105 protein-coding genes and 6 pseudogenes (1 of these 111 cut by a window edge) are annotated in these 111,620 nt (G+C 71.2%); 40 read left to right on the top strand and 71 right to left on the bottom strand.

What is annotated here, in order from left to right:
• Positions 1-37 precede the first annotated feature (37 nt).
• Together AB0I52_RS04000 and AB0I52_RS03995 are read right to left on the bottom strand one after the other, a co-directional pair.
• Positions 38-1,102 carry an SCO1860 family LAETG-anchored protein gene (locus AB0I52_RS04000; protein ID WP_363068646.1) on the bottom strand — a complete coding sequence of 355 codons (1,065 nt, stop codon included), beginning with the start codon at positions 1,100-1,102 and terminating at the stop codon, positions 38-40.
• 334 nt (positions 1,103-1,436) lie between these two features.
• Positions 1,437-2,537, bottom strand: coding sequence for an amidohydrolase family protein (locus AB0I52_RS03995; protein ID WP_363068644.1), 1,101 nt, complete (start codon positions 2,535-2,537; stop codon positions 1,437-1,439).
• A 115-nt stretch (positions 2,538-2,652) separates the two neighbouring features.
• Here AB0I52_RS03995 and AB0I52_RS03990 point away from each other — a divergent pair, with 115 nt between their 5' ends.
• The 8 genes and pseudogenes from AB0I52_RS03990 to AB0I52_RS03955 all read left to right on the top strand — a co-directional run bounded on the left by AB0I52_RS03990 (position 2,653) and on the right by AB0I52_RS03955 (position 9,649).
• Complete coding sequence (locus AB0I52_RS03990; protein WP_363068642.1) at positions 2,653-3,759, top strand: aminotransferase class V-fold PLP-dependent enzyme; 1,107 nt, start codon at positions 2,653-2,655, stop codon at positions 3,757-3,759.
• A gap of 318 nt (positions 3,760-4,077) precedes the next feature.
• Entirely contained in the window at positions 4,078-4,608 is a 531-nt protein-coding gene (gene ectA / locus AB0I52_RS03985) for a diaminobutyrate acetyltransferase (RefSeq protein ID WP_363068640.1), read from the top strand.
• An 85-nt stretch (positions 4,609-4,693) separates the two neighbouring features.
• Entirely contained in the window at positions 4,694-5,956 is a 1,263-nt protein-coding gene (ectB, locus tag AB0I52_RS03980; RefSeq protein WP_363068638.1) for a diaminobutyrate--2-oxoglutarate transaminase, read from the top strand.
• Positions 5,957-6,022: 66 nt separating this feature from the next.
• Positions 6,023-6,421, top strand: a complete 399-nt coding sequence (locus AB0I52_RS03975) for an ectoine synthase (RefSeq protein ID WP_362961705.1) — start codon at positions 6,023-6,025, stop codon at positions 6,419-6,421.
• A gap of 6 nt (positions 6,422-6,427) precedes the next feature.
• Positions 6,428-7,321, top strand: a complete 894-nt coding sequence (gene thpD, locus AB0I52_RS03970; RefSeq protein ID WP_362961707.1) for an ectoine hydroxylase — start codon at positions 6,428-6,430, stop codon at positions 7,319-7,321.
• 260 nt (positions 7,322-7,581) lie between these two features.
• Positions 7,582-8,322 (top strand): annotated as a pseudogene (locus tag AB0I52_RS03965) (DUF5753 domain-containing protein); the annotation flags it as partial.
• Positions 8,319-8,528, top strand: a complete 210-nt coding sequence (locus AB0I52_RS03960) for a DUF397 domain-containing protein (protein WP_363068636.1) — start codon at positions 8,319-8,321, stop codon at positions 8,526-8,528. The pseudogene AB0I52_RS03965 and the gene AB0I52_RS03960, both read left to right, overlap by 4 nt.
• A gap of 95 nt (positions 8,529-8,623) precedes the next feature.
• Positions 8,624-9,649 (top strand): VOC family protein, encoded by a 1,026-nt coding sequence (locus tag AB0I52_RS03955; RefSeq protein ID WP_363068634.1) that lies wholly within the window; start codon positions 8,624-8,626, stop codon positions 9,647-9,649.
• 261 nt (positions 9,650-9,910) lie between these two features.
• Here the strand turns inward: AB0I52_RS03955 and AB0I52_RS03950 are convergent.
• Positions 9,911-10,342: pseudogene (locus tag AB0I52_RS03950) on the bottom strand (beta-galactosidase trimerization domain-containing protein); the annotation flags it as partial.
• 74 nt (positions 10,343-10,416) lie between these two features.
• Between AB0I52_RS03950 and AB0I52_RS03945 the strand changes: the two are divergent.
• Positions 10,417-11,451, top strand: a complete 1,035-nt coding sequence (locus tag AB0I52_RS03945) for a LacI family DNA-binding transcriptional regulator (protein ID WP_363068632.1) — start codon at positions 10,417-10,419, stop codon at positions 11,449-11,451.
• 39 nt (positions 11,452-11,490) lie between these two features.
• Here AB0I52_RS03945 and AB0I52_RS03940 read toward each other — a convergent pair whose 3' ends face one another.
• Positions 11,491-12,561, bottom strand: coding sequence for an alkene reductase (locus AB0I52_RS03940; protein ID WP_363068630.1), 1,071 nt, complete (start codon positions 12,559-12,561; stop codon positions 11,491-11,493).
• A 157-nt stretch (positions 12,562-12,718) separates the two neighbouring features.
• Here AB0I52_RS03940 and AB0I52_RS03935 point away from each other — a divergent pair, with 157 nt between their 5' ends.
• Positions 12,719-13,204: a MarR family winged helix-turn-helix transcriptional regulator gene (locus tag AB0I52_RS03935; protein ID WP_363068628.1), complete on the top strand. Its 486-nt coding sequence runs from the start codon at positions 12,719-12,721 to the stop codon at positions 13,202-13,204.
• 22 nt (positions 13,205-13,226) lie between these two features.
• Here AB0I52_RS03935 and AB0I52_RS03930 read toward each other — a convergent pair whose 3' ends face one another.
• Entirely contained in the window at positions 13,227-14,288 is a 1,062-nt protein-coding gene (locus tag AB0I52_RS03930; RefSeq protein ID WP_363068626.1) for an aminotransferase class V-fold PLP-dependent enzyme, read from the bottom strand.
• 92 nt (positions 14,289-14,380) lie between these two features.
• The gene (locus AB0I52_RS03925; protein WP_363068624.1) at positions 14,381-15,100 is read right to left on the bottom strand and encodes a DsbA family oxidoreductase; all 720 of its coding nucleotides are present in this window, start codon (positions 15,098-15,100) and stop codon (positions 14,381-14,383) included.
• Positions 15,101-15,310: 210 nt separating this feature from the next.
• Here AB0I52_RS03925 and AB0I52_RS03920 point away from each other — a divergent pair, with 210 nt between their 5' ends.
• The 3 genes from AB0I52_RS03920 to AB0I52_RS03910 are packed head-to-tail and all read left to right on the top strand — an operon-like array spanning position 15,311 to position 18,597.
• On the top strand, positions 15,311-15,724 hold the full coding sequence (locus AB0I52_RS03920; protein ID WP_363068622.1) for a hypothetical protein: 414 nt from the start codon (positions 15,311-15,313) through the stop codon (positions 15,722-15,724).
• A 58-nt stretch (positions 15,725-15,782) separates the two neighbouring features.
• Entirely contained in the window at positions 15,783-17,393 is a 1,611-nt protein-coding gene (locus AB0I52_RS03915; RefSeq protein WP_363068620.1) for a DUF262 domain-containing protein, read from the top strand.
• A gap of 10 nt (positions 17,394-17,403) precedes the next feature.
• Entirely contained in the window at positions 17,404-18,597 is a 1,194-nt protein-coding gene (locus tag AB0I52_RS03910; RefSeq protein ID WP_363068618.1) for a type II toxin-antitoxin system HipA family toxin, read from the top strand.
• A gap of 71 nt (positions 18,598-18,668) precedes the next feature.
• Here the strand turns inward: AB0I52_RS03910 and AB0I52_RS03905 are convergent, their stop codons facing one another.
• From AB0I52_RS03905 to AB0I52_RS03885, 5 genes and pseudogenes are all read right to left on the bottom strand, one after another.
• Complete coding sequence (locus tag AB0I52_RS03905) at positions 18,669-19,148, bottom strand: GNAT family N-acetyltransferase (RefSeq protein ID WP_363068789.1); 480 nt, start codon at positions 19,146-19,148, stop codon at positions 18,669-18,671.
• Positions 19,149-19,304: 156 nt separating this feature from the next.
• Positions 19,305-20,036: pseudogene (locus tag AB0I52_RS03900) on the bottom strand (polysaccharide lyase family 1 protein); the annotation flags it as partial.
• 151 nt (positions 20,037-20,187) lie between these two features.
• The gene (locus AB0I52_RS03895; protein WP_363068616.1) at positions 20,188-21,021 is read right to left on the bottom strand and encodes an NAD(P)H-binding protein; all 834 of its coding nucleotides are present in this window, start codon (positions 21,019-21,021) and stop codon (positions 20,188-20,190) included.
• 155 nt (positions 21,022-21,176) lie between these two features.
• The gene (locus AB0I52_RS03890) at positions 21,177-21,788 is read right to left on the bottom strand and encodes a DUF1349 domain-containing protein (RefSeq protein ID WP_363068614.1); all 612 of its coding nucleotides are present in this window, start codon (positions 21,786-21,788) and stop codon (positions 21,177-21,179) included.
• Positions 21,785-23,305, bottom strand: a complete 1,521-nt coding sequence (locus AB0I52_RS03885; RefSeq protein WP_363068612.1) for an aldehyde dehydrogenase (NADP(+)) — start codon at positions 23,303-23,305, stop codon at positions 21,785-21,787. Before AB0I52_RS03885 ends, AB0I52_RS03890 begins: the two co-directional genes overlap by 4 nt.
• Positions 23,306-23,459: 154 nt before the next feature.
• On the opposite strand from AB0I52_RS03885, the gene AB0I52_RS03880 reads away from it, so the two are divergent.
• From AB0I52_RS03880 to AB0I52_RS03860, 5 genes are all read left to right on the top strand, one after another.
• The gene (locus AB0I52_RS03880; protein ID WP_207315946.1) at positions 23,460-24,230 is read left to right on the top strand and encodes an IclR family transcriptional regulator; all 771 of its coding nucleotides are present in this window, start codon (positions 23,460-23,462) and stop codon (positions 24,228-24,230) included.
• A 2-nt stretch (positions 24,231-24,232) separates the two neighbouring features.
• Entirely contained in the window at positions 24,233-24,706 is a 474-nt protein-coding gene (locus tag AB0I52_RS03875) for a GNAT family N-acetyltransferase (protein WP_363068610.1), read from the top strand.
• 125 nt (positions 24,707-24,831) lie between these two features.
• Entirely contained in the window at positions 24,832-26,283 is a 1,452-nt protein-coding gene (locus AB0I52_RS03870) for a penicillin-binding transpeptidase domain-containing protein (protein ID WP_363068608.1), read from the top strand.
• 253 nt (positions 26,284-26,536) lie between these two features.
• Positions 26,537-27,118, top strand: coding sequence for a SigE family RNA polymerase sigma factor (locus AB0I52_RS03865; protein WP_363068606.1), 582 nt, complete (start codon positions 26,537-26,539; stop codon positions 27,116-27,118).
• Complete coding sequence (locus AB0I52_RS03860) at positions 27,115-27,840, top strand: hypothetical protein (RefSeq protein WP_363068604.1); 726 nt, start codon at positions 27,115-27,117, stop codon at positions 27,838-27,840. The genes AB0I52_RS03865 and AB0I52_RS03860 overlap by 4 nt, the downstream gene beginning before the upstream one ends.
• 51 nt (positions 27,841-27,891) lie before the next feature.
• Here AB0I52_RS03860 and AB0I52_RS03855 read toward each other — a convergent pair whose 3' ends face one another.
• The 12 genes from AB0I52_RS03855 to AB0I52_RS03800 form a co-directional block, all read right to left on the bottom strand.
• Positions 27,892-29,004, bottom strand: a complete 1,113-nt coding sequence (locus tag AB0I52_RS03855; RefSeq protein WP_363068787.1) for a pectinesterase family protein — start codon at positions 29,002-29,004, stop codon at positions 27,892-27,894.
• A 110-nt stretch (positions 29,005-29,114) separates the two neighbouring features.
• Entirely contained in the window at positions 29,115-30,446 is a 1,332-nt protein-coding gene (locus AB0I52_RS03850) for a polysaccharide lyase family 1 protein (protein WP_363068602.1), read from the bottom strand.
• 87 nt (positions 30,447-30,533) lie between these two features.
• The gene (locus AB0I52_RS03845) at positions 30,534-31,355 is read right to left on the bottom strand and encodes a rhamnogalacturonan acetylesterase (protein WP_363068600.1); all 822 of its coding nucleotides are present in this window, start codon (positions 31,353-31,355) and stop codon (positions 30,534-30,536) included.
• Positions 31,356-31,482: 127 nt separating this feature from the next.
• Positions 31,483-32,817, bottom strand: a complete 1,335-nt coding sequence (locus AB0I52_RS03840; RefSeq protein WP_363068598.1) for a sugar ABC transporter substrate-binding protein — start codon at positions 32,815-32,817, stop codon at positions 31,483-31,485.
• A 63-nt stretch (positions 32,818-32,880) separates the two neighbouring features.
• Positions 32,881-34,434 carry a family 43 glycosylhydrolase gene (locus AB0I52_RS03835; protein ID WP_363068596.1) on the bottom strand — a complete coding sequence of 518 codons (1,554 nt, stop codon included), beginning with the start codon at positions 34,432-34,434 and terminating at the stop codon, positions 32,881-32,883.
• A complete protein-coding gene (locus AB0I52_RS03830; protein WP_363068594.1) occupies positions 34,431-35,258 on the bottom strand; it encodes a PmoA family protein in 828 nt (275 codons plus the stop codon). The genes AB0I52_RS03835 and AB0I52_RS03830 overlap by 4 nt, the downstream gene beginning before the upstream one ends.
• Entirely contained in the window at positions 35,255-36,433 is a 1,179-nt protein-coding gene (locus tag AB0I52_RS03825; protein WP_363068592.1) for a Gfo/Idh/MocA family oxidoreductase, read from the bottom strand. The genes AB0I52_RS03830 and AB0I52_RS03825 overlap by 4 nt, the downstream gene beginning before the upstream one ends.
• 5 nt (positions 36,434-36,438) lie before the next feature.
• The gene (locus tag AB0I52_RS03820; protein ID WP_363068590.1) at positions 36,439-37,359 is read right to left on the bottom strand and encodes a carbohydrate ABC transporter permease; all 921 of its coding nucleotides are present in this window, start codon (positions 37,357-37,359) and stop codon (positions 36,439-36,441) included.
• Positions 37,356-38,285 (bottom strand): sugar ABC transporter permease, encoded by a 930-nt coding sequence (locus tag AB0I52_RS03815; RefSeq protein WP_250970433.1) that lies wholly within the window; start codon positions 38,283-38,285, stop codon positions 37,356-37,358. Before AB0I52_RS03815 ends, AB0I52_RS03820 begins: the two co-directional genes overlap by 4 nt.
• A 233-nt stretch (positions 38,286-38,518) precedes the next feature.
• The gene (gene araD, locus AB0I52_RS03810) at positions 38,519-40,255 is read right to left on the bottom strand and encodes an L-arabinonate dehydratase (protein ID WP_363068588.1); all 1,737 of its coding nucleotides are present in this window, start codon (positions 40,253-40,255) and stop codon (positions 38,519-38,521) included.
• Positions 40,252-41,154 (bottom strand): dihydrodipicolinate synthase family protein, encoded by a 903-nt coding sequence (locus tag AB0I52_RS03805; RefSeq protein ID WP_363068586.1) that lies wholly within the window; start codon positions 41,152-41,154, stop codon positions 40,252-40,254. The genes araD and AB0I52_RS03805 overlap by 4 nt, the downstream gene beginning before the upstream one ends.
• Positions 41,155-41,186: 32 nt before the next feature.
• The gene (locus AB0I52_RS03800; protein WP_363068584.1) at positions 41,187-41,843 is read right to left on the bottom strand and encodes a GntR family transcriptional regulator; all 657 of its coding nucleotides are present in this window, start codon (positions 41,841-41,843) and stop codon (positions 41,187-41,189) included.
• Positions 41,844-42,108: 265 nt separating this feature from the next.
• Here AB0I52_RS03800 and AB0I52_RS03795 point away from each other — a divergent pair.
• Positions 42,109-43,400: pseudogene (locus AB0I52_RS03795) on the top strand (MFS transporter).
• Here the strand turns inward: AB0I52_RS03795 and AB0I52_RS03790 are convergent.
• Both AB0I52_RS03790 and AB0I52_RS03785 read right to left on the bottom strand, forming a co-directional pair.
• The gene (locus AB0I52_RS03790; protein ID WP_363068582.1) at positions 43,383-44,561 is read right to left on the bottom strand and encodes a hypothetical protein; all 1,179 of its coding nucleotides are present in this window, start codon (positions 44,559-44,561) and stop codon (positions 43,383-43,385) included. The pseudogene AB0I52_RS03795 and the gene AB0I52_RS03790 overlap by 18 nt on opposite strands.
• Complete coding sequence (locus AB0I52_RS03785) at positions 44,558-45,526, bottom strand: 5-dehydro-4-deoxyglucarate dehydratase (protein WP_363068580.1); 969 nt, start codon at positions 45,524-45,526, stop codon at positions 44,558-44,560. Before AB0I52_RS03785 ends, AB0I52_RS03790 begins: the two co-directional genes overlap by 4 nt.
• Before the next feature lie 592 nt (positions 45,527-46,118).
• On the opposite strand from AB0I52_RS03785, the gene AB0I52_RS03780 reads away from it, so the two are divergent.
• Both AB0I52_RS03780 and AB0I52_RS03775 read left to right on the top strand, forming a co-directional pair.
• Entirely contained in the window at positions 46,119-46,928 is an 810-nt protein-coding gene (locus AB0I52_RS03780; RefSeq protein WP_363068578.1) for an NAD(P)-dependent oxidoreductase, read from the top strand.
• A gap of 125 nt (positions 46,929-47,053) precedes the next feature.
• Complete coding sequence (locus AB0I52_RS03775) at positions 47,054-48,268, top strand: TerD family protein (RefSeq protein ID WP_363068576.1); 1,215 nt, start codon at positions 47,054-47,056, stop codon at positions 48,266-48,268.
• Positions 48,269-48,402: 134 nt separating this feature from the next.
• Here the strand turns inward: AB0I52_RS03775 and AB0I52_RS03770 are convergent, their stop codons facing one another.
• The 4 genes from AB0I52_RS03770 to AB0I52_RS03755 all read right to left on the bottom strand — a co-directional run bounded on the left by AB0I52_RS03770 (position 48,403) and on the right by AB0I52_RS03755 (position 52,993).
• Positions 48,403-48,633 carry a hypothetical protein gene (locus AB0I52_RS03770; protein WP_037711258.1) on the bottom strand — a complete coding sequence of 77 codons (231 nt, stop codon included), beginning with the start codon at positions 48,631-48,633 and terminating at the stop codon, positions 48,403-48,405.
• A gap of 331 nt (positions 48,634-48,964) precedes the next feature.
• A complete protein-coding gene (locus AB0I52_RS03765) occupies positions 48,965-50,440 on the bottom strand; it encodes an alkaline phosphatase PhoX (RefSeq protein ID WP_363068574.1) in 1,476 nt (491 codons plus the stop codon).
• 157 nt (positions 50,441-50,597) lie between these two features.
• Positions 50,598-52,097 (bottom strand): hypothetical protein, encoded by a 1,500-nt coding sequence (locus tag AB0I52_RS03760; RefSeq protein WP_363068572.1) that lies wholly within the window; start codon positions 52,095-52,097, stop codon positions 50,598-50,600.
• A 179-nt stretch (positions 52,098-52,276) separates the two neighbouring features.
• Complete coding sequence (locus AB0I52_RS03755; protein ID WP_363068570.1) at positions 52,277-52,993, bottom strand: antibiotic biosynthesis monooxygenase; 717 nt, start codon at positions 52,991-52,993, stop codon at positions 52,277-52,279.
• Positions 52,994-53,128: 135 nt separating this feature from the next.
• Here AB0I52_RS03755 and AB0I52_RS03750 point away from each other — a divergent pair, with 135 nt between their 5' ends.
• Positions 53,129-54,247 carry a peptidoglycan bridge formation glycyltransferase FemA/FemB family protein gene (locus AB0I52_RS03750; protein ID WP_363068568.1) on the top strand — a complete coding sequence of 373 codons (1,119 nt, stop codon included), beginning with the start codon at positions 53,129-53,131 and terminating at the stop codon, positions 54,245-54,247.
• A 51-nt stretch (positions 54,248-54,298) separates the two neighbouring features.
• Here AB0I52_RS03750 and AB0I52_RS03745 read toward each other — a convergent pair whose 3' ends face one another.
• On the bottom strand, positions 54,299-54,973 hold the full coding sequence (locus AB0I52_RS03745; protein WP_363068566.1) for a DUF4232 domain-containing protein: 675 nt from the start codon (positions 54,971-54,973) through the stop codon (positions 54,299-54,301).
• 136 nt (positions 54,974-55,109) lie between these two features.
• Between AB0I52_RS03745 and dapA the strand changes: the two genes are divergently transcribed.
• Positions 55,110-56,003: a 4-hydroxy-tetrahydrodipicolinate synthase gene (gene dapA / locus AB0I52_RS03740; RefSeq protein ID WP_363068564.1), complete on the top strand. Its 894-nt coding sequence runs from the start codon at positions 55,110-55,112 to the stop codon at positions 56,001-56,003.
• Here dapA and dapD read toward each other — a convergent pair.
• A complete protein-coding gene (dapD, locus tag AB0I52_RS03735) occupies positions 56,000-56,989 on the bottom strand; it encodes a 2,3,4,5-tetrahydropyridine-2,6-dicarboxylate N-succinyltransferase (protein ID WP_363068562.1) in 990 nt (329 codons plus the stop codon). The two genes, dapA and dapD, sit on opposite strands and share 4 nt — an antisense overlap.
• 297 nt (positions 56,990-57,286) lie before the next feature.
• On the opposite strand from dapD, the gene AB0I52_RS03730 reads away from it, so the two are divergent.
• A complete protein-coding gene (locus AB0I52_RS03730) occupies positions 57,287-58,192 on the top strand; it encodes a winged helix-turn-helix transcriptional regulator (protein ID WP_363068560.1) in 906 nt (301 codons plus the stop codon).
• A 66-nt stretch (positions 58,193-58,258) separates the two neighbouring features.
• On the opposite strand, the gene AB0I52_RS03725 is transcribed toward AB0I52_RS03730, so the two are convergent.
• Positions 58,259-58,789 carry a TetR family transcriptional regulator gene (locus AB0I52_RS03725; protein ID WP_363068558.1) on the bottom strand — a complete coding sequence of 177 codons (531 nt, stop codon included), beginning with the start codon at positions 58,787-58,789 and terminating at the stop codon, positions 58,259-58,261.
• Positions 58,789-59,109, bottom strand: a complete 321-nt coding sequence (locus AB0I52_RS03720) for a multidrug efflux SMR transporter (protein WP_363068556.1) — start codon at positions 59,107-59,109, stop codon at positions 58,789-58,791. The genes AB0I52_RS03725 and AB0I52_RS03720 overlap by 1 nt, the downstream gene beginning before the upstream one ends.
• 211 nt (positions 59,110-59,320) lie before the next feature.
• Here AB0I52_RS03720 and AB0I52_RS03715 point away from each other — a divergent pair, with 211 nt between their 5' ends.
• The 4 genes from AB0I52_RS03715 (at position 59,321) to AB0I52_RS03700 (ending at position 64,010) form a co-directional block, all read left to right on the top strand.
• Positions 59,321-60,343, top strand: coding sequence for a hypothetical protein (locus tag AB0I52_RS03715; protein WP_363068785.1), 1,023 nt, complete (start codon positions 59,321-59,323; stop codon positions 60,341-60,343).
• 374 nt (positions 60,344-60,717) lie between these two features.
• Positions 60,718-61,065 (top strand): hypothetical protein, encoded by a 348-nt coding sequence (locus AB0I52_RS03710; protein WP_363068554.1) that lies wholly within the window; start codon positions 60,718-60,720, stop codon positions 61,063-61,065.
• 102 nt (positions 61,066-61,167) lie between these two features.
• On the top strand, positions 61,168-61,851 hold the full coding sequence (locus AB0I52_RS03705) for an ABC transporter ATP-binding protein (RefSeq protein WP_363068552.1): 684 nt from the start codon (positions 61,168-61,170) through the stop codon (positions 61,849-61,851).
• Positions 61,851-64,010, top strand: a complete 2,160-nt coding sequence (locus tag AB0I52_RS03700) for a permease (protein ID WP_363068550.1) — start codon at positions 61,851-61,853, stop codon at positions 64,008-64,010. The genes AB0I52_RS03705 and AB0I52_RS03700 overlap by 1 nt, the downstream gene beginning before the upstream one ends.
• A gap of 118 nt (positions 64,011-64,128) precedes the next feature.
• Here AB0I52_RS03700 and AB0I52_RS03695 read toward each other — a convergent pair whose 3' ends face one another.
• The 4 genes from AB0I52_RS03695 to AB0I52_RS03680 form a co-directional block, all read right to left on the bottom strand.
• On the bottom strand, positions 64,129-65,232 hold the full coding sequence (locus AB0I52_RS03695) for a LacI family DNA-binding transcriptional regulator (RefSeq protein ID WP_363068548.1): 1,104 nt from the start codon (positions 65,230-65,232) through the stop codon (positions 64,129-64,131).
• 139 nt (positions 65,233-65,371) lie between these two features.
• On the bottom strand, positions 65,372-66,001 hold the full coding sequence (locus AB0I52_RS03690; RefSeq protein ID WP_363068546.1) for an alpha-ketoglutarate-dependent dioxygenase AlkB: 630 nt from the start codon (positions 65,999-66,001) through the stop codon (positions 65,372-65,374).
• Between the two features lie 282 nt (positions 66,002-66,283).
• Positions 66,284-68,539, bottom strand: a complete 2,256-nt coding sequence (locus tag AB0I52_RS03685; protein WP_363068544.1) for a PQQ-binding-like beta-propeller repeat protein — start codon at positions 68,537-68,539, stop codon at positions 66,284-66,286.
• A gap of 290 nt (positions 68,540-68,829) precedes the next feature.
• On the bottom strand, positions 68,830-69,732 hold the full coding sequence (locus AB0I52_RS03680; protein ID WP_363068542.1) for an aminoglycoside phosphotransferase family protein: 903 nt from the start codon (positions 69,730-69,732) through the stop codon (positions 68,830-68,832).
• A 250-nt stretch (positions 69,733-69,982) separates the two neighbouring features.
• On the opposite strand from AB0I52_RS03680, the gene AB0I52_RS03675 reads away from it, so the two are divergent.
• Entirely contained in the window at positions 69,983-70,459 is a 477-nt protein-coding gene (locus AB0I52_RS03675; protein ID WP_363068540.1) for a hypothetical protein, read from the top strand.
• A gap of 70 nt (positions 70,460-70,529) precedes the next feature.
• Here the strand turns inward: AB0I52_RS03675 and AB0I52_RS03670 are convergent, their stop codons facing one another.
• Genes AB0I52_RS03670 through AB0I52_RS03660 form a run of 3 tightly spaced genes read right to left on the bottom strand, consistent with a single transcriptional unit; the run spans position 70,530 to position 71,826 of the window.
• Positions 70,530-70,739, bottom strand: coding sequence for a DUF397 domain-containing protein (locus AB0I52_RS03670; protein ID WP_363068538.1), 210 nt, complete (start codon positions 70,737-70,739; stop codon positions 70,530-70,532).
• 50 nt (positions 70,740-70,789) lie between these two features.
• Positions 70,790-70,999 (bottom strand): DUF397 domain-containing protein, encoded by a 210-nt coding sequence (locus AB0I52_RS03665; protein WP_363068536.1) that lies wholly within the window; start codon positions 70,997-70,999, stop codon positions 70,790-70,792.
• Positions 70,996-71,826, bottom strand: coding sequence for a helix-turn-helix transcriptional regulator (locus tag AB0I52_RS03660; protein ID WP_363068534.1), 831 nt, complete (start codon positions 71,824-71,826; stop codon positions 70,996-70,998). The genes AB0I52_RS03665 and AB0I52_RS03660 overlap by 4 nt, the downstream gene beginning before the upstream one ends.
• Positions 71,827-71,975: 149 nt before the next feature.
• Here AB0I52_RS03660 and AB0I52_RS03655 point away from each other — a divergent pair, with 149 nt between their 5' ends.
• The 3 genes from AB0I52_RS03655 to AB0I52_RS03645 are packed head-to-tail and all read left to right on the top strand — an operon-like array spanning position 71,976 to position 72,908.
• Positions 71,976-72,170 carry a hypothetical protein gene (locus AB0I52_RS03655; RefSeq protein ID WP_362962094.1) on the top strand — a complete coding sequence of 65 codons (195 nt, stop codon included), beginning with the start codon at positions 71,976-71,978 and terminating at the stop codon, positions 72,168-72,170.
• Positions 72,167-72,328, top strand: a complete 162-nt coding sequence (locus AB0I52_RS03650) for a hypothetical protein (protein WP_363068532.1) — start codon at positions 72,167-72,169, stop codon at positions 72,326-72,328. The genes AB0I52_RS03655 and AB0I52_RS03650 overlap by 4 nt, the downstream gene beginning before the upstream one ends.
• A gap of 28 nt (positions 72,329-72,356) precedes the next feature.
• Positions 72,357-72,908: a hypothetical protein gene (locus tag AB0I52_RS03645; protein ID WP_363068530.1), complete on the top strand. Its 552-nt coding sequence runs from the start codon at positions 72,357-72,359 to the stop codon at positions 72,906-72,908.
• On the opposite strand, the gene AB0I52_RS03640 is transcribed toward AB0I52_RS03645, so the two are convergent.
• The 8 genes from AB0I52_RS03640 to AB0I52_RS03605 form a co-directional block, all read right to left on the bottom strand.
• Entirely contained in the window at positions 72,898-73,236 is a 339-nt protein-coding gene (locus tag AB0I52_RS03640) for a metal-sulfur cluster assembly factor (RefSeq protein ID WP_250970406.1), read from the bottom strand. The genes AB0I52_RS03645 and AB0I52_RS03640 overlap by 11 nt on opposite strands.
• Complete coding sequence (gene sufU / locus AB0I52_RS03635; protein ID WP_306052627.1) at positions 73,233-73,688, bottom strand: Fe-S cluster assembly sulfur transfer protein SufU; 456 nt, start codon at positions 73,686-73,688, stop codon at positions 73,233-73,235. Before sufU ends, AB0I52_RS03640 begins: the two co-directional genes overlap by 4 nt.
• Before the next feature lie 20 nt (positions 73,689-73,708).
• Positions 73,709-74,977 carry a cysteine desulfurase gene (locus tag AB0I52_RS03630; RefSeq protein ID WP_362962047.1) on the bottom strand — a complete coding sequence of 423 codons (1,269 nt, stop codon included), beginning with the start codon at positions 74,975-74,977 and terminating at the stop codon, positions 73,709-73,711.
• The gene (gene sufC / locus AB0I52_RS03625; protein ID WP_362962045.1) at positions 74,974-75,738 is read right to left on the bottom strand and encodes a Fe-S cluster assembly ATPase SufC; all 765 of its coding nucleotides are present in this window, start codon (positions 75,736-75,738) and stop codon (positions 74,974-74,976) included. The genes AB0I52_RS03630 and sufC overlap by 4 nt, the downstream gene beginning before the upstream one ends.
• 7 nt (positions 75,739-75,745) lie before the next feature.
• On the bottom strand, positions 75,746-76,063 hold the full coding sequence (locus AB0I52_RS03620) for a bifunctional 3-phenylpropionate/cinnamic acid dioxygenase ferredoxin subunit (RefSeq protein ID WP_024492618.1): 318 nt from the start codon (positions 76,061-76,063) through the stop codon (positions 75,746-75,748).
• A complete protein-coding gene (gene sufD / locus AB0I52_RS03615; RefSeq protein ID WP_363068527.1) occupies positions 76,063-77,244 on the bottom strand; it encodes a Fe-S cluster assembly protein SufD in 1,182 nt (393 codons plus the stop codon). Before sufD ends, AB0I52_RS03620 begins: the two co-directional genes overlap by 1 nt.
• A gap of 62 nt (positions 77,245-77,306) precedes the next feature.
• On the bottom strand, positions 77,307-78,728 hold the full coding sequence (gene sufB, locus AB0I52_RS03610) for a Fe-S cluster assembly protein SufB (protein WP_363068525.1): 1,422 nt from the start codon (positions 78,726-78,728) through the stop codon (positions 77,307-77,309).
• Positions 78,725-79,465, bottom strand: a complete 741-nt coding sequence (locus tag AB0I52_RS03605; RefSeq protein ID WP_363068523.1) for a metalloregulator ArsR/SmtB family transcription factor — start codon at positions 79,463-79,465, stop codon at positions 78,725-78,727. The genes sufB and AB0I52_RS03605 overlap by 4 nt, the downstream gene beginning before the upstream one ends.
• A gap of 136 nt (positions 79,466-79,601) precedes the next feature.
• Here AB0I52_RS03605 and AB0I52_RS03600 point away from each other — a divergent pair, with 136 nt between their 5' ends.
• The 3 genes from AB0I52_RS03600 (at position 79,602) to AB0I52_RS03590 (ending at position 82,389) form a co-directional block, all read left to right on the top strand.
• On the top strand, positions 79,602-80,549 hold the full coding sequence (locus tag AB0I52_RS03600; protein WP_363068521.1) for an ABC transporter ATP-binding protein: 948 nt from the start codon (positions 79,602-79,604) through the stop codon (positions 80,547-80,549).
• Positions 80,546-81,313: an ABC transporter permease gene (locus AB0I52_RS03595; protein WP_363021535.1), complete on the top strand. Its 768-nt coding sequence runs from the start codon at positions 80,546-80,548 to the stop codon at positions 81,311-81,313. Before AB0I52_RS03600 ends, AB0I52_RS03595 begins: the two co-directional genes overlap by 4 nt.
• Before the next feature lie 65 nt (positions 81,314-81,378).
• The gene (locus tag AB0I52_RS03590; RefSeq protein ID WP_363068519.1) at positions 81,379-82,389 is read left to right on the top strand and encodes a COX15/CtaA family protein; all 1,011 of its coding nucleotides are present in this window, start codon (positions 81,379-81,381) and stop codon (positions 82,387-82,389) included.
• A 33-nt stretch (positions 82,390-82,422) separates the two neighbouring features.
• Here the strand turns inward: AB0I52_RS03590 and AB0I52_RS03585 are convergent, their stop codons facing one another.
• The 9 genes and pseudogenes from AB0I52_RS03585 to AB0I52_RS03545 form a co-directional block, all read right to left on the bottom strand.
• Positions 82,423-83,418 carry a sugar kinase gene (locus tag AB0I52_RS03585; RefSeq protein ID WP_363068517.1) on the bottom strand — a complete coding sequence of 332 codons (996 nt, stop codon included), beginning with the start codon at positions 83,416-83,418 and terminating at the stop codon, positions 82,423-82,425.
• 62 nt (positions 83,419-83,480) lie between these two features.
• Positions 83,481-83,858: pseudogene (locus tag AB0I52_RS03580) on the bottom strand (SMP-30/gluconolactonase/LRE family protein); the annotation flags it as partial.
• Positions 83,855-84,496, bottom strand: a complete 642-nt coding sequence (locus AB0I52_RS03575) for a bifunctional 4-hydroxy-2-oxoglutarate aldolase/2-dehydro-3-deoxy-phosphogluconate aldolase (protein ID WP_363068515.1) — start codon at positions 84,494-84,496, stop codon at positions 83,855-83,857. The pseudogene AB0I52_RS03580 and the gene AB0I52_RS03575, both read right to left, overlap by 4 nt.
• The gene (locus tag AB0I52_RS03570; protein ID WP_363068513.1) at positions 84,484-85,356 is read right to left on the bottom strand and encodes a hypothetical protein; all 873 of its coding nucleotides are present in this window, start codon (positions 85,354-85,356) and stop codon (positions 84,484-84,486) included. The genes AB0I52_RS03575 and AB0I52_RS03570 overlap by 13 nt, the downstream gene beginning before the upstream one ends.
• Positions 85,350-86,495, bottom strand: a complete 1,146-nt coding sequence (dgoD, locus tag AB0I52_RS03565) for a galactonate dehydratase (RefSeq protein WP_363068511.1) — start codon at positions 86,493-86,495, stop codon at positions 85,350-85,352. The genes AB0I52_RS03570 and dgoD overlap by 7 nt, the downstream gene beginning before the upstream one ends.
• The gene (locus AB0I52_RS03560; protein WP_363068509.1) at positions 86,492-87,250 is read right to left on the bottom strand and encodes a FadR/GntR family transcriptional regulator; all 759 of its coding nucleotides are present in this window, start codon (positions 87,248-87,250) and stop codon (positions 86,492-86,494) included. Before AB0I52_RS03560 ends, dgoD begins: the two co-directional genes overlap by 4 nt.
• A gap of 41 nt (positions 87,251-87,291) precedes the next feature.
• Positions 87,292-88,050, bottom strand: a complete 759-nt coding sequence (locus AB0I52_RS03555; protein ID WP_363068507.1) for an SDR family NAD(P)-dependent oxidoreductase — start codon at positions 88,048-88,050, stop codon at positions 87,292-87,294.
• A 228-nt stretch (positions 88,051-88,278) separates the two neighbouring features.
• A complete protein-coding gene (locus tag AB0I52_RS03550; RefSeq protein ID WP_363068505.1) occupies positions 88,279-88,653 on the bottom strand; it encodes a hypothetical protein in 375 nt (124 codons plus the stop codon).
• A 97-nt stretch (positions 88,654-88,750) separates the two neighbouring features.
• Positions 88,751-89,704 (bottom strand): heme o synthase, encoded by a 954-nt coding sequence (locus tag AB0I52_RS03545; protein ID WP_363068504.1) that lies wholly within the window; start codon positions 89,702-89,704, stop codon positions 88,751-88,753.
• A gap of 423 nt (positions 89,705-90,127) precedes the next feature.
• Between AB0I52_RS03545 and tkt the strand changes: the two genes are divergently transcribed.
• Genes tkt through pgl form a run of 5 tightly spaced genes read left to right on the top strand, consistent with a single transcriptional unit; the run spans position 90,128 to position 96,740 of the window.
• On the top strand, positions 90,128-92,230 hold the full coding sequence (tkt, locus tag AB0I52_RS03540) for a transketolase (RefSeq protein ID WP_363068502.1): 2,103 nt from the start codon (positions 90,128-90,130) through the stop codon (positions 92,228-92,230).
• 34 nt (positions 92,231-92,264) lie between these two features.
• The gene (gene tal / locus AB0I52_RS03535; protein WP_363068500.1) at positions 92,265-93,383 is read left to right on the top strand and encodes a transaldolase; all 1,119 of its coding nucleotides are present in this window, start codon (positions 92,265-92,267) and stop codon (positions 93,381-93,383) included.
• Positions 93,384-93,388: 5 nt separating this feature from the next.
• Positions 93,389-94,921: a glucose-6-phosphate dehydrogenase gene (gene zwf / locus AB0I52_RS03530; protein WP_362962016.1), complete on the top strand. Its 1,533-nt coding sequence runs from the start codon at positions 93,389-93,391 to the stop codon at positions 94,919-94,921.
• Positions 94,918-95,958 carry a glucose-6-phosphate dehydrogenase assembly protein OpcA gene (opcA, locus tag AB0I52_RS03525; RefSeq protein ID WP_363068498.1) on the top strand — a complete coding sequence of 347 codons (1,041 nt, stop codon included), beginning with the start codon at positions 94,918-94,920 and terminating at the stop codon, positions 95,956-95,958. Before zwf ends, opcA begins: the two co-directional genes overlap by 4 nt.
• Positions 95,955-96,740, top strand: coding sequence for a 6-phosphogluconolactonase (gene pgl, locus AB0I52_RS03520; RefSeq protein WP_363068496.1), 786 nt, complete (start codon positions 95,955-95,957; stop codon positions 96,738-96,740). The genes opcA and pgl overlap by 4 nt, the downstream gene beginning before the upstream one ends.
• Before the next feature lie 93 nt (positions 96,741-96,833).
• Here the strand turns inward: pgl and AB0I52_RS03515 are convergent.
• The 14 genes and pseudogenes from AB0I52_RS03515 to AB0I52_RS03450 all read right to left on the bottom strand — a co-directional run.
• Positions 96,834-98,352 (bottom strand): annotated as a pseudogene (locus AB0I52_RS03515) (PH domain-containing protein).
• The gene (locus AB0I52_RS03510) at positions 98,349-98,852 is read right to left on the bottom strand and encodes a PH domain-containing protein (protein WP_363068494.1); all 504 of its coding nucleotides are present in this window, start codon (positions 98,850-98,852) and stop codon (positions 98,349-98,351) included. Before AB0I52_RS03510 ends, AB0I52_RS03515 begins: the two are co-directional and overlap by 4 nt.
• A 4-nt stretch (positions 98,853-98,856) precedes the next feature.
• Positions 98,857-100,509 (bottom strand): glucose-6-phosphate isomerase, encoded by a 1,653-nt coding sequence (gene pgi, locus AB0I52_RS03505; protein ID WP_363068783.1) that lies wholly within the window; start codon positions 100,507-100,509, stop codon positions 98,857-98,859.
• 329 nt (positions 100,510-100,838) lie between these two features.
• A complete protein-coding gene (locus AB0I52_RS03500; protein ID WP_078617917.1) occupies positions 100,839-101,174 on the bottom strand; it encodes an RNA polymerase-binding protein RbpA in 336 nt (111 codons plus the stop codon).
• Between the two features lie 108 nt (positions 101,175-101,282).
• A complete protein-coding gene (gene secG, locus AB0I52_RS03495) occupies positions 101,283-101,519 on the bottom strand; it encodes a preprotein translocase subunit SecG (RefSeq protein WP_363068492.1) in 237 nt (78 codons plus the stop codon).
• Positions 101,520-101,632: 113 nt separating this feature from the next.
• Positions 101,633-102,409: a triose-phosphate isomerase gene (gene tpiA / locus AB0I52_RS03490; protein ID WP_363068490.1), complete on the bottom strand. Its 777-nt coding sequence runs from the start codon at positions 102,407-102,409 to the stop codon at positions 101,633-101,635.
• 6 nt (positions 102,410-102,415) lie between these two features.
• A complete protein-coding gene (locus AB0I52_RS03485) occupies positions 102,416-103,627 on the bottom strand; it encodes a phosphoglycerate kinase (RefSeq protein ID WP_363068488.1) in 1,212 nt (403 codons plus the stop codon).
• 107 nt (positions 103,628-103,734) lie between these two features.
• Positions 103,735-104,745, bottom strand: coding sequence for a type I glyceraldehyde-3-phosphate dehydrogenase (gene gap / locus AB0I52_RS03480; protein ID WP_362962000.1), 1,011 nt, complete (start codon positions 104,743-104,745; stop codon positions 103,735-103,737).
• A gap of 257 nt (positions 104,746-105,002) precedes the next feature.
• Positions 105,003-105,992: a DNA-binding protein WhiA gene (whiA, locus tag AB0I52_RS03475; protein ID WP_024494235.1), complete on the bottom strand. Its 990-nt coding sequence runs from the start codon at positions 105,990-105,992 to the stop codon at positions 105,003-105,005.
• A complete protein-coding gene (gene yvcK, locus AB0I52_RS03470; protein ID WP_363068486.1) occupies positions 105,983-107,017 on the bottom strand; it encodes a uridine diphosphate-N-acetylglucosamine-binding protein YvcK in 1,035 nt (344 codons plus the stop codon). Before yvcK ends, whiA begins: the two co-directional genes overlap by 10 nt.
• Complete coding sequence (gene rapZ / locus AB0I52_RS03465; protein WP_363068484.1) at positions 107,014-107,979, bottom strand: RNase adapter RapZ; 966 nt, start codon at positions 107,977-107,979, stop codon at positions 107,014-107,016. The genes yvcK and rapZ overlap by 4 nt, the downstream gene beginning before the upstream one ends.
• Positions 107,976-110,072: an excinuclease ABC subunit UvrC gene (uvrC, locus tag AB0I52_RS03460; protein ID WP_363068482.1), complete on the bottom strand. Its 2,097-nt coding sequence runs from the start codon at positions 110,070-110,072 to the stop codon at positions 107,976-107,978. Before uvrC ends, rapZ begins: the two co-directional genes overlap by 4 nt.
• Before the next feature lie 131 nt (positions 110,073-110,203).
• A complete protein-coding gene (locus tag AB0I52_RS03455) occupies positions 110,204-111,106 on the bottom strand; it encodes a hypothetical protein (RefSeq protein ID WP_363068480.1) in 903 nt (300 codons plus the stop codon).
• A gap of 4 nt (positions 111,107-111,110) precedes the next feature.
• On the bottom strand, positions 111,111-111,620 hold the 3' portion of the coding sequence (locus AB0I52_RS03450; protein WP_363068478.1) for a papain-like cysteine protease family protein. It continues 102 nt past the right edge of the window; only the last 510 of its 612 coding nucleotides appear in the window; its start codon lies beyond the right edge, outside the window; the stop codon is at positions 111,111-111,113.

Genomic DNA, 111,620 nt, shown 5'->3' with positions numbered 1-111,620 from the left:
GGCCGCCCCCTCGGGCCCTGACGCGCTCCCCCGCGCGTCAGCCCCGCGCACGCCGCCGGGTCACGACCATCGCGCCGGCGCCGACGGCCAGCAGCAACGCCGCACCGCCCGCGATGTACGGCGTGGTGGAGCTGGAGCCCGTCTCGGCGAGATCGGCGCCGGAGGCCGCGGGTGCGTTGCCGGTGCCGGTCTGCGTCTTCACATCGCCGCCGGAGTCACCGGCCGTGGAACCCCCGTTACCGGAGCTGCCGGAGCTGCCGGAACCGCTGGTGCCACTGGTGCCGCCTCCATCGGTCGAACCGCCGTTACCGGAACCGCCGTCGGTCGAACCGCCGTCGCTGGAGCCGCCGTCCGACGAACCGCCGGTGGAGCCGCCCGGCTCGGGCGTCTTCGGCGTCTCGCAGGTGGCCTCGGCGAGCGTGACCTCGCCCTGCACATCGGCGACGTTCAGTTTGAGCGGGTTCACCGAGACCTTCAGCTGAAGTGCCGAGGCCGCCGCGGTGCGTGAGGTGGTGTGCGTCTTCGACAGGTCGAGCGTCACCTCACCGACGCCCGGCACCTTGACCTCGGTGGTGCCCCCGGCGGTGAGGGTGACGCGCTGGCCGAGGACCTTCACGTACCCCAGCACGTTCGACTCGGCGACCGGCTTGTGGCCCACCTCGCAGACCGCCTCGGACGTGATCTGCTCGACCTCGATCAGTGAGAGCAGCGGCAGACCGGGCAGGTGGAGCCGGGCCTTCGCGATGTTGGTGTAGCCCTCGGCACGGTGCTTGTCGACGGTCGCGTTCGCCGTGGCGACATCGGCACGCAGCACGTGGACCGGCTGTCCGTCGTCCACACCGTCGAGCCGCACGCTGAGCGCGGTCTCCTTCGCGGTGGCCGGGGCGTGCACCTCGTTGAGCGTGGTCTTGAGCGGCACATTGATCGACTTGTTCAGGAGCGAGACGTCGAGTGCGGTACGGAGCACTACCGCGCTCGCCTTCCCGCCGCCGGTGGTCGTGGCGGTGGTCGCGGCGGCGGCCTGCGCGGGGACGGCGACCAGCAGTGCGACGGGAGCGGCGGCGACCGCCAGGGCGGCGAGGCGGAAGGTGTTGCTGTTCAAGATGGTGGAACCCCCACAAGAGACTTTGGAGCCACCGGCGCCGTCCAATGGGGGACATCGCGGGCACCGGTGGCCTCGACTCCGTGAATCTTTACGCACAGAGGGTGAACTGGCGGATACCTGACGTGAGTTCACCCCAAAGGGGGGTTTCCGTGCTTGTATTCGAATATCTCGGCACGTGCGTTCCTCGGGTTCACCCGTTTCACTGAGTGTGGACGGCCCGAAGGCGACCGCACCGGAGATCACGCGGAAGTGGTCAACGAGCGGACCGACCTCCGGTAACTGCCGGTCAACACGGTGCACCCCGGGCCGGTCCGGACCCTGGGCCCGTCCGTCAGCCGATCACGCGCCCGTTCAGCACGACCCTGCGCGGCGCGGCCAGCACCCGCACGTCCGCCCGCGGGTCCTCGTCGTACACCACCAGGTCGGCCGGAGCACCCTCCTCCAGTCCCGGCCTGCCGAGCCACGCGCGGGCGCCCCAGGTCGCGGCGGACAGCGCGGTCAGGGCCGGGATGCCCGCCTTCACCAGTTCGGCGACCTCGTCGGCCACCAGCCCGTGGGCGAGCACACCGCCCGCGTCGGTGCCGACGAAGACGGGGACACCTGCGTCATGGGCGGCGCCCACCGTGTCGTACCGCCGCTCGTGCAGCCGGCGCATATGGGCCGACCACTGGGGGTACTTGGCGTCGCCGCCCCGCGCCAGCGAGGGGAAGGTGGCGATGTTGACCAGCGTCGGGACGATCGCGACCCCGCGCTCCGCGAAGAGCGGGATCGTCTCCTCGGTCAGCCCCGTCGCGTGCTCGACGCAGTCGATCCCGGCCTCGACGAGATCGCGCAGGGAGTCCTCCGCGAAGCAGTGCGCGGTGACCCGGGCGCCCAGCCGGTGCGCCTGCGCGATGGCCGCCTCGACCTCCTCGCGCGGCCAGCACGCCGTCAGGTCGCCCACCTCCCGGTCGATCCAGTCGCCGACCAGCTTCACCCAGCCGTCGCCGCGGCGCGCTTCCTGCGCCACGTACGCCACCAATTCGTCCGGCTCGATCTCGTACGCGTAGTTCCTGGTGTACCGCCGGGTCCTGGCGATGTGGCGGCCGGCCCTGATGATCTTCGGCAGGTCCTCGCGGTCGTCGATCCACCGGGTGTCGGCGGGCGAACCCGCGTCCCGCAGGAGCAGCGCACCGGCCTCCCGGTCGTCGACGGCCTGCTTCTCCGTGGTCGCCGTGTCGACGGCCCCGTGATGGTCGAGCCCGACGTGGCAGTGGGCGTCGACCAGCCCCGGCAGCGCCCATCCGCTGAGGACCGTCGCCCCGTCCGCGCCGGCCGGCCGCTCGTACGAGACGCGTCCGCCGACCGCCCAGAGCTCGTCCCGGACCTCGTCGGGGCCGACGAGCACCCGCCCCTTCACATGCAGCACCCGCGGCGCCTCGTGATCACTCATGCACAGCACTGTACGAGGGACCCGCAAGGCCGTTCGCGAGGTGCTGGGTACTCTCGGTGCGGGCCCGGCCCGCAGGCCGGCCGCACACCGATCCGATCCCGAAGAGAGCACCACCGTGACGCACCCCTTCCTCGACCTCACCCCGCTCACCCCCGCACATTTCGCGGCCGTCGAGCGGCGGGTGGCCGGTCTCCTCGCCACCGAGCAGGATGTCGTCATCATGCAGGGCGAGGCCCTGCTCCCCCTCGAAGGCTGCATCCGGGGCGGCGCCCGGCCCGGTTCGACCGCGCTGAACGTGGTGACGGGTCCGTACGGGCAGACCTTCGGCAACTGGCTGCGGGACTGCGGCGCCGAGGTCGTGGACCTGGCGGTGCCCTTCGACACGGCCGTCACCGCCGGCCAGGTCGCCGAGGCGCTGGCCGCGCACCCGGAGATCGACTTCGTCTCGCTGGTCCACGCGGAGGCGGCGACCGGCAACACCAACCCGGTCGCGGAGATCGGCGAGGCCGTGCGCGCGCACGGGGCGCTGTTCATGCTGGACGCCGTCGCCTCGGTGGGCGCCGAGCCGCTGCTGCCCGACGCGTGGGGCGTCGACCTGTGCGTGATCGGCGCACAGAAGGCGATGGGCGGTCCGGCCGGGGTGTCCGCGGTGTCGGTGAGCGCCCGCGCCTGGGAGCGGCTCGCCGCCAACCCGCAGGCGCCGCGCCGCTCCTACCTCTCCCTGCTGGACTGGAAGGAGCGCTGGATCGACGGCGGCCGCAAGGCGCTGCCGCACGCGCCGGCCCAGCTGGAGATGCTGGCGCTGGAGGCCTGTGTGGAGCGGATCGAGGCGGAGGGCCCGGACGCCCTCATGGCCCGTCACTCCGCGGCGGCCGCGGCCACCCGGGCCGGCGCGCTCGCACTCGGCGGCGGCCTGGCCCCGTATGTGCGCGAGGCGAAGGACGCGGCGCCGGTGGCGACCACGCTGCGCACCCCGGAGGGGGTGGACGCCGCGGGTCTGGTCGCACGCGCGCTCGCCGCGGACCCGTCGCTGCCGCTGATCGCGGGCGGCGGGGCGCTGTCCGGGGAGATGATCCGGGTCAATCACTACGGGGTGGATGCGACGCGGGGCGCGGTGCTCTCCTCGCTCGCGGCTCTGGGGGCGGCGCTGGCCGATGCGGGCCGGCCGGTCAATTTCGAAGCTGCCCGCAAGACGGTTTCGGAAACCTGGCCCAGCGAATAGATCCCGACGCAATCCAACAATGCGGGGAGCTGCCTCATTGAGAGCAGCTCCCCGCATTCTTCTTCCCGCTTCCTCGAAGGCTAAACACCCCAGTTTTCACGAGTCCTCCTCACCCAATTCAGTGACGTCTCACGAGAGTTACCACCTTGTGACCGACTCCACATCGTGAGCGTTTTGCCGGATAAATCCGGGTCAAACCGGAAGAAAGCGCAAGCGATTCGCGCCAGGGCGCGCGCCCGCCTGATAGCACAAGAGGCCGCTTCACCCAACCCCTTTCCTCGATGCAATTTCGAAACTTGCTGGGTAAATTCAATTCCCATGACCGCCGCACCAGCAGATTTTGCACGTGCCCGAAGCGAATTCATCACCATCGACACCCCACGAGTGGAGGACGGAGCCGCGATCTGGCGCATTGCCCGCGACTCCAAGGTCCTGGACCTCAACTCCTCGTACAGTTACCTGCTGTGGTGCCGTGACTTCGCGGCGACCTCCGTGGTCGCCCGCGACGAGACCGGCAGCCCGGTCGCCTTCGTGACGGGGTACATCAGGCCAGACCGCCCCGAGACGCTCGTCGTCTGGCAGGTGGCCGTCGACCACGGCCACCGCGGCACCGGCCTGGCGGCGAAGCTGCTGGACGAGCTGACCGCACGGGTCGCCGCGGACCAGGGCCTCGCCCTGGTCGAGACGACCATCACGCCGGACAACACCGCATCGGACCGCCTGTTCACCTCCTACGCCCAGCGCCACGACGTGGCGCTGGAACAGGAGGTGCTCTTCGACGGCGGCCTCTTCCCGGAGGGCACTCACCTGCCGGAAGTGCTCTACCGCATAGGCCCGTTCCACGCCTGAGCGCGCACTTCCGCCGACGGGCGCCGTACCCGTCGCGATCCCTTCACCGCCGCCCGTCACACCCCCCTCACGCAGGAGAACCGCTGTGACCATCACCCCGCCCGCCCTCAGCGTCTTCGAGACCCTGGAGTCCGAGGTACGTAGCTACTGCCGCGGCTGGCCCGCCGTGTTCGACCGCGCGCAGGGCGCCCGGCTGACGGACGAGGACGGCCACTCGTACCTCGACTTCTTCGCCGGAGCCGGCTCGCTCAACTACGGCCACAACAACCCGGTGCTGAAACGCGCGCTGATCGACTACATCGAGCGCGACGGCATCACGCACGGCCTCGACATGGCGACGACCGCCAAGCGGGCCTTCCTGGAGACCTTCCAGAACGTCATCCTGCGGCCGCGCGACCTGCCGTACAAGGTGATGTTCCCCGGCCCGACGGGCACCAACGCCGTCGAGTCGGCGCTGAAGCTGGCCCGCAAGGTCAAGGGCCGCGAGTCCGTGGTCTCGTTCACCAACGCCTTCCACGGCATGTCGCTCGGCTCGCTCGCCGTCACCGGCAACGCCTTCAAGCGGGCCGGCGCCGGTATCCCGCTGGTGCACGGCACGCCGATGCCGTTCGACAACTACTTCGACGGCACCGTCCCGGACTTCCTCTGGTTCGAGCGGCTGCTGGAGGACCAGGGCTCCGGGCTCAACAAGCCCGCCGCCGTGATCGTGGAGACGGTCCAGGGCGAGGGCGGCATCAACGTCGCCCGCGCCGAGTGGCTCCGTGCGCTCCAGGACCTGTGCCACCGCCAGGACATGCTGCTGATCGTCGACGACATCCAGATGGGCTGCGGCCGGACCGGCGGCTTCTTCTCCTTCGAGGAGGCCGGCATCACGCCGGACATCGTGACGCTGTCGAAGTCCATCAGCGGCTACGGGATGCCCATGGCGCTCTGCCTGTTCAAGCCCGAGCTGGACATCTGGGAGCCGGGCGAGCACAACGGCACCTTCCGCGGCAACAACCCCGCGTTCGTCACCGCCGCCGCCGCCCTCGACGCCTACTGGGCGGACGGCCAGATGGAGAAGCAGACGCTGGCCCGCGGCGAGCAGGTCGAGCAGGCACTCCTGGCGATCTGCGGTGAGCACGACAGCGCGCAGTTCCGAGGCCGCGGACTGGTGTGGGGCATGGAGTTCGAGGACCCGAAGCGCGCGTCGGCCGTCTGCGCCCGCGCGTTCGAGCTGGGGCTGCTGCTGGAGACCTCCGGTCCGCAGAGCGAGGTCGTCAAGCTGCTGCCGCCGCTGACCATCACCCCCGAGGAGCTGGACGAGGGCCTGCGCACGCTGGCCCGCTGCGTCCGCGAGACCGCCTGACCCGGGGCCGCCCCGGGGCGGGCCCGATGAGATACACCGCCGCAGAGAGAAAGGCACCGACCCACCGTGATTGTCCGATCGTTCAGTGACGTCGAGAACACCGACCGGCATGTGAAGTCCGCCTCCGGCACCTGGGAGAGCAAGCGCATCGTGCTCGCCAAGGAGAAGGTGGGCTTCTCGCTCCACGAGACCGTGCTGTACGCGGGCACGGAGACGTCGATGTGGTACGCGAACCACATCGAGGCCGTGCTCTGCACGGAGGGCGAAGCAGAGCTCACCAACGACGACACCGGTGAGAAGCACTGGATCGCCCCCGGCACGATGTACCTGTTGAACGGGCACGAGCACCACACGCTGCGCCCCAAGACGGACTTCCGTTGCGTGTGCGTCTTCAACCCTCCCGTCACCGGACGGGAGGACCACGACGAGAACGGTGTCTACCCGCTGCTGACCGAGGAGGGCTGAACCATCATGACCACTGATGTACGTGCCGACCTGTACCCATCGCGCGGCGCCGCCGAGATGACCACTCCCCGCCAGGACCCGGTCATCTGGTCCGCGCCCGGCGCACCGGGTCCGGTCGCCGCGAAGGACCTCCAGGGGTTCGAGCGCGACGGTTTCCTCACCGTCGACCAGCTGATCGCGCCGGACGAAGTGGCCGGCTACCACGCCGAGCTGGAGCGGCTGATCGCCGACCCGGCGGTCCGCGCCGACGAGCGCTCGATCATCGAGCCGAAGTCGCAGAACGTGCGGTCGGTCTTCGAGGTCCACCGGCTCAGCGAGGTGTTCGCCCGGCTGGTCAGCGACGAGCGCGTGGTGGGCCGGGCCCGTCAGATCCTCGGTTCGGACGTGTACGTCCACCAGTCCCGGATCAACGTCAAGCCGGGCTTCGGTGCCTCGGGGTTCTACTGGCACTCGGACTTCGAGACCTGGCACGCCGAGGACGGTCTGCCGAACATGCGGGCGGTGTCCGTCTCGATCGCGCTGACCGAGAACTACGACACCAACGGCGGGCTGATGATCATGCCCGGCTCGCACAAGTCGTTCCTCGGGTGTGCGGGCGAGACACCGAAGGACAACTACAAGAAGTCGCTCCAGATGCAGGACGCGGGCACCCCGTCCGACGAGGCGCTGACGAAGATGGCCGACCGGCACGGCATCAAGCTCTTCACGGGCCGGGCCGGTTCGGCGACCTGGTTCGACTGCAACTGCATGCACGGCTCGGGGGACAACATCACCCCTTACCCGCGCAGCAATGTCTTCATCGTGTTCAACAGCGTGGAGAACAAGGCCGAGGAGCCCTTCGCGGCTCCGATCCGCCGCCCGGAGTTCATCGGGGCGCGGGACTTCACGCCGGTGAAGTAGGGCCGGACCGCGGTGCGGAGGGGGTGGGACGGTGATGCCGTCCCACCCTCTTTGCCGTATCCCGGGCACCGGGTCAGGCGGATACGGTCTCGTCGTGCGGGAGATCCTCGAACTCCCAGGAGTGTCCGGGCTCGTGGCCGGTGAACAACCAGCACGCCTGTTGCGGCCGGGGGGCGATGGTGGGGTCCGCCTGTTCGCAGGGTGCGGCGCAGGCGTAGGTGAATTCGTCGCCGTTCCAGCGCAGCCATACGTCAAAGGTGCTCGGTGGACGGATCGGGTACACCGGACGGCACGTCTCCGGCGTCGAGAATGGTCGTAAACCGCCAACCCGCAGGTTTTCGATCGGTGTTGATGCCGCACTGGGGCTCGAAGGAACAGCTGATTCCTTCGAGCGCGAGTGGCGGGACATCCGGCACGGCAGTCTGCTGGAAGGCTTCCCGGAGTACGTGGGATACGAGGGCAGGGCAGCCGAGATCCGGCTCTACGAGGTAGGCGTCCTGCCCGGTCTGCTCCAGACCCCGGAGTACGCGACAGTCCTTACCGAGAGCGCCGTCAAGCGGAGAGCGATCGCCTCCGAGCAGGCGCACGAGCGGGTCAGCCTCGTCGCGGAGCGGCAAGCAGCGCTCGTACGGAAGTCCGCTCCGCCGCTTGTCCTGGTGGTGCTGGACGAGAGCTGCATCTGCCGGCCCGTAGGTGGATCAGCGGTCACGGGCGCATAGTTGGCGCGGCTGGTGGAATTCGCCGAGCTGCCGAACACTGTGCTCCAGATCGCCCCGTTCAGCATGGCGGAACACCGCCCGTTCGATCTGCCCCTGTACATCCTGACGCTCTCGGACCGCCAGCTCATGTCGTACGCGGAGTCCGCCCAGCAGGGGCACCTCGACCGTGAAAGCACTTCCGTGGTGCCCCTGTTGACCGCCTACCAACAGTTGCAGGCTGAAGCGCTCTCGCAAGCGGCTTCCGCGGCCAGGATCGAGCAGTTACGAAAGGGCACACCGTGACAACCGAATCCCCCCGCTGGTTCAAGTCCTCCTACAGCGACAATGGCGGCGCCTGCGTCGAGGTTGCCGCCAACGTCGCCGCCTCGCGTGGCATGGTCCCCGTCCGTGACTCCAAGGATCTGAGCGGCCCGGTTCTGACCGTCCCCGCCAACGCGTTCGCCTCCTTCGTGGCGGGCGTGAAGGCCGGAGAGTTCGGCACCGTCTGACCGACCGAGCGCGCGGAGGTCCGTCACGGACCGCGTGGTGGGCCTCCGCCATATCTCGTTGGACCCGATGGCGCTCACCGGCGACAGTGTGGCGCATGACTTCTCACGTACATCACGTCACCGTCGACTGCGGCGACGCCTACACGCTCGCCACGTTCTGGGCCGAGGTGCTGGGCGCCTCCCTCGCCGACGACGATTTCCCCGGTGACCCCGAGGCCCTCGTCGAGACCCCCGGTGCCGCGCTGCTGTTCATCACCGTGCCCGAGCCGAAGAGCACCAAGAACCGCATCCACTTCGACATCCAGCCGGACGACCGCACCCGGGACGAGGAGGTCGAGCGGCTACTCGCCCTCGGCGCCACGCTCGTCGCGGATCACCGCAGGCCCAACGGGCGAGGCTGGGCGACCCTGGCCGATCCGGAGGGCAACGAGTTCTGTGTGGAGTGCAGTGCGCGTGAGCGGGCGCTGCTCACCGGGACGCGGCTGCCGGTCACGGCTGACGACGTGACGTCGGCGGTGCGGCTCGCGGTCGCCGCGCTCAAGGAGGCCCCGGCGGCCGACTGGCACGCCCCGGCGGGGACACTCACCTGGACCTGCTGGGAGACCGTGGAGCACCTGAGCGACGACCTCTTCGCGTACGCGGCCCAACTGGGACCGCAGTCGCCGCCGTTGGACCGAGACGTGCCGTTCCACTGGGCCGCGCGCCGCGAGGACGGACCGGCCAACGCGATCTTCGCCGACTCAGCGGCCGGTACGGCGGGCCTCTTGCAGGCGCTGGAGGCCACCGGGTCCATGCTGGCGGCGATGGTCCGCACGACGGCCTCAGAGGTCCGCGCCCACCACAGCTACGGGATCTCCGACGCGGAGGGATTCGCCGCGATGGGCATCGTGGAGACCCTGGTGCACACCCATGACCTCGCGGCGGGCCTCGGCGTGGACTGGACGCCGCCCGACGACCTCTGCGACCGGGTGCTGGCCCGGCTCTTCCCGGACGCCCCGGACGACAGCGGCCGGTGGACCGTACTGCTGTGGTCCACCGGCCGTGCCGACCTGCCGGGCCGGGAGCGGGTCACCTCGTGGAAGTGGCACGGGGCGCCGCTGGAGGAGAACCCGCAGCCGTAGGGCCGGACCGCTACCGGTGGGAGAACCAGCTCGCCGCCGACGGCAGCTTCGCGTCGTACCCGAACAGCGCCTGGTTCTCCCAGGCGTTGCCGGGACGGCCGGGTTCCAGCCGCTGCCGCTGACGGCGCGTCCGGCAGAAGTCAACGGCACCCGGCAGAACCGAGCCCGCCCGCCAAGGACCGGCGGCACCCGGCAAATCAAGCCCGTCCGGCAATTGAGGACAGAACGGCAACCCGGCCACGACCGGCCACCCGCCCCACCTCAACCCGCCACCCGCACCACCCGCACCACCCGCACCGCCCCCGCCGGCACCGCGAGGTGCCCCGCGGCGGCCTCCCCCGTGAGGAGCTCCGTACCGGCGGCGTCCAGCGGCACCTTCGCGTCCGCCTCCGTGTGGTTGATCGCGAAGAGGTACGTGCCGCCCTCACCTTCGCGGCGCACGACCTCGACGTCGTGCGGGAGCCCGGTGCGGGGCGCGATGCGGGCGTCGTCGCAGGCCCGGTCGAGGACCGCGTCCAGATCGCTCCCGGTCAGCCGGGGGGAGACGTACCAGGCCGTGCCCGCGCCCAGCCGGTGACGGGTGACGGCGGGCCGGCCCGCCGCGATGCCGTCGGCGTAGGACCAGACCGTCTCCGCGCCGCGCGGGATCACCACGTCCGACCAGAGGTCGCCGGTCAGCTCCGGCCCCTCGGGCGGGACCTGCTCTCCGGCGCCGTAAAGTCCTGACGGGCCCCGCCAGGACGTCACTTGATGAAAGATCACGCACCATGAGCCGCACAGAACAGACCGGTACGGGACGCCGCCGGCCGCCGACGATCCACGACGTGGCGCGGGAGGCCGGAGTCTCGCGCGGCACGGTCTCGCGCGTGCTCAACGGCGGTCACAACGTCAGCCCGGCCGCGCTCGATGCGGTCAACTCCGCGATCCGCAAGACCGGTTACACCGTGAACAGGCACGCCAGATCACTGATCACCGGCCGCTCCGACTCGGTGGCGTTCCTGCTCACCGAGCCCCAGGAGCGGTTCTTCGAGGACCCGAACTTCAATGTGCTGCTGCGCGGCTGCACCAGCGCGCTCGCCGCGCACGACATCCCGCTGCTGCTGATGATCGCCGGTACGGAGGCGGAGCGCCGCCGGAACATGCGGTACATCGCCGGTCACGTGGACGGGGTCCTGCTGGTCTCCAGCCACTCCGGCGACCCGGTCGCCGCCCAGCTGCACGAGGCCGGGGTCCCCCTGGTCGCCTGCGGCAAGCCGCTCGGCCAGGGCTCGAAGGTCAGCTACGTGGCGGCCGACGACCGGGACGGCGCCCGGGACATGGTGCGTTTCCTGTACGAGTCGGGGCGCCGCCGGATCGGTACGGTCAGCGGCCCCCTGGACACCCCGGGCGGCGTGGAGCGGCTGGCCGGCTACCGCGAGATGCTCGCCGACCGCGGGCTGCCCGCCGACGACGCGCTGATCGTGCCCGGCGACTACAGCCGGGCGGGCGGCGAGGCGGCCGCCGCGCTGCTGCTGGAACGGGCCCCGGACCTGGACGCGGTGTTCGTCGCCTCGGACCTGATGGCGCAGGGGGTGCTCGCCGCGCTGGAGAAGGCGGGGCGCAGCGTGCCGCACGATGTCGCGGTCGGCGGCTTCGACGACTCCCCCGCGGCCCTCGCCTCCCGGCCGGCGCTGACGACGATCCGTCAGCCGTGGGACCGGATCAGCGCCGAGATGGTACGGGTGCTGCTGGCCCAGATCGGCGGGGACGACCCGGCCGCGGTGATACTCCCCACCGAACTGGTCCGTCGCGACTCGGCCTGAGGTCCGGTCGTCGGGCGGCGGCCGGCCGCTTTTCGGGCCTCACGCCTCCAGCGCCGGGTAGTCCGTGTAGCCGCGGTGGTCGCCCCCGTAGAAGGTCGCCCGGTCCGCGGCGTTGTAGGGACCGCCGGCCCGCAGCCGCTCCGGCAGGTCCGGGTTGGCCAGGAACAGCGCCCCGTACGAGATGACCGACGCCACGCCCTCCTCGACCAGGGCCAGCGCCTCGGGACCGGTCGGGCCCTCGCTCGCCGGGTTGAGGACGAGCGTGCCGTTGAACTCCTTGCTCAGTGTGGCGGTCAGCGCCCGGTCGTCGGCCTTGGCCTCGACGATGTGCAGATAGGCGAGCCCGACCGGTTCGACGGCCTGCACCAGCGCCCGGTACGTGGCCTCCGGCGCGGGCTCGTCGATGTCGTTGAACGGGTTTCCGGGCGAGATCCGGATCGCGGTGCGCGCGGCTCCGATCTCGGCGGCGACGGCGCGCACGGTCTCGGCCGCGAACCGGATACGGCCCTCCACCGAGCCGCCCCATTCGTCGGTGCGCAGGTTGGAGTTGGGGGCCAGGAACTGGTGGATCAGGTAGCCGTTGGCGCCGTGCAGCTCCACGCCGTCGAACCCGGCGTCCACCGCGTTGCGCGCGGCGGTCACGAAGTCGGCGATCGTGGTCCGGATCTCGGTGCCGGTCAGCTCGCGCGGGGTGACGAAGTCCTTCGGGCCCTCCTGGGTGAAGACCTGGCCCGACGCGGCGACCGGGGAGGCGCCGACCGGGGTGAGCCCGTCGGGCAGCAGGACCGGGTGGCCGATGCGGCCGGTGTGCATGAGCTGCGCGAAGATCGTGCCGCCCCTGGCGTGCACGGCGTCGGTGACCCCGCGCCAGCCGGCGACCTGTCCGGCACTGTGCAGCCCGGGGGTGCTGGGGTAGCCCTGCCCGACGGCGGAGGGCTGGACGCCCTCGGTGATGACGAGCCCGGCCGAGGCGCGCTGGGCGTAGTACTCGGCGGTCAGCTCCGTCGGTATGCCGCCCTCGCCCGCCCGGCTGCGGGTCATCGGGGCCAGGGCGATGCGGTTGGCGAGCTGTGTGCCGGCCAGGTCGAGCGGGTCGAATGCGGTGATCATGGAGAACCCCCAAAGATTTATGTGGTCGGCCAAGCATCTGCGACGCGTGCCACTGTAACCCATTACTTGGCCGACCAAGGTAAAGTTGCCGGGAAGCCTCCGGCACTCGCGGCGCGACCGCCCGGTGCCCGCCGTGCACCACCCCGAGGAGCCCCCGATGACGTCCGATCCCGCCTGTACCGAGCTACCGAGCGCCGCCCGGGGCGGCCCGGTCAGCCATGCCGTCTCGCGGGTCGCGCGGCTCCACCGGATCGCGGCGGGGAAGCTGCTCAAGAGCGCGGGCCTCTACCCCGGCCAGGAGTTCCTGATGATGTACCTCTGGGACTCGGGCGCGGTGCGCCAGTCGGAGGTGATCAAGGCCGTCGACCTCGATCCGTCCACGGTCACCAAGATGCTTCAGCGCCTGGAGCAGTCCGGACACGTCCGCCGCAGCCCCGACCCGGCCGACCGCCGGGCCGTCCTGGCCGAGGCCACCGACAACAGCTGCGCCCTGCTCTCCGAGGTGGAGCGGGCCTGGACGAATCTGGAGGAGCACACCCTCGCGGGCCTGGACAGGGGCGAGCGCGAGGAGCTGGCCCGGCTGCTGGCCAAGGTCGAGGAGAACCTCTGCCGGGAGGCGGCGGACTGCCCGGAGAGCCGCTGACCACGCCCGCCCGCGGCGGGGGTCAGCCGGACAGCACGTCCAGCGCGCGGTCCACGTCGGCCCCGGTGTTGTACAGGTGGAAGGACGCCCGCAGATTTCCGGCCCGGTCGGAGACCATCACCCCGGCGCGCTCCAGGTCCGCCGCCCGGCCCCCGAGTCCGGGCGCCGCGACGACGGCCGTCGTCCCCGGCACCGGCTCGTGCCCCAGCCCGGCCAGCCCGGCCCGGAACCGGGCCGCGAGTCCGGTGGCGTGGTCATGGAGGACGTCGACGCCGATCTCGTTCAGCAGCGCGAGGGAGCGCTCGGCGCCGTGGTACGGAAGGAACGCGGGCGCTTCGTCGTAGCGGCGGGCGCCGGGGGCGAGCGTCCGGACCGGTTCGTAGAGGCTGTTCCACGCGTCCGCCGCCGCGACCCAGCCGGGGAAGACCGGCGCCAGCGACCGCTGCGCCTCCTCGGTGACCGTGAGGAACGACGTACCCCGCGGGCAGATCAGGAATTTGAATCCGCCGGTGACCGTGTAGTCGTACGCCCCCGCGTCCAGGGGCAGCCAGCCCGCGGACTGGGTGGCGTCCAGCAGCGTACGGGCGCCATGGACGGCAGCCGCGGCCCGCACCGCGTCCAGGTCGGCGAGCCGGCCGTCGGCGGACTGCACCGAGGAGAAGGCGACGAGAGCGGTCTCCGCGCGCACCGCGCCGGCGAGGTCCGCCAGTGGGACGTACCGCATCCTGAGGTCACCGCGGACCGCGAACGGGCTGGTGACGGAGCTGAACTCCCCCTCGGGCGCGAGCACTTCGGCCCCGGCCGGCAGGGAGCAGGCGATCAGGCCCACATGGACGGCGACGGAGCTGCCGACCGCGACCCTGTCGGGGCCGACACCGGCGATCCGGGCGAATCCGTCCCTGGCCCGCTCCACCGCCTCCGCGTCACCCGCACCGGCCCTGCGTCCGGTGGCGTTCTCCTCGGCGAGGGCCTTCACCGCGTCGACGGTCCGGCGGGGCAGCAGCCCGCAGCTGGAGGTGTTGAGGTAGGCGGTCTCCGGCGCGAACTCGGCGTCGACCGCGCGGCTGAGCGAAGAGATCATCATGCGCCCAGCCTGAAGGCCCCTTGACTCATAGTCAATCACGAAGAGTTAAGGGGTATCCCCAAGCAATGCTTATGTATGCGGGCGGCCGGAGGTCAGCCGTTGCCGCCCGCCGACGGAACCTCGCACGCACCGTCGGCGTCGCACGCCGCGGCGTCCCCGCCGATCGCGGTCAGCGGGCGGTCCTGCCACGCCTGCTCCAGCGCCTGGGCGAAGACCTCGGCGGGCTGGCCGCCGGAGATCCCGTACCGCCGGTCCAGCACGAAGAACGGCACCCCGTTGGCACCCAGCTCGGACGCCTCCCGCTCGTCGGCCCGCACCTCGGCGGCGTACGCCTGCGGGTCGGCGAGCACCGCACGCGCCTCGTCGGCGTCCAGACCGGCCTCGACGGCCAGCTCGATCAGCACGTCACCGTCGAAGACGGACCGCTCCTCGGCGAAGTTCGCCCGGTAGGCGAGGTCCAGCAGCTCGTCCTGCCGGCCGCGGGCCTTGGCCAGGTGCAGCAGCCGGTGGATGTCGAAGGTGCTGCCGTGGTCGCGCCCCTCGGTGCGGTAGCCGAGCCCTTCGGCGTGCGCGTTGGCCGCGACGTTCGCCTCCATGGACCGGGCTTCCTCGGGGGTACGCCCGTACTTCTGCGCCAGCATGTCGATGACCTGCTCGGTGTCGCCCTTGGCACGCCCGGGGTCGAGCTCGAAGGAACGGTGCACCACCTCGACCTCGTCGCGGTGGGCGAACCCTGCCAGGCCCTTCTCGAAACGGGCCTTGCCGATGTAGCACCACGGGCAGGCGATGTCGCTCCAGATCTCGACGCGCATGACTCTTCTTCTCTCCAGGCTCTCGGGGGCGACGTGCGGAACTCCTTCGCACTCCCGGTCGAACACTGCCGCACCGCAGCTCATTCCCGGACGGTCGGGTCCGGCATGCCCGACCGCAGGCCGCCCTCGCCCGCGGGAAGCGAGAGTTTTACTCCCGCGAACCGTTAGACTATTACTTGTCACAGATATTTCAGTCAGAGTGAAAGTGAAATGAGTCGTATCATCCGCGTCGACGACGAGGTGTTCGCCGCGCTGCAGAGCCGGGCGGAACCGTTCACCGACACGCCCAACAGCGTCATCCGCAGGCTGCTCGGGCTCACCCGGCCGCCGGGGGCCCTGCCCGGCGCTCCGCCCGACGCCGTCCACACACCGGTCGACGAGCCTCCGCTCGCTGCCCTGCTCGCCGACGGCCGACTGCACCCGGGGCAGCGACTCGTATGGCGGCGTCGCAACCTCAGACAGGTGCACCACGCCGTCGTCATCGACGGCGGAGGCCTCCGACTCGACGACGGAAGCGTCCACATGACGCCGTCCAGCGCGGCCACCGCCCTCGCGGGCAATCCACAGAATGGCTGGAGGGTCTTCGCGACCGAGGACGGCACGCCGCTGATGGACCTCCGATGATCACCGCCGCGCGGCCACGGCCGCCGGATCAGACCGCAGCGTTCATGGAGGGTGGAGCATGGCAGGCGTGACCCAACCGAAGGTGAGCCGTGTCGATCCCGTCCGCCTGACAGAATGGGCGAGGACCGGGCGCATCCGCATTCCGCACTTCCAGCGGTCGTACGTATGGGACGCCTCGGACGCCGAGCGGCTTTTCGACAGCATTCTGCGCGGATATCCCATCGGTAATCTGCTCATGTGGCGCAAACCCGCCCCTGCGGCCAGGATCAACGTCGGCGAATTGCAGATCGAGGCACCGGAACACTCCGATGCCTTGTGGGTGGTCGACGGTCAGCAGCGGCTCACCACTCTGATCGGCGCCCTCACCGCATCGGAGGACACGGTCGACCGCCGGTTCCGGATCTTCTTCGACCTACAGGCGAAGAAATTCGTGTCCGCCCCCCATTCCCAGCGCCCTCGTGACCACTGGCTGCCAGTCTGGGTCGCCAAGGACAACCGGCGGCTCATCGCATGGCAGCGCGCCCGCCCCTGGCTGACCGAGGCGCAGTACGACCTGTGCGACACCGTCGGCACCGCCATTCGCACGTACGAGATCCCGATGTACGAAATCGAGGGTGACGACGAGAAGGCCCTGACCGAGATCTTCGACCGAATGAACACCTTCGGCAAGTCACTCAAGCGCTCCGAGATCTTCCGGGCTCTCCATTCCGGTCCGCTGGACGTCCAGCCCTCCGACCTCGACGCGCTGCGCGAGAGGATCACGGCCCTCGGTTTCGGGGACTTCACCGAGCAGACATTGATGCAGAGCGTCATGGCGGTACGCGGGGGAAAGGTGGACAGGGACTTCCGCCAGGAATTCGTCGATGACGACGACCGGCGCATGGCCTTCGCCCGGACGGAGAGGTCCCTGCGCCTCGTCGTCGACTACCTTCGCGAATTCGCCGGCATCCCTCACCTCAGACTGCTGCCCTATGCCCTGTTCATCCCTGTGCTCACCCGGTACACGGCGCTCTTCGGCCGGCCCGAGGAGCGGGCAGCGGAACTGCTGCGCCGCTGGATCTGGCGTGGTTCGGCCGTCGGGGCGGCCCCGCAGGGCAATACCGTCGCGCTGCGCCGCAACGCTACCGCGGTGACCGACGATCCGGTGGCCAGCGCGAACCGGCTGCTGGCCATCCTGCCGCCGGGTGGGGAGCTCTGGTCGCCCGATCTGACGCAGACCGCACTGAACCGCGCGCAGGCGAAGCTCAACGTGCTCGGGCTGCTCTCCGCGAAACCTGTTCTGCTCTCCGACGCGCGCGGGCAGGACGGCACCCATTATCAGGCGGGTACACGACTCGACCGGACGAGGCTCCTCAACGAAATGCTCGACAACGGGAATTCGCCGTTGACATCGGTCGTGTCCGGCGACCGGACCATCGCGGGAAAACTGATCCATCCCGTCGTGCAGAAAGACCTCAGGGAAGTGGTCTGCGCAACGCAGGATCCCGGAGCGCTGCGCTCGCACTGCCTCGACAAGGGGAGCACGCGTGCCCTGGAATCGGGGTCGGACGCAGATTTCATGCTCCGCCGTTCATCGATCGCCGAAACGGCGATCACCCATCACGTGCAGAGCATGGCGCTCTGGGGATTCCAGGACGGGCCGGAACTCGATTCCTGGTTCGAAGCCTGAGGAGAGAATAATGCAACGCGATGTGACCGCCTCGGTACTTCTTGAGGACCGGCGCGTGGGAACGCTCGGCTACCACGACGGCAACACGTGGTTCGACTACACCGACCTGAGTCCCAGACACCCGGTACTGGGGCAAGGTTTCGAGCAGAACCCACTCAAAAGGCGTTCGGGGAGCGGCAGCGTACCGGAATGGTTTGCCAATCTGCTGCCGGAACCCGGCAGTGGCCTGCGGCAGATGATTGCCACGGAACTGAGCAAGAAGAAGCTTCACGACTTCCTGCTGCTCAGCCATCTGGGCGAGGATCTTCCGGGTGCGGTCCGCGTGATTCCGGATGTACCGCTCGACGACCTGCCGGACCATGAGCCCGCTGATGTGTGCACACACGAACACGCCCTGCGCTTCTCGCTGGCAGGAGTACAGCCGAAGTTCTCCATGCGGTACGAGGGCAAAGCCCTGGTCCTGCCCGCCACCGGAAGCGGGGGTGACTGGATCGTGAAGCTCCCGGACCAGAGGTTTCCCGCTGTCCCGGACAATGAGTTCGCGATGCTCCAGTGGGCCGGGCGAGCCGGGATCGACGTGCCGGAGTCCCGTCTCGTGCCGTACGCGGACATCCGGAATCTTCCCGAGGGAACGATCGAGCCGGGTGAACACGCCCTCGCGGTCCGGCGGTTCGACCGGACGGATGAGGGCCGCGTACATCAGGAGGACTTCGCTCAGGTGCGGGAGGTGTCGGCTGAGGCGAAGTACGACAAGGCCAACTATGAAGGCATCGGACGGGTCGTCAGCGCCGTGTGTCCTGTCGAGGACGGTGTCGAGTACCTTCGTCGGCTCGTGGCCTTCACCATCATGGGGAACGCTGACGCGCATCTCAAGAACTGGACCCTGCGCTATCCCGGTGGCAGCCAGGCACGACTGTCGCCGGCGTACGACCTGGTGTGCGTCACCGCATACGCGAAGGCCGATCACAAGCTCGCGTTCCCGCTCGGCGGCACGACGAACACGGAACTGATCACCACGGAGAGTTTCCGGGGGCTCTCACCGGTGTTCGGGCTCACGCCGGAGCTGGTCACGGACACCGTGCGGGAGACGGTGGACGCTCTGGCCACGTCATGGCCGGGCGTCAAACGCGACCTGCGGGTGCCGGTGTTCGTCGCGTCGACCATCGATGAACGTCTCCGCTCGCTGCCGCTCGTGGGCAACTGAATCCCGAGGGCGCGTGGTGCCGGGTCCGGCCCGGTCGAAGGCCCTTCGGACTCCTGGTGCTGTTGTCCGGTTCACCGACCGGCCGGCACCGTCAGGCGCAGCACCAGATGGGTGCCCGCGCGGGGGTGTGCCGGATCGGGGGTCCAGCCTTGGGCCACGTAGAACGGCTGGGCGCGGGTGTTGTGGACGAAGACCTCCAGGCGGGCCTCCGCCACGCCGTCCCGCTGCCAGGCCGCCACACACGCGTCGTGCAGTTCCGTCCCGATGCCCCGGCGCCAGTGGGCCGGGGCGACGTGGAGCTGGGTGAGGTGCATGACGCCGTCGCGCACGGCGTGGGCCGCGATGCCCGCGAGGACACCGTCCCGTTCGGCGCAGAGCACGGTGGACTCGGCCCGGTCGATGGCGCGCGCCCAGCCGTCCCGGCTGCGGCCGACCTCCTCGGAGCCCGTGTACTCCTCCTCCGGGAGGTGGCCCCGGTAGTAGGTGGCGCGTGCCTCGGTGTGCAGGTGGACTATCGCGTCGAGATCGGCGGGGGCCGCGGTTCTGATCATGGTGAAGGGGACGCGTCCGGCCGTCCGGAGGTTGCGGCCGTGTCCGCCGTGCAGAAGGGACGGCCGCCCGCACGGCCCGAGGTGGCGGAGGGCGTCCCCGGTGGGGCGGGGCGCCCTCCGCCGCTGATCGGCTAGATCTTGCCGGCGCCCGCCCCGCCGGGAGTGCACCGCTGTCGAGGCGCCCACGACGTAGTTGTCGTAGAAGTGCCCGGTGCCGAAACGGAGGCTGGGGATACGGGAGTTGACGTTGTTGAAGTAGTTGTGGTGGTAGGTCACACGGAGGTGACCGGTGTCCTCGCTCGCGTTGCTGTCGCTGTGGCCGACCAGGCTGCCCTTGTAGTGGTCCTTGAAGGTGTTCCAGGAGACGGTGACCTGGTCGGAGGCGTGGGTGATGTCGAGCAGGCCGTCGTAGTAGTCCTTGTCGTGGTCACGGTCGGCGGAGAAGGTGTTGTGGTCGATCCACACCTTGGTGGACTTCTGCACGGTGATCCCGTCGGCGGGGGCCACCGGCTTGCTGATGTTGAGATTGCGGATCACGATGTTCGTCGAGTTCTTCAGCCGCAGCCCGCCACCGGTGAACCCGGAGGACGAACCGACGCCGAGCACCGTGGTGTTGGACCCGACGTCGACCTGGCCGCTCAGCGAGATGAGGCCGCTGACCTTGACCGTCTTGGCGGCGGTGCCGGTCACGGCCGTCTTGAACGCGGCGAGGCTGGTGACGGTCACGGCGGCGGAGCTGCCGCCACCGGTCGTGCCGGCCCCGTAGCCCACGGGGGAGGATTCGGCGGCTCCGGCGGAGCCCGGAAGCAGGGCGACGGCGACGACGGCGACTGTTCCGGCGGCGAGGGCCGTGAGACTGCGGCTACGGGTGCGGAGGTGGGTGCGCATGATGTCCCTTCGGTACGACGACGTGCGGGAGGGTGCGGTGCTGGGCGGCTCGCGAGCGGTGCGGTCTCTCCGCTCGCGAGCCGCTGTCTCCCTGTTGTCGTCGCCGGGGAGCCGGGGGTTGCCGGGTCGGGGACGTAATTTCGCGGACGGGTCAGCGGAACGCGTCGGCGTTCTCCGAGGCCCACTGCCGGAACGGGCGGGCCGGTGTTCCGGTGACCTGTGCGACCGTGTCGCGCACCCTGAGCAGCTCGTCGTTCACGTCTCCGCCGGTGACGTCCAGTACCGCGTCCGCGGCTTCGGCCCCGAACACGGCGGCCATCTGCGCGTGGGCCTCCTCGCGGCTGATCTCGGCGAAGGGCACCTCCCGGCCCAGTACTGCCGCGATAGCCTCGGTCTGCCCGCGGGCGCTCACCGGCTCCGGACCGGTCAGGGCGTACGCGCGGCCGCGGTGACCGGGCTCGGTCAGTGCCACCCGTGCCACCGACGCGATGTCCGCGGGGTGGATGGTCGGCAGTGCGGTCTCCGCGTACGGCGCGCGGACGGTCTCGTGGCCGCGGACGGAGGCCGCCCACATGAGGGCGTTGGAGGCGAACTGCGTCGGCCGCAGGATCGTCCAGGCCATGCCGCTCGCTCCGAGCAGTTCCTCCACCACCAGGTTCTCACCGGCGGGGCCGAGGTGGGGGTGGGTCAGGACGGTGATCGACGACACCAGCACGACGTGCTCCACACCCGCCTGCCGGGCGGCTTCGAGGATGTCGGCGTCCGGGCCGAGGCGCGACACGAGGAACATCGAGCGCACCCCTTCCAGCGCGGGCTTCAGGGACGCCGGCTCCGCGAAGTCGCCCTCCACGGCCTGGACCCCGTCGGGGAAGGTCACCCGTGAGGCGTCACGGGTGAGCCCTCTGAGCGGACCGGCGCCGTGTGCGTGCAGTTCCTTCAACAGCGCGGTGCCGATGTTTCCGGTGGCTCCGGTCACGAGGATCATGAGCGTGTCTCCCGTCGTCAGGTGATGAACCGGACCACACGCTAGAACCCCAAGCGGACTTCAGGTCAAGGCGTCGTTCGCCCCTGCCCCGTCAGACGCACGCGTACGCGCCGTGACGAGTGACGTCACGGCGCGTACGCGCGGCGGGGCTCCGTTCAGCTGCCGTCGCGGAGGTCGGCCAGGCCCGTCGGGCGGAACGCGATCCGGTCGAAGGAGGCCTCGCAGCCCTCCCCCGTGGGTGACTGGACCAGGAAGCCGATGGACGCGGCCGCCGTCTGCTCCGGGGTGCCCAGGGCGAAGACGCGGACGAAGGTCCACTTCTCGCCGTCGGCGGAGGCGTGGCAGGCGAAGGCGTCACCGGTACGGCTCAGCCGCAGCCAGTGGCTGTCGCCGTCCACGACGGAGGAGTTGACGTCGTCGGAGTGACCCCGGGTGACGACGGTGCAGACGGTGGGGCGGTCCGGGGAGAGCTCCAGGCAGATCTTGGCCCACTCGCGGTCGCCGACGTGGAGGTAGAGGACCCCCGCGTCGAAGGCGGCGGCGAAGCCGACCTTCACCCGGGCGATCAGCTGGAAGTCGCCCTCCGGGGCGGTGCCCAGCAGCCGGGGCGCGTCGCTCTCGGATTCGAGGGCGGCGCCGCCCGGCGGGACGAAGCGGTCCTGCCGGGCGCCCGCGCGGGCGGTCAGGGTGCCGTCCTCGTAGTTCCACCCGGTGACGGGGCCGAACTGTTCGAGGTCGAAGGGGAGTTCGGGGAGTCGCAGGGTCATGAGCGGCGTCCGTCCACCCGGCGGGGCAGGCCCTGCGGGTTGTCCTCGCGGAGCTCCGGCGGGAGCAGCGCCTCGGGGGTGGTCTGGTAGCTGACCGGGCGCAGCCAGCGTTCGATCGCGGTGGCGCCGACCGAGGTGGAGGTGGAGGTGGTGGCCGGGTAGGGGCCGCCGTGGTGCTGGGCGGGGGCGACGGCGACACCGGTCGGCCAGCCGTTGACCAGGACACGTCCGGCCAGCGGGGCGAGCGCGGCGAGGAGGGCGGCGGCGCTGCCGTCCTCCTGCTCGGTGGCGATCTGGAGGGTTGCGGTGAGGTTGCCGGGCAGCCGGGAGAGGACAGCGGTGATCTCGTCCTCGGAGGTGTAGCGGGCCACGACGGTGACCGGGCCGAAGCACTCCTCCAGGAGGGCGTCGTGCGGGCCCTCGGTGGTGAGGAGGTGCGCCGGTACGGTCAGGAAACCGGCCGCGACGGTGTGTTCGCCGCCCGCGCCGGGGGTGACCGGGGCGTCCACGTCCGGGAGTTCGGCGCGCTCGCGCACTCCGGCGAGGAAGGCGTCGCGCATCCGGTGGTCGAGCAGGACGCCCGCCTCGGTGTCGCTGACCGCCTCGGTGAGCGCCTTCAGCAGCCGGTCGCCGGTCTCGCCGGCGGGGGCCAGGACGAATCCGGGCTTGGTGCAGAACTGGCCCGCGCCCATGGTCATCGAGCCCGCGAGCCCGGCACCGATCTGCTCGCCGCGCTCGGCGGCGGCCGCCTCGGTGACGACGACGGGGTTGAGGGAGCCGAGCTCGCCGTGGAACGGGATGGGGGCGGGCCTGGCCGCCGCCGCGTCGAAGAGGGCGCGTCCGCCGCGCACCGAGCCGGTGAAGCCGGCGGCGCTGACGAGCGGGTGGCGGACGAGCTCGACACCCGCCTCGAAGCCGTGCACCAGGATCAGGACGTCCTCGGGGAGTCCGACCTGGGCCGCGGCCCTGCGCAGCACGGAGGCGCAGAGTTCGGAGGTCGCCGGGTGGTCGGGGTGCGCCTTGACGACGACCGGGCAGCCGGCCGCGAGGGCGCTGGCGGTGTCCCCGCCGGGGACGGAGAACGCGAGCGGGAAGTTGCTGGCCGCGTAGACCGCGACGACGCCGAGCGGGATCTTGTAGCGCCGCAGGTCGGGCCACGGCGGGGTGCGGGTGGCGTCCTCGTGGTCGATGTGGATGTCGAGGAACGCGCCCTCGTCCACGACCTCCGCGAAGGCCCTCAACTGGGCTGCGGTACGAGCGAGTTCGCCGGTGAGCCGGGCCGGGCCGAGTGCCGTCTCGGCGTCGGCGGCCTCGATGACGTGCTCGCCGGCCTCGGCGAGCAGATCGGCCGCTGTGCGCAGGAACGCGGCGCGCACCGTGCGGTCGGCGAGCGATGCGCGTACGGCGTGGGCGGCCCGGACCGCCCGGTCCACCTCCTCCGCTGTAGCCTCCACCGCAACCTGCTCACGCGGGTTCCCGGTGCGGGGGTCGACGCTCCAGACTGGTGCTGCTGCCACCGTGTTTCCTTCCGCTCCACTGCCACACATCAGAAGTTGTTCGGTATTCTGAACAGAGTTCCCGATCGTGAATATGAAGTGACTCTATTTCCGGGCGTTCGGTGTTGGCAAGAAGTCGCAGGTTTCGTGAGTGGGCTGGAAGGGGCGTAGGGCGATGTCGGTTGCCGAGTCTGGTGGGGCACAGGTCAAGTCCGCGGTACGGACGGTGGAACTGCTGGAGTACTTCGCCGGGCGGCCGGGCATGCACTCGCTCGCCGCGGTGCAGGAGGCTGTCGGATACCCCAAGTCCAGCCTCTACATGCTGCTGCGCACCCTGGTCGAGCTGGGCTGGGTGGAGACGGACGCGACCGGGACCCGGTACGGGATCGGCGTACGGGCGCTGCTGGTGGGCACCTCCTACATCGACGGCGACGAGGTGGTCGCGGCGTCCCGCCCCACCCTGGACCGGCTCTCGGACGACACCACGGAGACCATCCACCTGGCCCGTCTCGACGGGACGAACGTGGTGTACCTCGCCACCCGGCAGTCCCAGCACTATCTGCGCCCCTTCACCCGCGTCGGCCGCCGGCTGCCCGCGCACTCCACCTCGCTCGGCAAGGCGCTGCTGGCCACCCACAGCGACGAACAGGTGCGCAAGATGCTGCCCGAGACGCTGCCCGCGCTGACCGAGCACACCCTGACCGACCGGGAGAAGCTCATCGAGGAGCTGCACCTGATCCGCGAGCAGGGCTACGCGGTGGACCGCGAGGAGAACACCCTGGGGCTGCGCTGCTTCGGTGTCGCGATCCCGTACCGCACCCCGGCCCGTGACGCCATCAGCTGCTCGGTGCCGGTCGCCCGGCTCACGCCCGCGCACGAGCAGATGGTCAAGGACGCGCTGTTCGACGCGCGCGACCGGCTGACCCTCGCGACCCGGAGGCTCTGACCATGGATATCTCACTGCGCCCCGTGCTGGACGGCGATCTGCCGCTGTTCTTCGCGTGGATGGCCGACCCCGAGTCGGTCCACGCGGCCGCCTTCACCGCCGAGGACCCCACCGACCGGCACGCGTTCGACGCCCACTGGACGCGCATCCTGGCCGACGGGTCGGTCGTGATGCGTACCGTGCTCGCCGACGGGGTGGTGGTCGGCAGCGCCGGTGTCTACGGACCGCCGGACAGCCGCGAGGTCACCTACTGGATCGACCGGGCCCGCTGGGGCCGCGGAGTGGCCACCGCGGCGCTGCGGGCGCTGCTCGGCTCCGTACCGGAGCGTCCGCTGTACGCGCGTTCCGCGGCCGACAACGCGGGGTCCCGGCGGGTGCTGGAGAAGTGCGGATTCACCGTGACGGGCAAGGACCACGGCTACGCGCACGCCCGCGGCGAGGAGACGGACGAGCTGCTGTTCACCCTGCCCGGGTGAGTGCCCGGGGTGAGCGCCCAAGGTGAGTGCCCGGCCGAGCGCCGGGGCTGGGCGACGATGAGTAATGGGTGAGAAGCCGCACAACCGGGAACGCCGCGCCGCGCCCCGCACGTCCCTTGTACGGGATGAACAAGACCATAAGGCGCGCCTCGGTCTTCTGCCTGCTGCTGGTCCTCGCCCTGCTGGGGCGGGCGACGTGGGTGCAGGCGTACCAGGCAAAGGCGCTCGCAGACGACGACCACAACCGGCGGAACACCATCGCGCAGTTCGCGCGTCCGCTCGGGGACATCATCGTGGCCGGCTCGCCGGTCACCGGATCGAAGAGGACGGAGGGCAGCGATCTCGCGTACAAGCGCGCCTACGACAAGGGTGATCTCTACGCCGCCGTCACCGGGTACAGCTCGCAGGCCTACGGCTCCACCCAGCTCGAAGGGATCTACAGCCATGTGCTGGACGGCACCGACGACCGGCTGAAGAACCCCCTCGACGTGGTGACCGGCGAGAAGACCTCGCCGGGCAGTGTGCTGACCACGATCGACCCGGACGTGCAGAAGGCGGCGTACGACGCCCTCGGCGACGACAAGGGCGCGGCCGTGGCGATCGACCCCAGGAGCGGGCAGATCCTGGGGATGGTGTCCTCGCCGTCCTACGACCCGTCGGACATCAGCGGGACGGCGGACGGCGACACCTGGAAGAAGCTGCTCGCCGACCCGGACAAGCCGCTGGTCAACCGCGCGCTGCGGCAGCCGCTGGCGCCCGGTTCGACGTTCAAGCTGGTGGTGGCGTCCGCCGCGCTGGAGAACGGTCTCTACAGCTCGGTCGACGAGGCCACCAGGAGCCCGATGCCGTACACCCTGCCCGGCACCACTACCCCCCTGCGGAACGAGAGCGCCTCCGCGCCCTGCGAGAACGCGACGCTGCGGGTGGCGCTCCAGTACTCGTGCAACAACGTCTTCGGCAAGGTCGCCGCCGATCTCGGCCAGGACAAGGTGCGGGCGATGGCCGAGAAGTTCGGCTTCAACACGGAGGACCTCGATGTGCCGGTCAGGGCCTACAAGAGCGTCTACCCGACCGGGATGGACGACGCGCAGACGGCGCTGACGGGCATCGGCCAGTTCGAGGTCACCGCGACCCCGCTCCAGATGGCGATGGTCTCCGCGGCCCTCGCCAACGGCGGTGAGCTGGCCGCGCCGCACATGGTCTCCAAGGTGACGGACTCCGAGGGCGGCACGCTGGAGGACTTCGCGGACGGCGACATGAAGCGCGTCGTCTCCTCGTCCACGGCCAAGCAGCTGCGCAGCGCGATGGTGACCGTCGTGGAGCAGGGCACCGGCACCAACGCCCGGATCGGCGGGGCCGAGGTGGGCGGCAAGACGGGGACCGCGGAGAACGGTGTGGGCAACAGCAACACCCCGTACGCCTGGTTCACCTCGTACGCGAAGGACAGTTCGGGCGGCCGGGAAGTCGCGGTCGCCGTGATCGTGGAGGACTCGGGTTCGGCGGCGTCGGAAGTCAGCGGCAACGGCCTCGCGGCCCCGATCGCCCAGAAGATGATGAAAGCCGCGCTCCAGCGGTAACCGGATGAACGCGATGCCCCGGCACCCCGTTTCGGGGTACCGGGGCGTTCGCCGTGTCCCGGGCCCTTCAGGTTTTCGCCGTGTTACGCCTTACTTGGTTACGCACCCGTGTCGAAGCGCTTCCGGGGTGCGCTGGTACGCTCTCGCCCCGCCCGCACTACGTGGGCGTGTCCGGGAACGTACACAGCCGGGAACGTGCGCGGCCGGGCGCCGGCACGCGCACCGGCCATCCGAGCGCGGGGACGAGGTAGCTGTGGGCACATCCATCGACGCCGACGATGCCGCTGCCGCCGCCGAGTTCCATGAGTTCTTCGAGGCCCATTACGCCGAACTCGCCCGGCTCGCACACCTGTTGACCGGTGAGGCCGATGCCGCCGACGATCTGGCCGCCGATGCCCTGCTGGCGCTCTGGCACCGCTGGGACCGGGTCAGGAACGCCGACCATCCGGTGGCGTACGCGCGCGGTGTGGTGGCCAACCTGGCCAGGACCCGGATCCGCAGCGCGGTGCGCGAGCGCCGCCGGATCGCACTGTTCTGGGCGCCGCGCGGCGGCGGGGACGGGTACGCGGTCGACGATCCGGACGTGTCGGCGGTGGTCGACGTCCAGGGTGCGCTGCGCCGGCTGCCGTTCCGCAAGCGCGCCTGTGTGGTGCTGCGGCACGCCTTCGACCTCTCGGAGCGCGACACCTCGCTGGTGCTCGGGATCTCGGTGGGTACGGTGAAGAGCCAGACCTCGCGCGCCGTCGCGGAACTGCAACGGCTGCTCGGTCCCGATACGCCCGCCGCGCACGTACACGTGGCCGTCGCGGCGCAGCGCACCGGAGGAAGCCAGTGAGGGAAGAGGAGTTGGCCCGGCGGCTGCGGAGCGCCGCCGAGGCGCACCGCCCGGACCGCGAGCGGATGCGGGCCCGGGTCGAGCGCGGGATGGCCGGGGCCCGCCCCCCGGCGCGTGCCGTGCGCCCGCCGCGCGCCGCGACGCCGTGGCTGCGGGTCGCGGGGGCGACGGCGGCGGTCTGCGGGGTATTGGCGGTCGGCGCGTTCGCCGTCACCTCCGCAGGCGGCGACGAGCCGCGCGGGAAGCGGGTGGCGGCCCCGCCGTCCGCCGTCACCACGCCGTCCGCCACCGGGACGCCGGCCGCGCCCGGCGGTGCGCCGCGCGCCGAGGACGGCCCGCTGTGGACGGACGGCGCCGTCGACCCGCACAGCAACGCGTACTGGGCCCAGAGCAATGTGACGCTGCGCACGACCGAGCCGCTCTCCTCGCTCACCGTGGAGCTGCGGATCGCGCTCACCGGCGGGGTGACCAGCACCGGTTCCTGGCGCTCGCTGCCCGAGGGGGACTTCACCGTGTCGGCGACCGAGGACGGCGGCTTCCTCGTCTACCGGTGGGTCCTGAGGCCGGGGCGCACCGTCCCGGCCGGCACGCACACGTTCGCCGGGCAGTACGACCACGCGGAGGGCGAACGGGACGCGTCGGGCGACTCCCTGACCGCGCACGCGGTCCGCGCCTCCGGTCAACGGGCCGCGGTGGGCGACTCGTTCGGCCAGGATCACTGACCGGCCTGGACGGCGCCGAAGAACGAGAGACCCTGGCCGCGGTGCCGGTGCTCACGCGTACGGGCGCCAGTCCCCGAGGTAGGCGGCCGGGGTGTGCAGCCGCGCCTGGGCGGCGGTCAGCCGGGGGCGGTTGGCGGGTACGGTGACCCGCGCGCCGGGCCCCGTGTTGCGGTACTCGGCGAAGCGCTGCTCCTGCCAGGGGAAGCCCGCGGACATGGTCCCGTAGGGCTCGTCCGTGTCGATGCCCGCGCCGAGCCGGCTGTCGCGCACGGTCAGCATCGGGCGCGCGGTGAGGTCGGAGGAGGGCACCCAGGGGCGGGCCAGTTTGAAGTACCCGTCCGGTGCGGTGCCGGTGACGCGGGAGCGCAGCACCAGATAGCCGTGCGGGTTGGCTCCGGCGGTGCTGGGCGCGAAGACGAAGCCGTACGGGGCGGCGTCCAGGTCGGTGCGGGTCAGGGTGCGGAAGTGGCAGCGGTCCAGGACCGCTGTGGCGCGGCCGAAGACGAAGTCGACGTCTCCCTCGACGAAGCAGTCGCGGTAGTACTGGCGGGCGAAATCGGTGAGGGCGGGTGAGTCGGCGTACAGGGTGTCCTGGTGGCCCAGGAAGCGGCAGCCGAGGAACGCCGAACGGTCGCCCGTCACCTTGATGGCGACGGCCTGGGTACCGGTGTACTCGGGGTGGTCGGCGCGCAGCCAGTCGTTGGCGAAGGTCAGCGCGTGCGCGGTGAGGCCGGCGGGCCGGGAGGTGACGGTGGCGGATCCGCTGGTGCCGTAGGTGCCCGAACCGTCGGGCAGTGGTGTGCCGTTGGCGTTGCCGTACACGATGACGGTGTCGTGCGGGTCGCCGCTCGCCCCGATGAGGGTGAGGCCGGTCCGGTCGGCCGGGATGTCGACCGTCTCGCGGTAGGTGCCGGGGGCGATCACCAGGGTGCGGCCGGTGCCGGTCGCGGCGTCGACGGCGGCCTGGACCCCGGTGTGGTCGCCCCTTCCGTGCGCGTCGACGTACAGCGTCCCGCTGTCGAGGCGGCGGGACGGGGAGCCGTGGCGTCCGAAGGGCCGGTGATCCGCGGGCCGGCCGTGGGCGTGGGCCGCGGGCGCCGCACCGAGGGCGAGGGCGGTGGCGCCGCCCGCGAACAGGGTCAGGGCGCTGCGTCTGCTGGGCATGGGTACGGGCATGGGCTGACTTCCTTCTGCGGAGGGGCGCGGAGGGGGTGACGGGTCCGGGCGGCCCCGGCCGGCGCCGGCGGGGGCCGCCCGGACCCGTGCGGCAGCGGTCAGGCGCCGGGAATCCGGCCGGTGCCCGCGCCGAGGCCGACGAGCAGCGGCACGAGCAGCGGGTGGTCGACCCTGTTGCGCAGGGCCGGGGTCCAGCCGGCGCCCGAGGTGAGCTGTTCCTCGGGAACGCCGGCGTTGTGGACGGCGATCAGGTCGGTCCGGCGGCCGTTGACGTAGTTGTCGGCGGCCGTCAGCGAGGACTCGGACCACTTCTTGATGATCTTCGCCTTGTCGAACTCGCCGCTGAGGGTGAACGCGTTGTGCTCGGCGACGAGGTGCGACTCGGCGCCGACCCCGAAGGAGTAGCCGTAGACGCTGCCCCTGGTGGCGACGGAGTGGTTGTTGTACGAGTCGACCTGGCCGAAGCGGACCCGGGGCGCGCGCTCGTTGACGTTCTTGAAGAGGTTGTGGTGCAGGGTGACGCGGAGCTTGCCGCGGTCGGTGGCCGCGGCGCCGTCGCTGTTGCCCAGGAGCATCGTCTTGTCGTGGTCCTTGAGGACGTTCCAGGAGACGGTGACCAGGTCGGCGCCCTTGACGATGTCGAAGAGCCCGTCGTGCTGCTGGAACAGCTCGTCGAAGTAGCGCGGCTGGTCGGCGTCGGGGTGGTCCCCGTCGCTGAAGGTGTTGTGGTCGACCCAGACGTGGTCGGAGCCGTAGACGACGAGGTTGTCGTACTCGGAGTTCCAGTGGCCCGTCTCCCCGTCGGTGGGGTCCCACTGGGGGAAGCAGTCGTAGGTGTCCTCGAAGCCGATGTTGCGGACGATGACGTTGGAGACGCCCTGGATCTGGATGCTGGCGCCGACGACCGTGGCGTCCCTGCCGACGCCGATCAGTGTGGTGTTGGACGGGACGTAGACGTTCACCGCGGCCTTCTGGAGCTTCGCGGAGGCCAGCCGGGCGTCCTCCATGGGGCCCGAGGGGACCTCGGTCCGGCCCCAGGTGGCCGGGTCGTAGGCGGCGAGGTAGCCGTCCAGTGTGTAGCCGTCGCTCTGGTACGCCTCGCAGTCGATCGGGGTGCCCTCGGCGTCGGCGTTGCCGTGGATGGTGCCGTCGATCCTGATGATCTTCGGGGCGTCGCCCGCGTCCGCGAAGGCGGCGATGAGCTCGGCCCGGTTGCTCACGGTGTAGACGTGGTCGGGAGTGGCGGCGGCGCCTCCGGTGGTGGAGCCTTCGGCGGAGGCCCAGCCGTCACCCGCGGGAAGGACCGAGCGCTCGACGCCCTTCCCGCCGTGGTGCGCGGAGGCCTGGGCGGGGACGCTCAGGGCCAGGGCCAGCGAGGCGCAGCCCATCGCGACGGCGATGGCGCGGGTGCGGGATCTGCGTGCGGACATGACGAATCCTCAGCTCTCGTTCGGGTGTGCGGGAATGGGGGGCCGTCGTTCCGGCCCGGTACGGGTCGCCGGGACGGTGGGGCGGTGTCAGGCCTGCGGCCAGCTGATCCACGTCTCGGGGACGTGTCCGTCGACGCGGCGGATGTCGCGCGCGGTGAGCACCCGGGTGTCCAGCAGGGCGCGGGCCGTCATGCGGGCGACCTCGATGGCGCCCGTGGGCCGGAAGTGGGTGTTGTCCTGCTGCCCGTCCGGGTAGTTGGGGGACTCCCCCGGCTCCAGCCGGTTGAAGTACGCCTCGGTCCCGTCGGGACCGAGCTCCTGCCAGCGGGCGAGGGACAGGGCCTGCATGTCGAGCAGCGGCACCCGCTCCCCGGCGGCCAGGGCGCGCATCGCGGCCGGATAGTCGCCGTGGGTGGGCTTCGCGGTGCCGTCCTCGGCGAACCGGCGGCGCTCGACCGGGGTGATCAGCACGGGCCGGGCGCGGCGGGCCCGCGCCGCGGCGATGTACCGGCCCAGGCAGTCCTGGTAGGTGGTGTACGGATCGGTGCCGCGGGCCGGGTCCTCGGTCTTCTCGTCGTTGTGGCCGAACTGGATCAGCAGGAGGTCTCCGGCGCGGACCTCCTCCAGCAGGGCGGCGAGCAGGCCCTCGTCGATGAAGCTCTTCGAACTGCGGCCGTTCACCGCGTGGTTGGCGACGGTGAGGGTGCGGTTCAGGAAGAACGGCAGGGCCATGCCCCAGCCGGTCTCCGGGGCCGCGCCGGCGTACTTCCGGGCTGCCGTCGAATCGCCCGCGATGTGCACGGTACGCGGGCGGCGGGCGGCGCCGCCGTGCGCGACGGCGGGGGTGGTGGCGAGGGCCAGCGGCAGTGCGGCGATGGCGGCCGCGGTCTGCCTGCGAGTGAGTGACACGGTGGGACTGCCTCTCTCATGGATGCGTACGAGGTCGTACGGATGTGCAGGAGGAGAGGGGCCGGCGGCGGGACGCGACCCGCTGCCGGCCCCGGTCACCGGGGTGTCGGCCTTGCGAGCGGCCGGATCAGCCGTTGCCGATCTCCTTCCACTCCGCCTGGGCCTTGTTCAGCTCTTCGGCGATCTTGTCGAGGAAGGCCTTGGCCGTGACCTTGCCGAGCAGCAGCTTCTGGAACTCCGGCTCGTTGTCCGCCTTGCTGATGTTGTTCCAGTCGGGCAGGTAGTACGGCAGCTGCACGATCTTGGTGGAGCCGTCGGTGAGGGCCTTCGCCGCGAGCTCGGTCGGCTCGGCCGCGCTGATCCACGGGTCCTTGGCGGCCTCGGTGTTGGCCGGGATGGCGCCCGCGGACTCGTTCCACTTGCTGTTCGACGCGTGCGAGGCGGCGAACTCGATGAACTTCCAGGCGGCCGTCTTGTTCTTGCTCGACCGGAACAGGCCGAGGCCGTCGACCGGGTTGGAGACCTGGACCCGGGTGCCGCCGTCGCTGATCGGGTTGGGGATACCGGCGAACTTCTCCTTGCCCAGCGCCTTCAGGTGGTCCTGGTAGGAGCCCAGGTTGTGGCTGAGCATTCCGATGGTGCCGGTGTCCCACTGGGCGACCATCTTGGTGAAGTCGTTGTTGACGTCGGCGGCGGGCGTCGACTTCTTGTAGAGCGCGGCGTACTTCTCCAGCGCGGCGACGTTCTTCGGGTCGTTGAGGGTCGTCTTGTCGCCGTTCCAGAACTCCGTGATGCCGGACTGGCCGTACGCCGCGTCCATGGCCTGGGCGATGGAGCCGGCGCCGCCGCGGATGGTGTAGCCGAACTTGTTCTTCTTGCTGTCGGTGAGCTTGTCGGCCGCCTTGTAGAAGTTGGTCCAGGTGGTGGGTGCTTCGAGGCCCGCGGACTTGAACAGGTCGGTGCGGTACCAGATCGCGCCGTTGTTCGCGGAGGTCGGCACGGCGAACATGTCGTCGCCCCGGCCGCCGGCGTCCTTGACGCTCGCGACCATGCCCTCGACGAGCTTGCCCTTGAGGGAGGAGCCCTTGATCCGGTCGGTGAGCGGGTCGAGGGCCTCCTGCGAGACCATGTTGGCCAGGTAGGCCGTGCCCACGCCGCCCACGTCCGGCAGTCCGCCGCCCGCGATGGCCGTGTCGTACTTGGACTGCACGTCGGCGATCGGGATCGGCACGTACTTGACCTTGATGTCCGGGTTCGCCTTCTCGAAATCCTTGATGATCTCGGTCCAGATGGCGGTGCGTGGACCGCCGTTGTTGTCCCAGAAGGTGATTTCGCCCTTGCCGCTGCCCTCGGTGCCGCTCCCGGTGCCGTCGTCACCGCAGGCGGTGGCGGTCAGGGCGAGTACCGCCGCGACGGACACCGCTGCCGCGGCACGCCCCCGCTGCGTCTTCGAGATCTTCATGGTCGGCTCTTCTCTGTCGGTTGTCCGTGTGAAGGGTTGCTCTGCGTGGGGGGCTTCGTACGGTCAGGCGGTGGTGCGGAATCCGGTGAAGCGGGCCGTCCCGGCCGGCCCCGTCCCGGCGGGTGCGGTGGCGAACAGTCCGAGCAGGGCGCCGACCCAGCGCCACGGCTCCGCCGCGAAGACCTGGCCCGAGGGCCTGAACCCGGCCCCGTCCCCGGTGTCGGCGTGGAAGCGGCAGCGGGCCCCGGCCCCGACCTCGATCCGCAGCCGGGCCCGCCCCTCGGGGGCCGGTCTGCTGTGCTCGGCGTCCCGTTCGTGTTCGGCGACGGTCTCCGCGTACCGGTGCACGAGCCGTACGCCCCCGCCGTCCGACCGCTCCAGGCCGATCCAGCTGAACGCGTCGCCGAGCACGGCGAGCCCCGCCTTGGCGCCCGCCACCTCACTGCCGAGGCAGACCTCCACCTCGGCCGTGAACGTGTCGGCGGGCAGCCGCTGGACCAGCACATTGGGCAGGGCCCGCAGATCGTGCGCGTACGCGGTCCGTACGCAGCTGAGCCGCAGCCCGTCCCCGGCGTGCTCGACGGTCCAGCCGGGGCGGGGGTTGGCGGTCCACTGCCACTGCCTGCCGTACCGGCCGCCGGGGAAGCGGTCGTCGCTCGCCGGCGCCTCGGCGGGCTGGCGGGGCGCGGCCGGCTTCGGGTGCACGGACACGGGTTCGCCCGCGTCACCGATGACCGGCCAGCCCCCGTCATCGGCGGCCCAGCGCATCGGCTGGAGGTGGACGACCCGCCCGTACGCCCCGCGCTCCTGGAAGTGCAGGAACCAGTCCTCGCCCGCCGCGGTGCGGACCCAGCCGCCCTGGTGCGGCCCGTTGACCCCGGTACGGCCCTGGGCGAGGACGACGCGCTCCTCGTACGGTCCGAAGAAGTCGCGGGAGCGGAAGGCGCCCTGCCAGCCCGTCGCCACCCCGCCGGCCGGGGCGAGGATCCAGAACTCGCCGTCGTGCCGGTAGAGCTTGGGGCCCTCCAGGGTGAACCAGCCGGGGATCGTGTCGGCGTCGATCAGGGTCTTGCCCTCGTCGAGCAGCTCCCGGCCGTCGGGGCTCATCCGGTGGCCCGTGAGCCGGTTCTTGATCCCGGAACGGGACTTGGCCCAGGCGTGCACGAGATAGGCCTCGCCGGTCTCCTCGTCCCACAGCGGGCAGGCGTCGATCAGCCCCTTGCCCGCCTTCACCAGATGGGGCGCGGTCCATGGGCCGCGGATGTCCCCGGCGCTGATCTGCTGGATGCCGTGGTCGGGGTCGCCCCAGAAGATCCAGAACCGTCCGGCGTGGTGCCGCAGCGACGGCGCCCAGACCCCGCGGTCGTGGCGCGGCACGGCGAAGTCCGCGGCGGGTTCGAGGCGGTCCAGGGCGTGGCCGATGAGTGACCAGTTCACCAGGTCGCGCGAGTGCAGCAGCGGCAGTCCGGGGACCCGGCCGAAGCTGGAGGCGGTGAGGTAGAAGTCCTCGCCGACGCGCACCACGTCGGGGTCGGACCAGTCGGAGTTCAGCACCGGGTTGCGGTAGGTGCCGTCACCGAGGTCGGCGGTCCAGGGCCGTCCGCCCGGGGCGCTCACGCGGTCACCGCCCGGCGGACGTACGCGGCGGCCGTCGCCCGGTCGAGCCGGCCGTCGGCGATGACGGTGACGACCCGGCGTACGACGGTGGCTCCGGCGGGGACGGGGAGCCGGTGGGCGGCGGCGAGGGACGAGCCGACGCCCGGGTACTCGGTGGTCCGCACGAACCACGGGTCCCGCCGGGTCTCCTCGGTCGCGCCCGCGAACACCAGGGTCCAGCCGTCGCCGCTCATCGCGATCCAGTCGGCGGCCCGTCCGTGCACGGCCTCCTCGCCGTCCCCGAGGCCGCTGAACACGCCGGGCGCCGAGGGCTCCTTGGGCGCGCGCCAGAAGAAGCCGCCGTATCCGGCGCCCGGCCGGCCGTTGGTGGCGGGGCTGCCGATGGAGAGGTCCGAGCTGCCGCGGTTGGTGAGCGAGAAGGAGAAGTCCAGCGCCCAGGCGGTGTCGGAGAGTTCGGCGGTGGCGACCGTGCGGTGCTCCCGCAGGAGCTCGGTGTCGCCGGCCTCCCAGCTGAGCTCCTCGACGAAGCCGTCCGGGTCGCGGAGCTTCCAGCCGAGGTGGCGCTGGACCCCGTGGTTGTCGAGCGCTGTGGGGCCCTGGTCGCGGACGAAGGTGCGCCCGCCCCAGAAGTTGTGCCCCGCCACGTCGGGCACGGCGACGGAGGTGCCCAGGTGGTGGACGTGGTCGGCCGGGTGCTCCTCGGTGACCGGGGTGCCGCCGAGGGTGGTGACGGGGTGGAGGTAGGGGCGGCCCTCGGGGGCGGGGAGGTAGGTGTAGCGGCCGACGGGGCGGCCGGCACAGCTCAGGAGTGCGGTGGTCGTCACGGTGAACTCACCTCGGTGGGGAGCGCCCAGGGGACGCCGAGTTCGGAGAAGAGCGTGAGGGTGTCGGCGCCCGCCGCGACGGCCGCGTCGATGCCGCGCACCACCCGGCGGGTGCCGCCGCCGGTGAGGGCGGGGGCGGTGTGCCAGGCGCCGGACGGCAGGGCGAGCGGCTCGGGGGCGTTCCGTACGGCTTCGACGACCTCCATGAACGCGCCGGTGCGGTGCGGCGGCACGAGCAGCGCCGTGCCGTGCGTCAGGTGGTCGACGAGGTTCTCCAGGAGGTCGGTCCGTCCGTGGACGGTCTCCTGCGGGCCGTGTCCGGCGCGCTGGACGAGGACCCGGTCCTGCTTGTACCAGAAGGTGATCCGGCCGCGGTCGCCGTGGACGATCACATAGGGTTCCCCGGCCTGTTCGGCGCAGAGGGTGACGGCGACGGTGACCGGCAGCCCGGACGTGGTGGTGACGCGTACGCAGGAGGTGTCGTCGGCCTCGATGTCGTGGGCGCGGAAGAGTTCGGTCTCGACTCCGGCGACGTCCCGCGCCGCCGCGCTGCCGGCGAGTTCGAGGGCGGTGGCCACGGCGTGCGCGAGCGGGTTGGTCAGCACCCCGTCGACCACGTCGGTGCCGCCGATCCGCCGCCGCCCGGCCCAGGGCGCCCGCCGGTAGTAGGTGTCGTCGCGGACCCAGGCGCCCGCGGCCCCGTAGCCCCGCACGGTGCCGACGGCGCCGGTGCGGACGAGTTCGCGGATGGCGGGTACGGCGTGCGAGCCGAAGGACTGGAAGCCCACCTGGCAGGCGATGCCGGCGTCCCGTACCCCGGTCAGGATCCGCTCGAAGTCGGTTCGGGTCGCGGCGGGCGGTTTCTCCAGCAGGAGGTGGACGCCGCGTCCGGCTGCGGTGAGCGCCAGTTCGGTGTGGGTCTGGATGGGGGTGCAGATGATGGCGGCACGGGCCCCGGTGGAGTCCAGGAGCGCCCCGAAGTCGGCTGACTGTTCGGGGAGTTCGGCGGCGAAGGCGGTGAGTTCGTCCTCGCCGAGCGGGTTGAGTTCGCAGACTCCGGCGAGCCGGACGAGGCCCTGGTCCTGGAGGCGGCGGATATTGGCGAGGTGCCAGCGCCCGTGGCCGCGGGCGCCCGCGAGGACGATCGGCAGCGGGGTGGTGTGGGTGTGGGCCATGCGCGTCAGCCCTTCACGGCGCCGGCGCTGAAGCCGGTGATCAGCCACTTCTGGATGAAGGCGAAGACGATCACCACGGGGACCGCGGCGATCACACCGCCCGCGGCGAGCGCGCCCAGATCGACGCTGTCCGCGCCGATGAGGGTGTTCAGGCCGACCGGGATCGTCTGCTTGTCCTGCTCGCTGAGGAACATCAGGGCGAACAGGAAGTGGTTCCAGCTGTGCACGAAGGCGAACGAGCCGACCGCGATCAGCCCCGGCCGCAGCAGCGGCAGCACCACCGCGCAGAAGGCGCGGAAGCGCGAGCAGCCGTCCACCCAGGCGGCCTCCTCCAGCGAGACGGGCACGTTCTTGATGAATCCGCTGATCAGGATGATCGACAGCGGCAGCTGGAAGACCGTCTCGGCGATGACCACGCTCCCCAGCGAGTTGATCATCTGGAGGTTCTTGAAGATCTCGAAGAGCGGTACGAGCATCAGCGCGCCCGGGATGAACTGCGAGCAGAGCAGCGCCAGCATGAAGGCGTTCTTGATCTTGAAGTTGAACCGGGCGAGGGCGTAGCCGCCGGCCAGTGCGACGAGCGTCGTGGTGATCAGGGTGCAGACCCCGACGATCATGCTGTTCTGGAAGAAGACGGCGAAGCTGCGCTCGTTCCAGACCTTGTCGAAGTGCTCCCCGGTCATCGGCCACGGAACGAGCGAGGTGGACCCGGCGGGGCGCACGGCGAACAGGAGCATCCAGTAGAACGGGATGAGGGTGAAGACCAGGTAGATGCCGAGCGGTACGTAGATCTGCCAGCGCGGCACCTCGTCGAAGGCGCGCTCGCGTCCGGGCTTGCGGCGCCGGTGCACGGCGGGCGGCCGGCTGCTCGGGGCGGGCGGGTGTGCGGTGTCGGTGCCGTTCTTCTCGGCCAGTGCGGCAGTCATTTGTGGTCGCCTCCGAACTTGCTCAGGCGCAGATAGACGATCGAGCAGAAGAGGAGGATGACGAAGGCGACGGTGGTGAGCGCCGACGCGTATCCGAAGTCGTGGCCCTCGATGCCGGTGTTGGCGACGTAGAGCGGCAGGGTGGTGGTCTCGCCCGCCGGTCCGCCCCCGGTGAGGGTGTAGAGCAGGTCGACGTTGTTGAACTCCCAGACGCCGCGCAGCAGGGTGGCGAGGATGATCGCGTCCCGCAGGTGCGGCAGGGTGATGTGGAAGAACTGGCGCAGCCGCCCGGCCCCGTCGACGGACGCCGCCTCGTACAGCTCCTTGGAGACGGACTGGAGGTCGGCGAGGATGAGGATGGCGAAGAAGGGGACCCCGCGCCAGAGTTCGGCGACGGTCGCGGCCCAGAAGACGGTTCCCGTGTCGGAGAGCACGGAGGTGCCGTAGTCGCCGATGCCGGCGTCCGCGAGGTAACGGCTGAAGCCGGTGGAGGAGTTGTAGAGCAGGATCCAGATGGTGCTGGTCAGTACGCCGGAGACGGCCCAGGGCGAGAAGACCATGGCGCGGGAGATGCCGCGGCCGATGAAGGTCTGGTTGACGATCAGCGCGAGGGCGAGGCCGAGGGTGAGCTGGAGCGCGACCTGGGTGACCACCCACTGGGCGCTGAAGCCCAGGGTGGTCCAGAACTGGTCGTCCTCGGTGAAGATCCGGGTGAAGTTGTCGAGACCCGCGAAGCCGTTCCGCCACGGCTTGGTGACGTTGTAGTTCTGCAGGCTGTAGTAGAAGACGCTGATCACCGGGTAGGCGATGAATCCCAGCATCAGCAGCCCCGCGGGGGCGATCAGCAGATACGGCAGTCGGCGGGGGCTCGCGGAGCGGCGCCTGGGCACCTTGGGCGGTGTGGCCACAGCGGCGGCTTGGGCCATGACACGTCTCCGTTCTCTGAGGTACTGGGGGTGCGGGCCGGCGCTGGGGGCACTCGGCGGGACTGAGGGGCGCTCGGTGATGCCAGGTGGTGCCAGGTGGTGCCAGGTGGTGCCAGGTGGTGCCGGGTGGTGCCGGGTGGTGCCGGGTGGTGCGATGCGTGTAGTACGCAAGCGCTTCCCGTATGTCGTTCGGTATGCCGGACATGCGGTGCGCGGAATTCCGGTGGGGCCGTTCAGCCGGCGTACGGGTCGGGCACTTCTCCCGGCCGGGCCAGGAAGGCGAAGTCGCAGCCGGTGTCGGCCTGGGTGATCTGGTCCTGGTAGAGCGCCCCGTAACCGCGCTCGTACCGGTTGGCCGGCGGCGTCCACTCGGCCGCGCGCCGCGACAACTCCTCCTCGGTCACGTCGAGATGGAGCAGGCGCGCCTCGACGTCCAGGGTGATGAGGTCACCGCTGCGGACGAGGGCGAGGGGCCCGCCGACATAGGACTCGGGTGCGATGTGCAGCACGCAGGCCCCGTAACTGGTGCCGCTCATCCGGGCGTCGGAGAGCCGCACCATGTCCCGTACGCCCTGCTTCAGCAGGTAGTCGGGGATCGGCAGCATGCCGTACTCGGGCATCCCGGGGCCGCCCTTGGGGCCGGCGTTGCGGAGCACCAGCACATGGTCCTGGGTGAGGGCGAGGGCCGGGTCGTTGATGGTGCGCTGCATCTCCTTGTAGTCGTCGAAGACGACCGCGGGACCGGTGTGGCGCAGCAGGTGGGGTTCGGCGGCGATGTGCTTGATGACGGCGCCGTCCGGGCAGAGGTTGCCGCGCAGCACCGCCACGCCGCCCTCGTCGGCGAGGGGGTTGTCGCGTTCCCGGATGACGTCGCTGTCGTGCACGAGCGCGCCGTCGAGCTGTGCGCGCAGGGTGTCGTGCGCGACGGTGGGCCGGTCCAGGTGGAGTACGTCGGTGAGCCGGGCCAGGAAGCCGGGCAGCCCGCCGGCGAAGTGGAAGTCCTCCATGAGGTACTTCCCGCCGGGGCGCAGATTGGCCAGGACCGGGACGGTGCGGGCGATGCGGTCGAAGTCGTCGAGGGTGAGCCTGATCCCGGAGCGGCCCGCCATCGCGATGAGGTGGATGACGGCGTTGGTGGAGCCGCCGAGCGCGAGGACCGTGGCGACGGCGTCCTCGTACGCGTCCGCCGTGAGGATGTCCGACAGCTTCCGCTGCTGCCACACCAGTTCGACGATCGCGAGCCCGGACCGCGCGGCCATCCGGTCGTGGCCCGAGTCGACGGCCGGGATGGAGGAGGCGCCGGGGACGGTGACGCCGAGCGCCTCGGCCGCGGCCGTCAGCGTGGAGGCGGTGCCCATCGTCATGCAGTGGCCGGGCGAGCGGGCGAGCCCGTTCTCCAGTTCGGCCATCTCGCAGTCACCGATGAGCCCGGCCCGCTTGTCGTCCCAGTACTTCCACATGTCGGTGCCGGAGCCGAGGACTTCGTTGCGCCAGTGCCCCGGCAGCATCGGCCCGGCCGGTACGAAGACGGCCGGCAGGTCGACGGAGGCGGCGCCCATCAGCAGCGCGGGCGTCGACTTGTCGCAGCCGCCGAGCAGCACCGCACCGTCGACGGGGTAGGAGCGCAGCAGCTCCTCCGTCTCCATCGCCAGCATGTTGCGGTAGAGCATCGGGGTCGGCTTCTGGAACGTCTCCGAGAGGGTGGAGACCGGGAATTCGAGCGGGAAGCCGCCCGCCTGCCAGACGCCCCGCTTGACCGCCTGGGCGCGGTCGCGCAGGTGGACGTGGCAGGGGTTGATGTCGGACCAGGTGTTGAGGATCGCGATGACCGGCTTGCCGAGGTGCTCCTCGGGGAGGTAGCCGAGCTGGCGGGTGCGGGCGCGGTGGCTGAAGGAGCGCAGCCCGTCGGTGCCGTACCACTGGTGGCTGCGCAGCTCCTCGGAGCTGATGCGGCCGGCCCCGGGGGTCATATGGACCACCCCGCGACCTGGTCGGCGACCTCGGCGCGCTGCGCCTCGGGCAGCACCCGGCTGGGCGGGCGGACATCGCGGCCGCACAGGCCGAGCGAGGCCAGGGCCTCCTTGATGACCGTCACGTTGTTGGCGGACTGCCGGTCGGCGCGCAGTTCCTCGAAGCGGCGGATCTGCTCCCAGACCTTCATCGCGGCCGGGTGGTCGCCGGCCCGCAGCGCCTCCAGCATGGCGATCGAGACACCGGGGGCGACGTTGACGAGGCCGGAGGTGAATCCGGTGGCGCCCGCGGAGAAGTAGGAGGGGGCGTACAGCTCCGCGAGGCCGGCGATCCAGACGAACCGGTCGAGACCCGCGTCCCGGGCGAAGGCGGCGAAGCGGGCGGCGTCCGGGACGGCGTACTTGACGCCGATGACGTTGGGGCAGGTGTCCGCGAGCGTGGCCAGGGCCTCCCCGTCCAGGTGCGGGTTGCGGATGTAGGGCACGACACCGAGTCCGGGGACGGCCTCCGCGATGGCCCGGTGGTAGTCGATCCAGCCGTCCTGCGAGACGTACGGGTGGACGGGCTGGTGCACCATCACCATCGCGGCGCCGGTGTCCCGGGCGTGCTCGGCCGCGGCGATCGCGGTCGGCACGTCGTGTCCGACCCCGACCAGGATCGCGGCACGGCCGCCCACCTCGTCGATGGTCAGCTCGGTGACGGCGCGCCGCTCCTCGGGGGTCAGCGCGTAGAACTCGCCGGTGTTGCCGTTCGGGGTGAGGATGCGTACGCCGCCGTCGAGCAGCCTGCGCAGCAGGGCGCGGTGCGCCGCCGTGTCGATGGTGCCGTCCGCGGCGAACGGGGTCACCGGGATCGCCACGACGTCTGCGAGGGCCGCCTTCAGCGGTGTGAGGTCCATGCGGACAGGCCTTTCGTCGATGTGCTGGTGGTTCACGCCGCGCCGTCCCCGTCTTCGTCGTCGGGGAACGCGCGGCGGACGAACGACGCGATGTGGTCGTGCAGGGCCCCGGCCGCGGCGTCCGCGTCGTCGGCGAGCGCGAGCCGCAGGATCTCCCGGTGCTCGGCCGCCTCCCGCTCCCAGGACGGGATGGTCGCCCAGGCGACGGTCGAGACGAGGGCCGCCTGGTCGCGTACCTCGTCGAGCATCCGGGCCAGCAGCGGGTTGCCGCAGGGCAGGTAGAGCGCCCGGTGGAAGTCCCGGTTGGCGAGCGACCTGTCCGCCTTGTCGCCGGCCGAGTCGGCCCGCTCCAGGGCCTCCTGGGCCTCGTCGAGCGAGGCCTTGCGGGTGATGGAACGGCGCAGCGCCTCCGGTTCGAGCAGCAGCCGCACGTCGTACACCTCCCGGGCCATGGTCGCGTCGACCAGGCGAACGATCGCGCCCTTGTACTGGCTCATGACGACGAGTCCGGTACCGGCGAGGGTCTTGAGCGCCTCACGGACGGGGGTCTTGGAGACCCCGAACTGTGCGGCGAGCTCGGTCTCGACGAGCGCCTGCCCTGGTCTCAGCTGCGCCGTGAGGATCGCGTGCTTGATTGCCTCCAGCACGTACTGGGTGCGGGACGGAATCGGGGTGGGCGCAAAGGTCATGGGTGAAGGGCTCTCGCATCTCGCGTATCGCGTCTCATATATGACGTACGAAGTACGACGCGATGAAGCTAGAGGCGCCAGGAATGTTTCGTCAACGCTTCTGACAGAAGAACTTCACCGGACTACGACGTGTGCCGTACACGGATCGCGGCACCGGACCGCCCCGCCGAGCGGCCTACGGCATCTTCCCGATGCCCCGCGAGGGCCTTGGCGGACAGCCTGACGGCACAACGCAAGCGCAGGTCAGGGAAGTTCGGTGGGCACGATGGCAGGGTCGGCGGCGGGGCGGGTACTGAGGGACCGGACGGCGGGGCTGTTCCTGGCGGCGGTCGTCGTCTCCGGGTTCGGCAGCTCGGCGATGTCGCTGGCGGCCTGGATCTGGGTCAAGTCGCTGACGGGTTCGGACAGTCTGGCGGCGCTGGCCCTGTTCACCGTCTGGCTGCCGGTGCTCTTCGGCCCGGCCCTCGGGGCGGTGGCCGACCGGTTGCCCGGGAGGCCGCTGCTGGTCCGGTCGAACGTCGTGACGGCGCTGCTGCTGACCACCCTGACCGTGGTGGATTCGGCGGGGCGGATCTGGATCCTGTTCGCGGTGCTCGTGCTGTACGGGACGAGCACCGTGCTGCTGGACTCGGCGGAGTCGGCGCTGGTCGGGCGGGCGGTGGACGCCCGGCTGCTGGGGGACTCCAACGGGCTGCGGATGATGGCGAACGAGGGCATGAAGCTGGTGGCCCCGCTCACCGGTGCGGCACTGTACGCCCGCTTCGGCGGCGCCTCGGTGGCCCTGCTGGACGCGGCCTCCTTCGCGCTGGCCGCCGGGCTCTACGGACTGCTGCGGGTACGGCGGCCCGCCCCTGCGGCGACCGGGGACACCGTGGACGGGACGGGCGACTGGACCGCGGGGATGCGGCAGGTGTGGGGTTCGCCGGTGCTGCGTCCGCTGGTGCTCGCCGGATCGGTCACGATGCTGTGCGCCGGGCTCAACGGGGCGATGCTGTACGCCGTCGTGGACAGGACGCCGGGTCACTCCCCGGCGTACGCGGGGGTGCTCTCCGCGGTGCAGGGCGTCGGGTCCGTCGCCATCGGGCTGCTGGCCGGGCCGTTGCTGCGGCGGCTGCCGGAGCGGGTGTTCACGGCGGCGGGCATCGCCGTGTTCGGGGCGGCGGTGGGGCTGCGGGTGGTGCCGTACGACGCGGCGGCCACTGGGGCGTGTTTCGAAAGTCCCGCCTGCCCGGCGGTGTCTGGCACGCCCCAGTGGCGTGCGGGCTGATCGGGGCCGGGCTGCCGTGTGTGCTGATCGCCGCGATGACGGCGGTGCAGCGGGAGACTCCGGACGCGCTGCTGGGCCGGACCGCGGCGACCGCCAACACGCTGATGTTCGCGCCGAACGCCGTGGCACCGGCGCTCGGCGCGGGGCTGGTGGCGGTGGTCGGCGTCCAGGTGCTGCTGCCGCTGGTGGGCGCGCCGGCGCTGGCGGCCGCGCTGGTCCTGGTCACGGGCCGGCGGGGGCGGCCGACGGGCGCCCCCACCGGCCCGCTTCCGTCATCGGCCGAGGCGTGAGAGCGCTCCGGCGACGGCCCGAAGGTCCGGGCCGGAGGCCAGCCCCGCGTGGTAGAGCCGCAGTTGGTTCGCGCCGAGCGAGGCCGCGTGCCCGGCGTCGCGCTCCAGGGTGTCCGGGCTGCCGCCCATCCCCCGCACCACGGTGAGGTTGGCCGCGAGCACACCTTCGCGGCCGGCGAACGGGCCGAGCACGGCCTCGCGCGCCGCGTCGGTGCCGGTGCAGGGCAGCACCACACCGTCCGCCACGGACAGGATGTGCTCCGGGTCGACGCCCACGTTCGCACCGGAGCGGTACGGGGCGGGGTCGGCGTGCAGCAGCACCTGGAAGTCCGGCGCCGCGGCCGCCCGCACCGCGGCGACCACCGACTCCTGGAGCCCGCGGGCCACTCCGGCGCGCCACTGGAGGGTGGCGGCGGCGGGGCCCGCGCCGAGGAGCTTCTCGACGCCGGACCAGCCGGTCTCCGAAGAGCCGGCACCGGACCAGACCGGCTCCAGCGCCCGGCGTACCGCCTGGGCCAGGTCGTCGGCGTCCAGCCCCTGACCCGCGTACCCGGTCCGGCAGTCGGGGCAGAAGCAGAGCGACATCAGGTACTGTGCCGCGTCGCCGAGGCCGACACCCGCGATCTTGTCGTGGGCGTGCAGATGCGCGAACCCGTACCAGCCGCAGGACTCCAGCTCGGTGCCGTGCGCACCGCCGCGCACCGCCGCCTCCGCCGCCAGGTCCACCAGATGGGCGCGGACACCGGGCTGCGCGATGCAGGGGGCCCACGGGTAGCGGTCGCCGTAGGCGTTGACCACGGAGATGCCCGGATGCTCGGCGCCCAGCCGGGAGTTGTGCGCGAGGACCACCCAGCTGTGCACCTGGAGACCCGCGCCGGCCAGGGCCTCGGCGGCCTCGGCGTAGGGGTCGTCCGAGGCCACCCAGGACTGCGCGCGGGGGCGCAGCGCGCGCCCCGCCCACCGTGCGGGTTCCGGCGGGTAGAGCACCGCCGCGTGCTCGGCCGTGACGATGCGGTGGCCGGGGTGGCGCGGGGTCAGCGCCCGGGTGGAGTGGTAGGCGGAGGCGAGCGTCACCTGCTGGACGCCGAGGTCCGCGACGCGGGCGGCGGCGTCCGGGTCCCCGACGACGTCCCAGGGGTACAGGAAGGCGGAGGTCCTCACCCGCGCTCCCCGGCATCGCCGCCGGCACTCCGCTCCAGCAGCGCGCGGCCGCTCTCGATGATCCCGGTCAGCTCCTCGATGTGCGCGGCCGGCGGCTCGGTGAGCGGGCTGCGCACCTCGCCGACCTCCAGACCCTGGAGCCGGACGGCCGCCTTGACCAGCGAGACCGCGTAGCCGCGGCCCTTGGCCCGCAGTTCGACGAGCGGCCGGTAGAAGTGGTCGAGCAGCCCGTTGACGAGGGCGTCGTCACCCGCTTCGAGGGCCCGGTAGAAGGCCAGCGCGATATCGGGCGCGAAGGCGAAGACCGCGGAGGAGTAGAGCGCGACGCCGATGCCCCGGTAGGCGAGGCCGGTGAGCTCGGCGGTGGGCAGCCCGTTGAAGTACAGGAAGTCCTGGCCGGGCAGCCCGGTGCGGACGGCGCTGACGATGCGCTGCATCAGGTCGAGGTCGCCGTAGCCGTCCTTGAGGCCGATGATGCCCGGCGTCTGTGCCAGGGCGACCACGGTCTGCGGGGTGAAGACGGCGTTGTCGCGCTGGTAGACGATCGTCTCCAGGCCGGTGGCGGCGGCGAGTGCCGTGTAGTGGGCGAGCAGCCCCTCCTGGTCGGCCACGACCAGGTACGGCGGCATGGCGAGGAGCCCGTCCGCGCCCGCCTCCTCAGCGAGCTTCGCGAACTGGACGGCGAGGGCGGTGCCGTATCCGGCGCCCGCCACGACGGGCACCTGGCCGGCGGTCTCCTCGACGGCCGCGGCGACGACGAGGCGGAACTCCTCGGGCGTCAGGGCGTGGAACTCACCCGTCCCGCAGCAGGCGAAGACGGCCGCCGCACCGGCGTCCACGCCCTTGCGCACATGCGCGCGGAAGACATCGAGGTCGACGGAGCCGTCGGGTCCGTAGGCGGTGACGGGGAAGAAGAGCGGCCCGGCGACAGCGGTGAGTCGGGCGGCGAGTGGGACTGAGGTCACGGGCGCTCCCTGAGCGGGTTCAGGCGTGCACAATTCTGATCGACGTCCATATTCATGAACGCTCCTTACGCTAAGGCAGTGGCTCGGCGCGGGTCAAGGTGGGTTCGCGTCCCGGTCCGGGGTGCGGGGTTCCGTCCTCAATCGCCGGACGGGCTTGGTGTGTGCGGGTGCCCCGCGGGGCGCGCTTTCCGTGCGGGTGGGGGTCCGGTGCCCCTCCGGGGCGTCTCCTCGAACGACGAACGTTCGGCGGGTACGCAAACGGACCCGGGTATCTGTTCGTCGTCCTGCGGGGACTCCCCTGCACGGCCCCGGACCCGGCCGTCCCGCGTCTGCGGCAGTCGCGGGGCCGGTGTGCAGACGCGCACGATGCAGGGGTGGGGACGGGGCACCACCCCCCACCCACCGGGAAAGCGCACCCGGCGGGGGCACACGACGCCACCCAGCCCGTCCGGCGATTGAGGACAGAACCCGAGCCCGGACCAGGGCACCCCCCCTTGACGCAACCCCACACCGCTCCATAACTTGTCCACGCATGTGAACCCCACCCAGGACCCGGCGAGCGCAGCCGCCCCCGTTCCGAGGAGATCCGCGTATGCCCGCCCCCCGCACCGTCCTGCTCACCGGCGCCGCCGGCGGCCTCGGCACCCTGATGCGTGGACTGCTGCCCGCCCACGGCTACGAGCTCCGCCTCCTCGACATGGTCCCCGTCGACGGCGAGCCGGACGCGATCACCGCCGACCTCGGCGACAAGGAGGCGCTGCGCGAGGCCGTGCGGGGCGTCGACGCGATCATCCACCTTGCGGGGATCTCGCTGGAAGCCTCTTTCGACAAGATTCTCCGGGCGAACATCGAGGGCACGTACAACCTCTACGAGGCCGCGCTCGCGGAGGGCGTGCGGCGGATCGTCTTCGCCTCCTCCAACCACGCGGTCGGATTCACCCCCCGCCCGCTCCCCGGCGACCCGCTCATCCCGATCGGGACCCCGCGCCGCCCGGACACCTTCTACGGCCTCTCCAAGTGCTTCGGCGAGGATCTCGCCCAGCTCTACTGGGACCGGCACGGGCTGGAGACCGTCTCCGTGCGCATCGGCTCCTGCTTCCCGGAGCCGACATCCGTAAGGATGCTCTCGGTCTGGATGAGCCCCGGCGACGGCGCCCGGCTCTTCGACGCCGCCCTCAGCGCCGAGAACGTGGGGCACACCGTCGTCCACGGCTCATCCGACAACACCCGGCTGTGGTGGGACCTCACCTCGGCGCGCGCGCTCGGCTACGAGCCGAGGGACGACTCGGAGCCGTACGCGGCGAAGCTCATCGCCGAGCAGGGCGAACTCGACCCGGACAACCCGGACCACGCCCACCTCGGCGGCCACTTCTGCACCAACCCGCCGATCTGGCCGCACTGAGCGCGACCACCCGGAAACCGCTGACATGAGCTGACATACCCGGGCGGAACCGGCGCCGCCGCCGTACGGGCGAAGCCGCCCAAAGGTAAGGGAACGGCAAAGCCGGGCCATTCGTTACCCGGTGCATGACCGATATGACACCCGGCTCGAACATCCCTCTCTCCGCCCCCCGCGTGGCGGTGGACGTCGCCGCTCCGGTGCGGCTCGACGTGTCGGGCCTGCTGCTCACCGCCGACGGCAAGGTGCGCTCCGACGACGACTTCATCTTCTACAACCAGCCCACGGGCCCCGGTGTGACCTACCGCTCCGGCGGCGGCACCGCTCCCGACGCCATCGTGGTCGACACCGCTGCCGTGCCGCCCGGCATCGAGAAGATCGTCGTCACCGCCAGCCCGGACGGAGCGGGTCAGACCTTCCAGGGCATCGAGCCCACCGCCACCGTGCGCAACGCGGACGACGGCAGTGCGCTCGCCACCTTCACCCCGCCCCAGCTGGGCGCCGAGACCGCGCTCGTGGTCATCGAGGTCTACCGGCGGGGCGGCGCCTGGAAAGCCCGCGCGGTCGGCCAGGGCTATGCCGACGGGCTGGCGGGCATCGCCACCGACTTCGGCGTCTCGGTCGAGGACGAGCCCGCCGCCGCGCCCGCACCGGTGGCGCCCCCGGTGACCGCCGCCGCCCCGGTGGACCCGAGGCTCTCCGCCCCGCCGGCGCCGGCCGCTCCGCCGGCCCCGCCCGCCGCCCCTCCGGCGGCCCCGGCCCCCGGCCGGATCAACCTGGACAAGGGCCGGGTCAGCCTGCAGAAGAACCAGACGGTGTCGCTGGTCAAGGGCGGCCGGCCGCTGCTCTCCCAGGTCAAGATGGGCCTCGGCTGGGAGCCCGCCTTCCGCGGCAAGGACATCGACCTGGACGCGTCGGTGATCGCCTACGGCCCGAACCGCAACCACCTGGACAGCTGCTACTTCGGCAAGCTCTCCATCCTGAACGGCGCCATCAAGCACTCGGGCGACAACCTCACGGGCGAGGGCGCCGGGGACGACGAGGTGATCGTCGTCGATCTGGGCCGGATTCCGGCGGAGGCGACCGGCCTGGTCTTCACGGTCAACTCGTTCACGGGCCAGAAGTTCACCGAGGTGGCGAAGGCCTACTGCCGGCTGATCGACGTGGCCACCGGCGACGAGCTGGTCCGCTTCGACCTGACGGGCGCCGAGCCGCAGACAGGCGTGATCATGGCCAAGCTGATCAAGCAGTTCTCCGGCGAGTGGGAGATGACCGCGGTGGGCGACTTCGTGAAGTCGCGCACCGTGCGGGGCATGGTCAAGCCCGCCGCCCAGTCGCTGTAGGCCGTGTCCCCGGTCGCTCCGGCGACCGGTGGAACGGCTTCAGGGGCACCCGGCTGGTGGCGGGTGCCCCTGAAGGCCGTCAATGAGAGGGATACGGCGGACACGTCGGACGCGGCGCGTGCTCGTCGCTTCTCTCAGAGCTTGGTCAGCTTGGAGTACGGGCTCAGGATCCTCCCCTGTCGCCCCGAGAAGTCGATGAGCACTGCGTCGTTGTCGCCCTCGACAGCAAGGACTCGGCCGAGTCCGAACTGGTCGTGCGACACCCTGTCGCCCACATCGAACAATTCGACCGGTGGGGCCGCCTGGGCCGGGCGGTTGAAGGGACTGGAAGGCAGGTGACGCCGGGATCCGGCTGATTGTTTCATTACCTTGAGTATGCGCCCTGGAAACGCCCGACGCCATGCCCGACCGCTTCCGGGGCCCCACTGATGCCGGATTCGTAATCAGCGATTCCGCGGCCGGCCGGCCTCCCTTCCCGCTCCCGGCAAGGGCACCGCCCCTTGGCGCGGCACCCGAAAGGCCCCGAAGGTGTGGCGGTTATCGCTTTCCGACAGGGCGTGCCCGCTGCGGCTCGTCGGCCCTGTGCCGACGAGCCACGCCGGGCCGTGCCCCGGTCCGGCGTCCCGGGCCCGGCCACGTCACCACGCCCCCCTTCCGGGTGACACGGGCGCGACCCGCCCGGACCACTCGTGCGGGTTACTGACCCCGTCGCGGCTGACGCTTCCACGGGCCGGTGATGGCCACCATGATGCCCGGCGTCTGGATGTTGGCGAACAGCGTCTTCCCGTCGGGCGAGAACGTGACTCCGGTGAACTCGCTGTACTCCGGGTCCTCCTCGGTCCCGGCGTTCAGCTCGTTGCGCGCGATGGGGTAGGTGCGGCCGCTCTCGGTGGCCCCGAACAGGTGCTGGACGCCCTCGCCGTCCTCGGCGATCACGAGGCCGCCGTACGGCGAGACGGTGATGTTGTCCGGGCCGTCGAACGCACCGTCCACGGAGGGGTCGGCGTTGACGCCGAGAAGCACCTTCAGCGTCAGTGTGCGGCGCTTCGGGTCGTAGAACCAGACCTGGCCGTCGTGCTGGACCGGGCTCTCGTCACGGGCGAACGAGGAGACGATGTAGGCGCCGCCGTCGCCCCACCACATGCCTTCGAGCTTGCGGGCCCGGGTGACGTCCTTGTCGCCGAACTGCTTGCGCACCGAGACGGTCCTGGCGTCGCGGTCGGGGACGTCGACCCAGTCCACGCCGTAGACCGTGCCGATCTTCGTGGCGCGCGAGAGGTCGTCGACGAACCTGCCGCTGTGATCGAAGCACTTGGTGGCCTGGAGGACACCGGCGTCGGCGGCGAGCGTGCGCAGCTTGCCGTGGCCGTGCCGGAAGCCGTGCGGCGGGACCCAGCGGTAGAGCAGTCCGTTGGGGCCGGACGCGTCCTCGGTGAGGTAGGCGTGGCCCTGCTTGGGGTCGATGACGACGGCCTCGTGGGCGTACCGGCCGAACGCCTTGACCGGGCGCGGGTCGCGGTTGGCGCGCTTGTCGTACGGGTCGACCTCGAAGACGTAGCCGTGGTCCTTGAGCAGACCGTTCTTGCCGGCCCTGTCCTCGGTCTCCTCGCAGGTGAGCCAGGTGCCCCACGGGGTGGCGCCACCGGCGCAGTTGGTGGACGTGCCGGCGATGCCGACCCATTCGGCGGTGCGGCCGTCGCGGCGGGTCTCCACGACGGTGCAGCCGCCGCCCGCGACCGCGTCGTAGACGAGACCCTCGGTGAGCGGGACCGGGTGCTCCCAGTCGGTGCGGACGCCGGCCAGCTCGTGGTTGTTCACCAGCAGGGTCACGCCGCGAGCGCCCTCGAAGGCGGCCGTGCCGTCGTGGTTGGAGGGGGTGTACTCACCGCTCTCCAGCTTGGTGACACCGCTGTGGGTGATGACCTCGTACGAGAATCCGGCGGGCAGCGCGAGTATGCCCGCCGGATCGGGGAGCAGCGCCCCGTATCCGGGCTCGTGGCTGTGACCGTGCCCGTGGCCGTCGTGGTCGTGACCGTGGCCGTGGCCGTGCTTGGAGTCCCCGGCGGCGAGGGCGCCGGGCGCGGTGGCCAGCGCGGCGACGGTTCCGGTGAGGGCGATGCCCGCACCGGTGAGGGCGGACTGTTTGCTGAATTCCCTGCGCGTGAAGGCCATCACGTACTCCTGGTGCGGCTGGGGCGGCTGTTGGCGGGATCACCGTCCCGCGCCGGCGCCAACACCAGTTGAACTGAGGGCGACTTCCAGGCAATGCCTTCCGTGAACTTCCCGGCGGTGGGGGCGGCCACGCCCCGCCGCCCCCACCGCGCCCGGCTCAGCCGGCCGAGCCGCTCCGGGACCGGGCCTTGAACGCGGCCTTGCGGGCGTCCTTCGCCAGCTTCTTGTCGCTGTGCAGCCGGCCCATCGCCTCAAGGACGTCCGCCGTGGCCGGGTGGTCCACCCGCCACACCTCGTCGAAGAAGCCGCTGTGCTGGCCGGACAGCCCCTCGACCAGGCCCTGGAGCTCGTCCAGATCGCCGTCCGCCTCCAGTTGCGCCGCGATCGTGTCGACGGCGAGCCAGAAGATCATCGACTCCGGCGGCGCGGGCACGCCGGCGGCGCCCAGCTCCGCGAGCCAGACCCGGGCGAGGCCGCCCAGCTCCGCGTCGTCCAGCACGGCGCGCACGGCGGGCTCGGCCTCCGCGCCGACCAGGGCGAGCGCCTGCTGGCAGTGCAGCCGGCGCAGTGGTGCCTGCGGGTCCTCACCCCGTGCCGCGTCCAGGAGCTCGCCGGCCGCCCCGCCGGCGCCGCGCCGGGCGAGCCACAGCTCGACCTCGCTGCGGGCCGCGTCCTCGGGGTAGTAGGCGATGCCGCCGAGGAGCGCGTCGGCGCCCTTGTCGAGGAGGTCCCCGATGGCGGGGGCCTCCACACCCGCGTCCAGCATCCTGGCCCGGATGCCGTACAGGCCGAGCGGGGTCAGCTTCACCATCCCGTACCGGGTGACGTCGTCGTCGTCGGCGGGCGGGGTGGCGTCCTCGCCCTCCTCGGCGAGCAGCGCCTCGTCCACCGGCTGGTACTCGACGATGCCGATGGGCTCCAGCACCCGGAACTGGTCGTCGAGGCGCATCATCGCGTCCGACACCTGCTCCAGGATGTCGTCGGTGGGCTCGCCCATGTCGTCGGGCACGATCATCGACGCGGCGAGCGCGGGCAGCGGTACGGGCGCGTCGCCCGCGGCGCTGTCGGAGACGGTGAGCAGATAGAGGTTGCCGAGCACGCCGTCGAGGAATTCGGCCTCGGTCTCCGGGTCCCACCCCAGGGCGTCGAAGTCGATCGACCCGTCCTCGCCGACGAGGTCGGCGAAGTCGTCGAAGAAGGGGGCGATGGCGTCGGCATGGGCGGCCTCCAGGCCGTCGAGCCAGATCGCCAGGACGTCCTGCGGTGATCCGCCGGTCAGCAGCGCCAGGTTCTCGCCCGCGGTGACGGTGCCCTCCGGCTCTTCGCCGAAGCCGTCCTCCGCCGCCGGCTCGGTTCCCGGTTCCGTCTCCTCGTCCGCCGGGTCCTCGACCTCGACGAGCCCGGTGTCGACCGCGAGCCGCCAGGCCTCGCTGGCCTCCGCCGCACCGTCCTCGTCCGCGGTGAGGCCGAGGTGCTCGGCCGCCGCGGGCAGCTGCGCTTCGACGAGCTCGCCGCCGGCGCCCACCCTGGTGCCGGGCCCGGCCCAGCGGGCGAGCCGGACGGCGCGGGCGAGCAGCGGCGCGGCAAGCGCGTCCCGTGCCAGCTCGGCCTCGGTGTGCAGCCGCACCGGCGGCAGGGTGGGGCGCTCTGCGGACATCAGGGGGTTCTCCTAGGAACGTACGGGGCGCACGCGTCGCCGGGGCCATGGCTTCCGGGCGTGTACGGGGACAGGCGGCCCAAGCGTAGACGCATTTCGTACCACGCCGCCCGGTACCCGGGCAGGTCCGCCGCCGCCCGCCCTCCGGGCCCCGGCGACGGGCGGCCGCACCCGCGCGATCACCGCCCCCGGACCCCCGGCCGCAGACTGAGCGCGGGGGTGTAGCGGTGCACACCGCCGCCGGTCACCCCGGGGTGGTTCCGCACCCGTTCCCACTGCGGTGTCCGCGACCCGACCCCGCTCCCGGGAGCGGCCAGCGCGTCGATGTGGGCCTGTGCGCTCACCCATTCCGCGTAATTGAGCACCCGGGTTCCGTCTGTGCTCACATGGAAGTGCCCGCCGATGCCGCCCGGTGCGGGCGCCGGGTCCGTCCCCAGTGCCTCGAACACACCGTCCACCCAGTCGCGTTGGCGGGCCTTGTCCGCCCCCTCGAACTCCACGTCGACGATGACGACGCACCCCGGCTCCCGTCCGTCCGGACCGCCGAGCGACGCGGAGCGGTAGAGCTCGTACGTGTGCGGTCCGATCCGCTCGATGCCGGGCACGGCCGCGTCGATGCCGGCGTTGCGCGCGTCCCGGCCGGCCCGGACGAAGGCCTGGTGGCTCTCCTCGTCCGGCCACTGCGAGTAGTGGAAGAGCGTCCTGCCGTCCTCCCCCGCGTGGACGGTGTACGAGAGCGGCCCCGGCTGCGGCCACTCCCGGCCGGCCCAGGCGTCCCGGATGGCCTCGACGGCCTGCCGCTGCCGCTCGGGGGTGCCGACGTCCCAGGTACTGGCCTTGACGATGCCCGCGTCCGCTCGGGTGAAATCGGGCCTGGACACGAATTCGACGCTCATGGCTGCTCTCCTCACCGGCGCTCCCCTGCGGTGCGCCCGTGACAGCCACCCTGTGACGTCAAGCGCGCTTGAGGTCAACTGCGGCCCGCGCTGTCGTCGTTAGGCTGGCGAATCGGACAACGAACGGAGTACCGCATGTCGCTGCGGGTCGAGGCCATCACGCGCGAACAGCACCTGGCGTTTGTCGCGGAACGGGGCTCCGCGAGCCATATGCAGGTCCCGTCGTGGGGCGAGGTGAAGCCGGACTGGCGCGCGGAGAGCATCGGCTGGTCCGAGGCCGGGCGGATCGTCGGCGCCGCGCTGGTCCTGTACCGGCCGATCCCCCGGGTGAAGCGGTATCTGGCCTATCTGCCGGAGGGACCGGTCATCCCGTGGCACGAGGGCGATCTGCGCCCCTGGCTGGATCCGCTGGTGGCCCATGTCAAGGCGCGGGGCGCGTTCACGGTACGGATGGGGCCGCCGGTGATCGCCCGCCGCTGGGAGGCCCAGACCGTCAAGGACGCCATCCCCGATCCGGCCGCGCGCAGGCTGCGCGACGTCGAGCCGGACGTGAGCGAGCCGGGGGCCGCCGAGCTGGTGGCCCAGCTGCGCCGGCTGGGCTGGCAGCAGGGCGAGGACGGCGACACGGACGGCTTCAGCGCGGGACAGCCCCGGTACGTCTTCCAGGTGCCGTTCGCCGGGCTGTCGCTGGAGGAGATCCGCGGCGGGCTGAACCAGCAGTGGCGGCGCAACATCAAGAAGGCGGAGAAGGCGGGCGTCAAGGTGGTCGAGGGCGACCACGACGACCTTCCGGCCTTCTACGAGCTGTACCGCGAGACCGCCGAGCGCGACCGTTTCATCCCCCGCCCGCTCGGCTACTTCCAGCGCATGTGGACCGCGCTGCGCGCCGAGGATCCCGAACGGATGCGGCTGTACCTCGCGCACCACGACGGGGAGGTCCTCTCCGCGGCGACGATGCTGACGGTCGGGACGCACGTCTGGTACTCCTACGGCGCCTCCACCAGCCGCCGGCGCGAGGTGCAGCCCAACAACGCGATCCAGTGGCGGATGATGAGCGACGCGCACGAGCGGGGCGCGAGCGTCTACGACCTGCGCGGCATCACCGACACCCTCGACGAGAGCAACCACCTGATGGGCCTGCTGCGCTTCAAGGCGGGCACCGGCGGCCGGGCCGCCGAGTACGTCGGCGAGTGGGACTATCCGGTCAACAAGCTGCTGCACAAGGCCTTCGGCCTGTACATGTCCCGCCGCTGACGTCCGGGGCGGACCGCCGGCCGCGCCTGCGAGCGCCCGTGCCCCGCCGCGTCACTCGGTCGGCGAGGTCCGCCAGCCCGTCATGTTGAACTCGTCGAGCAGCCGTACGTCGCTGCCCTCCAGCGGGAAGGTGCGCGCCTCCAGGCCGGGCGCCGGGGCGATCTCCAGCGCGTCGCCCTCGATCAGGTCGCCGCCGGTCGGGGTGGAGACCCAGACGAGGAGCGACCGCATGGTCCTGCCGGGGGCCAGCATGACCTCTTCGGGGCCCTTGTCGTTGCCGAAGTACGACGAGCCCGGGTTCACCTTCACCGGCAGCGCGTCACCGTTCTCGTCGATGGCCTGGACCGAGGGGTAGCCGTCGACCCGGACGGGCTTGCCGCCGCAGTTGGTCAGGGTGAGCCCGACGGCGCGGTGGCCGAGGGCCGCCTCCACGGGGCCCATGTCCACTACGAGGCCCGAGTCCGGGCAGCCGGTGGCGGAGGGCGCCGGGGTCGGGCGGACGGGTGCCTGGGGACGCCCGGCGGGCGCGGAGGCGATGTCCAGCGGGGACGGCGGGCTCACGTGCACCCCCGCGGACGCGGTGGGCGACGGGCTCGGGCCCGCCTCCCCCTCCCCCGCCGGCACGAGGAATCCCGCGCACCCGGACAGGGTGAGCGTTCCGGCCACGGTCAGCGCCGCCGGGACCGCTCTCCGTATCCCCGTCCCCCACAGTGCCCGCACGCCCATGCGTCCGCCCCCCACGTCAGCCCGCCCCGATGTGCGGCCGATCATGCCAGAGCACCGAATTGTTGAGCACTCCTTCAGCTTCGGACCAAGCAGAACTAAGTAGACCTTCACGGTCCGGTGCGGGGACACTTCGGACATGACGCCTCCCGCAGCATCCCGCCCGCGCCCCTTCGGCCGCGCCCTCTGCGCCATGATCACCCCGTTCACCGCCGAGGGCGCCCTCGATCCGGACGCGGCCGCCGGGCACGCCGCGGCACTGGTCGCGGCCGGCTGCGACGGTCTGGTGCTCAGCGGCACCACCGGCGAGTCCCCGACCACGTCCGACGCCGAGAAGACCGCGCTGCTGCGCGCGGTGCGTGAGGCGGTCGGCGCGCGGGTGCCGGTGGTCGCGGGCGTCGGCAGCGCGGACACCCGGCACACCGTGGAGCTGGCCCGGCAGGCGGAACGGGCGGGCGCCGACGGCCTGCTGGTGGTGACGCCGTACTACAGCCGGCCGCCGCAGGCCGCCGTCGAGGCGCACTTCCTGCGGGTCGCCGAGTCCACCGGCCTCCCGCTGATGCTGTACGACATCCCCGGCCGCACCGGCACCCGCATCGAACCGGAGACGGTGCTGCGACTGTCGGAGCACCCGCGCGTCGTGGCGGTGAAGGACTGCTCGCAGGACCTGCTGGGCGCGACGAAGGTGATCGCCGCCACCTCGCTCGCGTACTACTCGGGCTGCGAGGAGCTGAACCTGCCGCTGTACGCGGTGGGCGGCGCGGGCTACGTCAGCACCGTCGCCAACGTGGCACCCGGCCGGCTGCGGGCCGTGCTGGACGCGTTCGACGCCGGGGACACCGCCGGGGCGGCGCGGCTGAACGGGCTCCTGGCGCCGCTCGTCGAGCTGATGATGGCGTCCGGGCTGCCCGGCGCGGTGACGGCGAAGGCGCTGCTGGACGCGGGCCCGGTCCGGGAACCGCTGCAGCCCGCCGGGCGCGGGGCGGCCGACGGGCTGCGAGGGGCGTACGAGGAACTGCTCGGACCCTCTTAACCGTTGCTGTGCAGGACGTCGTTGAGGCCGTCCCAGACCGCGTTGTTCGGGCGGGCCTCGACCGTGCCGGTCACCGAGTTGCGGCGGAAGAGGATGTTCGAGGCGCCGGAGAGCTCGCGCGCCTTGACGACCTGGCCGTCCGGCAGGGTGACCCGGGTACCGGCGGTGACGTACAGACCGGCCTCGACGACGCACTCGTCGCCCAGCGCGATCCCGACACCGGCCTCCGCGCCGACCAGGCAGCGCTCGCCGATCACGATGCGCTCCTTGCCGCCGCCGGAGAGGGTGCCCATCGTGGAGGCGCCGCCGCCGATGTCGGAGCCGTTGCCGACGACGACGCCCGCGGAGATGCGGCCCTCGACCATGGAGGTGCCGAGTGTGCCGGCGTTGAAGTTGACGAAGCCCTCGTGCATCACGGTGGTGCCGGAGGCGAGGTGCGCGCCGAGCCGTACCCGGTCGGCGTCGGCGATCCGGACGCCCTTCGGCGCGACGTAGTCCGTCATGCGCGGGAACTTGTCGACCGAGGTCACCTGGAGGTGCAGGCCCTCGGCGCGGGCGTTCAGCCGCACCTTCTCCAGGTCGTCGACGGCGACCGGTCCGAGCGAGGTCCAGGCCACGTTGGTGAGGAGACCGAAGAGGCCGTCCAGGTTCTGCCCGTGCGGCTGGACGAGGCGGTGCGAGAGCAGGTGCAGCCGCAGGTACGCGTCGTGGGCGTCGAGCGGCTTGTCGTCGAGCGAGCCGATGACCGTGCGCACGGCGACCACCTCGACCCCGCGGCGGGCGTCCACGCCGATGGCCTTGGCGGCGCCCTCGCCGAGCAGGCCGACGGCACGGTCGGGGGTGAGCCGCTCGGTTCCGGCCGGGCCGGGCTCGGCGGTGAGCTCGGGCGCGGGGAACCAGGTGTCGAGAACGGAACCGTCGCCGGCGATGGTGGCGAGGCCGGCGGCGACGGCGCCGGTGGTACGGGTGGAAGTCGTGTCGGTCATGACCCGAACCTAACCGGCCGGAGGCCGCCCCGGCGAACCGGTCTCGGCCTCCGGGCGTCGTGGCCGCGGGACGGCTGCCACGAGCGCTGTCCTGTCGACCGGGCCGATGGACGTGCCACCACCGGTGAGGACGTTCCAGGTCGTCGCGCACCGCGCGGAGCATCTCCCGGAAATCCGGGCCCAGCACGGTCCGTTCCCCTCCCCGACCCCACGAGTTCCCTTTGGGAACGGACTGTGGCAGCATGCTTTCGCAGGTCAGTCCGGTTGAATGACCGTCCGACGTGACGGAGGAACCCCATGCCCCAGCGCACCAGCCTGGCCGACGCCGACTGCGCGATCGCTCAGGCGCTCGACGTGGTCGGCGACTGGTGGACCCTGCTGATCGTGCGGGACACGGCGCGCGGGGTGCACCGTTTCGACGCCCTCCAGCATGAACTGGGCATGTCCCGCAAGGTCCTGACCGAGCGGCTGCGGCTGCTGGTCGAGGCGGATGTGCTGTCCCGGGAGCCGTACCAGGAGCGGCCCGCCCGGTACGAGTACCGGCTGACCCCGCGCGGCCGCGCCCTGCTGCCGGTACTGATCGCGCTCCAGGACTGGGGCGACGCCTGGGTGACGGGAGACGGAGCGACCATGGCGACCGCACAGGAGTCCTCGCAGGAGGCCGCGCGGGTGCACGCGCTGGTGGGCACCCGGGTGCCGGAGCTGAGCCTGCCGTGCCACACCGGCGGCGAGCACGACCCCGTCGCCGCGGCCACCCCGTACACCGTCCTGTACTTCTTCCCCGGGGCCTACGCCCGCGCGGAGTCCTATCCGCCGGACTGGGCCGCGATTCCCGGCGCGCGGGGCTGCACCCTCGAATCGTGCACCTACCGCGACCGGCTGGCCGAGTTCACGGCGGCGGGCGCGACGGTGCACGGCGTCTCCACCCAGCGCCCGGACGAGCAGCAGGCGTTCGCGGAGGCGGAGCGGCTGCGCTTCCCGCTCCTTTCGGACGCCGGACTGGAGCTGACGGCGGCGCTGCGGCTGCCGACGTTCCGGGCCGCCGGGATCAGCCGCCTGAAGCGGCTGACCCTGGTGGTGGACCGGGACCGCACGGTCCGCGAGGCGCTGTACCCGATCACCGACATCGAACAGAGCGTGCGGGCGGCGCTGGCTGCGGTCCGGGCCGGGGCGGGAGAGGGTGCGGACGGGGCGGCCGACTGAAGCAGTGAGGGGAACGCTCAACGGGCTCGGCGGCCGGATCCCCCGTGCGGCCGGGGGCGGGCGTGCTCAGCCGGCGATCCGCCCCAGCATCTCCCGTGCGTACGCCTCGTCGTAGACCCCGCCGGTGAGCAGTACCTGGAGACAGATCCCGTCCATCAGTGCGACCAGGGCCCGCGCGGCGGCCGGATCGGTGCGTGCCGCCAGGAGTGCGGCCGTGTCGTCGGTCCACTCGGCGGCGACCGGCCGCAGCGCGGGCCTGCGCAGGGCGGCGAGGTAGAGCTCGTACTCCAGCTCCGCCCGGCCGCCGCCGAAGAACTCCCCGAGCAGCCGGGCGAGTTCGGCCGCGAGGTCGGCGGCCGGGTCGGCGAGGGCCCGGCTCTCCCGCATGAGTCCGGCGAAGTTCTCGTTCGACCGGCGGAGCGCGGCGGTCAACAGCTCGTCCAGCGAGGCGAAGTGGTACGTCGTCGAGCCGAGCGGCACATCGGCCTCGGCCGCGACGGAGCGGTGGCTGAGCCCGGCGATGCCCTTGGCGCCGACCACCCGGATCGCCGCGTCGATGATCCGGGCGCGCCGCTCGGGGTCGTACCGCCGTGCCATCAGTGCGCACCGCCCAGGTTGAGCACCACGACACCGGCGATGACCAGCGCGATGCCCGCGACCTTGACCAGGCTGCCGGACTCCCCCATGAACAGCGTCCCGATGACGGCGACGGCGGCGGTGCCGATGCCGGCCCAGATCGCGTAGGCGGTGCCCATCGACATGGTCTTGAGGGTCTGGGCGAGCAGCGAGAAGGCGAGCAGGTAGCCGAGGACGGTGATCAGTGAGGGCCAGAGCCGGGTGAAACCCTCGCTGTACTTCATGGCGGTCGTCCCGGCCACCTCCGCCGCGATGGCCGCGGCCAGCAGTCCATATCCCATGTGTACGAGTGTACGCATCGGCCCGCGCAGAATGCCCGGGGTCGGCCGGGCACCGGGGGCGATACGGTGGTCCGTCCATGTACATGACCGACTGACAGGCGGAGCAGCAGTGGCGCAGGACGCAGGGTGGGGCGGCGGGCCGTACGAGGGCGCGCCGTACGGGGGACCTCCCGGAGGGCCGCCCGGTTGGGGCGGCTGGGGCGGCGGCTGGATGCCGCCCAAGCCCGGGGTGATACCCCTGGGGCCGCTGAGGCTCGGGGACATATTCAACGGCGCGTTCTCCACGGTCGGCCGTCACGGCAAGCAGTTGTTCGGCGTCGGCGCGGCCGTGTACGGCGGGGCGTTGGCCGTGGTCGTGGCAGCGATCGCCATCGCCTACTCCGCGACCTCGGACCATCTGCACCGGATGTTCTCGCTCAGCTACGACGAGGACCCCAGGACCGAGGACTGGGCACCGGTGGTGATCGCCCTCTGCGCGGTCGCGCTGGTGTGCCTGATCACGGCCGTGCTCTCCACGGCCCTGATGTACGCGGCCGTACCCGCGGTCCTCCAGGAAGCGGTCCTGGGCCGGCCCACCACCTTCTCCGCCGTCTGGCAACGGGCCTGGGCACGGGTGCCCGCGGTGATCGGAACGGTGTTCCTGACCTGGGTGATCGCGATGATCCCACTCATGCTGGCCTGGGCCGGCGTCGTCGCCCTCATCATCGGCCTGGCGAGCACGGGCGGCGGCGACGGCGCCTCGGTCACGCTGGTCGTCGTCGGCATGCTCGGCGCCCTGGCCACCGCGCCGCTGGCGGTCTGGCTCTGGGTGAAGTTCAGCCTGGCGCCCTCGGCCGTGGTCTTCGAGAACCAGGGCCCCGTCGCGGCACTGCGCCGCTCGTCCGTGCTGGTGCGCGGCGACTGGTGGCGGATCTTCGGGATCAGCCTGCTGGCGGGCGCCATCGCGGGGGTCGCGAGCTATCTGATCCAGCTGCCGTTCACGTTCGTCGGCATGTTCTCGGGGATGCTCGGCTCGGCGAACCTGAGCGACGACCCGAACCCGGCCTCGGTCGTCGTCGCGATGAGCGGCTATCTGATCGCCATGATGATCGGACAGCTGGTCAGCCAGCTGATCGTGGCCACCTTCCCGCCGCTGGTGACCGGACTGCTGTACGTGGACCGGCGCATCCGCACCGAGAACCTGGGCCCGGTCCTCGCCGAGGCCGCCGCGGTACCGCCGCAGTACACGGGCTGAGTCCGCCTTCGCCGGCGCGGCCGGGCCCGTCGTGCCGGTGGGTGCGGAGGCCTGAATTCCGAGGGCGATTTCTGGTCGATCACGTCCGGGCCGAATTGCCGATCCTGGTCGTCTTTTGCCGGCTTGCCCCGGATAACCCAACCCGCGTACAGCGGCGTTGCGCATGTTGCAACGAGAAGTGCACCACCGCGACGGATGCGTGAGGGTAAGCCATCTCTTGTTATCTATAGCTCGATTGTGCGATTAATCAGCCGTCGCGGGGGCTTTGGCTCAGAGACATCTGAGGAGCACGACGTATCAGCGGCAGCCGCATGCCCTGCGGCCGAGGCTCCCTTCCGTGTTCTGGACCTCGTCGGCCGAAGGAGTACGCACCAATGACACGCACGAAGATCGTTGCGGCTGCGCTGTTCACCCTTGCCATCGCCGTGCCCACGGCCACGGCGGCGGCAGCAGTGGACGCCTACGCCGGGGGTGCGCACGGTTGGTCTCCGGCCAAGGCCGACGGCGGGATGGTGGCCGTCAAGGACAACAGCAGTGACGGGGACCCGGTGAAGGCGGAGTACTACCGGATCAACAACGTGGGATCGAAGCACACGCTGTGGAACCACAGTGGCCCCGGAACCACCTCGTACTCGGCCGACGGGTCGAGCATCTACGAGTTCAAGGTCTGTGACGAGAACTACGGTGCGCCGGACGACTGCTCGGGCTGGAAATTCCCGTAACCGGAATTCTCAACGCTGTTCCTGCCGAACCGGACCGACCAGGGCCGGTGCGGCACCCCCGTTCCTGAGACAAGAGCATTCCTGAGACAAGAGGCACGTTCGGTGTACCAGAGGGACTCGTCCGGGCTCCACATCAGCAACCTGTGCTACCAGGTCGGAGGGCGGACTCTCCTCGACGGCGTGGAACTGTCCGTGTCCCGGGGCGAGTCGGTCGCCGTGACCGGCCCCAGTGGATCAGGCAAGTCGACCCTGCTCATGTGCGTACTCGGCCTGATCAAGCCGCAGTCGGGCACGGTCACCGCCGGGGGCAGGGACATCACCGGTCTCGGATCCGCGCGGCTCGCCCGAGCACGTCGGGAGACGTTGAGCATGGTGTTCCAGTTCGGCGAGCTCCTCCCCGAATTGAGCCCGGTGGAGAATGTCGCCCTGCCGGTCCTGCTCGACGGAGGACGGCATCAGGACGCGTACCGGCGCGCGGAGGAACTCCTCGGTGCGCTCGGTGTCCCCGTCGGCTCCACTCCGACCGGTATGCTCTCCGGCGGTGAGCGCCAGCGGGCCGCCGTCGCCCGCGCCCTGATCACGGAACCCGCCGTGCTGCTCGCCGACGAACCCACCGGCGCCCTCGACCCGGACGCCAAGGAGGCCGTCGCCACCCTCCTGTTCACGGCCGCCCGGGACCGTGGCTGCGCCCTGCTGGTCGTCACCCACGACCGCTCGGTGGCCGACCGCGCCGACCGGCGCCACGAACTGCGCGGCGGGATCCTGGCCGGAGCCAGGGCCCTGTGATGGGGAACGGGTTCCGCACCGCGTCCAAACTGCTCAGGATCGGTCTCGCCGCCGGCCGGTCCACGCCGGGCGACCGCTTGCGATGGTGGGGCCTGTTCGGCGCGGCGGCCGCCGTCGCCTTCGTCGTCCTGGCGACCGTGGCCACGCTCGCGACGTACGACGGCCGGGAGACCAGGGCGGACGCCCGGGGGCCGGTGGTCGACCTGGGCAGGGATGCCGCCCTGTTGTACCGGCAGGGGGGCGACTCCGTCGGCGGCAGACCCGTCTCCCTCGTATTCGTCCGGCCACTCACCGCCGGGGCTCCCGTTCCCGCCGGTGTGACCCGCTGGCCGAAGCCGGGCGAAGTCCTGCTCTCTCCCGAACTCGTCAGGACCGGCAGGGGGGAAGGAATCCTGACCCGCTACGGGAAGTTCGCCGGCACCATCACCACGGACGGCCTGGTCACGCCATCCGAACGGATCGCCTACGTCCGGGTGGGGGACGGTGCGCCCAGGAACGATCGCCGGTGGCTGCCGGTGTCCGCCTTCGGCAGCAACGGCGGAGCGACGGGGGAGATGGTCGATCAGCCGGCGGTGAGCTCTCCTCTCCTCGCGCTGTGGGCCCTGGCCGGACTGCCCGCCCTCGCTCTGACCGTCGTCGCCGCACGGGTCGGCTCCCGCACCCGTGACCGACGCGGCGGTCTGCTGCAGGCGCTGGGCGGCACATGGCGGCACCGCATGATCGTCAACACCGGTGAAGCGGCGACCCCGGCCGCGCTGGGAACACTCACCGCGCTCGTCCCGTATGCCGTCGCGTCCGTGCACAGCACACGCCTCGCGCCCACGGGTTACATCCTCGATCACCATGATGTGCGGGACGCCTGGCCCCTGGCCGCCGCTTCGGCCGCGGTGTCGCTGCTGGTCGTGCTCGCCATCGTGGTGGGCACGCACCGCATCCACCGGGACGGCACGTCCACCCGCCCCGCGTCCTTCAGCTCCCGGGTTCCCGCATGGCGTCCGGCTCTCTGCGGTGTGGGGGTCGCGCTGGTTCTGACGAGCCAGTACACGCCTCGCAAGGCGCAACTCTTCGTCTTCACCTCCGGGACCGTCGTGATGTGGGCCTTCCTGTCCTCCGTGGTGGCCCTCCTCACCCGCCGTCTGGGGTCCTGGCTCGCCGGGAGCGGGAGGCGGAAGGGCCATGCGGGCCGTCTGATCGGCGGGCGATGGACACACGCGCACCCGGGCGTCATCGTCCGTCTCGCGCTGGCGATGGTGATCGGCATCGGTATCGTCGCCCAGATGCAGGTGTGGACCAGCAGGCTGGGCGTTCACTCGCAAGCGGCCCTCGCCACCCATCAGCGGATCAAGGACACCGTGATCGAGGTGACCCCCAGCAGTATGACCGCAGCACAGACCGGCCGCTTCCGTTCAGCTCTGCCGGTGGGCGCGGTCCTGCTGAGCCGTACGTTCCATGATCCCGGGCCGCCGAGAGAACCGTGGGTCACGGTCACAGGAACCTGCCGCGACCTGCGTGTACTGCGGGTGGAGTGCCACGGCAGCACGACAGCGCCGACCGGCGGAAACGCTCAGGTGGAGGAAATGCGCCGCTGGTGGGGTGGCTTCAAGTTCGTCCCGGCGGCCCCGGCCGGTGTGAAGGCGGACGGCACGCAGTCCCTCCTCGTCGTGGCCCCCGCCCCCGGGCAGCTCGCCGCGGTGAAACAGGCCGCGTTCACGCTCCCCAATCCTTCGGTACAGGTGGAGGCACTCGGCGGGAACTGGCTGGGGTCCTCGCGTTCCCACCTGCCGAACTGGATTCAGCTGTTCGGCATCACCGGCATCCTCTTCATCCTCATGGCCGGTGCGGTGAGTGCGGCGGCCGAGTTCGTCCGGATCCGCCACGCGCTCGCCCCGCTGTCCGTCCTGACCGGCCGACGCCGCGTGTTCCGGTCCGTCGCCTCGTGGCATCTCACGGTGCCCCTGCTCATCTCGACCGTCGTCACAGGGGCGGTGACCGCATGGCACTCGGTGTTCTTCATCGCCCTGGTGAAGGAGGGCTCCGTGTCCTGGACCGTCCTGACACTCGGCATCGCCGCATGTGCCGCTGTCTCCCTGACCGTCGGATTCCTCGGGGCACGCGCGGCAGCACGCGAGGCCGAGCGATGGCGGCCGGCAGCCGACTGAAGAGGTGTCACGGGCCGACGGCGGGGCGGGGTGCAGCCGTTCTCGGGTGCGGCGGTGCCCGAGTCGTAGAAGACGCCGAGGTGGTCGCGGCGGGTGTACGGGTGACGTGCGGGCGGGGTCAGAGGTGTTCAGGGGGCGGCGGCCCCGCCGTCGAGCCGGGGCGGAAGGTACAGGCCACGAGGGGTTCCGTCGCCTCCTCCCCCGCCACCAGCGCGGCGAGCATGCGCACGGCGGCCGCGCCCAACCGCGGCCGGGGGATGTCGAATCCGGTGATGGCCGGCCCGTCCGCGAGATCCGGCGGAGGGCTGCCGAGCACCGCGAGCGAGGCGTCGCGCGGGCAGTCGATCCCGACGAAGTGCGCGGCGCCGTGCAGTGCCCGCCAGGCGTCGCCGGTGTCGGTCTCCTCCGCGACGAACGCGGTCACCCCGTCGTCCAGCCAGCCGCGCAGCCGTTCCGCGGTGAGATCGCGCTCCGGGTCGGCCGAACGGAAGACGGCCCCGGGGCCGCCGGGCAGTCCCGCCTCCTCCAGGCCCTTGAGGAAGCCGTGCTCGCGGTCGATGGAGGCGGGGGCGTCGTCGTTCTCGCGTACGAGCACAATGCGTCGGTGCCCGAGGGAGGCGAGGTGCGCGACGACCTCCCGGCCGGCGCTGATGTAGTCGGCGCCGACCCACGCCAGCCCCTCCAGCTCGTCCCTGCGGCCCAGGTGGACCACGGGGAAGCCGTCGCCCACCAGGCGCAGCAGCTCGTCGGCGGGCGCGTGGCGCCCGAGGAAGAGGCAGCCGTCGGCGAGCCGCACCCGGTTGAGCGCGTGGGGCCCGGCGGCTCCGGCGCCGCCCGTACTGGAACCGGTGAAGAGCACCAGGTCGTAACCGCGGGCCGCGGCCTCCTGCTCGACGCCGACGAGGAACGGGTAGTACGAGTGCTGCACGTCGGTCGGGAACGTGGGCGTGAAGCTGAAGACCCCGAGCAGGTTGTTGCGCGCGGCGGCCAGCCTGCTGGCCGCCGGATCGGGGACGTAGCCGAGCGTGCGCACCGCGTCGAGCACCTTGCGCCGGGTCTCCTCCGAGATCGTGGCGCCCTGATTCCGCGCCCCGAGGACCAGCGAGACCGTGGCCTGGGAGACCCCGGCGAGACGCGCGACCTCGGTCTGCCGGGGCCGGGACGTACGGCCCCCGGGCGCGGGGGTCCGGCCCGGCCGGGCCCGCTGCGGGGGTTCTTCCACGGTGTTCCTCCGTACTCGTCAATGCGTATTACTAATACGCATTAACGAGTACTGTTGACCTCGGCGTCACAGCGGTCAAGGGTCCGCGCAAGACTTCTTTCGGCCCTTCCGCGACGGAGGGGCGGGGGCCGACGACGGGTTACTGCACCCCGCGCGGCCGGAACTGGACGCTGATGCGGCCTCCGGTGGACCGGGCCGACTTGGGGATGGCGTGCTCCCAGGTCCGCTGGCACGAGCCGCCCATCACGATCAGGTCGCCGTGCCCCAGCGGGCGGCGGACGGTCTCGCCACCCTGACGCGGGCGGAGCAGCAGGTCACGGGGCGTGCCGACGGAGAGGATGGCCACCATCGTGTCCTCGCGGGCGCCCCGGCCGATGCGGTCGCCGTGCCAGGCCACACTGTCGCGCCCGTCGCGGTAGTGACACAGGCCGGCCGTCGCGAACTCCTCGCCGAGTTCGGCGCGGTAGTGCGCGGACAGGGCCCGGCGCGCCTCGTCGAGAACGGGGTGCGGCAGCGGTTCGCCGGCCCGGTAGAAGGCGAGCAGCCGGGGCACGTCCACGACCCGCTCATACATCTGCCGCCGTTCCGCCTTCCACGGGACGTCCGCGGCCAGCCGTTCGAACAGGACTCCGGCGCCGCTGAGCCAGCCCGGCAGCAGGTCGATCCAGGCCCCGTCACCGAGGACCGTCCGCTGGATCCCGCCCAGCGGGCCCAGGCGCACGTCGTCGCTCTGGTCGAAGAGCGATCCCTGGAGCTGGTGCGTTGCCATGTGTCCAGCGTACGCCTTAATCGAACATATGAGCTATTGAATGGTCCTGGCTGGTCAGGCCTCGTCGAAGCGCAGACCGACGGTGATGCTGAAGTACGTTCCCCGGCAGGTCGACGGCAGCGCAGAGAAGACAGGTGCAACCACCGGCGCGTAACGCACCGGCTCAGGCCCGGCTCTCGGCAGAGGCCACCACCGTTTCCTCAAGCAATGCTCATGGCCTGAGGATCGGGTTCGGGAGGGCGTTCCTTCAAGGGCTGATCAGAGCGCGTAGGGGTGCAGACTTCAGATCCGCAGGGCCCACAGTTTTCCATTCATGTCCGCGATGAGGACCCGGCCGTCGGTGGACTGCGGAAGGGTGGCCAGGCCCGTATCGAAGTCGCCCGTCCAGACCTCACGGCCGGCTCGGGCGTCGACGATCCGCGTGTGTCGCCACTGCGTGAACAGCCGCTTGCGGAGCGTGGTGAACAGCACGTGCTTGCCGACGAGTTCGGCGCCCTCGTCGCTGCTGCGCCAGCGCTGCCGGCCGTCGTCCGCGTTCAGGCACACCGTGCCCTCGCCGGTGGGCACCACGAATCCGCCCTCGACCCCCAGTACGCCCTGAACACCCTCGATCTGCTTGACCGAGCCGTCGTCGCCGTAGACGGAGACCCGTCGGTAGGGCCCGTCGTAGGTCCACTTCACCTTTCCGGTGGCCGCGTCCACGGCCGTGGGCCTGCGGCGGTCCCCTGCCGCCAGCGGCAGGAAGATGGTGGTGCCCGAGATGACCGCCGGGCAACTGCTCTCGGCCGAACCGGCGCGTTCCCCGGCGGCGTTGAACGGCGTGCGCCACACCACGTCCCCGGTGTGCGCCGAGCGGCATACGAGATCAGTGGCAGCTTTCTTGCCAACCTCGTAGAAGAGGAGGAACTTTCCGAGCGCATGAGCCAGGCGGCCGTTCGCGCTGAACCCTGACTGTCGCCACGCGGTCTTCCCGGTCCGGGCCGAGAGCGCCGTATCGCCGCTGACCACCAGGTCTCCGACGCACAGCGCCCCTCCCTGCGTGTCCGTGAGGAACCTCCACCGGTCCTTTCCACTACGCGGGTCGAGACCGGCCACACTGCCGTCGCCGGCCACGATGACCAGTCCGCCGGACCGGTGCACGTCCCAGCTCTGTGAGTCGAGCGCGTGGCGCCACAGCGGTCTGCCGGCGGCGGTGTCGAAGGCATCGAGCCGGGGGCTCTGCTCCTCCTTCAACTTGCTCTTGACGATGGCCGCGTGCCCGACCACGGCGAACTGCGGGCTGCCGTCCACGCTCCAGTTCTGTCCGCTCAGCGTGGCCTTCCACAAGCGGGCGCCCCGGGCGGCATCAAAGGCGTGCACCATGACCGGGGCGTCGCCGCTCGCGATGTACCAGCGGCCGCCGCTGACGACGGACGTCGGGTGGTTCCTGTCGAGTTTCTGCGCGTCACCGATGTTCTGCGACCAGGCGACCGGGCCCTTGTCGGGTTCCTCGGTGAGATACACGGCGGCCGCGGTCCCGGCGGCGCCCAGCGCGAGGACCCCCCCACTCCACCTCAGTGCGCTGCGCCGGGTGAGCCCGGGCGGGCGGGGCGGCTCGGGCACCGATGCCGTCGTGGCATCCGGGGACGGCTGGGCGGGCGCCCCGCCCGCGTCCACGACCGTCGGCGTGCGGCGCGCAGGCACCGCAGGCCCCGCGCTCCCGTACAGGCCACGCAGCTCGGCGGCCAGTTCAGCGGCCGATGCGTACCGCCGGCCGGGTTCCTTCTCCAGCAGCCGCAGCACGAGCTCGTCCCACACGGCGGGCAGACCGGGCAGGACGCTGCTCGGGGCCGGCGGCGTGTCGTTGAGGTGCGCGGTCAGATGACCCAGCGCGTCCGGTGCGCTGAACGGCAGCCTGCTGGTGAGCAGTTCGAAGAGCAGGCACCCCACCGCGTACAGGTCGCTGCGCTCCTCGGGGCGGCCGCGGGCCTGCTCCGGCGCCATGTAAGCGGCCGTTCCCAGCACCGTTCCGGTGCGGGTCAGCAGGTCTCCGGCCCCCGCCGAGTCCGCGGCGCGCGCGATCCCGAAGTCCAGTACCTTCACCCCGCCGTTCGCCGTGATGAACACGTTCGCCGGCTTGATGTCGCGGTGCAGAACGCCGCCGGCATGCGCTTCGGCCAGCGCGTCGCAGATCTGCGCACCCCACCGTGCGACCTCCTGGCCGGGTACCGGACCACGGCGTACGACGGTCTCAAGACCCTGGCCCCGCAGGAACTCCATCACCAGGAACGGCGCACTGCCCTCCGCGGTGACCGCCTCACCGAGATCGTGCACGGCCACGATGCGCGGGTGCTGAAGCGCCGCGGTGATCCGCGCCTCCCGCAGGAAACGCGTCCGCAGTTCACCGGCCGCGCTCCCCCCGCCCGCCAGAAGCGAGACGACCTTGACGGCGACGGTACGCCCCAGACGCTCGTCGAACGCCTCCCACACCTCGCCCATCCCACCGCGCCCGACCAACTGCTTGAGCTGGTATCGCCCGGCCAGCAACGCATCACCCACCACACATCCCCCACCGAAAGTGTCCGCGGGCTGCATGCTGACTCCCGCACCCCGCTCACCTTCCACGCTTGCCCACACCTCCACAACCCTCACCCTCCGAGCCTCCGTCAGCGGTAAGGGGCCGACCGCTCCAGCAGCCGGCCAAGCGGCTCCTGGAGCCGGCTCTCGAGCCTGACCACCGGCGAGGTCCAGGCTCACCTTGCCGAGGTCCACGGAGCGGACGTGTCCCGTCAGACGATACGAGGCGCCGTTCGAGTCCGGAAGGATCAAGAACGAGCAAAGAGCGCGCGTCAGACGCCCTTCAGAACACGATCAAGTGCCGCCCGGCCCACAGGTCCCCAGTGTGGCTTGCCGCCGGGAAGGCCCCGATCTCCGTTCTGCCCCATGAGCATCAGGAAGAGGCTCTTCATAGCGGCCAGCCCGCGGGCACGCCGGATCGCCGCCTCGTCCGCACGCGCGTACGTGTCGAAGAACCGTGAGGCCGTGCCCGCGGGCAGCAGCACCCATGCGGCGGCGAGGTCCCACGCCGGATCGCCGGCGAACATGTCACCGAAGTCGACGATGCCCGAGAGCGTTCCGTCCGAGACGACGACGTTCGCGGGATGGAGGTCGCCGTGCACCCACACCGGCGGGCCCTCCCACGCGTGGGCCGCGACGGCGTCGTCCCAGACGGCCCGGACGTCGACAGCGATGTCGTCGAGGGCGACGGCCTGGAAGAAGATCTCGAAGTCGTCCGTGCAGTTCCTGGGATGGGCACCGCGGCCCGTGGACACCGGCGCCTCGGCGGGCGCCTCCACATGGAGCGCCCGGAGGAAACCCGCCAACGTGTCGGCCGCGTGGGCGCCGCGGCTGATCGAGCCGTGATCCAGCGGCTCGCCGGGGACCCACGTCATCACGGTCCAGTGCTTGGGGAAGCGCTCGGACGGTTCGCCGAACCGCACCGGGGTCGGCACCGGGAGCGGCAGGCGCGGGGCCAGCACGGGTAGCCACCGCCGCTCCTTGAGCTGGAGCTCCGGAGTGGGGTCCATGCGCTGCATACGCACGGCCAACTCGTCCCCGAGGCGCCACATCTGGTTGCCCCAGCCGCCCGCCACCTCGCGGATGGCCAGCCCGGCAAGGTCTGGATGTTGCTCCTGCAGCAGGTCGCGGACCAGGTCTGCGGTGATCTCGATCTCGATCTCGGTGTCGGTCATGCGAAGCCACAGTACCGAGGTGGGGGGGCGAGCCGCCGCCGCAACTGGCCCCTCTCCGTCGGGCCCCGGGACCTCGTGAACCCCAGCACCCTCCGCACGCAGACGAGCCAACCCACCAGAAGTCGTGGCGGAGCGCCTCACGCCGATATCGATCAGTTGCCGGCGCTGCCGTCGTCACCGCTGGCCATGTACACGGTTGTTACGCTGCCTCGCGCACTGGCACCGCGCCAGCCAGGACTTGGGGAGCCCGATGGAGCCGATGGACCAACCGCAGGCCGACGACGTGCTCGCTGCGTGGGCGCCGGCGGGGATGGGACGCATAGTCGTCGTCCTGGGCCGGGGCGTGGTGATCCACAAGGCGATCGTCTCGGGCAAGGCTGGTGCGGTCGGTGTCGCTCGGGGGGTCACGGCGGGAGCAAGCGTGGCTCTGGGCGGAGGTGCCGCGGTCGCGGCGTCCGGACCGAACTCGGTGTACGGCAGCCCGTTCATCGAGAAGGTGCTGCGCCACGGGGTCGAGGGTCTGCTCGCATCGCCACGCAAGACCCTCGTGCCCTGGGACGAGATCGTCTCGGCGGAGTATCGGAAGCTCTTCCTTGGGCGCGGCCGGATGATCATCCGGACCAGGGACGGCGAGCACAAGTTGAAGTTCCTGCAGAACACGTATGTCGCCGGCGACCCGCAGCGCGTGTTCGCTGACTTCCTCGGCCAGCAGTTCACTGCCGGCTGAGCGGATGCCGCCTGCGAGGGCCCTCCGGCCCACCATTGGACCCACGCAAGACGGAACATCCACACAGCGGTCAGACGGCGCCGAACTCTCCGGCCTTGGCGCCTGCCACGAAGGACTCGAACGAAGCGGCCGCGACGTTCAGGACCGGGCCGGCGAGGCTCTTGGAGTCACGTACGGAGACCACGCCATGCGGGGTGACGAGGTTGGTGGCAACCTCAATGCACTGGCCGCCGTTGCCGCTGTACGAGGACTTGAACCAACGGGGGGATTCGGTCGTCACGGGGTGCCCTTTCGCAACTGGTCGATCAAGACGGAACATCCACACAGTGGTCAGACGGCGCCGAACTCTCCTGCCCTGACGCCGGCCACGAAGGAGGCGAACGAACCGGCAGCGACGTTCAGAACCGGGCTGGCCTGGTCCTTGGAGTCACGGACCGGAACGACGCCGCGCGAGTCGACGAGGTTGGTAGCGACCTCGACGCACTGGCCGCCGTTGTCGCTGTACGAGGACTTGAACCAGCGGGGGGATTCGGTCGTCACGGGGTGCCCTTTCGTAACTGCTCGATCATGGCCACGGATGCCGCTTGGGAGAGCGCCTCGGCCTGCAGTTGATGGTAGGCCGTCAGTATGGGCAGCACAAAGGCGGTTTCCCGTTCAAAATGCCCGCGCTGGGCGGATTCCGCGTAGGACATGAGAGAGCGGTCCGGCATCGTGAGTACGGTGATGGGCAGGCTGAACGGTCGCCGCGCTCCCATGGAGAACGGCGCTACTTGCAGCACAGTGTTCGGCCGCTCAGCGAACGCCAGCAGGCGATCGAACTGGGCCTCCATGATCGCGGGGTCACCCATAGGTCGACGAATGCAGCCCTCGTCGAGCACAGCAAAGATCAAGGGTGACGGGATACAGGCAAGCGTGGCTTGCCTCCGCACCACTAGCTCCACTCGTTCGTCGGCCTGTTCAGGGGTGATGGCTTCACGCCGAACTGCATCAGCTTCCAGCGTTGCCGCGTACTCCCGCGTCTGGAGCAGGCCAGGGACGACACCCACTTCGTACAGCCGGATCTCCGCCGCGCGTGCCTCATGCGCGACGTACTCCGGAAATCCTTCAAGTAATGCCGTGTACCTCACTGCCCGACTCATGCGTTCGAATCGGTCTCCCGTGCCAAACACCCTGTCAGCACTCCTCGCGAACTGAGGAGTTGGAGGACGACGACCAGTTTCAACGGCAGAAATATGCGTGCCTGAGCACCCCATACGCTCGGCCAGCTCGTCCTGTGTCCAGCCTCGCTCATCCCGTAGCGTGCGGAGAAGCTGACCGAAGCGCGCACTGGGCGACTTGTCCGGGTCCAGTTCCTTGCGGTTCACCATTCGGAAATCCAACTCCCCACTCAGTTGCTGCAAGTTGAACTCGTTCCGACCCTAAGCCACGCTGAACGCCCTTGGTAGTGAAACGACTACAGAGAGGAGCGGCAGTGTCTGAGCAGCAACGCGCCCAGCTCCCGCCCGCCGGCACGCTCATGGTGGACAGCAGCCGTAACGACCGCGTCGGGGAGTTCCGAGGAGCCTCCGGCCCCTACTGGTCACTGCGGCCGATCGGCGGTGGTCCCGAGTGGGAAGCCGTCCCCGAATTCATCCGCCCCGCCACCCGCGACGAGCGCCTCCGCGCCCGTACCGCGTACGAGAACGCCAGGAGCCGGGGGGAAGTGGCATGACGTTCAGCAGCGACACCGAGTGTCGTGAGTGCCGTGCGTGCCAGGAACTCGATCTCGCCGAAGCCGTGGCCCGGCGGGAGAGGGACGAGAGCCGGGCGACCGACTGCCGTGTGCTGCGCAAGCGGCATCTGGCCGCCGAGCACGGGGAGCGGTCGTGAAGCGGCACCCGGGCGGGGAGCGTGCCGCGTGACCGGTGCGGGCTACGCGGTGGAGGTCACCGCGACGACCGGGCAGCGCGCCGTCTCGCTCGGCGGGGCCGTGGTGAGGAATCGCCGGCTCGCCCTGCGGTGGCTGCGGCGGCAGGCGCTCCGTCTCGTGGACGGGCCCGGCGCTGCGTGCGGTTCCGCGTGGTCCGGCGGAATGGACCTACGTACGGTCATCCGTCAGAGCTCCGGTGTGCGCCACGCGCTCCTGGCCTGGGGCGACGACCTCGACCAGCAGGACCACTCCATGGCTCGGCTGGAATCCGGGTGCCCCGACGTGTTCACCGTGGTAGACCCCGTTCTCGGCCTCCTGGTGACGCTCGCCGGGCGGCGCATTCGGCGGGGCCGTACCGTCGACGGACAGCGAAACGGCCGCGCTCGCCGGGCGGACCGGCGGGCACGGCCGTGGGGAGCGCGAACCCTGGGGTTCGACCGGGCGGACGCCGGGGATACCGCGGAGGAACAACGCCGAACGGCCCCCGGCAGGCTTGCGCCGGGGACCGTTCACGCTCGTACGGGGGTGCTCAGACGTTGAAGCCCAGCGCGCGCAGCTGCTCGCGGCCGTCGTCCGTGATCTTGTCGGGACCCCACGGCGGCATCCAGACCCAGTTGATCCGGAGCTCGTTGACGATGCCGTCGGTGGCGGACTTCGCCTGGTCCTCGATGACATCGGTCAGCGGGCAGGCCGCGGACGTCAGGGTCATGTCGAGGGTGGCGATGTTCGCGTCGTCCACATGGATGCCGTAGATCAGGCCCAGGTTGACGACATCGATGCCCAGCTCGGGGTCGACGACGTCGTACAGCGCCTCGCGGACCTCCTCCTCGGAGGCCGGCTTGGTGGTGAGAGTCTCGTTTTCGCTCATGCCGTCTTCCCTTCGGACAGCGCCTTCGCCGTCGCGTCTTTCCACGCCATCCAGCTCAGCAGCGCGCATTTGACCCGGGCCGGGTACTTGGAGACGCCGGCGAACGCGACCGCGTCCTCCAGCACCTCTTCCATCGCTTCGTCCGGCTCCAGCTGTCCCTTGGACTGCATCAGCTCCAGGAACGCGGCCTGGATCTTCTGGGCCTCGCCCAGTTCCTTGCCGACCAGCAGCTCGTTCAGCACGGAGGCGCTGGCCTGGCTGATGGAGCAGCCCTGGCCCTCGTAGCTCACATCGGCGATGGTCTCGCCGTCGTACCGCACGCGCAGCGTGATCTCGTCACCGCACGTCGGATTGACGTGATGCACCTCGGCGTCGCCGTCCCGCAGGCCACGCCCGTGGGGGTGCTTGTAGTGGTCCAGGATCACTTCCTGGTACATGGAATCAAGCTTCACCAGTCAACCCTCGCCGCTGTCTAACCGAAAAAGTTCCGGACGTGTTCCAGACCGTCCACCAGGGCGTCGACCTCGGCGGGCGTGGAGTACAGATAGAACGACGCTCGCGTCGTCGCAGGAATTCCGTACCGCAGGCAGACCGGCCGGGCGCAGTGGTGTCCGACCCGGACGGCGAGGCCCTGCTCGTCGAGTACCTGGCCCACGTCGTGCGGGTGGATGTCGCCGAGCGTGAAGGAGATCGTGGCCCCGCGGTCCTCGGCGGTGGCCGGACCGATGATCCTGAGGTCCGGGACCTCCAGGAGCCGCTTCACCGCGTACTCGGTGATCGCCTGCTCGTGGCGGTGGATGTTCTCCATGCCGATCGCCGAGAGGTAGTCCACGGCCGCGCCGAGGCCGACGGCCTGGGCGATCGGGGGCGTACCGGCCTCGAACTTGTGTGGCGCCGGAGCGTACGTCGACGAGTGCATCGACACGGTCTCGATCATCTCGCCGCCGCCGAGGAACGGCGGCAGGTCCTCCAGGAGCTCCTGCCGTCCCCAGAGCACGCCGATGCCGGTCGGTCCGACCATCTTGTGGCCGGTGAAGGCCACGAAGTCGGCCTGCAGCGCCTGCACGTCGAGCACCATGTGCGGGGCGGCCTGCGAGGCGTCGATGCAGACCAGGGCGCCGACTTCCTGGGCGCGCCGGACGATCTGCTCGACCGGGTTGATCGTGCCCATGATGTTCGAGACCAGCGTGAAGGAGACGATCTTCGTCTTCTCGGTGATGATCTCGTTGATGTTGGACAGGTCGAGCCGGCCGTCGTCGGTGATGCCGAACCACTTCAGCTTCGCGCCGGTGCGCTGCGAGAGCAGCTGCCACGGCACGATGTTGGAGTGGTGCTCCATCTCCGTGATGACGATCTCGGTCTCGTGGTCGACCCGGTAGGGCTCGTCGGCCCAGCCGAGCATGTTGGCCACGAGGTTGAGCGACTCCGAGGCGTTCTTGGTGAAGATCACCTCGTTGCGGCTGGGCGCGTTGATGAACGCCGCGACCTTGTCACGGGCGCCTTCGTACAGCGCCGTGGCCTCTTCCGCGAGCACGTGCACGCCGCGGTGGACGTTGGCGTTGTGCCGCTCGTAGTACTCGTTGAGGGCATCGAGCACCTGGCGCGGCTTCTGCGAGGTCGCCGCGTTGTCCAGGTACACGATCTTCTTGCCGTCGTGGACCGTGCGGTCCAGGATCGGGAAGTCCTTGCGGATCGCCTCGGTGTCGAGGAGGCCGGAGAGCCCCTGTCGGGCGTCAGTCACGCGGAAGCGCCACCCTTCGTGTAGGCCTCGTAGCCCTCGTTCTCCAGCTTGTCGGCGAGCTCGGCGCCGCCGGACGCGGCGATGCGGCCGTTGGCGAAGACGTGCACGAAGTCGGGCTTGATGTACTTGAGGATGCGGGTGTAGTGCGTGATCAGCAGCGTGCCGACCTCGCCGGACTCGCGGACCCGGTTGACGCCCTCGGAGACGGTCTTCAGCGCGTCGACGTCCAGACCGGAGTCCGTCTCGTCGAGGATCGCCATCTTCGGCTTGAGGAGCTCCAGCTGAAGGATCTCGTGGCGCTTCTTCTCACCGCCGGAGAAGCCCTCGTTCACGTTGCGCTCGGCGAAGGCGGGGTCCATGTGGAGCTCGGACATCGCCTCCTTGACCTCCTTCACCCAGGTACGCAGCTTGGGGGCCTCGCCGCGGACGGCGGTGGCGGAGGTGCGCAGGAAGTTGGAGACCGAGACACCGGGGATCTCGACCGGGTACTGCATGGCGAGGAACAGACCGGCGCGGGCGCGCTCGTCGACGGTCATCTCCAGGACGTTCTCGCCGTCCAGGGTCACCGTGCCGCTGGTGACCGTGTACTTGGGGTGGCCCGCGAGGGAGTACGCGAGGGTGGACTTGCCGGACCCGTTGGGGCCCATGATGGCGTGGGTCTCGCCCTGCTTCACGGTCAGGTCGACGCCCTTGAGGATCTCCTTCGTGGCGTTGTCGGCCTCGACGGTGACGTGCAGGTCGTGGATTTCAAGCGTTGCCATGGGTGACTCAGGTCTCCTGGGTGACGGAGACGAGCACATCGTCCCCTTGGATCTTGACGGGGTATACGGGGACGGGGCGCGTCGCGGGAAGGCCGGACGGCTTGCCGGTGCGCAGGTCGAAGCTCGATCCGTGCAGCCAGCACTCGATCATGCAGTCCTCGACCTCGCCCTCGGACAGTGAGACGTTCGCGTGCGAGCAGATGTCGTTGATCGCGAACACCTCGCCCTCGGTGCGGACGACGGACACCGGCGTGCCGTCGAGCTCCACCCGCTTGGGGGTGTCGTCCTCCAGCTCGCTCAGCGCACAGGCTTTGACGAAGGCCATCAGACCGACGCCTTCAGCTCGGTCTCGATCTTGTCGAGGAGACGGGCTTCGACGTCCGGCAGGCCGATCTGCTGGACCAGCTCGGCGAAGAAGCCGCGCACGACGAGGCGGCGGGCCTCCTCGGCGGGGATGCCGCGGGACTGGAGGTAGAACAGCTGCTCGTCGTCGAAGCGGCCGGTCGCGGAGGCGTGGCCGGCGCCGACGATCTCGCCGGTCTCGATCTCCAGGTTCGGCACCGAGTCGACCCGCGCACCGTCGGTGAGAACCAGGTTGCGGTTCATCTCGTAGGTGTCGGTGCCCTCGGCGCCGGCCTGGATCAGGACGTCACCGATCCACACGGCGTGCGCGCCGTCGCCCTGGAGCGCGCCCTTGTAGGCCACGTTGGACTTGCAGTGCGGGGCGTTGTGGTCGACCAGGAGGCGGTGCTCCTGGTGCTGGCCCTTGTCGGTGAAGTACAGGCCGAAGAGCTCGGCCTCGCCGCCGGGGCCCGCGTAGGCGATCCGCGGGTGGATCCGGACGACGTCGCCGCCGAAGGTGACGACGATGGACTTGAACGAGGCGTCCCGGCCGACCAGCGCGTTGTGCTGGCCGACGTGGACGGCGTTCTCGTCCCAGTCCTGGACGGAGACGACGGTCAGCTTCGCACCGTCGCCCAGGACGTAGTCGATGTTGGCGGCGAGCACCGCGTCACCGGTGTGGTCGATGACGACGACGGCCTCGGCGAAGGCGCCCAGGGTGATGACCTGGTGTCCGTAGGCCACGCCGCCCTCGCCGTGCACCGCGATCCGGATCGGCTCGGTGAGCACGGCTTCCTTGTCGACGGTGACGACGGAGGCCTGCTCGAAGGACGAGTAGGCCTGTGCGGCCACCCGGTCCACCGGGGTGCCGGCCTTGCCGAGGCGGGCGTCGTCGCGGCCGACGGTCTCGACCGTGACGCCCGAGGGGGCCTCGATCGCGACCTTCACACCGCCGCCGTTGGCGACGGCCGTGCCGTCGTGCAGCCCGCGCAGCCGCTCCAGCGGCGTGAACCGCCACTCCTCCTCGCGGCCGTGCGGGACCGGGAAGTCCGCGACGTCGAAGGACGGGGGCGCGCTCATGCGCGTGGCGACGGTCGACTCGGCGGCCACCGCGATGGAGCCGGCGGTGGTGGAGCCCGCCGGAATGTTCTGAGCCTCAGCCATGGCTGTCGTAGTGCTCTCTTTCTCAGTCAGACAGATGTCAGGGGGATTCGGTCGCCGGCGTGCTAGCCGACCGAACCCTCCATCTGCAGCTCGATCAGCCGGTTGAGCTCAAGGGCGTACTCCATCGGGAGTTCCTTGGCGATCGGCTCGACGAAGCCGCGCACGATCATCGCCATCGCCTCGAACTCGGTCATGCCGCGGCTCATCAGGTAGAAGAGCTGGTCCTCGGAGACCTTGGAGACGGTCGCCTCGTGCCCCATCGACACATCGTCCTCGCGGACGTCGACGTAGGGGTAGGTGTCGGAACGCGAGATCGTGTCGACCAGCAGCGCGTCGCACAGGACGTTGGACTTCGCGCCCGGCGCGCCCTCGCCGATCTCGATCAGACCGCGGTAGGAGGTGCGGCCGCCGCCTCGTGCCACCGACTTGGAGACGATGTTGGACGAGGTGTTCGGGGCCATGTGGACCATCTTGGCGCCGGCGTCCTGGTGCTGGCCCTCACCCGCGAAGGCGATGGACAGGGTCTCGCCCTTGGCGTGCTCGCCCATCAGGTAGATGGCCGGGTACTTCATGGTGACCTTGGAGCCGATGTTGCCGTCGACCCACTCCATGGTCGCGCCCTCGTAGGCGACGGCGCGCTTGGTCACCAGGTTGTAGACGTTGTTCGACCAGTTCTGGATCGTCGTGTAGCGGCAGCGGCCGCCCTTCTTCACGATGATCTCGACGACCGCGGAGTGCAGCGAGTCCGAGGAGTAGATCGGCGCGGTGCAGCCCTCGACGTAGTGGACGTAGGCGTCCTCGTCGACGATGATCAGCGTCCGCTCGAACTGGCCCATGTTCTCCGTGTTGATACGGAAGTAGGCCTGGAGCGGGATCTCGACGTGCACGCCCTTCGGCACGTAGATGAACGAGCCACCGGACCACACGGCCGTGTTCAGCGAGGCGAACTTGTTGTCACCGACGGGGATGACGGTGCCGAAGTACTCCCTGAAGAGCTCCGGGTGCTCCTTCAGCGCGGTGTCGGTGTCCATGAAGATGACACCCTGCGCCTCCAGCTCCTCGTTGATCTGGTGGTAGACGACCTCGGACTCGTACTGCGCGGCGACACCGGCGACGAGGCGCTGCTTCTCAGCCTCCGGGATACCGAGCTTGTCGTACGTGTTCTTGATGTCCTCGGGCAGGTCCTCCCAGGACTCCGCCTGCTTCTCCGTCGAGCGCACGAAGTACTTGATGTTGTCGAAGTCGATGCCCGACAGGTCCGAGCCCCAGTTCGGCATGGGCTTCTTGCCGAAGAGCTTGAGGCCCTTGAGCCGCAGCTTCAGCATCCACTCGGGCTCGTTCTTCTTGTCCGAGATGTCGCGGACGACAGCCTCGGAGAGGCCGCGCTTGGCCGCCGCGCCTGCCGCGTCGGAGTCGGCCCAGCCGAATTCGTACGTGCCCAGGCCATCGAGCTCAGGGTGGGCAGTCTCCGTAGGGAGCGTCATGCGGGGTTCCTCCCGGACTTGCTTGTGGATGCTGAATCAGTGGTCTGTGACGTGGGGTGACCGCTGCGCGGGATGTAGGTCGTGCACACCCCGTCGCCGTGGGCGATGGTGGCGAGACGCTGCACATGGGTCCCCAGGAGGCTGGAGAAGATCTCCGTCTCCGCCTCGCACAGCTGCGGGTACTGCTCGGCGACGTGTGCGACCGGGCAGTGATGCTGGCACAGCTGCTCGCCCTGCTGCGGGTCCGGCGCGCTACGAGCCGTAGCAGCGTACCCGTCGGCGGACAAGGCCTTGGCCAAGGCCTCCGTACGGGTCTCGGGGTCCGCGGCGTCGATCGCCGCCCGGTATGAGGCCACCTGGTCGGCGACCCTGGCACGGGCGAACGCCATGACCGCTCCGTCGCCCGCGGTCTCGGCGATCCAGCGCAGGGCGTCCGCGGCGAGCGCGTCGTAGGACTGGTCGAAGGCGTCCCGGCCGCAGTCGGTCAGGGCGAACACCTTGGCCGGACGGCCACGGGTCCGCGCCCCGTACACCCGCTGCTCGCGGGCCTCCACGACATCGTCGGAGACGAGGGCGTCGAGCTGACGGCGGACGGCGGCCTGGGTGAGCCCCAGGCGCTTGGCGAGATCGGCGGCGGTGGACGGGCCGTGGTCCAGGACGGAGCGCGCGATCCGGTTGCGCGTCGAGCGCTCACCGGTCGCGAGTTCCTCCTGCGGAGCCTCGCCAACGTATTTCACAACGCCATTGTTGCGTAATTCATCCGGCTCTGACAACCACGGTCCGAAACGATCTCCCGTGGAATCAATCACTTAGGGTTACCTAATCAAGCCCCGGGACGGGGCCCCCGGAGGCGGCTGCCTAGACTTACCGCCCATGAAGAGCGAGCCCGCCCCACCCCCGTCCGGCCCGGCTGTCCAGGTCCGTGGGCTGGTGAAGCGGTACGGCGACCGGACGGCGGTGGACGGCCTCGACCTGTGCGTCGGCGCCGGTGCGGTCACCGCGGTCCTCGGCCCCAACGGCGCCGGGAAGACCACCACGATCGAGACCTGCGAGGGGTACCGCCGTCCGGATGAGGGGACGGTCCGGGTCCTCGGCCTCGACCCCGTCGCCGACGCGGCGCGGCTGCGCCCCCGGATCGGCGTGATGCTCCAGTCCGGTGGCGTCTACTCCGGCGCACGCGCCGACGAGATGCTCCGCCACACGGCGAAACTCCACGCCCACCCGCTGGACGTGGACGCCCTGATCGAGCGCCTGGGCCTGGGCGGCTGCGGCCGCACCACCTACCGCCGGCTCTCCGGCGGCCAGCAGCAGCGGCTCGCCCTCGCGATGGCCGTCGTCGGCCGCCCCGAGCTGGTCTTCCTCGACGAGCCGACCGCGGGCCTCGACCCGCAGGCCCGCCGCTCCACCTGGGACCTCGTACGGGAACTGCGCGGCGACGGCGTGTCCGTCGTGCTCACCACGCACTTCATGGACGAGGCCGAGGAGCTCGCCGACGACGTCGCGATCATCGACGCGGGCCGGCTCATCGCCCAGGGCAGCCCGGAGACGCTCTGCCGCGGCGGCGCCGAGAACACCCTGCGCTTCACCGGCCGCCCCGGTCTCGATCTCGGCTCCCTGCTGAAGGCGCTGCCCGACGGAACGGAGGCGGTCGAGCTCAGCACGGGCGCGTACCGCATCACCGGCCAGGTCGACCCGCAGCTGCTGGCCACCGTCACCTCCTGGTGCGCGCAGAACGGCGTGATGCCCTCCGGCATCTCCGTCGAGCGCCACACCCTGGAGGACGTCTTCCTGGAACTGACCGGCAAGGAGCTGCGCGCATGAGCGCCGGTACGTACACCCCCCGGCCGGGCGCGGCCCCGCTGCCCCGCATGATCGCCGCGCAGACCGCGCTGGAGACGCGGATGCTGCTGCGCAACGGCGAGCAGCTGCTGCTGACCGTGGTCATCCCGACGCTGTTGCTGGTCCTGTTCAGCGCGGTCGACATCGTGGACACCGGCTCGGGCGCGTCGGTCGACTTCCTGACCCCCGGCATCCTCGCGCTCGCCGTGATGTCGACGGCCTTCACCGGCCAGGCCATCGCCACCGGCTTCGAGCGGCGCTACGGAGTGCTCAAGCGGCTCGGCGCCTCCCCGCTGCCCCGCTGGGCGCTGATGACCGCCAAGACCCTCGCCGTGCTGGTCACCGAGGTGCTCCAGGTGGTGCTGCTCACGGTGATCGCCTTCGCGCTGGGCTGGTCGCCGCACGGCAACCCGTTCGCCGTCCTGCTGCTGCTCGTCCTCGGCACCGCCGCGTTCTCCGGGCTCGGCCTGCTGATGGCCGGGACGCTGAAGGCGGAGGCGACCCTCGCCGCGGCCAACCTGGTCTTCCTGCTGCTGCTGGTCGGCGGCGGGGTCATCGTGCCGCTGGACAAGTTCCCGGACGCCGTCCAGTCGGTGCTGGGGCTGCTGCCGATCGCGGCCCTCTCCGACGGCCTGCGGGACGTCCTCCAGCACGGTGCGGCGATGCCGTGGGGCGACCTCGGCATCCTGGCCGTCTGGGCGGTGCTGGGCCTGGGCGCGGCGGCGCGCTTCTTCCGCTGGGAGTGACCCCGGACACGCGGCAGGTCCTGGTTCGTCCCCCTCGTGAAAGCTTGCACAAGCGGCGGCCTACGATGGTCCCCGTGCCCAAGCTGATCCGAGCCGAAGTCGCTCAAGCCGTGCGAAACCCGCTTCAGTACATCGCCGAACGCTGGACGCCGTCCCCCCGGACCGTCCGGCGCGCCGCCCTGACGTCCATCGTGCTGGCCGTGGTGATCATCGTGGCCGGCGGTGCGGTCCGGCTGACCGGTTCCGGTCTCGGCTGCCCGACCTGGCCCAAGTGCTCCGACGACTCGCTGACGGCGACGAGCGAGATGGGCCTGCACGGCGCCATCGAGTTCGGCAACCGGATGCTCACGTACGTCCTGTGTGCCGTCGTCGGCTGGGCGATCATCGCCGCCCGGTCCGCGAAGCCCCGGCGGCGCAGTCTCACCCGGCTCGGCTGGGCGCAGTTCTGGGTGGTGATGGGCAACGCGGTGCTGGGTGGCATCGTCGTACTCGTCGGCCTGAACCCGTACACCGTCGCGGCGCACTTCCTGCTGGCCACCGCGCTCCTCACGATCGCCCTGCTGACCTGGCACCGCGTCGGGGAGGGCGACACCGCGCCCCGGCCGCTGGTGGGCAAGGCGGTCTCGCAGCTGACCTGGCTGCTGGTGGTGGCGGCCGGGCTGCTGATCGCGGTCGGCACGGTGGTCACCGGGGCCGGCCGGCACGCCGGGGACTCCAGCGACGTCCACCGCATCCCGATCGACTGGAAGATGATCACGCAGCTGCACGCCGATCTCGCCTGGGTCGTGGTGGCGCTGACCGTCGCGCTCTGGTTCGTCCTGAAGGCCGTCGACGCGCCCATCGGCCCGCTGCACCGTGCCCGGGACCTCTTCCTGATCCTGATGGCGCAGGGAGTGATCGGGTACGTCCAGTACTTCACGGACACGCCGGAGATCCTCGTCGGGCTGCACATGTTCGGCTCGTGCCTGGTGTGGATCGGGGTGCTGCGCGTCCTGCTGTCGCAGCGCGAGCGTCCGGTGGACGCCGCTCGGCTGCCCGGCCCGGCGGCCGAGCAGCCGGAGCCCGCGACGGCCTGAGCCCCGGCGCCCGAACGGCTCCCCCGCGTCCCGTCATTCGCCCGCGGCCCATTCCGCGTCCCCCGCGGCCAGCAGCGCGGCCAGCCGGGCCGCCTCCGGCAGCGGGCCGTGGTCGCCGGTCACCCGCAGTGCGGCGCCGGCGGTGAGATGGCCGAGGCGCAGCGCCCGTACGGGTTCCTCGCCGCGCAGCAGCCCGGCGAGGAACCCGGCGGCGAACGCGTCACCCGCGCCCACCGGTTCGACGACCGCGACCCTGGGCGCGGGCACGGTGTGCGCCCGGTCGCCGTCGAAGGCGGTGGCGGCCCGCCCGCCGTCCTTGACGACGAGGACGCGCGGCTGGGGCAGCAGCTCGCGCACGGCGGCCGCGTCGGTCATTCCGGCGCCCCACAGGGCCTGCGCCTCGTCGAGGCCGACGAAGGTGATGTCCGCCTGCCGGGCGAGGCCGAGCAGCACGTCGGGCGCCGTGCCGTCCGGCCACAGGGCGGGCCGGTGGTTGACGTCGAAGCTGACCGGGCGGGGCCGTCCGGCCGCGGGGACCTCCAGCAACGCGGCGACCAGGTCGTGGCAGCCCGGGGAGAGCGCCGGGGTGATGCCGCTGAGGTGGACGAGCCCGGCGGTGCGTACCGCGTCGTCGTTCAGCACGTCCGCCGTCAGGGCGGAGGCCGCCGAGCCGCGGCGGTAGTAGTGAACCCGGGTGGAGTGGGTGCCGGGGTCCTTGACGAGGAGCCCGGTCGGGCGGTGCGGGTCGGTGCGCACCCCGCTGACGTCGACCCCGGAAGCGGCCACCTCGCTCAGGATCCGGCGGCCGAAGGGGTCGTCGCCGAGCGCGGAGACCCAGCGGGCGGGCACCCCGTGGCCGGCGAGGTACACCGCCACATTGGACTCGGCGCCCGCGATCCGCAGGCCGAGCCGGTCGGCCCCCTCCAGCGGGGCGACGGGGTCCGGGACCAGCGCGGCCATCGTCTCCCCGATGCAGGCCACCGGGGGTCGGGCGGGCCGTCCGACCCACGCACGGGTTGCGGCGGTCATACGGAACTCTCCTGCCGGTGGGCGGCGGTGGGCAGGCCCGGAACGTCGACCCGTTCGGAGAACACCGTGCCGTCGTGGCCCGCCCGATAGAGGGAGCCGGCGCCGTACGCCATGCTGCCCGCCCAGAACCGGCCCCGCGGACCGGCGGCCCCGTCCCCGGGCCGGGCCGGGGACTCCGGGACGCCGTCCGGGCCGATCAGGCAGACGCCGGTGCCGGCGGCCGCGATCCAGTGGCCGGGGCGCCCGTGGACGGGGGCGACCGCGCCCAGCGGTTCGTCGAACCTGGCCAGGGGGACGAGCGGGGCGGGGCGGTCGGCGGGGCCGGCCGGCAGCCGGCCGGTCAGGATGTCGACGAGGACGACGCGGCCGTCGACCGCCGGGATGCCCTCACCGAGCCCGAGCCGGTCCGGCCACAGCGCGGCCGGGGCGCCGCCGCTCATCGCCCGGCGTCCGACGGGGTGCCCACCGCGGCGAGGAAGGCGCGGGTGCGCTCGCGCAGCGCGTCGGTACTGCCGCCGTCGGCCGCGTCGCCGATCAGCGGGGAGCCGACGCCCACCGCGGTGGCGCCCCGGGCGAGGTAGTCGCGGGCCGCTTCGGCGTCCACTCCCCCGACCGGGACGAACGGCGCGTTCGGGAACGGCCCGCGCAGCGCCGACAGATAGCCGGGGCCGCCGGCCTGCGCGGCGGGAAAGAGCTTGTACGCGTCGGCGCCGAGCCGCTGCGCGGCGACGATGTCGCTCGGGGTCATCACTCCGGCCAGCACGGGCAGTCCGAGGCGCCTGGCCCCGGTGACGCCCTCGCAGACGGCCGGGGTGACGACGAAGTCGGCTCCCGCGTCGCGTACCGCCTGCGCGTCCTGGGCGGTCAGCACGGTGCCGGCGCCGAGCGGCGCGGCCGGGCCGAGGGCGGCACGGGCCCGGCGGATGACGCCGAGTGCGTCCCGTCCACTGAGGGAGACCTCGATGAGCGGGAGTCCCTCCTCGGCCAGGGTGAGTACGGTCCTGAGTGCGGCGTCCGCGTCGGCGCCGCGCACGATGGCGACGATCCGGTGGGCGCGCAGCGCGGTCAGCAGCTCCACGTGCGGGTTCCCTTCTGGTTGTTCTGTACGGCTGTCGTGGTGTCCGTGTTCGTGTCCGTGTCCATGTCCGGTACGGCTGCCGTGGTGTGCGCCGTCACGGTGAGGCGCCGGCGGGCCTCGCCGCCGGCCGGGACGACGGCGGCGTCGCCCTCCCCTGCGGCCGCCAGGCCGAAGACACGGCCGAGCACCGGTTCGACGCCGACCGAGCGGTACGGGCCGTGCGCGGGGAAGCCGCCGAGGTTGCGCCACAGCGCGACGGACACCGGCTGGTCCCCGGCCTCGACGGCCGGCCGCAGCACGGCCGTTGCGTCGTGGACGGACACCTGCCGGGCGTCGACGACCGCGCCGGCGGCCGGCCCGTCGTCCGGGCCGATCCGGTCGAGGCCCGAGGGCCAGGCGCAGGGTGTCCACCGGTCGCCGCCGTCCGGGTAGCGGCGGACCGGGGCGCCGTCCGCGATCCCGATGCGGGCGCCCGGCGCGAGGCCGAGCAGGGCGTGGGCGGCCCACAGGAAACGGTAGCCGGGTTCGGCGGTGTGCCGGTACTCGGCCGCCGCGCGGTCCCCGTCGGTGTGGAGCCGCCGGCTGATCCGGAAGTCGGGGCAGTCGGCGGACTCGGTGCCGTCGGCCGCCCGTTGCCAGGGCCGGGACCAGGCGGCACCGTGGTCGGGGGTGCCGCGTACCGTCGGCACGCACTCCTCCGGACCGCAGGCGTCGGCGAGGGCGTCGCCGGGACGGACGCCGGGGCGGCGCGGCTCCGCCCGGTGCCGGAGCCGTTCGCGGCCGGCCGCCCGCAGCGAGGTACACCGGCCGCCGTGCGCCGGGTCGGTCTCGATCCGTACCGGGGCCGGGGCTCTCACCATTCGGCGAAGGATCCGTCGTCGTGCCGCCACACCGGGTTGCGCCAGGCGTGTCCGGAACGGTTCGCCGCGCGGACGGCGTTCTCGTCGACGGTGATACCGAGCCCCGGCCGGTCGGTGCGCCGGGCGTGGCCGGCGTCGAAGCGGTACGGCTCGGTGTCCACGACGTAACTCAGCAGGTCGGCGTCCTTGTTGTAGTGGATACCCCGGCTCTGCTCCTGGATGAGGAAGTTCGGGGTGGCGAACGCGATCTGGAGGCCGGCCGCCAGCGCGATGGGGCCCAGCGGGCAGTGCGGGGCGAGCTGCACCCCGAAGGTGTCGGCGAGCGAGCCGATGCGGTGGACCTCGGAGATGCCCCCGGCGTGCGAGGGGTCCGGCTGGGCGACCGCGATCCCGGCCGTCAGCGCGGGCAGGAACTCGGCGCGCCCGTAGAGCCGTTCGCCGGTCGCGATGGGGACGGAGGTGGCGGCGGTGAGGGCGGGCAGCAGATGTCCCTGCTCGGGCAGGAGGGGTTCCTCCACGAACAGCGGGTGCAGCGCCTCGATGGCGTGCAGGACCCGGCGCGCCCCGGCCGGTCCGAATCTGCCGTGCATGTCGATGGCGACGTCGCGGCCGGGGCCGAGCACGTCGCGGACGGCGGCGACCCGTTCGACGACGGCGGCGGTCTCGGCGGCCGTGGCCAGCGGTGAGGTGCGGCCGGCCGCGTTCATCTTGACGGCGGTGAAGCCGGCCTCGACCTGGGCGGTGACCTCCTCGGCGAGGCGGGCGGGTTCGTCGCCGCCGACCCAGGCGTAGACCCGGACCCGGTCGCGTACGGGGCCGCCGAGCAGTGCGTGGACGGGGGCGCCGTACGTCTTCCCGGCGATGTCCCACAGCGCCTGGTCGATTCCGGCGACGGCGCTGGAGAGCACCGGGCCGCCCCGGTAGAAGCCGCCCTTGCTGAGCACCTGCCAGTGGTCCTGGATACGCAGCGGGTCCCGGCCGATCAGGTATTCGGCGAGGACGTCGACGGCGGCCCTGACCACCTCGGCGCGGCCCTCGACGACGGGTTCGCCCCAGCCGACGACGCCCTCGTCGGTCTCGATCCGGCAGAACAGCCAGCGCGGCGGGACGAGGAAGGTCTCGATACGGGTGATCTTCACGGGTTCACGGTCCCCTCGTCGGTACCGGAGGTGCCACGGACGTCCGCGGTGCCGTGGGCCCGGTCGAGGTCGCGTACCGCCTGGTCGAGCAGGGCCCGCATGGCGTGCTCGGCGGCGGCCGGGTCCCGGTCGCGGACGGCGTCCAGGACGGCTCGGTGGCTCGGGACCGGGTCCTCGCCGTGCTGGGAGCTGTGCACGATCTCGTCGCGGTGGGCGAGGCCGGACTCGATGACCATCTCCATGCGTTCCAGCAGTTCGTTGTGGGTGGCCGCGAGGAGGGCGCGGTGGAAGGCGAGGTCCGCCTCGACCGCGTGGGCGGGGCCGCCCTCCTGCTCGCCCATCGCGGTGATCGCGGCTTCGAGGACGACCAGGTCCGCGTCGGTGCGGCGGTCGGCGGCCAGCCGGACGGCGGCCGGTTCGATGATGCCGCGGACCTCGCCCAGGTTGCGCAGGAGTGCCAGGTCGACGCCCGATCCGGTGCCGCCGGCGAACTGCCAGCGCAGTACGTCCGCGTCGAGCAGGTTCCAGTCCGCGCGGGCCCTGACGAAGGTGCCGCGCTTCTGACGGGCGTCCACGATCCCCTTGGCCGCGAGGACCTTCAGGGACTCGCGCAGGGCGGTCAGGCTGACGTCGAGCTCGCCCTGGAGCGCCACGAGGTCGAGCGTCGCCCCTTCGGGGATCTCGCCGCTCAGGACCCGGCGCGCGAGAGTCTCCACGGTCTGGCCGTGCACTCCGCGGCGCGCGTATGGCGTCATGTCCGTGTGCCTTTCTGCTGTGCGATGGGATATGGCGGTGGTCAGGCCGAGGCCTTGACGACGGACCAGCCGCCGTCCACGAGCAGGCTCGATCCGGTGATGTAGGACGCTTCGTCGGCGGCGAGGAAGGCGATGGCCGCGGCCGCCTCCTCGGGGGTGCCGAACCGGCCCGCGGCGGTCTCGGCGACGCTCTTGCGGCGGTCCTCCTCCCCCACCCGGTCCCAGGCCCCGGTGAGGATGGGACCCGGCAGTACGGCGTTGACCCGCACCTCGGGCCCGTACTCCACCGCGAGCTGTCCGCACAGCGACAGCAGCGCGCCCTTGGACGCGGCGTACGCGGGGTGTCCGGGGATGCCTTTGTGGGCGTGGACCGAGGAGGTCAGCACCGCGGCGCCGCGCTGTGCGCGCAGGTCGGGCAGGACCGCCCGGACGCCGAGGAAGGTGCCGGTGAGGTTGACCGCGAGCTGCCGCTCCCAGGAGGCGAGGGTCATCTCGTGGGCGGGGGTGACGTCGACCGTGTAGGCGTTGCTCACCAGGACGCCGACGGGGCCGAAGGTGTGCGCGGCGGCCACGGCCCGCTGCCAGTCGCCCTCTTCGGAGACGTCGGTGCGCACGAAGCGGGCCCGGCCGCCCCTGGCGCGGATGCCTTCGGCGACACTCTCGCCGGGGCCTTCCGCGATGTCCGCGAGGATCACCGCGGCGCCCTCCGCGGCGAACCGTTCGGCGGTGGCCGCGCCGATGCCCGAGGCGGCTCCGGTGACCACGGCCACCTTGCCGGCGAAGCGGGGGTTTGCGTTCATGGTGCGGGTCGACTCCTCGGGTTCGGCGGTGCTCCAGCGGCTCCGTGCTGTGGTGTTCCTCGGCTGATACAGAGTGACGGTGCGAGTGATCCATCGCAAGATTAATTACTAATTAAGTGAAAATCTGGTTGGTGGCGGGCGGGCACGGAAACGGCGGAGGCCGGTCGGACTGATGTCCGACCGGCCTCCGCCGCGGTGTCTGTTCGGTCTGCGCGGCCCGTTCGCCCCTCAGCCCCTGTCGGCCGGGCCGCCGACGTTGGCCGGGCCGCCGACCTGAATGCCGGCCATCCGCGTCCACTCGTACGGCCCCGTGCGCACCTTGGCGGCGAACTCGCCGTCGAAGGACTCGTGCATCGTGATCCCGGACTTCTGCGCGGCGCTCTCGGCGACCGCGTACGACGGGGCGACCAGATCACCCCAGCCGCCGTCCTCGCCGACGAGGACGACGCGAGTGCCCGCCTGTCCGAGGTAGGCGAGCTGCCCCTCGGCACCGCCGTGTGCCTTCGCGAAGGCACCGATCTGCTTGGCGAGGCGCGCCGCCCTGCGCTCCGCGCGCGCCGCCTGCCTGCCGTCCACCTGCTGGGTCTCAGCCGTCTCTGCCATGAACAGGATGCTACCGACGGGTAGCTCAACTGGCGACGGGCGGGGCGCGTGGCGTGGGCCACGCACCCCGCCCGTCGGCGGAGGCAGCAGAAGCGGACTACCTCAGGAAGGGGTCCACCGCGACGGCGACGAAGAGCAGCGACACATAGGTGATCGACCAGTGGAACAGCCGCATCTCCTTGAGCTTGGCCCCTGCGGCGCCGGCCTTGGCACGGCTCTGCAGGCCGTGTGCCTCCCAGAGCCAGAAGCCGCCGGTGAGCACGGCCACCACCGTGTAGAACCAGCCGGTGTAGCCCAGCGGGGTCAGCAGCAGCGAGACGATGACCATGACCCAGCTGTAGAGCACGATCTGGCGGGCGACCACCCGGTTGGTGGCAACGACCGGAAGCATCGGAACACCGACCCGCGCGTAGTCGTCCTTCACCTTCATGGAGAGCGGCCAGTAGTGCGGCGGCGTCCAGAAGAAGATGACGGCGAAGAGGATCACCGCGGCCCAGGACATCGAGTTCGTCACGGCGGACCAGCCGATGAGGACCGGCATGCAGCCCGCGATACCGCCCCAGACGATGTTCTGCGAGGTGCGGCGCTTCAGCAGCATCGTGTACACGACGACGTAGAAGAGCAGGGCGCCGAGCGACAGCGCCGCCGACAGCCAGTTCACCAGCAGCCCGAACCAGACCGTCGAGATCACCGCGAGGGCGATACCGAAGGCCAGGCACTCGCGCGGGCTCACCATGCCGGTGACCAGCGGTCGCTGCGACGTACGGTCCATCAACGCGTCGATGTCGCGGTCGATGTACATGTTCAGTGCATTGGCACCGCCGGCGGACAGATAGCCGCCGATGGTGGTAGTGAGCACGAGCCACAGGTCGGGTACACCCTGAGCGGCCAGGAACATCACCGGAACAGTGGTGATCAGCAACAGCTCGATGATCCGAGGCTTGGTCAGTGCCACGAATGCCTTGACACGGGCCCCGAATGGGCGATGGCCCCCTGGGCTCGGAGTCAAGGCGACCCCTGCGGGTCGGGACTCGACGGCCGTCACGCACACCCCTGACAGAGAAATCCCAGCAAGCTCCAGGCGTGAAGGCCCGGTAAAGACTTGCGCGAACCAGTCCACTGTAGACGTTGGGGACATGCCGATCTTCGCGGGGGTGGGGTCGTGTTGATGTGGCGCGGAGGGCCGTTGCGGCACCTGCGCGCAGGGCCTGGCTCGTCCAGGTGACACGCCGGGATCCGCGGGCGCCCGCAGGACCCGCCCGGGGGTGCTCCGGAGCACCTCAGGAGTGGGTTTCCGCGCTCATCGGAGTGGCGCATCGGTGAGCCTGCGCGCTCATACGGGAGGCGAATCCGGCGGGCCGCCCGCACCCTGGGATTACCCGGAAATCGCGGGTTGCGACGGGGGTAGGCTCGACAATGTCCGGTGCGGTCACAGCCACCGGTTTACAACAGTGGAGAGGAGCCCTGACTCAGGGTGAGCACCAAGCCGACCACCACAGACCTCCAGTGGACCGAATTGGACCAGCGGGCCGTGGACACTGTCCGCGTTCTCGCCGCGGACGCCGTACAGAAGGTCGGAAACGGCCACCCGGGTACGGCCATGAGCCTGGCTCCCGCCGCGTACACCCTCTTCCAGAAGGTGATGCGGCACGATCCCGCCGACGCGGAGTGGACCGGCCGTGACCGGTTCGTGCTCTCGGTGGGCCACAGCAGCCTGACCCTCTACATCCAGCTCTACCTGGCCGGGTACGGCCTGGAGCTGGAGGACCTCGAAGCCTTCCGCACCTGGGGCTCGAAGACTCCGGGCCACCCGGAGTACGGCCACACCACGGGCGTGGAGACGACCACCGGCCCGCTGGGCCAGGGTGTCGCGAACGCCGTGGGCATGGCCATGGCCTCCCGCTACGAGCGCGGCCTGTTCGACCCCGAGGCGGCCCCCGGCACCTCTCCGTTCGACCACACGATCTGGGCCGTCGCCGGTGACGGCTGCCTCCAGGAGGGCATCTCCGCGGAGGCGTCCTCGCTGGCCGGGCACCAGAAGCTGGGCAACCTGGTCCTCCTGTGGGACGACAACCACATCTCCATCGAGGGCGACACGGAGACCGCGGTCTCCGAGGACACCCTGAAGCGCTACGAGGCGTACGGCTGGCACGTCCAGCGTGTCGCGCAGCTGCCCAGCGGTGACCTGGACCCGGCGGGTCTGTACGAGGCGCTCCTGGCCGCGAAGGCCGAGACCACCCGCCCGTCGTTCATCGCGGCCCGCTCGATCATCGCGTGGCCCGCCCCGCACGCCCAGAACACCGAGGCCGCGCACGGCTCGGCCCTCGGCGCCGACGAGGTCGCCGCGACCAAGAAGGTCCTCGGCTTCGACCCGGAGAAGTCCTTCCAGGTCGCCGACGAGGTCATCGCGCACACCCGTGAGGCGCTGGACCGCGGCCGTGAGACCAGGGCCACGTGGGAGAAGACCTTCGCCGCCTGGCGCACCGCGAACCCGGAGCGCGCCACCGAGTTCGACCGCATCCGCGCGGGCGAGCTTCCCAAGGGCTGGGAGGACAGGCTTCCGGTCTTCGAGACCGGCAAGGGTGTCGCCACCCGCGCCGCCTCCGGCAAGGTGCTCCAGGCGCTCGGCGAGATCGTCCCCGAGCTGTGGGGCGGCTCCGCCGACCTCGCGGGCTCGAACAACACCACGATCGACAAGACGTCGTCGTTCCTCCCGGTCGGCAATCCGCTGCCGGGCGCCGACCCGTACGGGCGCACGATCCACTTCGGCATCCGCGAGCACGCCATGGCCGCCGCCATGAACGGCATCGCGCTGCACGGCAACACCCGCATCTACGGCGGCACCTTCCTGGTGTTCTCCGACTACATGCGCAACGCCGTACGCCTGTCCGCGCTGATGCACGCACCCGTGACGTACGTATGGACGCACGACTCCATCGGTCTCGGCGAGGACGGCCCGACCCACCAGCCGGTGGAGCACCTGGCCTCGCTGCGCGCGATCCCTGGCCTGAACGTCGTCCGCCCGGCCGACGCCAACGAGACCACGATCGCCTGGCGCGAGATCCTGCGCCGCTACACCAAGGTGTTCGGCAAGGGCGCCCCGCACGGCCTGGCGCTGACCCGCCAGGGCGTGCCGACGTACGACGCGAACGAGAACGCGGCCAAGGGCGGCTACGTGATCTTCGACGCGCAGACGCCCGACGGGCACGTCGCGACGCCGCAGCTCATCCTGATCGGCACCGGTTCCGAGGTACAGCTCGCCGTCGGGGCGCGCGAGGAGCTGCAGGCGGCCGGCATCCCGACCCGGGTGGTCTCGATGCCGTGTGTCGAGTGGTTCGAGGAGCAGGACCAGGCGTACAAGGACAGCGTCCTGCCGCCGTCCGTGAAGGCACGCGTGGCCGTCGAGGCGGGCATCGCGCTGACCTGGTACCGGTACGTCGGGGACGCCGGCCGGATCGTCTCGCTGGAGCACTTCGGTGCCTCGGCGGACGCCAAGGTCCTCTTCCGCGAGTTCGGCTTCACCGCCGAGCACGTCGTCGCCGCCGCCCGGGAATCTCTCGCGGCCGCCGCGCGCTGACGCCGTTATACGACTAGTAGGAGATGCAATTCTCATGACAGACGCACTCAAGCGCCTCTCCGACGAGGGCGTGGCGATCTGGCTCGATGACCTGTCGCGCAAGCGGATCACCTCGGGCAACCTGGCCGAGCTGATCGACCAGCAGCACGTCGTGGGTGTCACGACCAACCCCTCGATCTTCCAGAAGGCGATCTCGCACGGTGACGGTTACGAGCAGCAGCTCACCGACCTCGCCACCCGCAAGGTCACGGTCGACGAGGCCATCCGCATGATCACGACGGCGGACGTCCGTGACGCCGCCGACATCCTGCGTCCGGTCTTCGACAGCACGGACGGCCAGGACGGCCGGGTCTCCATCGAGGTCGACCCGCGCCTGGCGCACCACACGGACGCCACCGTCGCCGAGGCCAAGCAGCTGGCCTGGCTGGTGGACCGGCCGAACACGCTCATCAAGATCCCGGCGACCAAGGCCGGCCTGCCGGCGATCACCGAGACCATCGGCCGGGGCATCAGCGTCAACGTCACGCTGATCTTCTCGCTGGAGCGCTACCGCGAGGTCATGGACGCCTACCTGGCGGGCCTGGAGAAGGCGAAGGCCGCGGGCCTGGACCTCTCCAAGGTCCACTCGGTGGCCTCCTTCTTCGTGTCCCGTGTGGACACCGAGATCGACAAGCGGCTCGACGCGATCGGCAGCGACGAGGCCAAGGCACTGAAGGGCAAGGCCGCTCTCGCCAACGCCCGGCTCGCCTACGAGGCGTTCGAGGAGGTCTTCTCCTCGGACCGCTGGGCGGCGCTGGACAAGGCGCACGCCAATAAGCAGCGTCCGCTGTGGGCCTCCACCGGTGTGAAGGACCCCGCGTACAAGGACACCCTGTACGTGGACGACCTGGTCGCGCCCGGCACGGTGAACACCATGCCCGAGGCAACCCTGGACGCCACCGCGGACCACGGGCAGATCACCGGCAACACCATCGCCGGCACCTACGAGCAGGCCCGCGCCGAGCTCGACGCCATCGGCACGCTCGGCGTCTCGTACGACGACGTCGTCCAGCTGCTCGAGGACGAGGGCGTCGAGAAGTTCGAGGCGGCCTGGATCGACCTGCTCAACTCGACAGAGGCGGAACTCAAGCGCCTCGCCCCTTCGGAGGGCTGACCACTTTGTCTGGTGTTCCCGGAGCCAACCCGCTCCGTGACGCCCAGGATCGACGGCTCCCGCGTATCGCGGGGCCGTCGGGCCTGGTCATCTTTGGCGTCACGGGCGATTTGTCCCGTAAAAAGCTGATGCCCGCCGTCTACGACCTGGCCAATCGCGGCCTGCTGCCGCCGGGCTTCTCGCTCATCGGTTTCGCGCGCCGCGAATGGCAGGACGAGGACTTCGCCCAGGAGGTCCACGACGCCGTCAAGCAGCACGCCCGTACTCCGTTCCGTGAAGAGGTCTGGCAGCAGCTCATCCAGGGGATGCGCTTCGTCCAGGGCACCTTCGACGACGACGACGCCTTCGAGACCCTGAAGGCGACCATCCAGGAGCTCGACAAGGCACAGGGGACGGGCGGCAACTTCGCCTTCTACCTCTCCGTGCCGCCGAAGTTTTTCCCCAAGGTCGTCCAGCAGCTCAAGAAGCACGGGCTCGCCGACCAGAAGGAGGGTTCCTGGCGGCGCGCCGTCATCGAGAAGCCCTTCGGCCACGACCTGAAGAGCGCGCAGGAGCTCAACCAGCTCGTGCACGACGTGTTCCCGCCCAACGAGGTCTTCCGGATCGACCACTACCTGGGCAAGGAGACGGTCCAGAACATCCTGGCGCTGCGGTTCGCCAACACGATGTTCGAGCCGATCTGGAACCGTTCGTACGTGGACCACGTCCAGATCACGATGGCCGAGGACATCGGCATCGGCGGCCGGGCCGGCTACTACGACGGCATCGGCGCCGCCCGGGACGTCATCCAGAACCACCTGCTCCAGCTGCTGGCGCTGACCGCGATGGAGGAGCCCGGCTCCTTCCACCCGAAGGCGCTGGTGGCCGAGAAGCTCAAGGTGCTCACGGCCGTCGAGCTGCCGGACGACCTCGGCAAGCACACCGTGCGCGGCCAGTACGCGCACGCGTGGCAGGGCGGCGAGGAAGTCCTCGGCTACCTGGAGGAGGACGGTATCGACCCCAAGTCGACGACCGACACCTTCGCCGCGATCAAGCTGACGATCAACAACCGCCGCTGGGCGGGTGTGCCGTTCTATCTCCGGACCGGAAAGCGGCTCGGCCGCCGGGTCACCGAGATCGCGATCGTCTTCAAGCGCGCCCCGTACCTGCCCTTCGAGTCCGGTGCGACCGAGGAGCTGGGCAGCAACGCCCTGGTCATCCGGGTCCAGCCGGACGAGGGCGTGACCGTGCGGTTCGGCTCCAAGGTGCCCGGCACCTCGATGGAGGTCCGGGACGTCACGATGGACTTCGCCTACGGCGAGTCCTTCACGGAGTCCAGCCCGGAGGCTTACGAGCGGCTCATCCTCGATGTGCTGCTCGGCGACGCCAACCTCTTCCCCCGCCACCAGGAGGTCGAACTCTCCTGGGACATCCTCGACCCGATCGAGGAGTACTGGGACAAGCACGGCAAGCCCGCGCAGTACCCGTCGGGCACCTGGGGCCCGGCCGAGGCGGACGAGATGCTCGCACGAGACGGACGGAGCTGGCGCCGGCCATGAAGATCGATCTCACGGAAACCACTTCCAGCAAGATCAACCAGGCGCTCGTGTCGGCCCGCCGTGCCATCGGCACCCCGGCGATCGGCATGGTCCTCACGCTGGTCATCGTCACCGACGAGGAGAACGCCTACGACGCCCTCAAGTCGGCGGGCGACGCCTCGCGCGAGCACCCCTCGCGGATCATCGCGGTGATCAAGCGGGTCAGCCGTTCGCCGCGCAGCCGGCGCGACGCCCGGCTGGACGCCGAGGTCCGGGTCGGCTCCGACGCGGGCACCGGCGAGACCGTGGTGCTGCGGCTCTACGGCGAACTGGCCAACCACGCGCAGTCGGTGGTCCTTCCCCTGCTGCTGCCCGACGCGCCGGTCGTGGTCTGGTGGCCCGAGGCGGCGCCCGCCGATCCGGCGAAGGACCCGCTGGGCGCGCTCGCCCAGCGCCGGATCACGGACGCGTACTCGGCGGAGCACCCGAGCGCCGAACTGGCGGTGCGCGCGAAGTCGTACACCCCCGGCGACACGGATCTGGCCTGGACCCGGATCACGCCGTGGCGCTCGATGCTGGCGGCCGCGCTCGACCAGCAGTCCGTGGAGGTCGTCTCGGCCTCCGTGGAGGGCGAGTCCGAGAACCCGAGCTGCGAGCTGCTGGCCATGTGGCTCGCGGACCGGCTCCAGGTTCCGGTGGAGCGCACCATGTCGGGCGGCCCGGGTCTGACGGCCGTCCGGATGGAGACCAGGAACGGCACGATCGTGCTGGACCGGGCCGACGGTTCGCTGGCCACGCTCTCCATGGTGGATCAGCCGGACCGCGCGGTGGCGCTCAAGCGCCGGGAGACCGCGGAGCTGCTGGCCGAGGAGCTGCGCCGGCTCGACCCGGACAACACCTATGAGTCCTCGGTGAAGTTCGGCGTGGAACGGCTCGGGGAAGCCGCTGCTCCCAAGGCCGCCGCGGCCGCGAAGCCGGCCGACGCGTCCACCGCGGGCGCCGCTCCCGCCGCTCCGGCCAGGAAGACGGCCGCGGCGAAGAAGGCGGCGTCGAAGTGAGCGTCGTCCCCCAGCTCGTCGTGCACCGCGACAAGGAGCTGATGGCACAGGCCGCGGCGGCCCGGCTGATCACGAAGGTCGTGGACGCCCAGGCCGCACGCGGTCACGCCTCGGTGGTGCTCACCGGCGGACGCAACGGCAACGGCCTGCTGGCGGCGCTCGCCCAGGCACCCGCCCGGGACGCGGTCGACTGGTCGCGGCTCGACCTGTGGTGGGGCGACGAGCGGTTCCTGCCGGAGGGTGATCCGGAACGCAATGTCACGCAGGCCCGCGAGGCCCTGCTGGACTCGGTGCCGCTGGACCCGTCCCGGGTGCACGCGATGCCCGCTTCGGACGGCCCGTACGGGCGGGACGTCGAAGCCGCGGCGGCCGCGTACGCCGCCGAGCTGGCCGCCGCCGCCGGTCCGGAGGACCACGGCCCGGTGCCGGTGTTCGACGTGCTGATGCTGGGCGTCGGCCCGGACACGCATGTCGCCTCGCTCTTCCCCGAGCTGCCCGCGGTACGGGAGACCGAGCGCACCGTCGTCGGTGTGCGCGGGGCGCCCAAGCCGCCGCCCGTCCGGGTCACCCTCACGCTGCCCGCCATCCGGGCGGCCCGCGAGGTGTGGCTGCTCGCTGCGGGCGAGGACAAGGCGGAGGCCGCGGCCATCGCCCTGTCGGGCGCCGGGGAGATCCAGGCCCCGGCGGCGGGCGCCTACGGGCGCGGCCGCACGCTGTGGCTGCTGGACGCAGCGGCGGCATCCCGGCTGCCGCGCGCCCTCTATCCGCCGGCCTCCGCCTGACCGGCCGGCAGGGGCGGTACCCGCGGGCCCGGCCTGCTCCTCGGAGCGGACCGGGCCCGCTGCGTGAAGGGCTCACCCCACGCCGCACCGGGCTCACTCCCCCGCCGGGACCCGCTCCAGAAAGGGCTCCAGCAGGCCGTGGACGGCCTCGGAGGCGAAGTCCAGCCCCTCGGCCTCGTCCGCGTCGTACACCGTGTACGCGCCCGCTCCGGCGGCTGTCGTGGCGGTGATGTTCAGCAGCCCGGCCCGCCGCTGGAAGTACGACTGGCGCACCGTCCAGCCGATCACCCCGGCCCGTTCCAGCGCGGCCGTGGAGCGGCGCAGCGCGCCCGAGCGGGTCACCAGGTACGCGCCGCTGAGCGCGTGTCCCAGAGCCCGGTAGGCGTCCCGGGCCAGCAGCACCCCCAGGGGGAGGCCCACGGCCGCGCAGCCGAGCGCGACCCAGAGCAGGACGGGCGTCAGCAGGGCGCCGAGCAGCGCGAGGACGAGGACCGGGACGAGGACCGCCCACAGCGCCCGGCGCAGCCGCCGGGCACGGGCGGTGGCGGGGTGCGCGGTCAGCGGGGCGCCGGTCGGGGACACGCTCTCGCGGAGCACGGCGGCGGCGACGGCACCGGCGACCGGCCGGGGCGCGGCGGGCAGCAGGGTGTTGTGGTCGCCGTGCTGCTCGTCGTCGTCCTTGGCCAGGCCGGTGGTGATGGCGTCGACCCGGGGCGGCGCCCAGCAGCCGGACGCCGAGCGGCTCGACGAGGTCGACGCCGCGCAGCCGGCGTTCCTCGATGGAGACGGACCGGGAGGTGAGCAGTCCGCGCCGGATGCGCAGGGTGCCGCCGGGTTCGCGCTCGAGGCGGTAGTTCCACCACATCTCGACCCAGAGGCCCAGCGCGCCGACGACCCCGGCGAGTACTCCGGCGACGGCGAGGAGCACGATCACCGAGAGCAGGGAGGTGTCCCGGTAGCGGTCACCGACCCATGCGATGACCTGGCCCTGCGCCCCGAACCAGTCGCTGACCTGCAGCACGGCCCCGGCCGCCGCGCCGCCGAGCGCGGGTGCGACGAACGAGACCGGCGCGTAGCGGATCCAGCGCGGGTCGAGGGAGACGAGCTCGCCCTCGCGGTGGCTGCCCGGGGTGGCGGTGAGGCCTCGCTCCAGGAGGGCGCGGCGCAGCCGTTCGCCCTCGGCCCGCAGGACCGGGTCGAGCTCCAGGGTGGATTCGCCGCCGGTGTGCTCACCAGTGCCGATCCGGACGGTGACGAGCCCGAGGACGCGCTGGAGCAGATGGGCGGTGAGGTCCACGCTCCGGATGCGTTCGCGCGCCAGCGAGCGCTTCTTGACCAGCAGCAGGCCGGTATGGAGTTCGACGCGGTCCGTGCCGACCCGGTAGCGCGTGCGGCGCCAGCGTACGTAGTCGGCGCCCGCGCCGAAGGCGATCAGGAGGGCGGCGCCCGTCAGCACCCACGCGGCGGCGGGGCCGAAGCCGAGGCGTCCGGAGAGCCCGAGTGTGGTCGGCACGGCGGCACCGGCCGCCACCCCGGCGGTGACGAGGGCGGTGAGCCAGACCGTACGGGGGGCGAGGGACCGCCAGTCCCCGCCCGGGGCCGCCGTGCTCATGTGGCGTCCCCGGGGGTGTCCTGGGTGATCCGGGTCAGCCGCTCGGCGAGCTCGGCCGCCAGCTCGTGGTCGAGGCCCTCGATCCGGACCGCGCCCTTGGACGAGGCGGTGGTGACGGTGACCGTGGCGAGCCGGTAGAGCTGTTCGAGGGGGCCGCGCTCGGTGTCCACGGTCTGGATCCGGGACATCGGCGCGATCCGCCACTCCTGCCACAGCAGCCCGGTGCGGACGTACACCGCCTCGTCGGTGACCTCCCAGCGGTGGGTGCGGAACCACCAGAGGGGGACGAGGACGGCGCAGCCGGCGCCGAGCACCGCGAGCACCGCGGCGGGCAGCAGCAGCCAGAACCGGGCGGGCGCGATGAACCCGCCCAGCACGGCCAGGACCGCCACCGGACCGGCGGTCAGCAGCAGCCACCGGGTCCGCCACCAGCGGACGGCCCGCGGGTCCAGCGTGTGCGCCGGAGCCCGCAGCCGTACCGCCCCCACCCCCGTGGCCATGGGCTCAGCGTCCCCTGAGCTCGCGGTAGGCAGCGACGAGGGCGGCCGTCGAACTGTCCAGCTGCTCCCCGCCCCTGCCCTCGGTCAGCACCGGCTCGATCTTCTTGGCGAGGACCTTGCCGAGTTCGACACCCCACTGGTCGAAGGAGTCGATGTTCCAGACGGCGCCCTGGACGAAGACCTTGTGCTCGTACAGGGCGATCAGCTGGCCGAGCACCGAGGGCGTCAGCCGGTCCGCGAGGATCGTCGTGGTCGGGTGGTTGCCACGGAACGTCTTGTGCGGCACCAGCTCCTCGGCGACGCCCTCGGCGCGCACCTCGTCCGGTGTCTTGCCGAAGGCCAGCGCCTGGGTCTGGGCGAAGAAGTTGGCCATCAGCAGGTCGTGCTGGGCGACCAGTCCGGGCAGCAGACCCTCGACCGGCTCCGCGAAGCCGATGAAGTCGGCCGGGATGACCTTCGTGCCCTGGTGGATCAGCTGGTAGTACGCGTGCTGCCCGTTGGTGCCCGGGGTGCCCCAGACGACCGGTCCGGTCTGCCAGTCCACCGGGTTGCCGTCGCGGTCCACCGACTTGCCGTTGGACTCCATGTCCAGCTGCTGGAGGTACGCGGTGAACTTGGACAGGTAGTGGCTGTAGGGCAGCACGGCGTGCGACTGGGCGTCGAAGAACGCGCCGTACCAGACGCCGAGCAGCCCCAGCAGCAGCGGGGCGTTCTCCTCGGCCGGGGCGGTGCGGAAGTGTTCGTCGACGAGGTGGAAGCCGTCGAGCATCTCGCGGAACCGGTCCGGGCCGATGGCGATCATCAGCGAGAGGCCGATGGCGGAGTCGTACGAGTAGCGGCCGCCGACCCAGTCCCAGAACTCGAACATGTTCGCGGTGTCGATACCGAAGTCCGCGACCTTCCCGCCGTTCGTCGACAGCGCCACGAAGTGCTTGGCCACCGCGTCCTGACCGGCCCTCAGGCCGGTCAGCAGCCAGTCGCGGGCCGAGGTGGCGTTGGTGATCGTCTCGATCGTGGTGAAGGTCTTCGACGCGATGACGAAAAGCGTCTCGGCCGGGTCGAGACCGTGCAGGGCCTCGTGGAGGTCGGCGCCGTCGACGTTGGAGACGAAGCGGACGGTCAGCGAGCGGTCCGTGAAGGAGCGCAGCGCCTCGTACGCCATCGCGGGGCCCAGGTCGGAGCCGCCGATGCCGATGTTGACGATGTTCTTGATCGGCTTGCCGGTGTGACCGGTCCACTCGCCCGACCTGACGCGCTCCGAGAAGGCGGCCATCTTGTCGAGCACCGCGTGCACGGCGGGCACCACGTTCTCGCCGTCGACCTCGATCACGGCGTCGCGCGGGGCGCGCAGCGCGGTGTGCAGGACGGCGCGGTCCTCGGTGGTGTTGATCTTGTCGCCGCGGAACATCGCGTCCCGCAGCCCGGCGACCCCGGTGGCCCCGGCGAGCTCGCGCAGCAGCCGGAGCGTCTCATCGGTGACCAGCTGCTTGGAGTAGTCGATGTACAGGTCACCGACCCGCAGGGTGTATCCGGTGCCGCGCTCCGGATCGTCCGCGAACAGCTCGCGCAGATGGGTCGTCCCGAGCTGCTCACGGTGCTTTCCCAGCGCGGTCCATTCCGGCGTCTGGTTGAGCCTGGTTCGACTTTGTGCGTTCATCCCGGACATCAGCCCACTTCTCCTCGTCACCGCAGTTCCCCGCTGCCCCACCAACTTAATTGATCAGGGGGACGGACGGGACGGCGGCGGGCTGCGGCACGGCGCAAGCATTCCGGCCGGGCACCCTGGGGGTGTCCGGCCGGTGAACGCTTCTAGGGCGTGTTTCGAAAGTCCCGCCTGCCCGGCGGTGTCTGGCACGCACACTCGCCGCGTTGTCGGGATCACCCCGATACAACCAGTATCGGGGCGACCCTCCGCCTTGCGATCGCACGCACCAGACACCGCCGGGCCCGCCCTTCGGGCGGACGGCGCTACTTTCGAAACACGCCCTAGATCTCGCCGCGGAGTTTCGCGAGAGCCTCGGCGAGAATCGCCTCGCCGTCCTCATCGCTGCGCCGCTCGCGCACGTACGCGAGGTGCGTCTTGTACGGCTCGGTGCGCGGCGGGTCCGGCGGGCTGTCGCGGTCCTGGCCGGCCGGGAAGCCGCAGCGCGGGCAGTCCCAGGTCTCCGGTACCTGCGCGTCATGGGCGAAGCTCGGCTGCGTCTCGTGCCCGTTCGAGCACCAGAAGGAGATGCGGGCGCGTGGCGCGGACTCGCCGCGCTCGGCCTCCCCCATCGGCCCCGCTCCGACCCGGCTTCCCCGGATCGCGTTGCCACTTGCCACGGTCGTAACTCCCTGCGTGATGGTGCTCGAAGATGCCCCAGTCTACGTAAGGCCCAACGCGCGTCCAGTGATTGGAGTTACACCCTCACAGGAATCGCGTACGACGGGTCAGTTGTCCAGCTTGATGAGCAGACCAAGCACCACAATGCATGCGAACCAGCACAGACCGACCACGACGGTGATCCGGTCGAGGTTACGCTCGGCGACCGAGGAGCCACCGACGGACGACTGCATGCCGCCACCGAACATGTCGGAGAGACCGCCGCCCTTTCCCTTGTGCATCAGCACCAGCAGCATCAGCAGCAGGCTGAAGACGATCAGGGTGATCTCGAACGCCAAAATCACGGCTGGTCCCTACTTTCCGGAATTCCTGGACTGCGTATGCGAACAACGGGGGCCGGGAGGCTGTGCCCTCCTCGGCCCCCGCAAGGGTACGACGGATCCGCGCTACCGCATACTCACTGGTCGCGGAAGCGGACGATCTTGACGAACTCGTCGGCGTCCAGCGCGGCGCCGCCGATCAGCGCGCCGTCCACATCGGGCTGCGCCATGATCGCGGCGACGTTGCCGGACTTGACCGAGCCGCCGTACTGGATGCGGACCGCGTCGGCCAGCTCCTGCGAGTACAGCTCCGCGAGACGGCCGCGGATCGCACCGCAGACCTCCTGCGCGTCGTCGGGGGTGGCGACCTCGCCGGTGCCGATGGCCCAGACCGGCTCGTAGGCGATCACGATGGACTCGGCCTGCTCGGCCGGGACGTCCTTCAGCGCGCCGTCCAGCTGGGCGAGCGTGTAGGAGACCTGCTCACCGGCCTTACGGATGTCCAGGCCCTCGCCGACGCAGAGGATCGGGGTCAGGCCGTGCTGGTACGCGGCCTTCACCTTGGCGTTGCAGACCTCGTCGGTCTCGGCGTGGTACTGGCGGCGCTCGCTGTGTCCGACGGCGACATAGGTGCACCTCAGTTTGGCGAGCATGGCACCGGAGATCTCACCGGTGTACGCGCCGGAGTCATGCGCCGAGATGTCCTGGGCGCCGTACTTGATCTTCAGCTTGTCGCCGTCGACCAGTGTCTGCACGGAGCGCAGGTCGGTGAAGGGCGGCAGGACGGCGACCTCGACGGCGTCGTAGTCCTTGTCGGCCAGGGCGAAGGAGAGCTTCTGGACGTGGGCGATGGCCTCAAGGTGGTTGAGGTTCATCTTCCAGTTGCCCGCCATCAGCGGGGTGCGGGTGGTCATGAAAGGTCAGTCCTCCAGTGCGGCGAGGCCGGGAAGCGTCTTGCCCTCAAGATATTCGAGGCTGGCGCCGCCACCGGTCGAGATGTGTCCGAACGCGTTCTCGTCGAAGCCCAGGATGCGGACGGCCGCGGCGGAGTCGCCACCGCCGACCACGCTGAAGCCGGACGAGTCGACGAGGGCCTGGGCGACCGCCCTGGTGCCCTCGGCGAAATCGGGGTGCTCGAAGACGCCCATCGGGCCGTTCCAGAAGACGGTGGCCGCGTCGGCGAGCTTCGATGCGTAGAGCTTGTTGGTCTCCGGACCGTTGTCCAGCCCCATCTGGCCGGCCGGCATGGCGTCGGCGGCGACGGTGGTGGGGTGGGCCGGAGCCTTGGTCCTGAGGTCGGGGAACGCCGGGGCGACCACGACGTCGACGGGGAGCACGAACTCCACGCCCTTCTCCTCGGCGCGCTTGAGGTACTCCAGCACGACCGGGATCTGGTCCTCCTGGAGCAGCGAGCTGCCGACCTCGTGGCCCTGGGCCTTGAGGAAGGTGTACGCCATGCCGCCGCCGATGAGGATGCGGTCGGCCCGCTCCAGGAGGTGGTCGATGACGCCGAGCTTGTCGGAGACCTTGGCGCCGCCGAGCACGACCGCGTAGGGCCGCCGCACGTCGTCGGTGAGCTTCTTCAGGACGCCGACCTCGGTGGCGATCAGGTCGCCCGCCGCGTGCGGCAGCCGGGCCGGCAGGTCGAAGACCGAGGCGTGCTTGCGGTGCACGGCGCCGAAGCCGTCACCCACGTACACGTCGGCGAGCTCGGCCAGCTGGTCGGCGAACGCGCCGCGCTCGGCGTCGTCCTTCGACGTCTCGCCGGCGTTGAAGCGGAGGTTCTCGATGACGGCGACCTTGCCGTCGGTGAGAGCGGTGACCGTGGCACGGGCGGACTCGCCGACCGTGTCGGTCGCGAAGGCCACGTCGGTGCCGAGCAGTTCGCCGAGCCGGGTGGCCGCGGGCGCCAGCGAGAACGCCGGGTCCGGGGCGCCCTTGGGGCGGCCCAGGTGCGAGGCGACGACGACCCGGGCACCGGCCGCGGCCAGCTTCTCCACGGTCGGCTGCACGGCGCGGATGCGACCGTCGTCGGTGATGGTGGTGCCGCTGAGCGGCACGTTGAGGTCGGCGCGGACGAATACGCGCTTGCCGGTGACCCCTTCGGCGAGAAGTTCGTCGATGGTCTTCATCTTCTGGACTCCTTGGAAGGACGAGGGACATGCAACGAGGCTCGAACGGCGCTTCATTGCGCTGTTCGAGCCCCGTACTCACATCGAGGTGCCTGCCGGTTCGAAGGTCAGAGCTGGCTGCCGACGAAGACGGTCAGGTCGACGAGGCGGTTGGAGTAGCCCCACTCGTTGTCGTACCAGCCGAGGATCTTCACCGTGTTGCCCTCCTGGACCATGGTCAGGGAGGAGTCGAAGGTGCAGGACGACGGGTCACCGACGATGTCCGAGGACACGATCGGGTCCTCGGTGTACGTCAGGAAGCCCTTGAGGTCGCCGTCGTCGGAGGCCTTCTTGAACGCGGCGTTGACCTCGTCCTTGGTGACCTCGCGCTCCAGGGTGACGACGAGGTCGGTGGCGGAACCGGTCGGGACCGGGACACGCATCGCGATGCCGTCGAGCTTGCCCTTGAGCTGCGGAAGGACCAGAGCGGTCGCCTTGGCGGCGCCGGTCGTGGTCGGAATGATGTTCTCGGCGGCGGCGCGGGCGCGGCGCAGGTCCGAGTGCGGGAAGTCCAGGATCCGCTGGTCGTTCGTGTACGCGTGGACCGTCGTCATCAGGCCCTTGACGATGCCGAAGTTCTCGTCGAGAACCTTGGCCATCGGCGCCACACAGTTGGTGGTGCAGGAGGCGTTGGAGATGACGTGGTGATTGGCCGCGTCGTACTTGTTCTGGTTGACGCCCATCACGATGGTGATGTCCTCGTCCTTGGCCGGAGCCGAGATGAGGACCTTCTTGGCGCCGCCGGCGATGTGCTTGGCGGCGTCGGCCTTCTTGGTGAAGATGCCGGTCGACTCGATCACGATGTCGACGCCCAGCTCGCCCCACGGAATGTCCGACGGGTTGCGCTCGGAAAGCACCTTGATGGTGTGGCCGTCGACGGTGATGGTGTCGGCGGTGTGGCTGACCTCGGCCTTGAGACGACCCAGAATGGTGTCGTACTTCAGCAGGTGAGCCGTGGTCGCAGTGTCACCCAGGTCGTTGACAGCCACGATCTCGATGTCCGCACCCTGCTCCAGCAGCGCGCGGAAGTAGTTACGACCGATGCGGCCAAAGCCGTTGATGCCTACGCGGATCGTCACGAACCGATCTCCTCGTTAGGTACGCCGGTTTTCGACGCCGGCGTGTTGTATGGGATGTCCCCGACCGCCTACGACACTACCCCTCCGAGGCCCCGGGAGTGACATCGAGCGGGGCGGGAGGAAGGGCAAAGGCCCGTACTCCCCAGTAGGAGTACGGCCTCCGGTTGCCCTCCCCCGCCCGCTGCGACGATTACGCAGTGTCAACGCCCCCGGGAACGTGGCGCGTTCCTGCTCCGGTCCGCCGGCGGGGGCCCTGATCAGCCGACCAGGCCGTCGGCCAGCTCTTCGCTGAGGGTGGATTCCGTGCTCGGGATCCCCAGGTCCTGGGCCCGCTTGTCGGCCATCGCGAGGAGCCGGCGGATACGGCCCGCGACGGCGTCCTTGGTCAGCGGCGGATCGGCGAGGGCGCCCAGCTCCTCCAGGGAGGCCTGCTTGTGCTCCATGCGCAGCCGTCCGGCCGCCGCGAGGTGCTCGGGCACCTCCTCGCCCAGGATCTCCAGCGCACGCCCCACCCGGGCACCAGCGGCCACCGCGGCCCTGGCCGAACGGCGCAGGTTCGCGTCGTCGAAGTTGGCGAGGCGGTTGGCGGTGGCGCGGACCTCGCGCCGCATCCGCCGCTCCTCCCAGGCGAGCACCGACTCATGGGCGCCCAGCCGGGTGAGCAGGGCGCCGATCGCGTCGCCGTCGCGGACGACGACCCGGTCCACGCCGCGCACCTCGCGGGCCTTCGCCGCGATGGAGAGCCGCCGGGCGGCACCGACCAGCGCGAGCGCCGCCTCCGGCCCCGGGCAGGTCACCTCCAGTGAGGAGGAGCGCCCCGGCTCGGTGAGCGAGCCGTGCGCCAGGAAGGCCCCGCGCCAGGCGGCCTCGGCATCACAGGTGGCCCCCGAGACCACCTGTGGGGGAAGCCCGCGGATGGGACGGCCGCGGCCGTCCACCAGACCCGTCTGCCGGGCCAGCTGGTCGCCGCCCGCCACCACCCGTACGACGTAGCGGGAGCCGCGCCGCAGCCCGCCGGGTGCCATCACGATCAGCTCCGAGCTGTGCCCGAAGATTTCGAGAATGTCCCGCTTCAGCCGGCGCGCCGCCATCGCGGTGTCCAGCTCCGCCTCGATCACAATCCGGCCGCTCACCAGGTGCAGCCCACCCGCGAACCGAAGAATCGCCGAGACTTCTGCCTTCCTGCAGCAGGTCCGGGTTACGGGAAGCCGAGAGATTTCGTCCTTCACCGCTGGCGTCATCGCCATGGGCCGATCCTTCCATGCATCCGAAAAATACGGTCGTACGCGGCGGCCAACAGCTCCGGATCATGAATCGGAACGCCGTCGGGTGAGGCCACCGGCGCCAGCTCGACCGCGGCACCGAGCCGTTCTGCGGCATCGGAGAGGGACTCGCGGTCGGGCACGGCAGCCTCGTCGGCCAGCACCACGTCCAAGGCGAGTTTAGGGGCGTGTCGTCCCAAAACCTCCAAATGACGCTGCGGAGAGAAGCCATCTGTTTCACCGGGTTGCGGCGCGAGGTTCAGCGAGAGGACCTTTCGGGCCTTCGTTTCGATCAGCGCGTCCAGCAGATCGGGGACGAGCAGATGCGGAATGACCGAGGAGAACCAGGACCCGGGACCGAGCACCACCCAGTCCGCGTCCAGGACCGCGGCGACCGCCTCCGGGACGGCCGGCGGGTCGGCCGGGACGACATGCACGGACTGCACCTCGCCCGGGGTGAGCGCCACGGTGGCCTGCCCGCGCACCGTTTGCACCTCGTCCGGGCGCTGCGGGTCGTGTCCCCGTACGAGCGCCTGGAGCTCCAGGGGCACGGCGGACATCGGCAGCACCCGGCCCTGCGCCCCGAGGAGCTTGCCGACCAGGTCCAGGGCCTGGACGTGGTCGCCGAGCTGCTCCCACAGGGCGACGATCAGCAGGTTGCCGACCGCGTGCTCGTGAAGGTCGCCCTTGGACTGGAAGCGGTGCTGGATGACCTGGGCCCAGGTCTGGCCCCAGTCGTCGTCGCCGCACAGGGCGGCCAGCGCCTTGCGCAGATCGCCGGGCGGCAGTACGCCCAGCTCCTCGCGGAGCCGGCCGCTGGAGCCGCCGTCGTCGGCGACGGTGACGACGGCGGTCAGATCACCCGTGATCCGCCGCAGCGCCGTCAGTGAGGCGGACAGCCCCATGCCGCCGCCGAGGGCGACGACCTTGGGCTGTGCGCCGCCCTTGCGGCCGGACAGCGCGGAGGTGGCCCTGCGCAGCCGGCGCAGACGTATGGTGCGGCTGGTCACTCGCGCCCCATGTCCCGATGTACGAGCACGGTCTCGATCCCTTCGGTGGCCAGCCGGGCCGAAAGCTTCTCCGACATCGCGACGGAGCGGTGCTTGCCGCCCGTGCAGCCCACGGCGATGGTCACGTAGCGCTTGCCCTCGCGGCGGTATCCGGCGGCGATGAGCTGGAGCAGCTCCGTGTACTGGTTGAGGAACTCCTTGGCACCCGGCTGGTCGAAGACGTACGCGGATACCTCCTCGTTGAGCCCGGTGAAGGGGCGCAGCTCGGGGACCCAGTGCGGGTTGGGCAGGAAGCGGCAGTCCACCACCAGGTCGGCGTCGACCGGCAGCCCGTACTTGAAGCCGAAGGACATCACCGTGGCGCGGAGCTCCGGCTCCTCGTCGCCCGCGAACTGGGCGTCCATCTTGGCGCGCAGCTCGTGGACGTTGAGGCTGGAGGTGTCGATCACCAGGTCGGCGTCGCCGCGCAGCTCGCGCAGCAGGTCGCGCTCGGCGGCGATGCCGTCGACGATGCGGCCGTCGCCCTGGAGGGGGTGCGGCCGGCGGACCGATTCGAAGCGGCGGACCAGCACGTCGTCGGAGGTCTCCAGGAAGACGATCCGCCGGGTGACGCCCTTGGCCTCCAGGTCCGCGAGGGACTCCCGGAGGTTGTCGAAGAAGCGGCGGCCCCGTACGTCGACGACGACGGCGATCCGGGCCACGTTGCCCTGGGACCTGGCGCCGAGCTCCACCATGGTGGGGATCAGCGCGGGCGGCAGGTTGTCCACGACGAACCAGCCGAGGTCTTCCAGACACTTGGCCGCGGTGCTGCGTCCGGCGCCCGACATACCGGAGATGATCACCAGCTCGGGGATGGCCACCGTGCTGTCGCCCGTCTCGGCCGGGGTACCCGTACTCACGTGTCCTGCTCCGTCTGCTCGGTCGGTGCGGTCGTGCCCTTGTTCATGTTCGCGCTCAGTCATGTCGTACTGCCCCCGTCGTCCTCTTCAATGATCTCTCCTGTGGCCGTGTTCACGGCGGGCGTGGCCGGGGTGGTCGAGGCCAGCGCGACGGCCACTGATTCCGCCGTCCTGCGGCCTATCCCCGGAACCTCGCAGATCTCGTCGATTGTCGCCTGCCTCAGCTTCTTCACGGAGCCGAAATGCTTGATGAGGGCCTGCTTCCGGGTCTCGCCCAGACCGGCGACGGCGTCCAGGGGGCTGGAACGGATGCGCTTGGCCCGTTTGGCGCGCTGGTAGGTGATGGCGAAACGGTGCGCCTCGTCGCGGATGCGCTGGAGGAGGTAGAGGCCCTCGCTGGAGCGGGGCAGGACCACCGGGTCGTCGTCATCGGGCAGCCAGACCTCTTCGAGGCGCTTGGCGAGGCCGCAGACCGCGATGTCGTCGATCCCCAGCTCGTCCAGCGCCCGCTTGGCCGCGGCGACCTGGGGCTGCCCGCCGTCGACCACGAGGAGCTGCGGCGGGTAGGCGAACCGCTTGGGGCGGCCGTCGTCCTCGCGGGGTTCGGCGGCGGAGTCCGGGGCGGGGCTCCCGGGCGCGGAGTCCGTGGGCGCGGGGCCCGTCTGCACGGGGCCCGTCTGCACGGGGCCCGTCTGCGCGGGGCCCGTCTGCGCGGGGCCCGGGTCCGCCGGGGTCTCCTCCCACTCCCCCGTGCGCTCCTTCTCCTGGAGGTAGCGCCGGAAGCGCCGGCCGATCACCTCGTGCATCGAGCGGACGTCGTCCTGTCCCTCGAAGCTCTTGATCTGGAAGCGGCGGTACTCCCCCTTGCGGGCCAGCCCGTCCTCGAAGACCACCATCGACGCCACCACGTCGTCGCCCTGGAGGTGGGAGATGTCGAAGCACTCGATGCGCAGCGGTGCCGTGTCCAGGCCGAGCGCCTCGGAGATCTCCTCCAGGGCCCGGGAGCGGGTCGTCAGGTCGGACGCCCGCTTGGTCTTGTGCAGCCCCAGGGCCTGCTGGGCGTTGCGCTGGACCGTGGCCATCAGGTCCTTCTTGTCGCCGCGCTGCGGGATGCGCAGGCTGACCTGGGAGCCCCGGCGGCCGGCCAGCCACTGGGAGACCGCGTCGGGGTCCTCGGGGAGGGCCGGGACGAGGACCTCCTTGGGGACGGCGTCCCCGGCCTCCTCGCCGTACAACTGCTGGATCGCGTGCTCGACCAGTCCGGAGGTGTCGACGTTCTCCACCTTGTCGGTGACCCAGCCGCGCTGCCCGCGCACCCGGCCGCCCCGGACGTGGAAGATCTGGACCGCGGCCTCCAGCTCGTCCTCGGCGACCGCGATGAGGTCGGCGTCGGTGGCGTCGGCAAGCACGACGGCGCTCTTCTCCATGGCGCGCTTGAGCGCCTCGGCGTCGTCGCGGAGCCGGGCCGCCCGCTCGTACTCCATCTCCTCGGCCGCCGCCATCATGTCCTTCTCCAGGCGGCGGATGTACGCGCCGGTGCGGCCGGCCATGAAGTCGCAGAAGTCGTCGGCGAGTTCGCGGTGCTCCTGTGGAGTCACCCGGCCGACGCAGGGGGCCGAGCACTTGCCGATGTAGCCGAGGAGGCAGGGGCGGCCGGTCCTGGCGGCGTTCTTGAACACCCCGGCGGAGCACGTGCGGACGGGGAAGACGCGCAGCATCAGGTCGACCGTCTCGCGGATCGCCCAGGCGTGACCGTACGGGCCGAAGTAGCGCACGCCCTTCTTCTTGGCCCCGCGCATGACCTGGACGCGCGGGAACTCCTCGTTGAGCGTGACCGCGAGGTACGGATAGCTCTTGTCGTCGCGGTACTTGACGTTGAACCTGGGGTCGTACTCCTTGATCCAGGAGTACTCCAGCTGGAGCGCCTCGACCTCCGTGGAGACGACGGTCCACTCCACGGACGCGGCGGTGGTCACCATCGTGCGCGTACGCGGATGGAGGCCCGACAGGTCCTGGAAGTAGTTGGCCAGGCGCTGGCGCAGGTTCTTCGCCTTCCCGACGTAGATCACCCGGCGGTGTTCGTCGCGGAACCTGTAGACCCCCGGGGAGTCGGGGATCTGTCCCGGCCTGGGGCGGTAGCTGGAGGGGTCTGCCATGTCTCCCACCCTACTTGCGGGCAGTGACAGCGCGGCGTGCCCGTGGACGGCACCGTGCTCCGGGGCGCGCGTCGGGTACGCGCCCCGGAGCACGGGGTCATCGGGCGCGGGCGGCTCCCGCGGTCAGCCGCTCACCTGGCCCGGCGGCGGCGCAGGGCCTTCGCGCCGCAGAGGCCGAGCACGGCGGCGGCGCCCGCCGCCGCGGCGCCGGAGGCCGCCGTCAGCGCGGTGTCCGCTCCCTGGTCAGCGCCGGTGTCCGCCGCGATGGCCGGCCCCGGCCGGGCGGCGGCAGCAGGGTGTCCGGCGGCCGGTTCCGCTCCGGCGGGTCCGTAGCCGCCCGCCCGGCCCGAGCGGGCGTATCGGGAGCCGGGGAGCTTGTCCGCGTACGCGGCGCGCACCCGGGTGCGGTAGGCGGCCAGGGTGGTGCCCCGCTCTCCGACCGCGTTCACCGCGTCCTGGTCCAGCGGGAGCACCCGGTTGCCCTTCTGGACGTACCAGGCGTTGATCTGCGGCTCCCGGAAGACGATGCCGCCGGGCAGTTCGCGGGCGCCCGCGGCCGTGTACCGGGCCTCGTCGTCGCCGGTGGCGATGTTCACCACCTGCCACCGGCCGTCCTTCCCCGGCTCGGGCAGCGTCCACAGGGACGCCTTCTGCCCGTCCGAGGAGACGGCGGTGCTGGCGAGGTAGTCCAGGCCGGCGACCGGGGCCCCCGGTTCACCGGCGACGAAGTCCGCGGCCAGGGTGCGTACGGGCACGGCCGCGCCCTCGATCCGCGGCGCGGCCGCCGCCCGGGTGACCGCGCCCTTCCGGGCGAAGAACCGGGACAGCGTGTCCAGGGTGGCGGCGTCGGTGGCCGCCTCGTGGGCCGCTGCCAGGGCCGCCGGAGTGGCCGCGGGGCCGGTGGCGGCGGCCGCCTGCGGGGCGGCGACGGTGAGCAGTGCGGACCCGGCCAGCACGCCGGCCGCGGCGAGGGCCGCCGCGGCGGAGCGCGCGGTGCGTGCGGCGGGGTGAACCGGGATTCCGGTGGAGGTCATGCCGTCACGCCCCGATCCGGTAGAGCGAGTGGGTCCAGGAGAACTCGCTGTTGTTCACGTACCAGGCGTGCGACGCCCAGTTGTAGCGGTTGTCGGAGGGCCAGGGATCGCCCCAGTAGACCCAGCTGTTCGCGTCGTCGTAGCCGTACAGGACGTGCATGTGGCCGCCGCCCGATGACCACTGGATGCGGGTCTCCACCGGCCTCCCGGCGGCGATCTCGGCCTGCACGGTGGGATAGCGCAGCCAGCCGGTGACGTACGAACCGGGGCTGATGCCCGCCCAGGACAGACCGTTCTGGACGTTGCCGAGCGAGGCCTGCGAGTTGGGGCACTCGTAGCCCTGGGCCCGGCCGAACGCGGCGTTGCAGAACTCGTTCTGGGCGTAGTTGCGGCCGTACCAGGCGGCGACGGTGTTGCCCGACGCGGCCCAGCACCAGTTGGTCTTCTGCTGGGCCTGCATGGTGATGTTCAGCCGCTGGGCCGCGGCGAGCGTGGCGGTCGGTGCGGAGCGGTT

This window comes from Streptomyces sp. NPDC050423 (genome assembly GCF_040655445.1).
In the GTDB taxonomy this organism is placed as follows: domain Bacteria; phylum Actinomycetota; class Actinomycetes; order Streptomycetales; family Streptomycetaceae; genus Streptomyces.
The sequence above is the reverse complement of the archived record's forward strand: the minus strand, read 5'-3'. Positions and strand labels throughout refer to the sequence as shown.

What these genes read in the sequence shown, in the direction of transcription:
- AB0I52_RS03920 (WP_363068622.1), top strand. Translation starts at nt 15,311, where the DNA reads ATGAGTCGTATCATCCGCGTCGACGACGAGGTGTTCGCCGCGCTGCAG.
- AB0I52_RS03620 (WP_024492618.1), bottom strand. Translation starts at nt 76,063, where the DNA reads ATGGCCTTCGTCAAAGCCTGTGCGCTGAGCGAGCTGGAGGACGACACC.
- AB0I52_RS03485 (WP_363068488.1), bottom strand. Translation starts at nt 103,627, where the DNA reads ATGAAGACCATCGACGAACTTCTCGCCGAAGGGGTCACCGGCAAGCGC.
- AB0I52_RS03655 (WP_362962094.1), top strand. Translation starts at nt 71,976, where the DNA reads ATGGTGGACAGCAGCCGTAACGACCGCGTCGGGGAGTTCCGAGGAGCC.
- AB0I52_RS03905 (WP_363068789.1), bottom strand. Translation starts at nt 19,148, where the DNA reads ATGATCAGAACCGCGGCCCCCGCCGATCTCGACGCGATAGTCCACCTG.
- AB0I52_RS03710 (WP_363068554.1), top strand. Translation starts at nt 60,718, where the DNA reads ATGACACGCACGAAGATCGTTGCGGCTGCGCTGTTCACCCTTGCCATC.
- AB0I52_RS03925 (WP_363068624.1), bottom strand. Translation starts at nt 15,100, where the DNA reads ATGCGCGTCGAGATCTGGAGCGACATCGCCTGCCCGTGGTGCTACATC.
- AB0I52_RS03895 (WP_363068616.1), bottom strand. Translation starts at nt 21,021, where the DNA reads ATGATCCTCGTGACCGGAGCCACCGGAAACATCGGCACCGCGCTGTTG.
- AB0I52_RS03560 (WP_363068509.1), bottom strand. Translation starts at nt 87,250, where the DNA reads ATGACGCCATACGCGCGCCGCGGAGTGCACGGCCAGACCGTGGAGACT.
- sufB (WP_363068525.1), bottom strand. Translation starts at nt 78,728, where the DNA reads ATGACGCTCCCTACGGAGACTGCCCACCCTGAGCTCGATGGCCTGGGC.
- AB0I52_RS03585 (WP_363068517.1), bottom strand. Translation starts at nt 83,418, where the DNA reads ATGACCGCCGCAACCCGTGCGTGGGTCGGACGGCCCGCCCGACCCCCG.
- AB0I52_RS03955 (WP_363068634.1), top strand. Translation starts at nt 8,624, where the DNA reads ATGACTTCTCACGTACATCACGTCACCGTCGACTGCGGCGACGCCTAC.
- AB0I52_RS03800 (WP_363068584.1), bottom strand. Translation starts at nt 41,843, where the DNA reads ATGACCTTTGCGCCCACCCCGATTCCGTCCCGCACCCAGTACGTGCTG.
- AB0I52_RS03880 (WP_207315946.1), top strand. Translation starts at nt 23,460, where the DNA reads ATGTCGGTTGCCGAGTCTGGTGGGGCACAGGTCAAGTCCGCGGTACGG.
- AB0I52_RS03720 (WP_363068556.1), bottom strand. Translation starts at nt 59,109, where the DNA reads ATGGGATATGGACTGCTGGCCGCGGCCATCGCGGCGGAGGTGGCCGGG.
- opcA (WP_363068498.1), top strand. Translation starts at nt 94,918, where the DNA reads ATGAAGATCGATCTCACGGAAACCACTTCCAGCAAGATCAACCAGGCG.
- AB0I52_RS03775 (WP_363068576.1), top strand. Translation starts at nt 47,054, where the DNA reads ATGACCGATATGACACCCGGCTCGAACATCCCTCTCTCCGCCCCCCGC.
- AB0I52_RS03890 (WP_363068614.1), bottom strand. Translation starts at nt 21,788, where the DNA reads ATGACCCTGCGACTCCCCGAACTCCCCTTCGACCTCGAACAGTTCGGC.
- AB0I52_RS03760 (WP_363068572.1), bottom strand. Translation starts at nt 52,097, where the DNA reads ATGTCCGCAGAGCGCCCCACCCTGCCGCCGGTGCGGCTGCACACCGAG.
- AB0I52_RS03640 (WP_250970406.1), bottom strand. Translation starts at nt 73,236, where the DNA reads ATGAGCGAAAACGAGACTCTCACCACCAAGCCGGCCTCCGAGGAGGAG.
- AB0I52_RS03555 (WP_363068507.1), bottom strand. Translation starts at nt 88,050, where the DNA reads ATGAACGCAAACCCCCGCTTCGCCGGCAAGGTGGCCGTGGTCACCGGA.
- AB0I52_RS03765 (WP_363068574.1), bottom strand. Translation starts at nt 50,440, where the DNA reads ATGGCCTTCACGCGCAGGGAATTCAGCAAACAGTCCGCCCTCACCGGT.
- AB0I52_RS03650 (WP_363068532.1), top strand. Translation starts at nt 72,167, where the DNA reads ATGACGTTCAGCAGCGACACCGAGTGTCGTGAGTGCCGTGCGTGCCAG.
- AB0I52_RS03910 (WP_363068618.1), top strand. Translation starts at nt 17,404, where the DNA reads ATGCAACGCGATGTGACCGCCTCGGTACTTCTTGAGGACCGGCGCGTG.
- thpD (WP_362961707.1), top strand. Translation starts at nt 6,428, where the DNA reads ATGACCACTGATGTACGTGCCGACCTGTACCCATCGCGCGGCGCCGCC.
- dapD (WP_363068562.1), bottom strand. Translation starts at nt 56,989, where the DNA reads ATGACCGACACGACTTCCACCCGTACCACCGGCGCCGTCGCCGCCGGC.
- tpiA (WP_363068490.1), bottom strand. Translation starts at nt 102,409, where the DNA reads ATGACCACCCGCACCCCGCTGATGGCGGGCAACTGGAAGATGAACCTC.
- AB0I52_RS03930 (WP_363068626.1), bottom strand. Translation starts at nt 14,288, where the DNA reads ATGATGATCTCTTCGCTCAGCCGCGCGGTCGACGCCGAGTTCGCGCCG.
- AB0I52_RS03770 (WP_037711258.1), bottom strand. Translation starts at nt 48,633, where the DNA reads ATGAAACAATCAGCCGGATCCCGGCGTCACCTGCCTTCCAGTCCCTTC.
- AB0I52_RS03875 (WP_363068610.1), top strand. Translation starts at nt 24,233, where the DNA reads ATGGATATCTCACTGCGCCCCGTGCTGGACGGCGATCTGCCGCTGTTC.
- AB0I52_RS03840 (WP_363068598.1), bottom strand. Translation starts at nt 32,817, where the DNA reads ATGAAGATCTCGAAGACGCAGCGGGGGCGTGCCGCGGCAGCGGTGTCC.
- AB0I52_RS03595 (WP_363021535.1), top strand. Translation starts at nt 80,546, where the DNA reads ATGAGCGCCGGTACGTACACCCCCCGGCCGGGCGCGGCCCCGCTGCCC.
- AB0I52_RS03805 (WP_363068586.1), bottom strand. Translation starts at nt 41,154, where the DNA reads ATGGACCTCACACCGCTGAAGGCGGCCCTCGCAGACGTCGTGGCGATC.
- AB0I52_RS03690 (WP_363068546.1), bottom strand. Translation starts at nt 66,001, where the DNA reads ATGGCAACGCACCAGCTCCAGGGATCGCTCTTCGACCAGAGCGACGAC.
- araD (WP_363068588.1), bottom strand. Translation starts at nt 40,255, where the DNA reads ATGACCCCCGGGGCCGGCCGCATCAGCTCCGAGGAGCTGCGCAGCCAC.
- AB0I52_RS03510 (WP_363068494.1), bottom strand. Translation starts at nt 98,852, where the DNA reads ATGGCCACGGGGGTGGGGGCGGTACGGCTGCGGGCTCCGGCGCACACG.
- sufC (WP_362962045.1), bottom strand. Translation starts at nt 75,738, where the DNA reads ATGGCAACGCTTGAAATCCACGACCTGCACGTCACCGTCGAGGCCGAC.
- AB0I52_RS03660 (WP_363068534.1), bottom strand. Translation starts at nt 71,826, where the DNA reads ATGGTGAACCGCAAGGAACTGGACCCGGACAAGTCGCCCAGTGCGCGC.
- AB0I52_RS03680 (WP_363068542.1), bottom strand. Translation starts at nt 69,732, where the DNA reads ATGACCGACACCGAGATCGAGATCGAGATCACCGCAGACCTGGTCCGC.
- AB0I52_RS03945 (WP_363068632.1), top strand. Translation starts at nt 10,417, where the DNA reads ATGAGCCGCACAGAACAGACCGGTACGGGACGCCGCCGGCCGCCGACG.
- AB0I52_RS03550 (WP_363068505.1), bottom strand. Translation starts at nt 88,653, where the DNA reads ATGGCAGAGACGGCTGAGACCCAGCAGGTGGACGGCAGGCAGGCGGCG.
- AB0I52_RS03915 (WP_363068620.1), top strand. Translation starts at nt 15,783, where the DNA reads ATGGCAGGCGTGACCCAACCGAAGGTGAGCCGTGTCGATCCCGTCCGC.
- sufD (WP_363068527.1), bottom strand. Translation starts at nt 77,244, where the DNA reads ATGGCTGAGGCTCAGAACATTCCGGCGGGCTCCACCACCGCCGGCTCC.
- AB0I52_RS03855 (WP_363068787.1), bottom strand. Translation starts at nt 29,004, where the DNA reads ATGCCCAGCAGACGCAGCGCCCTGACCCTGTTCGCGGGCGGCGCCACC.
- AB0I52_RS03725 (WP_363068558.1), bottom strand. Translation starts at nt 58,789, where the DNA reads ATGGCACGGCGGTACGACCCCGAGCGGCGCGCCCGGATCATCGACGCG.
- AB0I52_RS03455 (WP_363068480.1), bottom strand. Translation starts at nt 111,106, where the DNA reads ATGACCTCCACCGGAATCCCGGTTCACCCCGCCGCACGCACCGCGCGC.
- AB0I52_RS03870 (WP_363068608.1), top strand. Translation starts at nt 24,832, where the DNA reads ATGAACAAGACCATAAGGCGCGCCTCGGTCTTCTGCCTGCTGCTGGTC.
- AB0I52_RS03590 (WP_363068519.1), top strand. Translation starts at nt 81,379, where the DNA reads ATGGTCCCCGTGCCCAAGCTGATCCGAGCCGAAGTCGCTCAAGCCGTG.
- rapZ (WP_363068484.1), bottom strand. Translation starts at nt 107,979, where the DNA reads ATGACTGAGCGCGAACATGAACAAGGGCACGACCGCACCGACCGAGCA.
- uvrC (WP_363068482.1), bottom strand. Translation starts at nt 110,072, where the DNA reads ATGGCAGACCCCTCCAGCTACCGCCCCAGGCCGGGACAGATCCCCGAC.
- AB0I52_RS03780 (WP_363068578.1), top strand. Translation starts at nt 46,119, where the DNA reads ATGCCCGCCCCCCGCACCGTCCTGCTCACCGGCGCCGCCGGCGGCCTC.
- AB0I52_RS03935 (WP_363068628.1), top strand. Translation starts at nt 12,719, where the DNA reads ATGACGTCCGATCCCGCCTGTACCGAGCTACCGAGCGCCGCCCGGGGC.
- AB0I52_RS03600 (WP_363068521.1), top strand. Translation starts at nt 79,602, where the DNA reads ATGAAGAGCGAGCCCGCCCCACCCCCGTCCGGCCCGGCTGTCCAGGTC.
- AB0I52_RS03755 (WP_363068570.1), bottom strand. Translation starts at nt 52,993, where the DNA reads ATGAGCGTCGAATTCGTGTCCAGGCCCGATTTCACCCGAGCGGACGCG.
- AB0I52_RS03815 (WP_250970433.1), bottom strand. Translation starts at nt 38,285, where the DNA reads ATGGCCCAAGCCGCCGCTGTGGCCACACCGCCCAAGGTGCCCAGGCGC.
- AB0I52_RS03750 (WP_363068568.1), top strand. Translation starts at nt 53,129, where the DNA reads ATGTCGCTGCGGGTCGAGGCCATCACGCGCGAACAGCACCTGGCGTTT.
- AB0I52_RS03745 (WP_363068566.1), bottom strand. Translation starts at nt 54,973, where the DNA reads ATGGGCGTGCGGGCACTGTGGGGGACGGGGATACGGAGAGCGGTCCCG.
- pgi (WP_363068783.1), bottom strand. Translation starts at nt 100,509, where the DNA reads ATGAACGCACAAAGTCGAACCAGGCTCAACCAGACGCCGGAATGGACC.
- ectA (WP_363068640.1), top strand. Translation starts at nt 4,078, where the DNA reads ATGACCGCCGCACCAGCAGATTTTGCACGTGCCCGAAGCGAATTCATC.
- AB0I52_RS03715 (WP_363068785.1), top strand. Translation starts at nt 59,321, where the DNA reads ATGCCGCCCAAGCCCGGGGTGATACCCCTGGGGCCGCTGAGGCTCGGG.
- whiA (WP_024494235.1), bottom strand. Translation starts at nt 105,992, where the DNA reads ATGGCGATGACGCCAGCGGTGAAGGACGAAATCTCTCGGCTTCCCGTA.
- AB0I52_RS03570 (WP_363068513.1), bottom strand. Translation starts at nt 85,356, where the DNA reads ATGGTGAGAGCCCCGGCCCCGGTACGGATCGAGACCGACCCGGCGCAC.
- AB0I52_RS03995 (WP_363068644.1), bottom strand. Translation starts at nt 2,537, where the DNA reads ATGAGTGATCACGAGGCGCCGCGGGTGCTGCATGTGAAGGGGCGGGTG.
- dapA (WP_363068564.1), top strand. Translation starts at nt 55,110, where the DNA reads ATGACGCCTCCCGCAGCATCCCGCCCGCGCCCCTTCGGCCGCGCCCTC.
- AB0I52_RS03940 (WP_363068630.1), bottom strand. Translation starts at nt 12,561, where the DNA reads ATGATCACCGCATTCGACCCGCTCGACCTGGCCGGCACACAGCTCGCC.
- AB0I52_RS03825 (WP_363068592.1), bottom strand. Translation starts at nt 36,433, where the DNA reads ATGGCCCACACCCACACCACCCCGCTGCCGATCGTCCTCGCGGGCGCC.
- AB0I52_RS03820 (WP_363068590.1), bottom strand. Translation starts at nt 37,359, where the DNA reads ATGACTGCCGCACTGGCCGAGAAGAACGGCACCGACACCGCACACCCG.
- tal (WP_363068500.1), top strand. Translation starts at nt 92,265, where the DNA reads ATGACAGACGCACTCAAGCGCCTCTCCGACGAGGGCGTGGCGATCTGG.
- AB0I52_RS03675 (WP_363068540.1), top strand. Translation starts at nt 69,983, where the DNA reads ATGGAGCCGATGGACCAACCGCAGGCCGACGACGTGCTCGCTGCGTGG.
- AB0I52_RS03700 (WP_363068550.1), top strand. Translation starts at nt 61,851, where the DNA reads ATGGGGAACGGGTTCCGCACCGCGTCCAAACTGCTCAGGATCGGTCTC.
- AB0I52_RS03850 (WP_363068602.1), bottom strand. Translation starts at nt 30,446, where the DNA reads ATGTCCGCACGCAGATCCCGCACCCGCGCCATCGCCGTCGCGATGGGC.
- AB0I52_RS03730 (WP_363068560.1), top strand. Translation starts at nt 57,287, where the DNA reads ATGCCCCAGCGCACCAGCCTGGCCGACGCCGACTGCGCGATCGCTCAG.